Raw genomic sequence first — 115,343 nt, forward strand, 5'->3', positions numbered from 1 at the left:
TGCCCTTTATAGCCAGACTGAAAGTATCGGCACATGGCGGTAAACAAGCCCGTTTAATTCATGCGGAACGCTGTGAAGGCTGTGGCAATTGCGTAAGCGCCTGCCATGAAAAAGCCGTTAAATTAAAGAAAAACCAGACAGCTGATACTTAAAAATAACCGGCAAAAGCCCAAGGGGCGTTTTATATTCAGATGGTTGCGAGGAAGCGGCAGCGGATTATTGACCAAGCAGGATGCCATATCTTAAACCCTGTTCCAGCCTTATAAGTAAATAACACACCATTGATAATAAATATGTCTGAACTAGGTGAACACAGCTAAACCCGATATGTGGGGCTTTGTAAAACTATGCTGAAGAAGGTAATAAAACCGCTTTAGAATACTTAAACCGTTTGTTGCGGCAAATACAGAAAGTGCAAATATACCTATTGTACAGGATGGTGGGCGGTGCTGTACGGTAGGCAGAACCAGAATCTTTGGACTTAGTTTCAACTTATGTATTCAGGAAACAAGCCATCTTGACAGAATAGTACTCCTAACATGACTAAAGAGTTATTTAGCTTTTAGCAAAATGAGTATATTGTCTGAAGTGATAGTCTCCAAATTTCGGGTGATTTTTTCAATATCCCAATCCCACCATTTTATCTCCAGCAGTATATTTACTATCTCGCTGGAGAAACGTGTCTTGATTACTCTAGCGGGGTTTCCTCCAACTATCGTATAAGGAGCCACATCTTTTGTTACCACAGACCGAGCAGCAATGATAGCTCCATCCCCTATTTTTATTCCCGGCATTATTAGCGAATCATAGCCTATCCATACATCATTCCCAACTACTGTATCACCCTTGAAAGGTAGTTCTTCTATTTTAGGAGTGATCCGTTCCCAACCATTGCCAAAGATACTGAATGGATAAGTAGAGATACAGTTAAGCTTGTGATTAGCACCATTCATAATGAATTTGACATCACGGGCGATTGCACAAAATTTACCAATGATGAGCTTATCTCCCATGAATGGATACAGATACAAAACATTGCGTTCAAAATTTACGGAATTATCGGGGTCATCATAGTACGTATAATCCCCAATGATAATCTGTGGGTTAGTAACTGTATTCTTAATATAGCAGACTTGGGGAAACCCCTTCATAGGATGTGTTTCTTTCGGAAAAGGACCATTCATATGATTTTTTTATCCCTATTAATGTCCAACATATCGAATGTCTTATTAGTCGGTCACATCCTAACACTAAATAAAGAATAGCGTCAATCAATGTTCGTATGATTCTTAATGAGAGGATATTTGTGAATGATTAGTAGAGCATAGTTCTATCTATTAAATATTACTACTGTTTACGTTTAAAAATGGTGGGCGGTAGTGGGGTCGAACCACTGACCTCAGCGATGTCAACGCTGCGCTCTAACCAACTGAGCTAACCGCCCAAGAGAAACATATTTTACTAGCTTAGCACCTTAGCGTCAAATGAGACTTAGAAGATATTCCAGCCCGCCATTTTATGAGCATCCAGTTCGTTACCGAAAGCCTTTTTAGGAGTGACACCCTTTACAATAAGGGCGGCTACACCTATCTTGATAATATCCCCGGCAATAAAAGGCACAAGCCCCATAGACAGCAAAGCAGTAAAGCTGACAGGCTGCCCGACAACAGATGACAGCCAGTAATTAAGCCAGAAAAGACCGGGTATATATACCAGGGCAAAGTTTGCAAATAGCATCAGGCCAAACATGGTGGTAAAACTGCGCGCCCGTATATATCTGTCAGCAAAATAGCCCAGGAAAAGAGACAGGCAAACAAATCCCGCCAGATACCCGGCTGTGGCGGTTACACCGGCACTCCAGCCGTTGAAAACAGGAATACCAGCCCAACCGGCAACTGCATACATGGCAACAGCTGCACCGCCCCACCACCTGCCCAGCAAAACAGCTGAAAGCAAGATGGCAAAAGTATGCAGTGTAACAGGTATGGGAGTCCACGGCAGGGGCAGTTTTATCTGGGCGGACAGAGCAATCAAGCCCGCAGCTGCCAAAGTCAGCCCTATTTTAGCCCATATATTTAAGGCACTACGCCGCTTAAAGACATCATAACGGAACTGACTGAGCGTACCTATCATTTGCATATGTACATACCTCCCATAACATGATAATGAAAAGTGATGCAGGAAAAACTACTTGGATACAGTGGGTCTGCGGTTGCCTACCAGAGCAATATCCAGATTCTTGCCGCAGTGGGGGCAAGTAGTGGATATAGTTATCGGCTGGCTCATCACCCGTTCAACCACTGCTGAAACTACCGAATCAATATTATCCAGCCTTTGGTCAAAAAGCTCCAGACGGTTATTGATATCGTCCAGGCTTATATCGTCACTGTGCTTTTTCATGGAGGGCTTGTCTTTGTTTGCCAAGTGATACCTCCGTTCAGATTTAACCCATTATAAGTAAGAAAGCAGAACATGTCAAAACATTTAGCGGGTTTTCGGACAAGGGTATTGCCTGCGGGTGTATGCGGTTTTATACTGAAAGCGAGAGGGCGGAAACGGAGAAGGAAATGCCTGAACTGCTGGTAGGTACAGTTTCCGATTATTTTGCCCATCCCGGGGTGGCCGGTATAGACCTGATAGACCAGCTCAAAGTGGGGGATACCATACGTATAGAAGGCCATACCACTGACTTTGAGCAGGAAGTAAATTCCATCCAAATAAATCATGCCAACCTTACCGAGGCCAAAGCCGGCGATAGTGTTGGCATAAGAGTCTGCGACCGGGTACGGCCGGGAGACATGGTTTATAAAGTTACTTAGCCGAGGTTTTTCATCAAATTGGCCACTTCAATAGCCTGAGTAGCCGCATCAAAGCCCTTGTTGCCCATCTTGGTGCCTGCCCGCTCAATGGCCTGTTCAATGCTATCTGCGGTTATAACCCCGAATATCACCGGCAGAGACGCATCCAGCCCCACTCTGGCAATACCCTTGGACACTTCGCTGGATACATATTCAAAATGGGGGGTACTGCCCCGGATAACCGCCCCCAGACAAATAACCGCATCGTAGCGGCCGCTCTTGGCCAGTTTCTGAGCTACAAGCGGAATTTCAAAAGCACCCGGAACCCAGGCTACGTCCGTATTGTCAGCACTCACCCCGTGGCGTTCCAAGCTGTCTTTTGCCCCTGACAGTAGCTTTGAAGTAATAAATTCGTTAAAGCGGGACACCACCAGAGCCACTTTCAAGCCCTGCCCGTTTAAAACACCCGAAAACTCTTTACCCATTTTGCATACTCCTTAAGATGTATCTCTCTTAGTTTACCTTATCTACGTGTAAAATATGACCCATTTTTTTCTGTTTGGTCTCCAGATAATGGCGGTTATAGTTGTTGGGTTCAACAATTATCGGAACAGTTTCCACTACTTTAATGCCGTAACCTTCCAGACCAACCACCTTTTTGGGGTTATTGGTCATCATACGGATTTTACTTAAGCCCAAATCTACCAATATCTGAGCACCTATACCGTATTCACGCAGGTCTGGTGCAAAACCAAGTTCAATATTAGCCTCAACAGTATCCAGACCCTTGTCCTGCAGAGCATATGCGCACAGCTTGTTATGCAGGCCTATGCCGCGGCCTTCCTGCCTCATATAAAGCAGCACTCCCCGCCCGGCTTTGGCTATTTGATTAAGCGCCATATCCAGCTGCTCACCGCAATCACAGCGCTTGCTGCCAAAGACATCACCAGTGATACATTCGCTGTGTACCCTGACCAAAACCGGCTCCGGGCCGGAGATATCTCCCATTACCAGAGCAATGTGTTCGTCAGCATCAAACTGGCTTTTATAGGCAACCGCTTTAAACTGGCCGTGAGAAGTAGGCAGTTCGGCTTCGGTTATCTTTTTAACCATTTTCTCAGTGCGGCGGCGATAGGAAATTATGTCCTTGACGCTTATTATCTTGATACCCCATTCGGTGGCTTTCGCTTCAAGCTGTGGCAGACGGGCCATAGTGCCGTCATCATTCATAATCTCACAAAGCACACCCGAAGGATACAACCCCGCCATACGGGCTAAATCCATAGAGGCTTCGGTATGTCCCGCCCTTACCAGCACTCCACCCTCGCGGGCGCGCAGGGGAAACATATGACCGGGCATGGCAATATCTTCACGGGTAGCTGCCGTGTCAATCAAAACCTGAACGGTAGCCGCCCTGTCAGCCGCCGAAATACCGGTAGTAACCTTTTTACGGGCTTCTACCGAAACTGTAAAACCGGTGCTGTAAGGCGAGGTATTTTCCGTAACCATCATGGGTATTTTCAGCTGTTCAAGCCTTTCGGCAGTGAGTGAAACACAAATAAGGCCGCGGGCATTTTTAGCCATAAAATTTATGACATCAGGCGTGACCATTTCAGATGCCATGACCAAATCACCTTCATTTTCGCGGTCATAGTCATCTACTACAATAACAAACCGGCCTGCTTTTATATCTGCAATGGCGTCTTCAACACGGGCATTAGGCATAAGATATACTCCCCCTGCAAAGTTAAACGGGCTTAAAAACCGTTTTCGGCCAGAAACTGCGGGCTGATACCCTGTTCTGTCCGGCACAGTTTCTCCACGTATTTACCTATTATATCAGTTTCTATGTTTACCGTATCCCCCGACTTAAGCAGCCCCAGATTGGTTGATTTACGGCTCAGGTTTACCAGAGAAATGGAAAAGCGTCTTTCCTGCAAACTTGTGATAGTCAGACTAACCCCGTTTACCGCTACAAAACCCTTGTGAACCATATAACGAGTCAAGTTTGCTTCGCCTTCAAAGGTAAGCACATAGGCATTACCCTCAGGCACTGAGGAAATTAACCTGGCAGTGCCGTCTACGTGCCCCTGCACCAGATGCCCACCCATTCGGCTGTTAGTAGTAAGGGCACGTTCCAGATTTAGAGGGGAATTAGAGGGCAATTTGCCCAGATTTGAAAGACGCAGGGTTTCGGGCATGATATCCGCATGAAAAGAAGAGCTATCAAAACGGGTGACTGTCAGGCAGACGCCATTAACCGCTATGCTGTCACCTACTTTCAGCGATTCCAGCACCAGCTTTGCCCCAATATGTAAACCGGCGGGGCTTTGGGTTTTGAAAAACCCAAGTTCCTCAACTATGCCTGTAAACACGGTTACTCCTTAATAACGTAACCGGAAATCAAAACGTCCTGTCCAAAGGCAGTGGTGGTAATATCCCGAAGTTTGGCCGAATCTGTAATTAGCTCTGCTCCCAAACCCGCAACCGGAATCTTGGCATCCTTGCCGCCTATGATGATAGGAGCGACAAATACCAAAACCTTGTCTACCAGTTTCAGGTCAAAAAGCGAACCCAGCACAATGCCGCCGCCTTCCACCAACACACTGGTTACCCCATTTTGCCCCAGATAACGCAGCAGGGCTTTTAAATCTACCAGCCCCCGTTCATCAGGCAGCTCCACCACTTTCGCCCCAACTTCATCATACGCCTGTTTTTCCTCAGGGGTAAGCCCCTTGGCTACAGCTACAATGGTATTGCCGGGAACATGAAAAACGTTTGAACTCAAAGGCGCCCGGCCGTTATCGTCAATAATTACCCTGGTAGGCTGACTGTGTGAAGTACCACCCCGCCCGCAGTTTACTCTGGCTGTCAGATGGGGATCATCTTTGAGTATGGTATTAAGCCCGGCCATAATCACATCAGATATATGGCGGATATAATGAGCAAAATGACGGGATTCTTCGTTGGAAATCCATTTGGAATCACCGGTGCGCGTACCTGTCTTGCCGTCAAGGCTCATGGCATATTTGGCAGTAACAAAGGGCATGCCAGTGGTAATATGCTTGAAATATGCTTCGTTCATCTGGCGGGCTTCACGTTCCATCATACCCAGATGCACCTTGATACCGGCATTTTCCAGCTCTTTTTTACCTTTCCCGGAAACCAAAGGATTATCATCCAGCGTAGCAATATAAACTTCTTTTATACCTGATTCTATAATAGAGCCGGTGCATGGCGGGGTTCGCCCCTGATGGCAACATGGCTCCAAAGTCACATATAAAGCAGCTCCTTTGGCTTTTTCGGCAGCCTGTTTCAAGGCCACTATCTCAGCATGGTCACCGCCTGGCGGCTGGGTGAAACCTTGACCGACCACTTCGCCGTTTTTAACAATAACAGCCCCCACCGACGGATTGGGGCTAACCTGACCAATGGCCAGCTTGGCAAGTGATAAAGCTTGAGACATATATTTCATAATGCTGGCATTCTAGCATCAAATCTTCATTTTTTGCAAACCTGCACTGGTATTAATGCATTGCCGAATATCCATACAATATACACTAAAAACCCGGAGCCGCCTTTGAGGGCGGCTCCGAATCAGCTAGTTGGATATTCCGAATTTATTTTATACTGTAAACGGCCTGAACAGTTACCGTTACCGTGGTTTCCCCTGAAGTAATCGGGGTGATTTCGGGAGCAGAGCTTACCATACCTGCATCTTTAGTGTAGTCCCAGCGGGGTATATAATTGCTGGTTTCAGAGATGTAAATAAGTTTGCCCAAGCTTATGCCAGCCACGGAAGCCATTTGTTCAGCCTTGGCCTTGGCATCCTGAATGGCAAGGGCACGAGCCTGTTCATAGGCAGCAGAGGGGTCATCTATTGAGAAATACAGACCGTTTACCCGGCTGTCATTTCCACCAGCTCGGACTGCGTCATCAAGAATACTGCCAGTCTGGGCAATCTCGCGGATTTTTACTTCTGCCTGATTGCTTACCCTATAACCCACAATAGTAGACTTGTTATCAACCCATTCGGTAACAGGGTAGATATAATAGCTGCTGGTTTTGATATCTTTTTCCAGCACACCGTTGGCCTTAAGGGAGTTTATCATGGCATTCATGGCCTGAGCGGCCTGAGCCTGGGCTGTCTCTATGCTGATACCCGTGCTTTCTACTCCAAGAGTCAAAATGGCTACATCAGGGCTGACGGTGACCGCACCGCTTCCGTTTACCCAAACACCGGTATTTTGCTGGCTCCAGATAACGCCGGGGCTGTCTGTATTATCTGTTTCGTCAGTGGTAGTAGAAGCACACCCTGCTATGCCTCCGGCCAGTGAAACTACCAGTAAACCGCTTACTATGGGCAATAATATTTTTTTGTTCATCTTTACCTCCTTGATATTCAAATAATATAACGCCCCCATCAAAAAGAAGTTAGCACCGTTTTAAAAAATGGATGGATTTTTTGTAGAATGAATATGAGAAAGGTTGTATAATTTGCCCCAGATGAATATTGCGAACGTGAAAAGCCTCCTGCTGGAACTAGCCGGTATAATTTTGGTTGCCATGGTTATATTCGGAATATCCAAAGCTACCCTGTCCTACTCTATTGTAGACGGAAGCAGCATGGACCCCACCCTGAAAGATGAACAACGCCTGCTGGTAAACAAGGTTTCCTATTTATTCGGGGAACCCCAGCGGGGTGATATTATTGTCTTTCCCCCTCCCGCCCAGTATCCCTATGAAAATGACTTTATCAAACGGATTATAGGGCTGCCTGGTGAATCTGTAGAAGTAAAGGCAGACGGCACGGTATATATAAATGACCAGCCCCTGTCAGAACCTTATGTTGTTTATCCTAAAGCCTTCCCCACTGCCAAGGTATATGTGCCGGAAGGACAGTACTATGTAATGGGAGACAACCGTGTGGTAAGCCTTGACTCCCGTTACGGATTTTTCGTTTCCCGGGAGGATATTGTCGGCAAAGCCTGGGTATCGGTCTGGCCTCTGGGTGAATTTCACTTTTTGGCCGTTTTGCCTATTTTATTAATAATGAAACGGGATTAGTGATGGAAGACGTAGAAACACTCTTTGAAAAGACCGGAGCGATACTGAAGGGTCATTTCCTGTTGACTTCGGGACTGCACTCCCCCATTTACTGGGAAAAATTCAGAATCATTGAAAACCCGGAATATAACCAGCAGCTTTGCGGCATGATAGCCGGGCATTACAAAGACAAAGGGATAGAACTGGTAGCCGGACCTACCACCGGGGGTATAGTTCTGGCCCATGAAATAGCCCGCCAGATGGGGCTGAAATGTGTCTTCGCCGAAAAAATTGCCGACAGCGAGCGCGGTTTCCGGCGAGGTTTCGTAATAAAACCGGGAGCCAAAGTACTGGTGGTAGATGATATATTAACCACCGGCAAATCTGTCCGCGAGGTGCTGGCCGCAGTTAAAAAAGCCGGGGGTGAAGTGGCAGGCATAGGCGTACTGGTAGACCGCTCGGATACCGCTCTGGAATTTAACGCTCCCGTTTTCAGCTGTCTGCGTTCAGCCACTACCACCTATAAACCGGATGATTGCCCGCTCTGCCGTCAGGGTCTGCCCCTGACCAAACACGGCAGCAGCTAAAACCCTTTCAGAAAGGTTTTAAGCAGTATGGACACGCCCTTAATAGTAGCCCTTATTGTGATAATTACCGCCATACTTTCAATATTTGCGGTTTATTATTATATGCGCTGGTCTTTTGAAAGGCGTTTTAAACGCTGGCAGGATGCGGCGGTAATTCTCTGGCAAAAAGACATGGAGCGGGTACAAAAACAATCTGTTGCCCAAAGCCGTGCCACTCTGGGAGGCCGCTTTGCCGAACAGATGACCCCTTACCTGCCCGAATTCAAATATGACCCCACCGAAGCCCGTTTTCTGGGCAGCCCCATAGACCTTATAGTCTTTCCAGGGTTGGCACAGGGAAATCCCCGTGAGATAGTTATTGTGGAAGTCAAAACCGGCAAACACTGCCAGCTCACAGATTCCGAAAAGAAAATTCGCCAGCTTATAGAAGACGGCATGGTACGCTGGGAGCTTATTCAGCCGGGGGTACTGCTTGAAAAACCCCTGCAGGAACTGCTGGACAGAAACACCCCTGAGGAAGACTGCCCCAGAGAACCGCTGGCAGATACAGACTAAGTACGCTTGAAATCTTTTTCAAGCTGGCTGAAGTCTATCTTTACAATAGTGGGGCGCCCGTGAGGGCAATGGCCGGGTACAGCGGTTTTCTCCAGTTTCAGCAGCAGTTCACGCATCTCCGCCTCGTTAAGCACCTGTCCTGCCCGAACTGCGGTATGGCAAGCCATCAGTCGTCTCAAACGTTCCTTTATCTCTGCCGGGGCATCTTTGGGGTTATCAACAAGCTCTGAAAGAAGTGCTTTGGCCTGGGGTGCGGTAAAACCGGCTGGGATTGATTGCACACGGTAGACTCTGCGGCCGAATTCTTCTATTTCAAACCCCATTAAATCCAACTCTGATTTGCATTTTTCAATCATGGCTTCCTGCACCGGGTTTAGTTCCAGTATAAACGGAGCAAGAAGGCTCTGGCGCGCATTTTCAGAGGGGGTTTGTGAGGCAATTTCTTCGTAACGGATACGCTCATGGGCAGCGTGCTGGTCTATTATGTAAAGCCCATCCGGCCCTTCGGCCAGCAGGTAAAGGCCGCCTATCTGCCCCACCAGCCGCAGCAGCGGCAAAACCGATGTTTTAGCACTCTGGCTAACAGGCGAAAAATACTGCTGGACAGTACCGGCGGGTTTTGGGGTCTCACCCCAGATTGGCTCTTGCATGGCAGATTCCTGCCGGTAAACAGGCGCTTCTTCGGCTATATGAGGGATGGGTGGCTTCTCCACCAGTGCCGAACGGACTGCCCGCTGGACAGAGGTAAAGACGGCATTTTCATCTGAAAACTTTACCTCCGCCTTGGTGGGGTGAATATTTACATCTACCAGCGCCCCATCCAGCCATATATTTATCACCCCCATAGGGTAACGCCCCACCGTAAGCAAGCCGCTGTAGGCCTGTTCCACCGCTTTTTGCAAAGCCCTGCTCTGGATAAGACGGCGGTTAACAAAGAAATGGAGAGAATTACGGTTGGAACGGCTGATTTCAGGCGGGCTTACCAGACCGCTGATATTTATGGCAGATGAACGGTAAGAGTCTGTTTCCAAATCCAGCATTTTACTTGCAACGTCGTTTCCGTATATTTCCAGCACGGCATCCCGCAGTTTGCCGTTACCGGGGGTATTTAAGGTATTCCGCCCGTCAATGCTCAGAGTAAACTTCACCTCAGGGTAAGCCAAAGCATAGCTCAGCACCACTTCCGACACTTTGGAGGCTTCGTGCTGGGGGGTTTTAAGGAATTTCAGGCGGGCAGGCACCCGGCTGAAAAGGTGGGTGAGCTTTATAGTAGTACCGGGTGAACGTGCCATACGGGTATGCTTAATCATTTCGCCGCCGGACAAAGACAAATAAGTGCCGCTTTCTTCAGTTCGGGCAGCCGTCAGCATTTCCAAATCCGCCACCGCCGCAATACTGGGCAGGGCTTCACCCCTGAAACCCAGACTGGAGATGGCATAAATATCTTCAAAGCTGGAAAGCTTGCTGGTGGCATGGCGTTCAAAGGCCAGCAAAACTTCCGAAAAAACTATGCCGCACCCGTCATCACTTACTTCTATGCAGCCAATGCCGCCTTCGCGGATAACAATATCCACCCGTTTAGCCCCGGCATCAAGAGAGTTTTCCAGCAGCTCTTTGACCACTGAAGACGGTCTTTCAATAACCTCCCCGGCGGCTATGCGGGCAATAGTTGCCTTGTCCAGCAATTTTATAGGCATAAAATACTTTCTCTCTTAGAAAATATATCTCATTCTAAACTCTAAGCGGGGTTTGGTAAATAGGTGAAGGTGAAACAGGCGGCAGAAACTGCCTAGTTTTCTAGTTTGGTCAGGCGGGCAAAGCTGAGCATCAGGCGTTTCATGCCTACCGAATGGAAAGATATCATAACCTCGGCATCATTTTTTACCCGGTTGATACTGGTTACAATCCCTTCGCCAAACTGGGGGTGCAGCACCTTATCACCCGCTTCCAGTTCCAGCAGTTTGGGGGCGGGAGCAGCGGCAGACTTAATGGGCATACCCGCACTTTGCAGATGCTGTTTGATAACAGGTGAAGCTGCCGAAGCGGCAGTATGCTGCCCGGACAAGGGCTGTTTTTCACGGCCTTTGGTGATACCCTGGGGTATATCCTTAAGATAACGTGATGGTTCGTTTACATTGCTCTGCCCCATAAGGGAGCGGCGGAAAGCCCGCACCAGGTAAAGCCGTTTGCGGGCACGGGTTACACCCACATAACACAGGCGGCGTTCTTCCTGCATCTGGGCGGGGTCATCAAACGAACGGCTGTGCGGCAGGACACCCTCTTCCATACCCACCATGAAAACCACCGGGTACTCCAGCCCTTTGGCCTGATGCAGGGTGATAAGGGTAACAGCCGAAACACCTTCTTCAAGGCTGTCTAAATCTGATACCAATGCCACGCTTTCCAGAAAAGCCGAAAGCCCTTCGGGCGGGGATATTTCCTGATACTGCTGGGCAACTGTCCGCAGTTCAAGTATATTATCCCAGCGCTCCTCCCCGTCTTCGGAGGCAAACAGGAATTCACGGTAATTTATACCCTCAAGCAGCCTGTCCAGCAGGTTTAAAAGGGGCAAATTACGGGCATCCGCCACCAGTGACTTCAGTAAAAGACCGAAGTCAGTCAGGGGTTTTAAGCCCCGGCTGGGTATGGGCGGTTTGGGGGCATTTTCATCTGATAAATTTATAAGTGACTCATACAGGCTGATATCCTGTTCTCTGGCAAACTGGCCCAAATCAGAAAGGGTTTTAGCCCCTATTCCGCGGGTGGGTATATTTATAACCCTCTGGAGGCTGACGCTGTCCTGAGGATTTTGCAGCAAACGCAGATAAGCCACAATATCTTTAACCTCACGCCGCTGGTAAAAGCGGGTGCCGGAAACCAGACGGTAAGGCATGCCGTAGCGGATAAATGCCTCTTCCAAAGCCCGTGACTGGGCATTGGTACGGTAAAGAATAGCTATATCACCGGGGCTGAACTTTTCATACCGGGTCAGTTTTTCAATTTCAGAAACCACAAACTGGGCTTCTTCCTGCTCGTTAAAGGTTTCAACTACTGCTATAGGCTGGCCGGATTCATTTTCAGTCCACAAACTGATAGGTTTACGCCCGCTGTTCGGGGCAATTACACACGAAGCCGCTTCCAGAATATTTTTGGTAGAGCGGTAATTCTGCTCCAGCAAAATCACTTTGGCACCCGGATTATCTGTTTCAAAATTAAAGACATTTCTCAGGTCTGCCGAACGCCACGAATAAATGGACTGGTCAGGGTCACCCACCACACAGATATTTTTGTACTTGGCAGACAGCATCTTTACCAGCTCATACTGAACCAGATTGGTATCCTGAAACTCATCTACCATTACATGCAGATAACGTTCCTGATACCTGGCCAGCACCTCAGGGTGCTGCTTAAACAGCTGAACAACCTTCAGCAGCAGGTCATCAAAATCCAGTGCCTTGTTCTGCTTAAGGCGTTTTTCGTAGAGTTCATAAACCCTACCTACCACCTCTTCAAAATAGCTCCGGCCTTTTTCAAAGTAATATGCCGGAAGCACCAGCTGGCTTTTGGCCTGGCTGATGGCATTTCTGATGGAAGCGGGCGGATAACGCTTGGGGTCCAGCTCCAGCTCGGCCATAGCCTGCTTGATAAGGCTTTGCTGGTCATCATCATCGTATATTACAAAGTCAGCCGGTACACCTAAAGGCAGACCGTCCTGCCTGAGTATGCGGGCGCAGATAGCGTGAAAAGTGCCCATAGTCAGACGTCCCGCCGCTGAGGGAGCCAGCAGGTTTAAGCGGGTCTCCATTTCACGGGCGGCCTTGTTGGTAAAGGTAACAGCCATAATGCGGTGGGGGTTTATACCTACTACTTTAATCAGGTAGGCAATCCGGTGGGTAATAACCCTGGTTTTACCGCTGCCCGGACCGGCCAGTATAAGCACCGGCCCTTCCACGGCTTCAACGGCCTGTTTTTGAGCGGGGTTCAGCCCTGTAAGTATGTCTTGCATGAAACAGGGGTATTATAGCATTATTATCACCCCAAGGTCATTTCGCCCGCAGTCTGGCCCAAACCTGAAGATAAACTATTTTTGCTTTTCAAATATTTTTTATAAACTGAAAATAAATTTGCCCGTCTTGACCGGGGGTGATATAATACTGGCAGTAAATTACATACAGGGTTACCTTTAAGCTGGTCCTGAGAGGCCGGTAAGGGATTTTAGACAAAGAAGTGTCTTTTGACCTCTTGCCGGCAAATGTTGGTAAGAGGTTTTTTTATGGCACAAAAAGTAATACTGGGCGCCGAAGATATCCGCCGCACTTTGGCCCGTATTGCCCATGAAATACTGGAAAGAAACCATTCCAGCCGTGACCTTGTTATTATCGGCATGTATACCCGGGGCGTACCTCTGGCAAACCGCCTGGCCGAAAATATCCTCCGCTTTGAAGGGCTGGAAATACCGGTGGGGACACTGGACTTTTCACTCTACCGTGATGACCTTGATTCCCAGCGTTTCCACCCCACCATCAAAAATACCGACATCCCTTTCAGCATAAATAACAAAATAGTGGTGCTGGTAGATGACGTCCTCTTTACCGGGCGTTCCACCCGGGCGGCTATGGATGCCCTGATAGATTACGGACGCCCCAAAGCCATCCAACTGGCAGTGCTGGTAGACAGAGGCCACCGCGAACTGCCGGTACGGGCGGATTATATAGGCAAGAACATACCCAGCTCACGTGACGAGAAGATAAAAGTACGCCTGACCGAAACAGACGGACGGGATGAAATACTTATACTGGATAATGAAGCAGGTGAGGTATAAACATGACGAACACCCCCAAAACCCCCGCAGAAACTGAAACCCTGCTTTCCGAGGTACGAGGCTGGAAACACCGCCATGTGCTGGATTTGGATAACTTCAGCCGCGAAGAACTGGACATGGTTATGCAAACAGCCGGTGTCATGCTGGATATTTTATCCCGCCCGGTAAAGAAAGTGCCGGCCCTGAAAGGCAAGACTATAGCCACCCTCTTTTACGAACCCTCCACCCGCACCCGTTCATCATTTGAGCTGGCGGCCAAAAGTTTATCTGCTGATGTATTAAACCTGAATGTCTCCCAGAGCAGCGTTTCCAAGGGGGAAAGCCTGTTGGATACGCTGGATACACTGGAAGCACTGGGGGCGGATATGGTAGTCATGCGCCACCCCCTGTCAGGAGCGCCTTATCTGGCGGCAAACCACTGCCGGGCAAACATTATAAACGCCGGTGACGGCTGGCATGCCCACCCCAGCCAGGCCCTGCTGGATATATTTACCATACTAAGGCACAAACCAGCCCTGGAAGGGCTGAAAATAACCCTGATAGGGGATATAAAACACAGCCGGGTAGCCCACTCTAACATCTGGGGGCTAAGCAAAATGGGGGCTGAAATCACCCTGTGCGCCCCCTATACCCTGTTGCCGGAGGGCTTAAATACCGACAGCCAAATATTCCCTGAAGTAACGGTAAAAACAGATATAAAACAGGCAGTCAGCGGGGCTGACGTGGTAATGGGGCTGCGCCTTCAGCGTGAACGCCAGCAAAGCGGGCTTCTGCCGGGAATACGGGAATACGCCCAGTACTTTCAGCTGAATGCAGACATACTCAAACTGGCCAAACCGGACGCACTGGTGATGCACCCCGGCCCGGTAAATGAAGATATAGAACTTTCGCAATCTGTGGTACACGGAGAGCAATCTGTCATAAACGAACAGGTAAAAAACGGGGTAGCCATACGCATGGCCCTCTTTTACCTGTGCAGCGGAAGCAAGGAAATATAGATATGAAAATACTGATTAAAAACGGGCGCATCATAGACCCTGCCGGAGGCACAGACCAAGTGGCAGACCTGCTGCTGGAAAACGGGTTGGTTGCCAGAATAAACAATAATATACCCTCAGATAAAACCGATGAAGTTATAGATGCCAAAGGCAAAGTGGTTTGCCCCGGTTTTATAGACCTGCACGTACACTTGCGTGAGCCGGGTTTTGAAGGCAAAGAGACTATTGAAAGCGGCTGCAAGGCTGCCGCAGCCGGAGGGTTCACCACCATCTGCCCCATGCCCAATACCAATCCCGCAGCTGACAATCTGCCGGTGATAGACTTTGTTAAAAACACCGCCGCCAAGGTTTCGCCCATACGTGTGCTGCCCATAGCCGCCATTACCAAAGGGCGCAAAGGACAGGAACTTTCACCCATGGGAGAACTGGCCGAAGCAGGAGTGGCCGGTTTTTCAGATGACGGTGACTACGTGTCAAACAGCTCACTGCTCCTCCATGCCCTGCTTTACAGCCGCACTTTTGACCTACCCGTTATGGAACACTGCGAAGAGCCGTGTCTGGCGGAAGGCGGGGCAATGAACGAAGGGCTTTTAGCCTGCCGTTTGGGATTAAAGGGCATACCTGATGCCGCCGAAGAAATTGCCCTGAGCCGGGATATTGCCCTGGCCAAAGAAAGCGGCGGGCGGCTGCACCTTTGCCATATCAGCACGGCCGGTTCGATGGAACTGTTACGCAGAGCCAAAGCCGCAGGCATACAGGTAAGCGCAGAGGTTACCCCCCACCACCTGACCCTGACCGAAGCTGAAGTAAGCGGCTACAACACCAGTGCCAAAGTCAACCCGCCGCTTCGCACCCAGAGTGATATTGAGGCATTGATAACAGGGCTGAAAGACGGCACTATAGATGCCATTGCCACAGACCATGCCCCCCACACCGCCAATGACAAACTGTGTGAATTCGGTCTGGCAGCAAACGGCATTTCGGGGCTGGAAACCGCATTTGCCAGCCTGATGGGGCTGGTACACTCAGGCTCTATCAGCCTAAACCTGCTTATAGAAAAGCTGACACTTGGCCCCCGGCAGGTACTGGGCGAAAAACACAAAGATATCGGCAATTTGAAACCAGGCTCCAGCGCAGATGTAGTTATATTTGACCCTGACGAAGAATGGACGGTGGATACCGCCAGATTCTTCTCCAAGGGCAAAAATACCCCCCTTGAGGGACGCAGGCTGAAAGGCAGGGTAAAAACCACCATTGCCTGCGGCCGGATAGCATACCGGGAATAACAGACTTGCCAGTTTAGAAAGTGAGAAGGATAGATTAAATGACAAATACAGCATACCTGGTACTGGAGGACGGAACAGTATTCAGCGGAAAAAGCTTCGGGGCGGAAACCGAAGCCATCGGCGAAGTAGTCTTTAATACCAGCATGAACGGATATCAGGAAATGCTGACTGACCCTTCGTATACCGGCCAGATTATTGTCCCCACTTACCCTCTTATCGGCAACTACGGGGTAAACCCCTTTGATAATGAATCCGCCTGTATCAGAGCAACTGCCTTTGGGGTACACGAGGAATGCCTGCTGCCCAGCCACTACCAGAATAACCAAACCATTCACTCCTTTCTGGAAGAATCCGGCATACCCGGCATAAGCGGCATAGATACCCGCGCCATTACCCGTAAGCTGCGCTCTGCCGGGGTAATGAGGGGCATGATAACCACTAGCAAAACCCCTGAAGAAGCCCTTAAAACTATCCGCAGCGCACCTGACTACGGGCAGATTGACTTTGTACGCAAGATAAGCACACCCGCAGCCTACGAATGGCAAAAGGAAAAACCCTCTTTTGCCGGGTTTCATATAGCGATACTGGACTGCGGGCTTAAGTACTCTATACTTAACCAGCTGAAATCCCACGGCTGCAAAGTAACTGTTTTGCCATGCACTGCCAGCCCGCAAGACATAGATGCCCTTAATCCCGACGGGGTGCTTCTTTCACCCGGCCCCGGCAACCCGGAACTGCTGGACTATCTGGTAAATACAGTCAGATACGCCTGTGAAAAATACCCGGTTATGGGCATCTGTCTGGGAAACCAGCTGATAGGCAAAGCCTTCGGGGCTAAAACATTCAAGCTGAAGTTCGGCCACCGGGGCGGAAACCACCCGGTTAAAGACCTTGCCAGCGGGCGGGTATATATAACCTCGCAAAACCACGGCTACTCCCTTGACCCCGCCACCCTGAAAGAAGGGCTGGAGGTCAGCCACATAAACCTGAATGACGGCACGGTGGAAGGGCTTCGCCACCGCGAACTGCCGGTGTTCTCCATACAGTACCACTCCGAAGCTTCACCCGGACCGATGGATTCCACCTACCTGTTCAAACAGTTTGTGGAAATGATAAAACAAGCCAAAAAGTAGCTGACACCACTCGGAGATGGATTAGTTGAGAAAGCAAAAAGGAATATGCGAAGTGATGAATAAACCCAAAAAAGTTCTTATTATCGGCTCCGGCCCGATTATCATAGGCCAGGCTGCCGAATTTGATTACGCCGGTACCCAGGCCTGCAAAGCCATGCGCGAAGAGGGAGTGGAATCCATACTGGTAAACTCCAACCCGGCTACTATTATGACTGACGAAAATGTTGCGGACAGGGTGTATATTGAACCCCTGACCGTTGAATCTATAACCAAAATCATTGAAAAAGAACGGCCTGACGGTTTGCTGCCTACTTTGGGCGGGCAGACCGGGCTTAACCTGGCGGTAGACCTGGCAGATGCGGGCGTGCTTGCCAAGTACAATGTACGTTCCCTGGGCACTCCCATAAATACCATCCGCACCGCCGAAGACCGCGAACTTTTTAAAGAACTGCTGGCCGAAATAGGCGAACCTGTCCCCCCTTCTGAGACAGTAACCACCGCCGAAGACGCACTCAAAGTCGCCCGTAAAATAGGCCTGCCGGTAGTAATACGCCCGGCTTATACCCTAGGCGGTACAGGCGGCGGTTTTGCCCACAATTGGGATGAAGTTGAGGAAGTAGCCCAAACGGGACTGAATGCCTCCCCCATCCACCAAATACTGGTAGAAAAATCGGTTGCCGGCTGGAAGGAAATTGAATACGAAGTAATGCGTGACGGGGCGGACAATTGCATTACCATATGCAACATGGAAAATTTTGACCCCATGGGAGTCCATACCGGAGACAGCATTGTAGTTGTCCCGGTGCAAACCCTTACCAACAAAGAATCCCAGATGCTGCGCACCGCTTCCATAAAGATAATACGGGCACTGGGTATTGAAGGAGGCTGTAACGTACAGCTTTCTTTAAACCCGAACGGCAATGAATATTATGTAATTGAAGTTAATCCCAGAGTATCCCGTTCATCAGCCCTGGCCAGCAAGGCTACCGGCTACCCCATTGCCAGAGTGGCATCCAAGATAGCCATTGGCAAACGGCTGGACGAAATACCAAACGCGGTTACCGGCAAGACTCTGGCCTGCTTTGAGCCGGCGGTAGATTATATAGTAGCCAAAATCCCCCGCTTCCCCTTTGACAAGTTTGCACTTGGTGACCGCGGACTTGGCACCCAGATGAAAGCCACCGGTGAAGTAATGGCCATTGACCGCAGCTTTGAAGCGGCTATCCACAAATCTATCCGCTCTCTGGAATTCGGCAAGAAAACCATACTCTGGGAAGACCGAAGCTGGATAATGGGAGATGACCTTTCCACCTACCCCCTGCACGCCCATGATACCCGCTTATGGGCAATACTGGCCGCTCTGCGCCGCGGGCATACACCCGAAGCTATCCACGAAAAAACCAAGATAGACAACTGGTTTTTATACAAACTTAGAAATATTACCGACATGGAAAAACGCCTGCTTAAGGAAAACCTAACCCCGGAGCTGATGCTTCAAGCCAAAAAACTGGGTTTCTCTGATGAAGAAATAGCCACCCTGTCAGGCAAACTGGCCGAACAGATACGCCAGACACGCCTGGAGTGGAATATCAAGCCGGTGTTTAAAATGGTAGACACCTGTGCCGCCGAATTTGATGCCGCCACCCCTTACTTCTACTCTACTTATGAAGAAGAAAATGAAGCTCTGCCTGAGAATATTAAAAAGGCCGTAGTTATAGGTTCAGGGCCTATCCGCATAGGTCAGGGTATAGAGTTTGACTACTGCTCGGTGCATGCCGCCTGGGCTTTGGAAAAGGCCGGCTTGCAGAGCATTATGATAAACTCCAACCCCGAAACGGTGTCTACAGATTTTGATACCTCAAACCGCCTTTATTTTGAATCTCTGGACGAAGAGAGTGTCCGGGATATACTGGAAAATGAAAACATTTCCGCCCCCGAATCCACCCCCAGCATTGTCCAGTTCGGCGGGCAGACAGCTATAAATCTAGCCTCACCCCTTACCCGTAGCGGCAACCCCATTATCGGCTCATCAGCCGAAGCTATAGATTTAGCCGAAGACCGCCGCCGCTTTGAACGGCTGCTTTCGGAAATGGGTATACCCCAGGCGCCGGGTGCCGGCATAACCACTCTGGACGAAGCCCTGAGCATAGCTGAAAGCATTGGCTACCCGGTAGTAGTCCGCCCAAGTTACGTACTGGGGGGACGGGCTATGGAAATAGTCAGTGACGCATCTGACCTGATACGTTATATGAGCGCCGCCATAGAGCTGAATACCGGACACCCCATTTTGATAGACAAATATTTGGTGGGCAAGGAAGTGGAAGTTGACGCCATTGCAGACGGGGAAACCGTGTTTATCCCCGGCGTTATGGAACATATTGAACGGGCCGGCGTCCACAGCGGGGACTCTATGGCAGTCTATCCCACCCAAAACCTGAATGCCCATGACCTGGCCACCATTTCGGACTATACCATACGCATAGGCAAAGCTCTGAACGTACGCGGGCTGATGAATATCCAGTTTGTAGTCTCCAAAGACCCCGAAGGCGGAGATAATATAGTGTATGTGCTGGAAGTAAATCCCAGAGGTTCACGCACCGTACCCTTCCTTTCAAAGGTTACAGGAGTGCCCATGGTAGATATAGCGGTGAACGTGATGCTGGGCAAAACTATTAAAGAGCAGGGTTATCAAAACGGGATTATGCCCAATACAGATTTGGTAGCCATAAAAGCCCCGGTTTTCTCCATGGCAAAACTGGTGGGGGTAGACACTTACCTGGGGCCGGAAATGAAATCCACCGGCGAAGTCATGGGTGTTGACCACACCTTTAATAAAGCCCTGGTAAAAACCCTTCAGGCGGCATCTATAATGCTGCCCGAAAAAGGCACTCTTCTTTTCAGCGTAGCTGACCGTGACAAGGCCGAAGCCTTGCCCCTTATCCGCACCCTGCACGGGCTGGGATACAATTTCTACGCCACCGAAGGCACTGCCGCCATGATGACCGCCGCCGGTATAACCGTTAAACAGATAAGCAAGAAGCTGGATGAGGGCCACCCCAATATTGTAGATATTATCCGCAACGGCACCGTCTGCGGGGTGATAAATACTATGACCGGCGGCCGGGTACCCCTTAGGGACGGCTTTTATATCCGCCGGGCAGCTGCCGAACGCAAAGTGCCTTGCTTTACCTCTATGGATACCGCTAAAGCCGCAGTGGAAGCTCTGGCAAACGGCAACCGTCAGATAACGGTCTTGCCGCTGAATGAATACCGCCAGGGTAAAAGCGGCAGTTAGGAAGATATTGTGACAATTACCCAGCTAAACCAGCTTTCAGCCAGTGTAATTGAAAATGAAGAGGTCATGCCAGGAATATGCCTGATGTGGCTTGAAGCACCCGAAATAGCGGCTTCTGCCCGTCCGGGGCAGTTTGCCATGCTGTCCTGCGGCGGTGAAAACCTGCTCAGGCGGCCTATTTCCATCCACCAGTGCCACCAGGAAAACGGGCTTATCGCCCTGATGTATGCGGTGGTGGGAAAAGGCACAGACTGGCTTAGCAAACTTCAAACAGGAGACAGCCTTTCGGTGCTGGGCCCTTTGGGAAACGGCTTTCGGGTAAATGAGGAAAGCCGTCACCTGCTGCTCCTGGGGGGCGGGCTGGGTATCGCCCCGCTCCGTTTTCTGGCAGACGAAGCTTTAAAACAAGGCAAGCGGGTTAGTCTGATACAAGGTGCCAGAACCGAGCTTCAGGTCTGCCCTTCCCATTTGCTGCCGGAAGACGCCAGCTGCCATGTCACCACTGAAAACGGGGCTATAGGTAAAAAAGGGCTTATTACCCACCATCTGGCGGAGTTTCTGCCGGATGCTGACCAGATAATAGCCTGCGGGCCTATGCCCATGCTAAAAGCCCTGGCAAAAGAACCCCAACTGGGGGGCAAAGATGTGCAGGTTTCCCTGGAAGTACGCATGGCCTGCGGTCTGGGTATCTGCTACGGCTGTGCCGTAAAAACAATCAAAGGTATGAAAACTGTCTGCCATGACGGGCCGGTATTTGATATACGGGATATCCACTGGGACGAAGTAAAAATATAACACCGTCACTGATTACCTAATAAATAAAAAGGGGCTTTAACGCCCCTTTCATTTTTCTTCTAAAAATCCTCAGCTTTTGTGCTGGATAAGTGAGAGAAACTCTGCTCTGGCTGCGGGTGACTTATGGAAACTGCCCCGCAGTGCCGAGGTTATCACCCGGCTGCCGGGCTTTTTGATACCCCGCATCACCATGCACATATGTTCAGCCTCTATCACCACCGCCACCCCGTCACACTTCAGCCCGTCTATAATAGCATCTGCAATCTGGGTGGCCATGCGTTCCTGTATCTGGGGGCGTTTGGCATAAATTTCCACTACTCTGGCCAGTTTGCTTATACCCACTACCCGCCCGTCAATATTGGGTATGTATCCTATATGAACCACCCCTGAAAAGGGCAGCAGGTGATGCTCGCACATAGAGTAAAAGGGTATATCTTTTATAATCACCATTTCACGGTGGCCAAGCTCATAGCCTACCCGCAAGACTTCGGCCGGGTCTTGGTTCATACCCGAAAACAGTTCGGCATACATCTGGGCTACCCGTCTGGGAGTTTCCTTAAGCCCTTCCCGCTCAGGGTCTTCGCCAATAGCTAAGAGCATGTTTTGCACCGACTGTTTTATGGACTGTTCGTCAAACATTTATCAGTTCTCCAGAATTATTAAGCCGGAAACCTACCAGCCCAGTACTTTTTCCACTGCCCCAAGGCTGGCTTCGGTTTCGGAAAAACCGCCCGCCCCTTTTATGGCAATATCGCTGTCCTTAAGGCCGTTTCCGGTAACCACACATACAACCTGGCTTGAGGAAAAATCCTGCCCGCCCTTAATACGTTTTATCAGCCCGGCCAAGGGTGCGGCCGAGGCCGGCTCACCGAAAATGCCGGCTGATGCCATTTTGTGATAAGCAGCCATTATTTCGGCATCTGAAACCATATCTATAATCCCGCCTGACTGGTCTCTGGCTTCCTCGGCCTTTTTCCAGGAAGCAGGGTTACCTATGCGGATAGCGGTGGCCAGTGTTTCAGGCTCGGCAATAGCATGGCCGCGGACAATGGGGGCTGCCCCTTCGGCCTGAAAGCCCATCATTTTGGGCAGGGAAGCGGCTTTACCCAGCTGGTGATATTCTTTAAAACCCTTCCAGTAGGCAGTAATATTGCCGGCATTGCCCACCGGTATAAACAAAAAGTCAGGCGCTTTGCCTAAAGCGTCTACAATCTCAAAAGCAGATGTTTTCTGGCCTTCTATACGGTATGGATTAACCGAGTTAACCAACGCCACCTTGTGCTTCTCAGTCAGTTTGAAGACTATCTGCAGGGCTTGGTCAAAGTTGCCTTTTATCTGGATGATTTTTGCCCCGTAAACAATTGCCTGAGCCAGCTTGCCCAGGGCTATTTTGCCGGACGGGATAATTATAATGGATTCAAGCCCGCTGGCAGCCGCATAGGCGGTAGCCGAAGCGCTGGTATTGCCGGTGGAAGCACAAACTACTGCTTTAAAACCATCTTCTATAGCCTTGGCAACCGCCATAACCATGCCCCGGTCCTTGAAAGAGCCGGTGGGATTGCAGCCTTCCAGCTTGAAATAAAGCTCGGCTATCCCCAGTTCTTTTTCCAGCTTGGGGCAGCGCACCAGAGGCGTATCACCCTCCCCCAGCGTAAGTGAGGGGGTTTTATCTGTAACCGGCAGATATTTCCGGTAATGCTCAATGACACCCTGTTTCATATATTCTCCTAAATACCTACCCGAACAAAATTATTTATATCCTTTACTTTATCCAGCCCGCCCAGCTCTACCAGCGCCTGCTGGACAGAGGCTTCTTTGGCGGGGTGGGTCATGATAACTATCTCGGCAGTCAGGTTTTCTTCGTCTGTTTCTTTCTGAATTACCGACGAAATGCTGATATTATGGTCACCCAGCACCTTGGCAATAAGGGCCAGCACACCCGGAGAATCTGTCACTGTCATCCGCAGGTAATAACGGGTAAGAATATCGCTCATGGGTTTTATGCCAAGAGGTTTGTCCATATTCCAGCGCATCCGGTTACCCACCCCCAGGTGGATATCCTGCGCCGCCGCCAGCACATCCGCCACCACCGCACTGGAAGTGGCCAAAGCACCAGCCCCCTGTCCCTGAAAGAGCACCGGCCCGACTAAATCACCCTCTACCAGTACAGCATTGAAAACCCCGTCCACCTTGGCCAGCCATTCATCCTTGGGCAGGAAGACCGGGTGAACTCTGGCTTCTATCTGGCCGTTGCCGGGTTTGGTGATAGCCAGCAGCTTTATGTTAAACCCAAGCTCATCCGCATAGCAGAAATCACGGCTGGTCAGGCGGGAGATACCTTCACGGTAAATATCTTCCGGTTTAACCTTACACTGAAAGTTTATGGAAGCCATAATGGCCAGTTTATAAACAGCATCCGTGCCTTCTATGTCATTAGACGGGTTGGCTTCGGCATAACCCAGAGACTGGGCCTGTTTCAGGGCAGTCTCAAAGTCCAGCCCTTCTTTGGCCATACGGGTCAGGATATAGTTGGTAGTCCCGTTGATAATGGCATAAATGCCATTTATATGGTTGGCGGCTAAATCATACTGAAAGGGGGAGATAAGCGGTATTCCCCCGCCCACGCTGGCTTCGCAGCGCAGGCCGGTATTATTTTCCCTGGCCAGTTTGACCAGTTCCGGAGCATGCTTGGCAATAACCTCTTTATTGGAGGTAACCACACATTTACCCATTTTCAGCCCGCGGGAAAGCAGGTTGAAAGCGGGGTATTCCCCGCCTATAGCTTCCACCACAATATCCAGACCGGGGGTATTAAAAAAGTCATCCTCATCAGTAGTAAGCACGCCTTCGGGCAAGACCTTTGCCAGAGGGCGGTTCATATCCTGAGGGAGAACCTTTACCTTTTTCAGTTTCAGGGGGAAGCCCAGCTGGGCAGAAAGGAATTCCTCACTCTCATGGAGCACTTTGGACACCTGTCCGGCTACTACTCCCAGACCGATAACTCCTACCCCTATATACTTTTTTTCCATTGAAATTGTCCCCTATCCTATTAGTCCAGCTGGTTTATAGCAAAGGTAATAAGATCATCACTGAATGTATTGGTCAGCTTATCCAGATTGGCATTTTTAAGATCAGTGGTCCACTGTTCAAGTTTGTTATTTATAAGAAGGGTGCGGTCATCTTCGCTGAGCTCGCGGTTTTCGTCAATACTCTTCAGACGGACTATCCAGCACCCGCCGCGGGTGTAATTGGTATCATCCTGAATGGGGTCAAGAACAGTATTCAGCTCTACGTCCGTGGCAAAAATGATATCAGCCACGTTTTCCGGTACGCTAGAGAAGGTTATCCAGTCCATATCCCCCCGGTTTTCTTCAACATTGGCCAGCTGTGAATACTCGACCGCCAAATCACCCCAGTCTTCACCGGCTTCCAAACGAGCTTTCACCTCAAGTGCCACCTGTTCCGAAGGAAGCAGCATGCCCAGGGTGTGAATCTGTTCTGAATCAGTCTTGCGTTCCAATACTTCTATCAGCCAGTAAGCCCTTTGCTTGCTTACGTCAGCATCCTGTACCAGAGTATAATCGTACCCTGTAGTTGAAAAAATATACTTTTCCAATATCGCTGAACCATAGAGTGACGTTATGGTATTGGCAGGTTTAAAGTCTATAGCGCCTTCGTCAGTTTTGGTATTGGATTCCAAAGACAATTCGGCAGCCTTAGCGGCAAACTCTTCATCAGTAGTTATACCTGCCAGTACTTCACTGGCGGCATTTTCGCTTTCAAGGAGCATAGCCAGCGCTTCGCGCTGTTCAGTCGTTTGGGGTACCTGCGGGTCAAAATATTCGGTCTTCAGCAGGTTAGTCAGCAGGCTTGCCCTGACAATATCCCGCACAGCAGGCACATCATTCAAACTATTTTCCTCTATAGCGGTATCAATCTCATCTTCAGATATGGTGTAACCCATTTCAGCCGCTTTTTCCACCATAAGCTGGTTCAGCTGAATTCTCTCCGCCACTGCGTCTATAAAATAATAGGCATAGGTGGAATCACCACCTGTAAAATGCTTAAGGGCATCTACGAAATAAGCTACATTGTATTTGGTATCACCAACGGTAAGCACGGTGGTATGCATGGGTTTATACTGTTCTACATACCAGCCTTTGTATACACCTATACCCACCAGAGCCAAAACAATGCCTATTACCGAAAGCCCGGTGGCAAAGATTATCCTCTGGCGTTTCTTTTGAGCTTCAAATTTAGCTACCTGATGTTTACTGTAATGGCGTTTTACGGGTTGCTGTGGTTTCTTGGCCAATTTTGTTTATCCCCCTAATACTATCCTGGTACTTAAAACAACCCTCGTTATAAAAAGGGCAGTTTGTTGTCCATAAATCCCTTCTCCGCTTTTGTTTTCACACCTCTGCGGAAAGAAAGTCACATAATTATAGATTCTACCAATATATAACGCAACGCATCAGTTTTGGTTAAACTTGATTTAACCGCCCCGAATATATTAAGATAAGCTCTCATTACTAATATACACTTATCCGTTCGTTATCCTTTTTTCTGTACCCTATCCCTCTTAGCTTGTAGAATTTGCTTGGAAGAGAACAAGAACCGATGAAAGCTATTATTCTGGTCGGTGGGCAGGGCACAAGGCTTCGGCCACTGAGCATAAACACGCCAAAATCCATGGTTCCGGTACTTAACGTACCTTTCTTAAGCCATGTTTTGCGTTACCTGTCTTCTTACGGCATCAAAGATATTATCCTTACCCAGGGGCATTTGGCCGCCCCTATTGAGCAGTATTTCGGTAATGGCCAAAGTCTGGGTGTAAACCTGGTATATTCGGTTGAACACGAGGCTTTAGGCACAGCCGGGGCTATCAAAAATGCTGAACGCTACTTTGATGACACTTTCATAACTTTGAACGGGGATATATTTACCCATCTGGATTTGTCTGCCATGCTGCGCGCCCACCGGGATAAAAAAGCACTGGTCAGCATAGCCTTAACACCAGTAGATGACCCTACCAAATACGGGCTGGTGGAAACCGCGGACGGCGGCAGGGTAAGCCGCTTTCTGGAAAAACCTTCACCCGCCCAGATAACAACTAATATGATAAATGCAGGTACATATATAATTGAACCTGAAATCCTCAGATACATACCTGAGGGTGAAAACCACAGCTTTGAAAGACAGCTTTTCCCCCGTCTGCTTAATGAATGCCAGGCGGTTTATGCCTACCCGTCCAGTGCGTACTGGATAGACATTGGCAGCCCCGAAAAATACTCCCAGCTAAACAGGGATTTACTCTGCGGCGAGGGCGGAGATTTTGGTTTCAGCCGGGGTAATGAAATAGTCATTGGCCGCGGTTGCCAGCTTCACCCCACAGCCCGAATCTGCGGGCCGGTACTGGTGGGAGAAGATTGTGTTATAGGCGCAAATGCCTGTATCACAGGGCCAGTAGTTATCGGCGCGGAATGCCGGATTGAAGATGAGGCTACCCTTACCGAATCTGTTATCTGGCAAAATGTGACCATAGGAACCGAATGTAAAGTTGTTTCGTCCATCATTGCCGATCATTGCCACCTGAAAGCAGGCGGCAAATATGAAAACGTGGTGTTGGGAGACAATGTGACCGCCAAATGCGGTTGCGCGCCGGAGCCCGGAAGCAAAATCAATCCGGGTATCCTTATGATCTAAACAGAGACAAGAGGAGGAAAAGACATGAGTACCGAAGAAAAGAAGTTTGATACGCAAAACCTGCCTACCAAGACATATTTCTGGCCACTGAAAAGATACCAGGACCTTTATAACAGCTCACTGGCTGACCCGGAGGCTTTCTGGGCCAAACACTCAGACGTGCTTTCATGGGAAAAGCCTTGGGAAAAAGTACTGGACTGGAATCCGCCTTATGCCCGCTGGTTTGTAGGCGGCAAGCTGAATATGTCTTACCAATGCGTAGACCGCCATGCCAAAAGCTGGCGTAAGAGCAAGGTAGCTATCTATTGGGAAGGCGAAAACGGGGATACCCAGACCATAAGCTATTCAGACCTTTACGAAAATGTAAACCGTTATGCATCCGTCCTGAAAAAGCTGGGCATAGGCAAGGGTGACAGGGTAACTGTCTACCTGCCCATGATACCTGAAATGGTCTATATTTTATTAGCCTGCAACCGGGTTGGAGCCGTCCATAACGTAATATTCTCAGGTTTCTCTTCCCAGTCTATCGCAGACAGGGTAAATGACTCCGGTTCAAAAATGGTTGTTACCGCCAGCGGCGGACACCGCCGCGGTAAGATACTGCCTCTTAAAGAAATCGTAGACGAGGCTGTAAAATCCACCCCGACTATAGAACATGTACTGGTTATTAAATATACCGGCCACGAAGTAGCCATGGACCCCACCAGAGACGTATGGGCACATGACCTGCTGAAAGATGCAGATAAATACGTAGCCCCTGAAGCTATGGAATCCACCGACCCGCTTTTTATCCTGTACACCTCAGGCACTACCGGTAAACCGAAGGGTATTCTGCATGGTACCGGCGGCTACGGCGTCTGGGCGTGCAATACCCTTAAGTGGGCTTTCAAACCCACGGACGAATCAGTCTTCTGGTGCACGGCAGACGTAGGCTGGATTACCGGGCACACATATGTTGTATATGCCCCGCTGGCGCTGGGACTTACCCAGGTTATTTACGAGGGAGCTCCGGATTATCCTTCAGTAGACCGCTGGTGGGAGATTATTGATAAATACGGGGTTAGTATATTCTATACCTCACCTACCGCCATACGCATGTTTATGCGCCACGGCGAGGAGTTGCCTGCCAGACACGACCTTGGCACTCTGGAAATGCTGGGAAGCGTGGGCGAACCCATTAACCCTGAAGCCTGGGAATGGTATTACAAGAATATAGGCCATGAGAACTGCCCCATTTCTGATACCTGGTGGCAGACCGAAACAGGCGGTTTTATGATTACCCCCTGCCCCGGCATACAATCCTTCCCACTCAAACCGGGCTCAGCCACTTTGCCACTGCCGGGAGTTGACCCGGTAGTGGTAGATGCCGAAGGCAAGGAACTGCCGGCTAATGAAACCGGGTTTATTGCCATCCGCAAACCCTGGCCGGGCATAATGCTGGGCATATATAACGGGGATGAACTTTATAAAAAGACCTACTGGAGCCGTTTCCCCGGCTGGTATTGTCCGGGAGACTTTTCCATGAAAGATTCTGACGGATATCTGTGGCTGCTGGGACGGGCTGATGAAGTTATCAAGGTAGCCGGTCACCGCATAAGCACCGCCGAATTGGAGCATGCTCTGGTAGGCCACAGTTCAGTTGCCGAAGCGGCAGTAGCTTCCCGCCCTGACGAAGTAAAGGGTGAAGCAATTGTAGTTTTCGTCACCCTGAAAAAAGGCGTGGAAGCCTCTGCGGAAGTAAAGAGAGAGCTTACTCATCACCTCCGCTCTGCCATCGGCACTATAGCCACCCCGGAAGAGATCATTTTCGTGGAGAAACTGCCCAAAACCCGTTCGGGCAAGATTATGCGCCGCCTGCTGAAGGCCGTTGCCAACGAAGTACCCATTGGTGATACCACTACACTTGATGATGAGACTTCGGTAAATGAGGCCAGAGCAGCTTTTGATGAACTGCTGGCAGCACGTAAACACCACAAACACTAACAAACGGTTTTAATGGTAATCAGGCGGGTACAGTTTCGGCTGTACCCGCTCTCTTTTGTAAAATTTTGGGCTATAGGATAATATTTTAACTGTCATCAAAGAAATAAGGGTTTGGGACAATGCTTGAAAGATTAGAAAACTGCGAAAAACGCTTCCGGGAAATTGAAGAGGAAATAAGCAAACCGGAAGTTATAAATGATGCTCGGCTGGTGCGTACTCTGGCCCAGGAGCGGGCTGATTTGCAGACCAAAGTGGAAATGTACCGCCGCTATAAAGACATGTCCAAAGAGCTGGAAGACGCCAAAAATCTGCTTGAGATTGAAAAAGACGAAGACATGCGGGATATGGTTCGTGGGGAGATTGAGAATCTTGAAAAATCCATGGCAAACCTCTACGAACAAATGACCCTTGAGCTTCTGCCCAAAGACCCCAATGATGACAAAAGCATTATCATGGAAATACGGGCAGGCACAGGTGGTGACGAAGCGGGGCTGTTTGCAGCAGACCTTTACAAGATGTATACCCGCTATGCCCTGCTTAAAAACTGGAAAACCGAAGTTATTGACATAAACGGCAACGTAGCCGGCATTATCAAAGAAGTAGTCTTTGAGGTAAACGGCAAAGGAGCTTTCAGCCGCTTGAAGTATGAACGTGGCGTCCACCGGGTACAGCGTGTCCCCCAGACCGAGGCTTCCGGCCGTATCCATACCTCTACCGCCACCGTAGCCGTACTACCCCAGGCAGAGGAGGTAGATATAGATATAAACATGGACGATGTACGGGTGGATATTTTCCATTCCAGCGGCGCCGGCGGACAGAACGTCCAGAAAGTGGCTACCGCTATCCGCCTTACCCATATACCCACAGGCTTGGTTGTCTGCTGTCAGGACGAACGCTCACAGCTGAAAAACAAAAACAAGGCCTTTGCAGTGCTGCGTGCCAGACTGCTGGAACTGGAACAAAGCAAGGTGGACGAAGAACGCACTGAAAGTCGCCGTGCCCAGGTGGGACAGGCAGACCGCAGCGAAAAAATACGCACTTACAATTTCCCCCAGGACCGCCTGACAGACCACCGAATAGGGCTTACCGCCCACAACCTGCCCCACATACTGGAAGGATATTTAGACGAAATTATTGATACTTTGGCTACTCACGAACAGACCGAACTTCTAAAGGGCGAAGATTAGTGAAATACCGGGAGGCATGGCAGAAAGCCGCCGGTCTCCTTGAGGACAGCGGGCTGGAAGAAGCCCGTCTGGAAGCTGAAATTCTCCTGCGGCATACTCTGGGCATCAGCAGGGTACAGCTTCATCTGGAACTGGAGCGTGAACTACACCCGAACAAAGAAACCGCCTATTTCCAAACCCTAAAGCACCGACTTGAAGGTGTGCCCAGTGCCTATATTACAGGTGAAAAGGAGTTTTACGGCCGCACTTTTCAGGTGGATAAACGGGTGCTAATACCCAGACCTGAAACCGAACACCTTATAGAAAAAGCCCTCCGAATTGCCCGCAATTATGAAAGCCCCTATATTGCAGATATCGGCACAGGCAGCGGGGCTATTGCCATCACTCTGGCACTTGAGCTGAAAGATGCTTATGTATATGCCACTGACATATCCGTAGAGGCTCTGGAAGTAGCCCGGAATAACGCCGCTGAATACCGGCTGGAAAAGCGCCTCATGTTTTACCGGGGAGACCTGCTGGAAAGCCTGCCCGAAATGGTAGATATACTGACTGCAAACCTGCCCTACGTGCCCACCACCGAAGCCAAACTGCTAAAAGGTGAACCACTCTTGGCACTAGACGGGGGAGCAGACGGGTTGGATATATACCGCCGCCTGATACCCGTTTTACCCGATAAACTCCGCCCCGGCGGCACTGCCCTGCTGGAAATAGGCATACACCAGTCAGAAGTACTGGCAAAATATATAAAAGAGTATCTGCCTCAGGCGGCAGTTGAGATAAGCCCTGATTATGCCGGCATACCCAGAGTAGTCGGTATAACCCTACCCTCCTGAAAACTGTACTTCTAACATATTCCTCTAAATAAAAAGAGGGGCTTTCGCCCCCCTTGAAAAACCCCAAACCCTGTGAAACTAAACTTTTTCCGCCTCCAGTTGTACCTGCCTCTCGGTAACCAGTTTTTGGGCAATATGGGCAGGAACCTGCTGGTAATGGGCAAAATCCATCTTGAAATGTCCGCGTCCCTGGGTAATGGATTTTAAGTCTATGGCATAGTGCTGGACTTCGCCTAGCGGTGCCTGGGCAATAACTACACTTTCATCACCTTCGGTATCCATACCCTGCACCTGAGCCCGCTTGGTATTCAGATCACCTATCACCGCCCCCATATAATCTTTGGGAACGATAATCCGCATGTTTTCAATAGGCTCAAGAAGTATAGGCTGAGCCTCGGAAAGCCCTTTCTTAAGCGCACCTGCGGCCGCAATCTTAAAAGCCATTTCAGAGGAGTCCACCGGGTGTGAACTGCCATCCACCAATGTTACTTTCACATCTACCAGTGGATAACCTGCCATCGGGCCTTCATGGGCAGCTTCACGGATACCCTTTTCAACTGCCGGAATAAAGTTGCGGGGTACAGAGCCGCCAACCACCGCATCTACAAACTCAATCCCGCTGCCCGGCTCTACTTTGATAACCACATGCCCGTACTGGCCATGGCCGCCGCTCTGTTTTTTATGTTTGTAATCCGCACCGGCTGTACCCAGTATGGTCTCGCGGTAAGGTACGCGGGGAGCAGCCAGATCCACCGCTACCCCAAATTTGCGGCCCATCCGCTCTGCCATTACTTCCAGCTGGGCCTCACCCAAACCGGCAGCAATAGTCTCACCGGTATCCGCATCACGATTCACATGGAGGGTCAAATCCTCTTCGCAGAGTCTAGCCAGCGCATTGCCCAGTTTATCCACGTCAGCCTTGCTCTTGGGGAAAACCGCCACCTTGTAACTGGGTAAGGGCATTTCAAACCCGCAAAGCAAGGCGGTATGCCCCTGAACACCCAGAGTATCCCCGGTAGCGGTTACCGTCAGCTTAGCTACCGCCCCCATGTCGCCGGGGCCTATCTCATTTACCGTTTCCTGAGTTTTACCCCTAAGTGAAAACAACTGCCCAACCCTTTCGGGGGCATTTTTATTTATATTCCAAACCTGTGAATTCGAATGCAAAACACCGGTAATAACCCTAAGGTAAGTCAGTTTACCTACATACGGGTCAGCCGATGTTTTGTAAACCAGCACCGAAAGCGGTGCTTCGGCATTTACTTTTATATCCTCACCCTCGGCGGTTTGGCAAAGGCGGTCAAGCGGGCTTGGCAAATATTTGCAGATATCATCACATAAAAGGTCTATAGCAGTATTTGTCAAGGCCGAGCCGCATAGCACCGGTGCCAGTTTACCTTCCAATATCGCCTTGTTAAGGGCAGTTACCAGTTCCTCCTGATTTATCTCTTCCCCACCCAGATATTTCTCTATCAGGCTGTCATCTGTTTCGGCCACGCTCTCCAGCAGTTTATCCCGCAGGGTTTCTATTTCGGCCTTGAGCTCCTCAGGCACCACTATTTCAGCCGCCGGAGTACCGGCATAGGCTTTCATATTTACCAGATCCACTACCCCTTTAAAATCTTTGAAAGAACCTATGGGCAGCTGAACAGCAACGCAGCGGTTGCCAAAGTGAATGTGCAAACTATCCATTACCCGCTGGAAACTGACATTCTCACGGTCCATTTTGTTGATAAAAATAAAGCGAGGCATTTTTTGTGCCTCGCAATACTTCCATGATTGTTCTGTACCCACTTCCACCCCTGAGGATGCCGCAGCCACTATTATGGCCGCTTCACAAACTCTTAAGGCTGCTAGTACCTCACCTGCAAAATCTGCGTATCCCGGAGTGTCCACAGCGTTTATTTTGAAATCTTTCCAACTTAAAGGTATGGGTGTTAGGTTGATGCTTATTTTCTTTTTTACTTCGTCTGGGTCGTAATCTGAGGCGGTTGTACCTTCGTCTACCTTTCCCATTCTGCCCAGTATCCCGGCGCTGTAGAGCATGGCCTCTGATAAAGAAGTCTTGCCTGCACCGCTGTGCGATAGTAGGGCTACATTCCGTATCTTTCCCGGATTGACACTTGTCATATAGTTCACCTACCGATAAAAATTAAGTAATTATAACACACAAATATCGGTAAACAAGGTTTTAATTAAATTTCAAAAATCAGATACCAAGTGTTTTCCCGAGCAATAACGGGGTAATAAAGGTCTCTATTGCCGCCGCCGGTATCAGCAGAGCCATACCTATACCCAGATAATGCAGGTTGTGGCGAAAATTAGCATTAAGTTGTGAACGGGCATCACGGCTGAATACCGAACGCATGGCCATCATACCGAAACTGAGAGCTGCCGCCTGGGCTATTACAAATGCACTCAACTCAAAAATACCATGGGGAAGTATGCCGGCTATTACCGCCAGCAGGGATTCTTCTCTGGCAAAGAGAACTCCCACCGCCGAAAGTATCCAGCCGTTTAAAAACAGGGAACTTACAGGATAGATGAGCAAAACAGGTGAAAGCACAAAAGCCATAAGTAAAACAAGTGCATTCTTTATAAGGATAACAAGGAAAATACCCAGGGTAGATATACTTTCCAAAGCATTGGCTGTGTCTTCCAGACCGGTCAGTTGGTCTGCAATCAAATCCACCGGAGCAAAAAGCCCTGTAATTATGCCGGCAGAAAATATAGCCGCTGCCAGAATAAGCCACTTTTTATAATTCATAATATCCCTAACCATATTCTTGCGGGTTAAATAAACCCGTACCTGCCTTCGGGCAGGTATCTGTATAGGAAATATTTAAATTTATAAATACCCGCAGGATTCAACCCATACGGGCTAAATTACCAGCGCCAGTACTGCAAGAGCAACGGCGATAATCACCGCCAGTATACCCATCAGCTTAAGCTCGGAACCAATTTCAGGCGGTGCCAAAACGGGTATATTCCGCTTGGCAGTTTGAGCCGCAGGTGCGGCAGCCGCACTTTCGGTTTTATTTATACCCGCTGCTTCAGCCTTAGGCGTTTCCGAAGCCATCTGCTGCCGGGTGGTTTTATTCTTTTTATCTTGATAGGCCAGTTTGCCTACACCGCGTTTTTTAGACATTTTCAGAAAGTTCCTCCCTGTATATTAGAACGCCTATTTTGCCCGGGGATGGGCTTTTTCATAACTCCGCCGTATATGTTCGGAAGTAAGGTGGGTATATATCTGGGTAGTAGAGATGTTGGCATGACCCAGCAGCTCCTGTACCGAACGCAAATCTGCCCCGCCGGAAAGCATATGGGTGGCAAAACTGTGGCGAAGGGTATGGGGGGTAACCACGTCATCCAGACCGGCTTCCCGGGCATAACCCTTTAAAATCTGCCACAAACCCTGACGGGTCAAACGGTCACCCCGCCTGTTCAAAAACAAGGCTTTTTCGGTTTCGGCCCGCACCAGATTGGGGCGGATTTCGGTTAAATATTCCTGAATGCTTTGTGCTGCCTGAGGATAGATGGGTATCATCCGTTCTTTGCGCCCCTTGCCGAAACAGCGCACAAAGCCTTCTTTCAGGTCTATATCCAATACATTAAGGTTTACCAGTTCAGTAACCCGCATACCCGAAGCATACAAAAGCTCCAGCATGGCCTTATCCCGCTTGGCTTCCGAACTGCCAGACTTAACAGGCTGGTTTAGTAGAGCCCTGACCTGGCTTATGCTGATAGCATCAGGCAGCGGCTTGCCCACTTTGGGAGTACTGATATTTTCGGTAGGGTTTTCTTTAAGCTTGCCCTCGGCAACCATAAAGTTAAAAAAGCTCTTGGCGGCCGCCATTTTGCGGACTACCGTAGTTATAGCGTAATTCCGTTCCTTAAGGTCCAGCATATAGGCCAGCATGGTCTGGCGGGTAAAGTTTTCCCAGCCGGGTATCTTGCCGGACTTGGCGGCTTCTTTATCGGCAAAGGTCATCATCTGGCGAAGATCATTCTCGTAAGCTTCAGTGGTATTTTCTGAAAACCCCTTTTCAACCATAAGGTAGTTCAGAAAACTTTGTATATCATCACGCATCAGAGTCCTCGCTAAACGTTTAGAATTTTATTTATGTATTGTAACATAACTTTTGCCGCCGTCAAATACGCCGGAAAATGATTTAGCTTTATTTCCCCCCGAAAAAAATATATCGGTTTTTACTGCCCCTTTGCTTACCTGAGCTGCGGTTGCTACAATTTATCTATGCCAAGCGAAACCCTGCAAAACCAGATAGCCAGTTTACCCGAAAACCCCGGCGTTTACCTGATGAAAAACGCCCAGGGAGAAATTATTTATGTAGGCAAAGCAGCTGTTTTAAAAGACAGGGTCAAATCGTACTTTGTACCCCCCTCCCGCCTTGAACCCAAAACCCGTCAGCTGGTCAGCCAGATAAACGAACTGGAATACCTGATAACCGGGTCTGAACAGGAAGCTTTGATACTGGAACTGAACCTGATAAAGAGGCACCGCCCCTATTTCAATGTCCGCCTGAAGGACGATAAGGGTTTTCCGTATCTGAAAATAACTTTAAACGAAAAATGGCCGCGTATATATATAACCCGTAATATGGCAGATGATGGCGGCAGGTATTTCGGCCCGTTTGCCAGCACCCGTTCCGTCCGCCATACCCTGCAGGTGCTAAAAGAGCTTTTCCGTTTCCGCTCCTGCAACCGCACCGAACCGGAAAAACGCAGCCGCCCCTGTCTGGAATACGATATCCACCAGTGCCTTTCACCCTGCACCGGCAAAATAAGCAAGCAGGATTATGACCACCTTATCTCGCAGGCCATACTCTTTCTGGAGGGCAAACAGGATAAGGTACTGAAGCTGCTTGCCAAACTTATGAACGAAGCCTCGGCCCGGCTGGATTATGAAACCGCCGCCCTCCGCCGTGACCAGATATCATCTATAAAAGAGGTGATTGAAGGACAGCAGCTGGCCGCCAGAGTAAGCGGCGAACAGGACGCCATTGCCTTTGCTCAGGAAGGAGACCTGTCCATGGTGCAGGTTTTTTTTATCCGGCGGGGCAAACTTATCGGGCGGGAAAGCTTCAGCCTGCAGGGTACCCGCGAAGAAAAACCGGGTGATATCCTTTCGGAATTTGTAAAACAGTTTTACCACTCCTCCACCCAGATACCGCCAAAAATAGTTACCCAGTACCCGCTTTCAGACCGCGAAATACTGGAAAAGTGGCTGTCTGAAAGGCGGGGCGGCAAAGTGCAGATAACGGCGGGGCTTCGCGGACAGCCCAAGGACCTTATAAATATAGTAGCCGAAAATGCCAGGGAACAGCTGAAACAGGCACGGATAAAAAACCTGTCTTCCGCCGCTACCCTGACAGATGCGCTGGAGGAACTGCAAACTGCGCTGGGGCTGCCCCTGCCGCCGCAGCGGATAGAAGGTTACGATATATCCAATATACAGGGCACCAATGCCGTAGGCAGCATGGTGGTTTTTGAAAACGGCAAACCCCAGAAAGCCCATTACCGCCGTTTCCGCATCAAAACCGTAAAGGGCGCGGATGATTTTTCTATGCTCAAAGAGGTCATCAGCCGCCGCTTCGGCAGGCTAAACAAAGACAATGCCGGTGAAAGTTTTGCCCGGCGGCCCTCACTCATGCTGATAGACGGCGGCAAAGGTCAATTAAGCTCGGTCAAAGAAACATTAGACACCCTGGGGCTTGAGGGGCAGGCCGTAATAGGTCTGGCAAAAGAATTTGAAGAAATCTATCTACCCGGAAAATCTGAACCCATCAGGCTTACGGCCAACTCCCCCGCCCTTCAGCTTCTTCAGCGGGTGCGTGACGAAGCCCACCGCTTTGCGCTGGGGTATCACCTGAATATCCGCCATAAATCAGGGCTGACTTCGGCGTTGGACGGGATTCCCGGAATCGGCCCAAGTCGCCGCCGCCTGCTTATCAAAACATTCGGTTCGGTTTCAGGTATCCGTCAGGCCAGCCTTGATGAGCTTTCACAGGTAAAGGGTATAAATCAGGCACTTGCCCTGTCTATTAAGGAACTGCTCTAAACAAAGGCTGCCCCAAAGAGGCAATCAACTACCTGATAGTGGTATAATAGGTTTCAATCTAACGGTAAGAGGTTTATATGCTGGAAATACGTACTCAAACCCCCGAAGATGCCGAAATGGTAGCCGCCCTGACTGAAGCTACCAATAGCCCCATACTGGGAGTGCTGTTTAAAAAACTGGAAGAAGAAGACCTGACCGCATTTAACGAAGTAGCCGTATGGGACGGCAAGATAGTGGGCAAGGCAGTAGCTATAAAAGCTGAGATAGAGTCTGAAGAAGCGTCTCTGCCGGTTTTGTACCTGATGCCGCTGGTAGTTATGCCGGAGTACGTCAGACGGGGCATTGCCCTGGTGCTGGTACGCAAAATACTGGAAAACTGCAAAACCCAGGAAACAGGGGCACTGCTAGCTCACGGCAACCCGGAGTTTTTTAAGCATCTGGATTTTCTGCCGGCTGAACTTCACGGCATTAAAGATACCACCGGCGAAGCCACTGACAAGCTGATGGCCAAAGAAATAACCGAGGGCTATCTGGCAGAAAAAGGCGGAAACCTGATACTGCCCTTCTAAATATCCTGTATCTAAATAAGAAACTTACGGAAAGCGGCTGCAAGGCCGCTTTCTTCTACGTCTAGAGTAACGTAATCTGCTATTTCCTTCAGTTCGGCTCTGGCATTCCCCATTGCCACCCCGAAACCGGCTGCCCTGAATAGCGGCAAATCATTGCTCCCGTCCCCGAAAGCAATCACATTCCTGAGTGAAATACCCATCTGGGCGGCCATTTTCTCAAGCGCCTGCCCCTTTGAAACACCCGGGCTAAGCACATTTACAAACTCCACTTCAGGATAAGCCGGAGCACGGGCTATGGAGAAATGAAAATCATCTTCAAAACGGGACATAAAAAGTTCCGCCCCGCTGCGTTCCGCAGTGTTATGCACCATCAGCTCTATCTTCTGCACGTCCTGCCGCAAGGCTATCTTCTTAAAATCAGTAACCGTGGGAGAAATATGGAAAAATTCGCGGTGCATTTTGGCAGACCAGTTTTCATACTCCACGTAATAGTCCAGTATAGTATAAAGTTCCAGATAAATACTTTGTTCACGTACAAAATCAATAGCCGAAAGGAGGGGCTCACAGCTCAGGGGCTGGGAATAGCAGGTCTGGGCGGTATCAGGGTTGTACACCAGCGCCCCGTCACAGAAAATATGAAACCCGTCTAGCCCCAGTTCTTTCAGCAGATAAGTGCAGGCAGGTACGACCCTGCCGGTTGACAGGGCAACCGTAATCCCCTTTTCCCTGGCCTGGGAAATAGCCTTTTTATCCGCCTCGGATATCCTGCCCTGTTTGTTTATCAGGGTACCGTCTACATCTATAACAGCCAGTTGAAAGTCCGGCAATTTAAATCCCCCTGCGTTTTATAAATGATTAACAGCCAGAGCTGAAAGCCAATTGTAACATCACTGCCGGACAGATAACAAAAAATACGCCCGCCGCAGAGTGAACATTTTCAGCCCTTACTTCCCTTTAGGCCGCCAAGCAGTTAAAATGTAAGCTCATGGAAAATATAACTCCCCTGCGTAAACAATACCTGGATATAAAAAAGAACTACCCCGAAGCGATAGTCTTTTTCCGCTTGGGAGACTTTTACGAAACCTTTGAAGAAGACGCCCGTATAGCCGCCCGTGAACTGGAAATAGTCCTTACCAGCCGCGAAATGGGCAAAGGGCTGAAAGTGCCGCTGGCCGGCATACCTTACCACGCCCTGGATAACTACCTTTCCCGCCTTATAAACCGCGGCTACAAGGTAGCCATTTGCGAACAGGTAACCAAACCGGGCGAAACCAAGGGCTTAGTGCAAAGGCAGGTAACCCGTCTGGTGACCCCCGGTACGGTAGTTGAACCAAACCTGCTGGAGAGCAAACAGAACAATTTTCTGCTCAGCCTGTACCTGACCGAAGACAGCTGCGGGCTGGCCTTTGCGGATATATCCACCTCGGAATTCGGCTGTACCCAGCTGGATATAAACGGGCTGGAAGCCGAAATAAACCGCCTGAACCCGGCGGAAATAATACTGCCTAAAAGCCAGAGCTTAAACCTGCCACTGCATCTGAAAGCCACTATAAGCAAGCTGGACGGATACTATTTTGAAGCAGACGTGGCCCGTGAACGTTTACTTAAGCACTTTGAGTGCCAGAACCTTTCCGCTTACGGCTGTGAAAACCTGCAGCTGGCCGTTTCGGCGGCGGGTGCTCTGCTTAACTATCTGGAGGAAACCCAGAAATCATCCCTGAAGCAGCTGGAAAGGCTGGCTGTCTATACCATATCTGACTATATGCAGATAGACAGCCATACGCTTTCTAATCTGGAAATCTTCCGCTCAAGCGGCGGAAACTCCCTCAAAGGGTCTTTACTGGGAGTGCTTGACCAGACCAAAACAGCTATGGGCGGCAGGCTTCTCCGCAAGTTTTTAGGACAGCCGCTGCTTAGGCAGGAAGATATTGAAAAGCGGCTTTCGGCGGTGGATTATTTTTTTGAAGAGAGTCTGGCACGCGCCAGCCTTGCCAAAGCACTGGGACAGATTGCCGATATGGAGCGGATAGCCAACCGTATCCGCCAGAAAACCATACTCCCCAAGGAGCTGATTTCACTTAAAAACAGCTTGGAAACCGTTGCGGCCATTTACCGCCAGTTCGGGCTTATGCCGCCGCCCCGTTTGGCATATTTCCTGAATGGGCTTAAACCCCTGCCCGAAATGCTGGCTATTATAAACGAAGCTATTACCGATGACCCACCCTCCACCCTGGGTGAAGGCAAAGTAATACGGTCAGGTTTCAACCCCGAAATGGACAAACTCTGCTCTCTGGCCGGGGACGCCCGGACATTCCTTTCCCAGATGGAAGCCCGTGAACGGGAACAGACCGGCATAAAATCACTGAAGCTGGGGTATAACCGGGTTTTCGGGTATTACATAGAGGTGTCCAATGCCAATCTGGCTGACATCCCCCAAAACTATATCCGCAAGCAAACGCTGGTAAATGCCGAAAGGTTTATAACCCCCGAACTGAAAGAATACGAAAACCTTATCTTAAATGCTAAAGAACGCCTGCTGGAAATGGAAACCGGGCTTTACGAACAGGTTTTAAACCAGCTGGGGGGCTTTTACTCCGCTTTGCTCTCAAACGCCGCTGCTTTGGCATCTTTAGACGTACTTTCAGCCTTTGCCGAAGTAGCGGTACGAAACGGCTATGTCCGCCCCGTTTTCCACTCTGAAAACAGCCTGGTTATCCATAAAGGCCGCCACCCTATGGTGGAACAGGGGCTGGGATACGGCAGTTTTGTAGCCAATGACATTTCCCTGTCAGCCGAAGACTGCCAGATAATTATCCTGACCGGCCCCAATATGGCCGGCAAATCCACTTATCTTAAACAGACTGCCCTTATTGTACTGATGGCCCAGATAGGTTCTTATGTTCCGGCAGAAACCGCCGAACTATGCCTGACAGATCGTATTTTCAGCCGCATCGGGGCAAAGGAGGATTTGAGTGCCGGGCAGTCTACCTTCATGGTGGAAATGGTGGAAACAGCATCTATACTGAATACTGCCACCAGCCGCTCCCTGCTGATACTGGACGAAATAGGCCGCGGCACCAGCACCTATGACGGTCTGGCCATTGCCCAAGCAGTAGTGGAGTATATCCATTCCCAGCCTTCACTGAATGCCAAAACGCTCTTTGCCACCCACTATCACGAACTGGTGGAGATGGCGAATTACCTGCCCAGAGTAAAAAACTACAATATCGCGGTCAGCGAAGACCGTGGGGAAGTTGTGTTCCTGCACAAAATAGTCCCCGGCGGAGTAGATAAAAGTTACGGTATTCACGTGGCTAAACTGGCCGGTATGCCCAAATGGGTTATCAAACGGGCTTACGAAGTACTTACTGAACTTGAAAATCCTGCTAAAAAACAGCCAAAAAACCGCACCTGCCAGCCGCAGCTTCTGTTGCCCCTGACAGAGCAGACTTCGGCGCTGGCAGAGGAAATAAAAGGGCTGGAAATAGAATCTCTGACGCCGCTTGCGGCTCTTAACAAACTCTACGAACTGAAAAAGAAGGCCGAAGAAAAGGGATTCTAGAGGTTTACAGTGCCGACAAATTCCGGAGAGTTAACATCAAATGTACGGCTGACAATCTCCACGTAATCATCTTTCTTAGTAGCATAGCTGACAACTAAAATGCCGTCTTTGTACTTTTCTACAGTACAATCTTCAAGTGTCTCCAGTATGGCCTGACCGGACTGGTCCCAACCTACCCTGTAGGTAACCGAAACCATATCACCTTTGTTAAGCATTCAGCTCTCCCGGAATGTCCGCTTTTTTATTTCACCAGTTATAAATACTGTCTGAAACAGACGGGCTATCCCTAAAATATTACCGCCCTTGGCTGTCACAGCCGAAACCGTGCATGATTATATCATAAACCAGTTTGCTTTCAAGTTGACATTTAAGAGGATATAAAACATATTGACTGAGAGCCTGGCGGCATCTAATATAAACTCAAGGTGCAGTATCTGCTGCTTATATACTTATGAAAAGACCTGAGGGCATACTGGTTCTGGCAATCTGGCAGTTTTGTGCCGCTTTCTTCAGCCTGGCAGATGTGGTAATAATAACTTTATTTTTCATGCCTGCCATTGCTGGGCTGTATGATTATGCCCGTGAAGGCGCAGCCTGGGGTCTAAGCATACTTTCATTTTTCACCGTCACATATCTGCTGATTTCACTTATCGGCGGGATAGGTCTTTTAAAAGGCAGGAAGTACGGGCGGGTATTCAGTCTGTATCAGGCAGCATTTTCATTGCTTATATTCCCCTTGGGTACGGCTGCCGGCATAGCCGGACTTATATACCTCAACCAGCCAAATATCAAACAGTATTTAAATACACGGTAGACAGAGCGGGGGTGATTTGGAAATATTTTACCCTTATAATCCTATGCCAGAGTCAGGTGGTTGACCAGACTGCCTATACCTGAGATACGTACCTCCACCCTGTCTCCGGGTTTCATCGGCCCTATGCCCGAAGGTGTACCGGTGGCAATAATATCCCCCGGAAGCAGTGCCATTACCTCTGATACAAAGCTGACTATATATGGAATACTGAATATCATATCTGCCGTGGAAGTGCGCTGTTTAAGCTTGCCGTTAAGATAAGTCTCCAGCAATTGCGTCTGCGGGTCAAGTTCGGTTTCAACCCATGGGCCACAAACCGCAAACGTATCAAACCCTTTAGCACGTGACCACTGTCCGTCTGCCTTCTGCAGGTCTCTGGCGGTTACATCATTAAAACAGCTATAGCCCAGTATGTAATCAAAAGCAGTTTCGGGGCTTATATTACGGGCTTTCTTTTTTATAACAACTGCCAGTTCCCCTTCATAATCCACCCGTTCAGACTGCGGCGGTTTTATTATGTTATCTTCTGTACCGATAATCCCATCGGCATTTTTAAAAAATATAAGGGGTGTCAGGGGCAGATTTTCAGCCATCTCTCCGGCATGGGCTTTATAGTTTAAACCGATAGCAATTATTTTAGAGGGAACTGAGGGAGAAAGAAGCCTAACCCCCGAAACATCAAAAACCCTGCCGGAAAAAACAATTTTACCGAAAGGGTTGCCCTTAAGTTCTTTTAGCTTTGCACCTTCCAGCACGGCATATCCTGTCCGCTTGCCAGAAATATTAAAACGTACTATTCTCATATTGTTATCATTCTAGCTTTTAAGTCTGAAGGGTGCAATCAGGAATTTGCATCCGCAAATAGAGTTGTCTGTGAACAGGGATATCAAGAGTTTGGCTTGACAGTCCCGTATGCCGCTGTTAAACTTTATCTTCGGCGCCAAGCCGTATGTTTGGGAGGATTTTTTGGTAACAAACCATACCCCTTACCTTGAAAAAGGCCTTATATCCATATTCACCGGTGAAGGCAAGGGTAAAACCTCGGCGGCTGTCGGCACTTCTGTCAGAGCTGCCGGTCACGGGTTAAGGGTTTGCCTTATTTTTTTTGCCAAGGGGAAACGCTTTGACCACGGCGAGTTCAAAATATTGTCCTCCCTGCCAAACGTAACCCTGCAGAGTTTTGGCCAATCCGGCTGGATACTCAAAAATATATCCGAAGAAACCCGCAAACAGGCGGGACTGGCCTTCGAGGCCGCCTCCGAAGCGGTAACCGGCGGGCAGTATGACCTGGTGGTCATGGACGAAATTATGATAGCTTTGACGGCCGGGCTGGTCACCACCGAGCAGGTTATCCGTATGATAAACGCTAAACCGCCGTATGTAGAGCTGATTATGACCGGGCGGAGCGCCCCGGCTGAACTTGTAGAATTGGCTGACCTGGTTTCCGAAATAAAGGCAGTCAAACACCCGTATACTAGGGGCATCAAAGCCCGTAAAGGTATAGATTACTAATCTTCACCAAGGAGAAAATAATGAAAGTAACCCTGAGTGTTATTAAAGCAGATATCGGCGGTTTTGTAGGCCATTCGGACTCACACCCGCAGTGTCTGGTCAGGGCTGAAAAGCACCTGGCAGAGGCTAAAAAGAATGGCATGCTGATTGATTACCATATTACCAAATGCGGTGATGACCTCCAGCTTGTCATGACCCACCAGAAAGGTATAAACAACAAAGTTATCCACGAAATGGCTTGGGATACCTTCGTAAGCTGCACCGAAGTTGCCAAAGAGCTGAAGCTTTACGGCGCCGGGCAGGACTTGCTGTGTGATGCCTTCTCCGGAAACGTAAAGGGCATGGGTCCCGGCGTAGCCGAAATGGAGCTTGAGGAACGGCCTTCCGAACCTATCATAATCTTCATGGCCGACAAGACCTCTTCCGGTGCCTGGAATCTGCCTCTTTACAAAATGTTTGCTGACCCCTTTAACACCATAGGTCTGGTCATAGCCGAAAACATGCATGACGGCTTTTCTTTTGAAGTACATGACGTAAAGGAAAGCAAGGGCATTACCTTTAACACTCCCGAAGAAATCTATGACCTGCTGGTATTTATAGGTGCTCCTTCCCGCTTCGCTATTAAAAGCGTTTCCACCCGCAAGGGCGAAATTGCGGCTGTGTCTTCCACCCAGAAACTGGCTTTACTGGCCGGACGCTACGTCGGCAAAGATGACCCGGTTTGTATTGTCCGCGCCCAAGGTTCTTTCCCGGCTGTAGGTGAAATACTTGAACCCTTCACTCAACCTTACCTGGTAGAAGGCTGGATGCGCGGCTCGCACAACGGCCCTATTATGCCTGTCTCAGTAGATGACAGCACCCCCACCCGCTTTGACGGCCCGCCACGGGTAACCGCTCTGGGTTTCCAGCTGTCAAACGGTATGCTTATCGGCCCGCGTGATATGTTTAAAGATAAGTCTTTTGACAATGCCCGCCAGAAATCACTGGATATGGCAGATATGATGCGCTCCCACGGCCCGTTTGAGCCCCATCGCCTGCCGCTGGAGGAAATGGAATATACCACCATGCCTCAGGTGTCCAAGAAACTGGCCGGACGCTTTAAACCCCTGAAAGACTAGTTTATGCCAAAGCTTCTGCTGGCAAGCAACAACCGGGGCAAGCTGAGAGAATATGCTTCTCTCCTCTGTAGTTCGGGTTTTGAGCTTGTTACTCCGGCAGATATGGGCATAAAAATAACAGTTACCGAAACCGGCACCACATTTGAAGAGAATGCCCGCTTGAAAGCCGCCGCTCTGGCGGAAGCAAGCGGGCTTCTTACTTTGGCAGATGACTCCGGTCTGGCAGTAGACGCTCTGGGGGGTGAACCCGGTGTCTATTCCGCCCGTTATGTCGGGGAAAACGCTCTGGATACAGACCGGAATGCATATCTCCTGTCTAAAATGCACACTATCCCCGCTGAAAAACGCACCGCCCGCTTCTGCTGTGTAATCGCCATTGCCCAGCCAGGCCATATCATCGCCACCTTTGAGGGTACTTGCGAAGGATTTATAAACACTGAACCCCGTGGCACTAACGGATTTGGCTATGACCCCGTTTTTTACCTGCCGGAATACTGTAAAACTATGGCCGAACTCTCATCTGAAATAAAAAACAGCATTTCCCACCGGTCTATAGCCGCCCAAAAAGCCAGCCGGTTTCTGGCCAAAATAGCCACTAGCTAGTTAAGCCACACCAAATAAACTTACACACTCTGCTCTTTTTTTAATCCCGTTTTTGTCTCTTGATAAACTATTTACTGCCTCATTTTGAGCACAAAAATATCTTGTTTAAGTGCTATTCTTGGGATATACTGAAAGACCAGTAAATAACCCCGGGGGGTAAATATGAAACTTACATGCTTACAGGAAAATCTGAACAAGGGTCTAAACATTGTGGGCAAAGCGGCTGCCGGCCGGACTACCCTGCCCATTACCAACAATGTCCTTATCTCAACTGATGACGGCCGTTTAAAACTAGCTGCCACCAACCTTGAAATGGCTATCAGCTGCTGGATAGGAGCCAAGATAGAGGAAGAAGGGAGCACCACCGTACCTGCCAAACTCCTGACCGAATTTGTCAGCTCTCTGCCCAATGATAAAATAGAATTAAACCTTAATGCCAAGTCAAAGGCACTCAATATCAAATGCGCCCGCTTTGAGGCACGCATAACGGGCGTTGACGCAAAAGATTTCCCTCCTATACCCAAAGTTGAAAACGGGATTTCTACCAAGATTAACGTTGAGGCCTTCCGCCAGGCCGTAAGCGAAGTGGTATTTGCTTCGGCAACTGACGAATCCCGCCCGGTGCTCACTGGTGTCAACGCCGAATTTGAAGGCAGCACCCTGACTTTGGCTGCAGCTGACGGTTTCCGTTTGGCTGTTTATAGACTGCCTCTGCTGGAAGCGGTAAAAACTGCTACTAAAGTAATCATTCCAGCCCGTACACTGGGTGAGCTTTCCCGCCTGGCCAGTATGGACGAGGAAGAAGCCCTGATTATAAACGTAGACACTGCCAAGAGCCAGATACTTTTCAGGCTTAAAAATATTGAGCTGGTATCTCAGCTGGTACAGGGGAATTTCCCCCAGTACAACCAGATAATCCCTCAAAGCTTTACTACCAAAGTGGTAGTAGATGCCAACCAGTTCCTTATGGCCACCAAAACTGCTACAATCTTTGCCCGTGACGGCGGCGGCATAGTCCGGCTGATGATGAACCCCGGCGGCAATAATACCCCCGGTAAGCTCACCATCTCCGCCCGCTCTGAAGAAGTGGGTGACAATACCGGTGAACTTGACGCTGTTATCCAGGGTGAAGAAGCTAAAATAGCCTTCAACGGCAAGTATCTTCTGGATGTGCTGGGTGTGCTTAAAGCCCAGCAAGTAGCGCTGGAAGTGACCAGCCCGTCAAGCCCCGGTGTGATAAAACCGGTAGGTGCAGACAACTATATCCACGTTATCATGCCCATGTTTGTCCAGTGGTGAGTACGTTCAAATCAAGGTAACCTTTGATGCTTACACCTTCCGGAGTGGCTGAAACTTTCAAATCCAGATAGGTGTAAGCATCTTTCTTTTCAGCGTTTGAGCAATTATCTAAACAGGGTACGACTTTGGCACAAAGTTCTTTAATACTTTCCTGCATCTCCAAAGCCTTTGCCAGGTTTTCTTTAGCCTGGATAAGACCATTAAGGCGCACCTGATCTGCTTCCCGTTCTCTTTTCATAAGGTTCATTTCATCCAGAACAATATCCGGCGTTGCCAAATCCATGCGCAGTACATTCATAAGACGCCGTTCTTGCCCAGCATATCCTTTAAGACGGCGGCTTAACTCTTTAATCTCCTTGTCCATTGCACCTGTGGAATAGTGAGCCTTTTCATTTTCTACCTGTTTGCCCACTTCAGCTAACAGCAGTTCAGGTTGGCTAAGAACGCTTTTTACTTTATCCCAAACCACTTCTTCAAGCCAATCAGCTCTAATATAATGGGCATCACATATCTTTGCCCGTGAGGCCGTTGGATATGTCCCCCTACAATGGTAATAACGATAATTCCCACGCAAGCAACTACCGATAAGTGGACTACCGCACTTCCCACAAACAGCAAATCCGGTTAGTGGATATTCATGTTTAGCTTTTCCAGAGTGGAGTCCTCTCAGTTTCGCAAGGGCAGATTGTGCTTGTTCAAATAACTCCTGGCTAATAATAGCAGGCGTAACATCTGTAAGAACGTGCCAAGTGTCTTCGTTTGTTTTCTTATGATCTTTGCCAGTAGTACGACCAAAATAAGTTATCCCTGTGTAAGCTTTATTATGAAGTACCCGATTAACAGTCCGAGCTTCCCATTTTTTCCCTGTCTTAGAAGGTACAGAATTATCATTCAAAGTTCTGGCTATCCCAAAGCAACTCTTACCATCAGCAGCCATTTCAAACATGTGTTTAACCACTTTTGATTCATGGGCCAGAGGAATCCGTTTCTTAGAGGTAGAATCCCATTTATAACCATATATACCAACACCTGTTCCTTGCGGCATCTTTCCATTCTTTAGTAAAGCCCTTTTACCACGCCCGGTAGCATCACGTCTTCTTTCCGCATCCAGCTTGGCAGCATAACCCTTTATATAGAACACAAGCTTACCTACTTCGGAGTTATCTACCGTTTCAGTTGCCGCTTCCAGAGCGACTTCATTCTTTTCTAACTCTTGCATAAGAATAACCCCATGCACCGGATCACGAGAGAATCTATCCAAACTATAAACTACCACCGCCTCAATTGCCTGGGAACGCACTGCTTCACGCAATTCTGCCAAACGAGGACGCTCTAGTGAAAGGCCAGACCAAGCTTCGCTATATTGATACTTAACCTCGTAACCTTTCACCTGGCAATACTTTAAACAGGCTTCTAGTTGGGTTTGAAGACTAGTTCCGTCTTGTTCTTGACCTTCAGTAGATACACGGCAGTAAATAGCGGCTTTCATAAATAATCCCCCACACCTAACTCAGTATTCCGCTTACTCATTCAGCAATTTTTTGATACAACAAGCGGTTTATACTTAATTTTATCATGATTATTTGATTATGATACATATCATCTAAATTGACCTATAAATATCCCTTCTATTCCCAATACGCACAATAATTACCAGGCTTTGCTTATCATCGATATTATAAACTATCCGATAATCACCTTGACGAACACGCCATAAACCTGAACCTTTTAGTTTTTCAATTCCCTTTGGTCTGGGTGTATTCGCTAGTTCTTTAATCGTCTCGATAACAGCTTCAAAATCTTTCTTAGGAAGCTTATCTAAATCTTGTTGGGCTTTACGCCTTAAGTCTATCCGATACATACCTAAGACCGATTGCCACTGTTTACTGCTTTGCGTGTTTCTAGATAGCTCTCAAGTGATTGTGTGCCCTCAGTATCAGTTAGAGCATTCAAACCTTCAGCCACATCAATCTCATCTTCCATTTTAGAAATTATGGCTTCAGTTAGCCATTCTCGCATACTTTTACCCTGCAAAGCCGCATAAGCTTTCATCCGGTTACGTAATGAAGGCTCTAAATCCAGAAAATATCTTGTACGATTAGCTGATTCAACCATCTTATTCTCCCTATTTTGGCTATGTTTACCATTATTATATCCCTTGTAAAAACTTCTAGCAATTACTCCCATTTATTCTTTCCACTCCACTCCTTCAATTTTAGCCCCCATCTTAAGGGCGGTTTCCAGGAGATGATTGCTGGGCGTGTCTATGTTGGAAACCAACCCCTGCCTCTTAGCTATATCATCCTTGAATTCTTCAGAGGTAAACATCTCATACAGGTCCTGTTTGAGCTTTACCATTCCGGCAACTGATCCCATGCCAGAGCCCAAAGAAGCCACCGCAGAAACCATACAACCCCTTATCTGTCTTATAAGGTGGTCATACCTGACCTGTTTGGCTTTCATCCGGATTACCCCGTTAGCCTGACCGAAGAGGTTAAAGCTCTGCTGAATTATCTGCCAGTAGTCTTTACTCTCCCAACGGGCCTGGTTAGTCTCTGAGCCTTTATCACATATCCTTAACCAGTTGGAGGTGCAGTAACGCCAGATATCCGCCAGGGTATCCATTAAGTCAGTAAAAGTGGTTACCCCCATCTCTTTTAAGAAATGACGGCGGCACTGGAATTCAAACCTTATTACACTGGATTTAGTATCCCAGTCACTTGCCTTCCATATCTCTCTCATCCATTCTTTCTGTTTAAGGGTAATCTCTAGAGTCTTGTCATAAATCCTAGCGGATAAGTCCCCTTGCCCGAATTTGTATCCGGTATGCTTCCTACAATTTAGGTAATGCTCCAGCTTGTCCGATTCCAGGTATTCTGCCTTTACCCTGGCATGAGTTACTACCTCTGTTTCCATATTCAGGACAGGAAAGGGCATTTCCATATCAAGACACAGGTCTGCCCTGGATACCCGGTTGTTTTTGGGTACAGCCCATCCTAAGAGCCACTGGGTGAAGTCACTGACAGCCTTTTCCGGGCCGTTTGCCCACAGGTTTTGACTGCTGAAGGTTACATATACTTCCGGCATTATTGAGCCGCCCTTAGCTTCTCTGGCTATACAGACAGTTACATCCGCATTTCTAAGCACCCATTCATAACCCTTAGACCCGCGGGCTGAGATACTGAATTCAACTCCAAACCATTCAAGGCCATATCCCTTGGAGTTAAACATCCTTTCTCCGGCCTTCTCTTTGGCTTCGGTGAGCATTTCAAAGCATTCTGTATCAAGGTATTCCTGTATCTCAAACCCTATTACCAGGGTATCTATTCCGCTTGCTGCTACTTTTATCTTGTCCATTCTCTCTTACTAGCCTTTACTATCCAGAACCCCCCTGTTAGTTAGTGAGGGGGGATTTTGAGACAACTGGTCTTTTGCGTCTTACTGGCTCGCCTGCCCTGCATCTTGCCCGTCACTCCGGCCGGGCAATCTTGCAGCGCAAGACACAGGATGCATTCCAGCCTGGCGAGCCCGGTCAATAAGACTGCTGAAGAGCCGTTTGCCTGCTGCTTGTTGAGTCATAGAAATCGTATGCACTTCCATGCTCAACTTAACTTCTGTATTTAGCTTATTCACTAACATACCTGCATTTTGCCATTAAACAGCCAGCAACAGCGTATGGGTTTTTTGTACATCTGCGTTTGCAAGAGTGTATATTTTTTGTACAAAATAAAAGGCCACCCTTTTACCGGATGGCCTTTACTCTCATGGTATATTTAAATAAATTTATTAATCTTTTCGAGGATATCCCATTGCCTCGTCACAAGGCTTGATTTCATTGCTTATATTTGAAGGATCAAAAGTAAATTCCTTGCCCTTTATCTTATCACAGAATTCCTTTGGGCCAGAATATTTTACCCGTGAGTAATACCACCTGGTAGCTACCTTAACTATTTTCTCATCGTGACACATGGTAAACCCATCTCGTTTGAACCTCTTTGTTTGATCACGATGTTTTCTGCTACCGGATTTAGTTCTTATCAACTTAGTGAAATCATATGTATGGCCCAATATTTTTAAGCCCACCATCCGTTCATTTTCTACATACTGCATATGATTATAATCTGCAGAGGAGTAAAACTTAATAGCCAGTACCAAGAGCGGAGAGCTTTCTCTTGTGACTTTATAAACACCTTTAGACCGTTCTGATTGATTATTAAACCCAATATTTATCAACTCGGTAATTAACCCTTGATATAATTTAATATCCGGATTATTTGTTTCTAAATTATCATCACCAAACCAATATCCAAATTCTTTGGACTTATTTGTAAAAACATTATCCGCAAATTCTGAAAATAAACCGTCTATATTGGATGCCTTGATTTGCTCTTTACATCTGTCTTCTGAAGGCATTTCTACATTGAACGTACTGAAAAGATTTGGTACTCCAGGTAATCTGTAACAATCTAGTATTTGTTCATAAATCTTTCTGGCTTCTTCAGAACTGGCAAGCACCACCTGAAGACAAGCAAAACAATAAACTATCGGCATAGTATCAGGTGAATAGTAGCGCTTTTGATAAGTCATATCTATGATTCTATATTCAAGTAGGCTGTAGCGCAACTAACTACAATCAGAAAATTAGATAGCCGTGTACCTTTTCAATATGCGCTTTTTAGCTGATATTAAAATTCAGAAGATACATTCCCATAAATGACAATGATTCATGAATCATTGTCAGAATTCACCCAATCTATATATTCGCGCTTTTCAATACAACAATCCAGCGATAAAACAATCCTCTGCACTAGATGACACGCCCAATCAGCATTTTGGGCATTGATTACAGTAATAATTTCATCTGTATTCCCATAACTAGATTTTATTACTTCTCGATATTTAGGCTTTTTGTGAACAATATATTTCTCTCTGATATACTTCAACTTTTTAAAAGAGTTAAAAAGTTCAGAATCCTCTTCAATTTCAGTTTTAATTTTTTTTACCGATGTAATTGCTTTGGACACTTCCAATAATTTTTTCTCTATGGAAGTGTAACTTTTTTTGTCCCAATTCGTATCAAGATTAAAATCGTTACCCAATAAATTTATATAGGCTTCTAAACAAGTAAAACAAAACAAAATAGCAATCATAGAATCTTTGATTTCGAGATTAAAGGATTTATCCTTCACACCCAGAGCATTGTTTCTATGTTTCTTTGCTATCTCAAACATAAGCACATGTACATTATGGCGACTAAGAATTTTAGGCATACCAAATTCTAAAGTTGATGAGATACCATCAGGTTGTATAGCTTGCGGTGTAATCATAATATCATCTAGCTCCAGCCTAATCTTTGTATTTTTGAAAATCGTAATATCTACTGATTTGTTATCTTGATTATATCCTATCTTTGAGTATTTCATTTGCAGCAGGTTCAAAATTTTTTAACCCGGCGATTCTCCCTGACACCTAATCTTACCAATGCCTTGCCCTTCTAAATAATGAGATGGCAGCTATACACAAGCATGACAATGTATAAACATCCTTTTCCATGATAGTTTCTCGCTCTAGTATGCCTTTAGTAAAGTATCTTGTAATTTTTACAGATTATTGCACCCATAACGCACCAAATTTTCCACTAATTATGTATAACACTTCCAATATTATTATTCTTGTTCTTATTTATCTATTAATGTCTTGTTTTGGTATTTATGGAAGTGTATCATTGATTCAATATCATATAGATCAGGAGATGCCACCCAATGGGGGGATTATTCAGACGAAAAGATAACTACACCATAATTGCTGAAAACACCGCGAAATATTATCTAGAGCTTAAAAGTAGATATTCAAATCGCTTGACTGATTGTTTTTCGTTATTTGCTGCAACAGTTGCAACCGATACCCAAGTTTACCTATCCTTAAATCAAATATCTACAGATACCATACTACATATAGTCAGGAAAGCATTAGGGCATAACCCAGAAATCCCTACTTATCAGACTATTAGAAAAAGAGAGTGGGCATCCGAGTTAGATCTAAGAAATGGGTTTTCAAAAACTAAATACTTTTTTCAGGCTATGCGGCAGATGAATTAGAAAAAGACACCCTATTTAATCTTGTTTTCGAACTCGAAATAGAGATTTTCTCGATTGATAGTCCCGAATTTAATCGAGAAAATATAGAAATTGCTTGTTATACACAGGCTAAAAACATCTATAAAACCGTAAAAAAAGTACTCTTAAATTATAAAGGTGAACCAATATTTGCGGTATCCACTAGTGTATTTATGGATTCATCAGGTTTTGCATCAATAAGGGAGCAACTTGGAATCAACTAATAATCAATTATTATCGGTTAAATGAACTCCAATACTCAGTTAATATTAAAGCAAGAAATAATTATATAAAAATATCTAGATAACTAATCTATATTTTTACGAATTAAAATTATAATTCATGAGGAGTATGTAATGGAGTGGTGTCAAATTGAATGGAAAGGATACTATCCAATCAGTACGAATTTGACGATACCCTCTTCTGTTAATGGAAGCGGAATCTATGCTATTTATGAAGGTAGCGGTAGAACACCCCAAAAATTATTATATATTGGTGAAACATATCAACAAACTTTTAGTCAAAGGTTAAAACAACATCAGCGCCAATGGCTTTATAAAATAGATACAAAACTCTTAGTGGCTTTTGGTCAAGTCAACTTACCGAAAGGTACTCGTATTTCAATCGAGCGTATTTTGGACATAGAAAGTTGTTTTATATACGAATTACGGCCACCATACAACAATATGAGCAAAAATGGTCATTGCGGTAGAGACTTTCTTATTTTCAACCTTGGGAAAATCGGGGTTATGAATAAAGTGATATGCGCTGATAATAAATTAATTAAATTAATTAAGGCAAGCAACAAATAAACATCGGAGAAACTCATAATGACAGAAGAGACTCTAATGAAAGTTAAATTAAAATATTGTAACAATATTGACGAAGGCGAAGTCGTTATTTGTGAAAACAAATTAAATATTAAATACGCCATAAATGGCATTGGTAAAAGTACAATAGCCAAAGCGATCAACTTATCAGTAAACGATAAGCTAAATAGCACGAATGGCATTTATACACTTACACCCTTCAAAGCTATGAATGATGGAAAACTTAGACCTATGGTCGAAGGTATTGACGATATAGGAAGTTGCATGATTTTCGATGAAGACTATATAAATGGATTTGTGTATAAGCCAGATGAATTACTTAAAGGAAGTTTTGATATTTTTATCCGAGGTGAGGAATACGAGAAAGGTATCAATGAGATTGAAAAATTAGTCCTTGATTTAAAATCCATTCTAGCCCAAGACAAGGATATTGAAAATCTAATATCAGATTTCAACGAATTGAGTGATAGTTTTGGTCGACCAACAAAAACCGGAATTCATGGATCGAGTCCGCTTTCAAAAGCATTTAAAGAAGGTAACACTGTCCAAAATATACCTAATGGTCTTGAAATTTACAAGGCATACATCCAAAGAGAGGATAATTATAGATGGATGCAATGGCAACTAAATGGCAAGTCTTTTATTGATATAACCGATAATTGCCCTTATTGTGTTAATGATATCAAAAATAAAAAGAGCATTAAGAAAGTCAGCGAAGTCTACGAACCAAAATCGATAGAAAACTTAAACAAAATAGTCGCTGTGTTTCAAAGGTTAGGAAAATATTTCTCAGACGACACAAAATCAAGAATCGACGATTTTATTACGAGTATAAATGGTTATTCTGATGAGCAAGTCGAGTATCTCAGAGAGATCAGAGACCAAGTGGATAGACTTAATAAAAAATTCATAGATGCACAAAACATTAGCTTCCAATCCTTAAAAGAAGTAGATCAAGTTATTGAAGGCCTGAACGAATATAAAATAGGAATTGAACTTTACAATCATATGCAGTCAGAAAATACCATTGAGAAAGTAAATATCGTAAATGATTCCATTGATAGATTACTGAAAAAAGCAGGAAAACTACAAGGTAGTATTAACCGCCAAAAATTGTTAATAGAACAACTTATTAAAGAGCATTGTAATGACATTAATTATTTCCTTAAGAACGCTGGCTATAAATATACTGTCAGTCTAAATGGACATGAAGATCAACTTAAATTAAGACTTTTTCATTATGACTATACTGAAGAGGTGACTAACACAAAAAATCACCTAAGTTTTGGAGAACGTAATGCATTCGCACTTATTCTCTTCATGTTTAATACGCTGAAAAATAAACCAAAACTGATTATTTTGGATGATCCAATTTCTTCATTTGATAACAATAAAAAATATGCAATCGTAGATATGCTATTTCGAAAAGAAAAAAGTTTCAGAGGGAAAACCGTTTTACTTTTAACACACGATTTCGAACCTATAGTCGATCTGGTTTATCACCATACTGATCGATATGAAAAACCATTGGCTTTTTTCTTAGAAAATAATACGGGTAAACTTATAGAAAAAACAATTAGCAAAGAAGATATCAAGACTTTTATTGATATAAATAAGTTTAATATATCGAAAGATACACATGTCCTCAATAAAATTGTTTACTTGAGGCGATTATTCGAAATCTTGAATGAAAAAGGGATGGGATACGAGCTTATTTCAAATCTGATTCACAGAAGAGAAAAACCATTGAGATTTGAAAATAAATCATCTAGAGAAATGACTTCTGAAGAAGTGAAAGAAGGTGAGAAGGAGATAAAGTATCACCTTAAAGACTTTGATTATAATAGCGCATTAAACTTGGTGAAGGATGATTCCTCTCTTATTAAATTATACAAAGAAACCATGAGTAATTACGAAAAACTTCATATATATCGAATCATTTTTGATAATAAGCAGGATAGATTAAATTCAGATATAATTCAAAAATTTATTAATGAAGCATTCCACATCGAGAACGATTATATTTATCAAATCAATCCTTCGGTGTATCAAACTATTCCACAATATGTGATTGACCAATGCGACATTTTTATTGAGAAATTAGCAAATATTCCAGCTTGAAAGATTGACACTCTTAAACATGCGCATGAAAATGTAGATATATAGGTCTATTCTTACATATTATTCTATAGACTCCTAACTTGAATATATCCATTTTAGCAGGAGGATCAAATGGAAGAATATTTTGATACTATCGAATGCGATAACATTGATGATCTGGAAACGAAATGTCTTTCTCTATTAAATGGCAAAGATATCTGGGTTTTCCGTGGGCAAGAAAATGCTGAGTGGAAATTGGATACGACTTTCACTAGAGCTTGCGATCTTTGTGCTGTACCCCAAGGTAATCGAGAAGAAATTGAAGGATTGATGAGACGTGAGTTTAAACGTAGATTATATCAATATAAAAATAATCTACCAGACAATTCCCATAAAGATGAATGGCTAGCTTTAATGCAACACTATGGGGCACCTACTAGGTTACTCGACTTTACTTATTCCCCATACGTAGGAATTTATTTTGCCTTTGAGAGAGCCAAAATAAATTCCCAAGTTGCATTATGGGCTTTTAATACCACGTGGAATAATAATGGGTTGAATACATATTCTCCGGAATTAGATGAAGCCTACAAACAATATCAATACAATCGTGATTGGAATCAATTTTCGGGTAAAATTAGTAACAATTCCATTCCGAAACAATATATTTTAAATTTAAACCCCTTCAGGTTAAATGAAAGACTTACTTATCAGAGAGGTGTGTTTTTATATCAGGGTGACGTATCTACTAATCTGGAGGAAAACATATTAGCATTTAGTAATGCCATAGGATATAACGGAAAAAGCATAACAAAATTCGTCATCAACAATGATGCTAACGGCAATCAAAGAAGCCAAGCTTTAATTAAGCTTGACTATATGAATATAACAAGAACAACTTTATTCCCAGATTTAGATGGTTTTGCATCCTCTTTTACGGCAAGAATCCCAACCTTCTTCATGAAACAAATTGGTTCAGGTGTCTATTATGATTAAAAACTAACAACAAACATACGCTTCGAAAGACAGATACCCTGATGTTTAGCAATAATTTTGTTCTAATTAATTTATATAAGATCAATATGCAAAACTAAAATAAAGGGAGCCATATGGCTCCCTTTAAAATCTACAATCAACTATTAAACCTGCTTGCTTCTTCTCGATATCAATTGCCAGGTGATAGCCAGTAAAACAATTGCAGGCACGCCTATAATCACAAGCCCCATCCAAGCGGCAAATGGAAATAACTCTGACATCGCCCCAAAGAAATGCTGAATTGCCATTAGCAACAGCACAATTCCAGTAATTCCCATCAGCCATTCGTACCAGGTTGCACCCGTATTCCGCTTACGCAACCAACCTATAAATGAATACAGCCCAATAGCTAAAATAGCACCTATAAATCCAAAAAGCAAAAAGTACTGCATCTTATACTCCTTCCAAATTTAACCCAATAACTTCGGATTACTGCCATACACATGCCAGGCAGAAGGTTCATGCCACCATGACTCAGGATCTTTGTCCTGCTTGCCATAATGCATAGATTTCTCCATTTGAGTGAAGAAGCTATTAAATAGCGGAGTAGTAGAAGTGGTAGCTTTGACCACACTATGAATAAAACTGCCATCGGGAATAGCATTGAAGGGGCAGGCACCCTTGCACCCATTACAATCCGCCAAACACCTAAACCCATCAACTCTCCAACCTTTGTAGCCAGGTACGTTATACATTACCTCGGTGCCACCGTTTTCAATGTCATTATCAAAACTCTGTCCGTCACAATTAGAGTCCCAGTTGCGATTGATTCCTTTAGGCGGCACAGCTCCAACCGGACAGCTCTCAGCACAAATACCGCAAGTTTCACAGAACTTTGTAATGCCGGCATCAATAGGCTTGGTAAGCGCGAGTGGTAAATCAGTGAAAAAGATGGCATGGGTGCGCATCATAGCGCCATTTTCTGGTGATAAACAAACCTGCCCCATACGGGCATGTTCACCTACCCCACTCCAAAAATCAAAGGCTGGCGCAGCCTGAAGCGAATGACCATAAACTACATTATAGCCAAGTCCGCGGATAAATTGCTCAACAAAGCTCTTTGCATAAGCTACACGCGCATATGATATAGTCTCAGTGCAAGCACCAATAGTTGAAGGAGCACGGCGAAGTATCTCATCTGCCCCCATGTTATGAGTAGCTATGACATATTTGTGCGAGGAAGGAATATGAACAGTTGGGGGATTAGTTGTCCTGTATGTCTCAGTAATATCATCATCAAAGATTATATGTTGCCCAGAATTATTGTATTCCCAAACAAAACGCCTGCTTTTTTCATCCAACTCGGCCACACCAATGGAAGGGCCTAAACCAATAAGACTAAAAGCAGCCCGAATCATCTGGGAGTTTTCTTCCGGAGTCCCCTGCCATTTAGGCATACCAATTGCATCAGGCCTTGGTGCAGGATTTAAAAGTGTTACACCGAATTGTTCAACGTTATACAAATAATGAGGGCAACCCAAACCGACTGAATACATTGAATTTTTCAAAGCATAATCTCGAGTAGTAGGCCCTTCATAGTCAGGCCAGAGTTCTTTGGTCTTATTATCAAAGGCTTTTCGGAATGCATCCATGTCGTAGGCCGGATAGTGCTGCTTCCAAATCACCGGATTCCAGTAAGAGTACCCGCGCGTATCACGACGTTTCAAAATATTCCAATCTATCTCTATACCGATATCCCCAAATTCACGCTCTTTTACATACCAAGCACGTTTAGGATGTGCCGAAGTTGAAGACGTTAGTTCATCCAAATCTTTAAAAACAGGGGTAACAGCAGTCGCGGCACCAAGACCTGCCCCGGCTATACCCAAACCCTTCATAAATTCCCTTCTGGAAAAAGTTGAATGATAGTTAGACATATTTAATCTCCTCTTATTTTTACAGACTTCCCTGTTGCCATCCGGTCTCTCCCGAAAGTCAATTTGCATTTGTCTCCTTTCGCGATTACATATCGAAAAAGCACTCTTAATTCAATTGTGTATTCTCATGTGTATTCTCATGTGTATATCTATATTACAACTTACACTTGGTGATTTCAATACCTGAAAATAAACTCTAACAAAGGAGCTTACGCTATGCTGTGTTTGCTTTAAATCTGTGATCGGAGTTATACTTGTTCATTATGGATTATTCTAAATTTAAAAATCTCAAAATTGGACATTATTTAACCATACTTTTGCACCACAGCTCTCATCTTAATCATAAGAAACTGGAACAAGAATTAAGAAAAGTTGGCTTAACCGTTGAAAGATTTATAATACTGCACGCAATTTGCACACTGGGCGGGATAACCAATCCCTCCAGTATTACCCGAGAAACCATATTGGAACCACATGCAATATCTGCTGTTCTTATAAGAATGGAAAAAGACGGACTAATTACCAGAACCGCTTATGCTAAACCCAAAAATATGATACGGATAGAACTCACGGACAAAGCTAAAACTGTGGTCGAACAGGCTTGGAAGATAATACCTGATTTAGATGAATTTTGGGAAGGCTGCCTAACAAATGATGAAGTGCAAACCCTTATAGATTTACTTGAGAGAATTAAGAAATATAATCTGCCTTTTATCTACGGAAATAAGAAAAATTCAGGTCAGGCAAAACCTATACACAATAACAAGACGGGTTCTTTAACGGGTTTCCAGGCAAAAATATAAACCCTTATTTCCACACTTTGAAATAACCAAAGATGCTTACGATATTGGAAAATTGATAGTTTGGTTTCTTTGTCTAGTTTATGTGATATAAATACGTCTGTCGGATAATCCAACCAGCCTCGTAGTAAGCATCAATTTTCTCGGCATAATTATCCTTGCTTTTGACTGAAAAAGTGCGGCTAATCTTACTCATAATAAAGCCTTATTCTAAGTTTGAATATACTTAAGAAGGTATTATTAACATATTAAAAGAATCGAGGAAAGCAGAAGGCCTACATACTATACTCAAGGGGGACTTGGCCCCCCTTGAGTATAAATAATTACTGTTAAGTTCGCTTGTTTCTTCGAAGTGCCAACTGCCAAGGAAGAATTAATAATACAACGGTTGGTATGCCCATGAATAACAGGATCATATAGGCAGGTTCGTATTCTGATTCCGCTAAACTGCCGAAAAAGTTTTGGACAGTGAAAAATAAAAGTATCATACCTGCTATACCCATTAGCCATTCATAACAGGTTAGTGACATGTTCTTACTTCTAAACCAAATAAACAAACCTACTAAGACAATTCCTAATAGAATCCCCTCTAATAATATCACTTTTGTTCCTCCTAATTCGTTAGATCTAACGCCCTAAAAGCCTTGCATAGTTTAAATCTGAGGTAGCTGAACCTAAATCTCGGTTCCACCAACCATCGAAATCACTATCTACATTGCTATATCCAAAGAACCTGTCAGAATCAGCAAAAAATCTATTAAGAAGTGAGGTATTTGATACCGTTGCCTTAATAAGATTATGCATGGAAGCAAAATTCTTTTGAGAGAAAACACAATATCCCTGACAATATGAACAGCCGCGACATCTCACATAATCAACATGCCAATTTTTAACCCCGGGTCTGCTCCATGTATTAGGTGTGCCAGCGGGTATACCATATTCGGGCCTACCTAACTTTGATGGTGATAATTCCCAGGTGGGTTCCTTATCCTTATTTATAGCTTCATTAGGGCAGAGGTCAGCACACACACCGCATGTTTCACAGAACTTAGTTATTCCAGCATCTATTGGAGGAGTAGGTGCAACCGGTAAATCTGTAAATATTCCCAGATTTACCCGGTATGCAGAACCTAATTCAGGACTTATACCAATTCCATGTCTGCCTATCTCATTCATTCCTGCTAATGCCCCTCCCCCAGTGTTATAGACCCAAACACTTTCCGAACGCAGATATCCTAATACCTTCAAGAAAGTCTGCATGCGGATAAGAAGAGTGAGGCGTTGATTGTAGCCCATTACAAATGAAGACACATTCATAGCATGCATGCTGGTATTCGTTTTAGGATCACCAAGAATACGCATAGTATCAAAAGGCTGTGTCACCTGCAAAACTATGACATATTTCATTTTATTCGGTAGTACCTTTACGGGTGTAGGAAAACCTAAAGCAGGTCCGGGTGTTATCAATCCACCGGTATAATACGGAGTATCGCAATCTTCCCATTTTGTCGCATCTGCAAAAGTGAGTTTTTTGATTTTATCATCCACTTCAAGAAAACCGACTTTATATGCTCCAAAATAATGAGCGGCCGCCCGTATCATCTTACTTGCTTCTTCAGGTGTCCCAGACCAGCGGGGAACTTTTTTAAACTTTGGCTCATCAGGCCAACCCCAATCTGGCCAAGCTTCAGGATTAGGATCCTCATTGTTTACCTGAGGGCCTGTGGGATCTGCTCCTAACACCTCATCCACAGAATAGTCATGTAAACCGCGCTGTAATGCCCCCATAAGAAGTGCATAATCTTCCATACGATATCCGGGTTTATTGGGATCCATCTTTGAGGGATTAGCTTGAGCGTCCTGATGGACAAGATAACCGGGATAAGGGCCAGGATATGAAAAACCATCCACGCCAGTTTTCATAGAGAAACTGGGGGTAAGCATATCCCAATCTACTTCCATAGTAGGATTACCAGCCGGACGCTGTTTTACCCACCACGGATAAGACATGTTATCGGGAGTACCAGAGACAAGTTCTTCCAGATCATGAAACATCGGCGTAACAGCCGATGCAGCACCCAAACCAGCCCCAGTTAGACCCAGACCTTTCATAAATTCTCTTCTAGAAAGCGTCGAATGATAATTAGGCATATAGATCTCCTTTCATCTTCCGCAGACTTTCCTGCTGTCATCCGGTCTCTTCCGAAAGTCAGTTTACTTGCTCTCTCCTTTCGGTACTCTATTCCGAACAATCATATTTCTATATAGTATATTCACTTATGATTATCTCTTGTGTATTTCACATGTTACATATTGCGCACCTAAATGTCAATACAGAAACAGCCCTTGCACCCCGGGTTACACTCCATCCAGTGGTGAAACACCGCTGAGCGGTAGCTCGGCTCGTATATCAGGTGGTAGACTTTCATACTGCTTCCGTTGAGACCAGAGGGCTTCGGTCAGCTTTCTTGCTCTCCAAGCGGCAGCGCTTGATATCCATGTACCAGACGCCCATACCTCCAAATTTGGCCTGTTCGTCAAATACCCTGTCCCATTCCTCTATGACCAGCCGTGACTTGAAGATAGGCCCGTCGGTTACAAAGGTGTGGTAATAGCCCACGTTCCCGTTCGGCGATAAACTGTGCCGCAGCTTAAGCTCCGAGAGCATTTCCTTATCCAGCTTGCGCCCCAGCCAGCTTTCTCCCAGCTCGGTGCTGTCTGCCGCCAGTATCCGTACCTCAAACCCCAGCTCTATCAGCTCCCCAAGCAGGGTGGCGCGGTTGTCCTCCCAGAGCGGCAAGTGGTATTCCATACCGGTTGGCTCACAGACACTCTTTATCCAGTTAAGGTGCTTTCCGGCAAAACTGTTGCCTATATTGACGTCCCCGAAGACTACCCCGTTAACCCCCTCTTCCTTAAGGCGGCTAAGCATACGGCGGTAGTTGTCATCGTACCCCTCGGCGGCTGACGGCCACTCCAGCAGGGTTATGCCTATTGCTCCGGCCTGCATCCTGAGTGTTTCCGGTGAAAGCAGGTGAGGCCAGAGCCTGCCGCTGCTTTTGGTGATTATGCTGGCCAGGTATTTGACCTTAAGCCCGCTCTTTATAGCTTTATAACAGGCAAGAGTGCAGTCTTTGCCCCCGCTCCACGATACTATTACTTCTTTCATACTTTGCTCCATTTCAAATAGCATCACTGATTTACTCAAAAATAACAAAAACGATATTCTGACATTCTCATCAAAAAAGTGTTTGTTAGCATTTATATTAAAATCTTTAACTCAAATAGAAATTAGCAGGTAAACCTACCTTAATACTGGAGAGTGTTTGATTGCAGTCCAGGCCTAACTTATTAATTAACTAATAAATACCAATCCAAAACTTCGGTCATAAAAACATAGAGGCTGGAGGACTAAATCTTCAGCCTCTATCCTCAGTCTCAAACGTTGTTATTCTTATGCCGTAAAATTAATCTCCAACTCACTCCTAAGAGGATAAGACCAGGCAACCCAGTGACTAATAAGAACATCATAGCGGGTTTGGTTTGAAACTCTTCGACAGACCCGAAGTAATTTTGTATGGTGAAGAAAAGTAAAACTAATCCAACAATTCCTACTAGCCATTCATACCAAACCATTAACCTGATTTTATCTTTTAACCACCAGATCACACCTAAAACCAAAATACCGAGAATAAAACCAACAGCTAGCCACATTTTTATCTCCTCAATTTTGTGTTTAGTAATCTTTTGAAAATAAAACTAATCTACAAATCAAATTTGCATTCAAGCAAAAATATTTATATCAATTACGTCTAACAAGATTACTTTAATGCCCAAGCAATTGGGCATACGTGATACCACTTGGATTTTTATTCAGATCACGATCCCACCATTCTGTATAGTCACTATTCACATCATCATAACCAAAATATCTGTCCATACTGGCAAAAAAACTATTGAACATAGATGTATTTGAAGCAACAGCTTTAATCATGTTGTGAGTGATAGCAAAGTTCTGTTGAGAAAAAACACAATACATTTGGCAATATGGACATGTTTGACATCTAACATAGTCTACTGGCCAATGCTTTACACCATATCTAGTCCAAGTATTTTTAGTACCCGCTGGAATACCATACTCAGGGCGTCCAAGTTTAGTGGGGGGTTGTTCCCAAGTTGGTTCTTTTTCTTTATTTATGGCTTCATTCGGGCAAAGGTCAGCACATACGTTACAAGTTTTGCAAAAACGCATTAACCCTGCATCAATAGGAGGAGTTGGTTCAACTGGTAGATCAGTAAATAATGTAATATTTACTCGATAAGCAGAACCTAAGGTCGGGCTAATCCCGAGAGCATGCCTACCTATTTCATTTAATCCAGCCAGTGCACCTGCACCAGTGTTATAAGGTATAGCATTCCCAGCCCCAATATATCCTAGTACCTTCAAAAAAGCTTGCATGCGTCTCATTACTATGTGATTCTGATTATAGCCCATGCATGTTCCTGCTTCAGCGATAGGGCCACGACCGAATTCATCAAGATTATTAAGCAATCTGCTGGTATCATACGGCTGAGTTACTTGGAGGACAACGACCCACTTACATTTGTTCGGGATTACAGCGACCCGTGTAGGAAATTTTAAAGCAGGGCCAGGACTTACTAGTTCGCCGGTATAGTATTGTTTATCGCAATCTTCCCATTTTATGGCATCAGCAAAAGTGAGTTTCTTAACCTTATCATCTACTGCTAAAAATCCGACTGCATGCGCCCCATAGCAATATGCTGCAGCCCTGATCATACGATTGGCTTCTTCAGGAGTTCCACTCCAGCGTGGAACCTTTTTAAACTTAGGTTCATCAGGCCAACCCCAATCTGGCCAAGCATCTGGATATGGATCCTGATTATTTTTTTGAAGTCCTGCAGCTGGCGGACCTAGGAAAAAATCTACAGAAGTATCGTAATGAGCCAATTGCGAAGCACCCATTAACAAGGCATAATCTTGCATCTTAAATCCAGGTTTATCAGGATCCATATGGGATGGATTCAATATAGAATCCTTATGAATCATGTATGCAGGATAAGGGCCCGGATAGGACATACCATCCACACCAGTAGAAATAGAAAAGCTTGGCGTCAGCATATCCCAATCCACTTCAACAGTTGGATTTCCATGCTCCCTTTCTTTTACCCACCATGGATGGGCGGATTCCCCTATATAAGTTGAAGCTAATTCATCCAAATCATGAACCAATGGCGTAACAGCCGATGCAGCACCCAAACCAGCCCCAGTTAGACCCAGACCTTTCATAAATTCTCTTCTAGAAAGCGTCGAATGATAATTAGGCATATAGATCTCCTTTCATCTTCCGCAGACTTTCCTGCTGTCATCCGGTCTCTTCCGAAAGTCAGTTCGTTATTTTCTCCTTTCAGTACCAACTTCTAAGCTCAAATCGCTCCATCAAATATTTACACATGTGAATTTCATATATGATTTTCCATAGTACATTCTGTTCGCCGAGATGTCAATATGGAAATTGGTCATGCTAGAAAATGTAATTTGTATATTTTGCTTACTATGTTTGCCATATCTATATACGCGAGCTATAATGCATACATTATGGATTATGCAAAATTCTCAGATATTGGAATTGGCCATTACTTGGTTATACTTCTTAATCACAGTTCTCTTCTAGATCACAAATACCTTTCAAAAGAATTGAAGAACATCGGGTTGTCAGTCGAAAGGTATATTTTACTGCATACAATTTGTCTTCTTGGGGGAGTTACAAATCCTGCCGCAATTACCAGAGTAGCTCTACTCGAACCCCATGCTATTTCTACTTTACTAATAAGAATGGAAAAAGACGGACTGATTACCAGAACATCCTACGATAAACCAAAGAATATGGTAAAAGTAGAGCTAACTGAAAAAGCCAAAGGATTAATAGAACAGGCTTGGCTAAAGATGCCGAAAATGGATGAATTCTGGAAAGACTGTTTAACCAACGAAGAAGTTAAAACACTTTTAACATTACTTGAAAAAGTAAGGGAACACAATCTACCCGTCATATATGGGGATAAAAAGCGATCATATATTCCAATTCCAAAATATGATCCAAAAACAAAAGCCTTAACCGGCTTCTACTCAAAACTATAACAAAGTCACCTACTCGAATTTATTTCGCGACATACGCTTCAAAAGGCAGATATCCCCATGTTCGTGCAATGGTGAGTACGTTCAAATCAAGGTAACCTTTGATGCTTACACCTTCCGGAGTGGCTGAAACTTTCAAATCCAGATAGGTGTAAGCATCTTTCTTTTCAGCGTTCGAGCAACTATCTAAACAGGGTACCACCTTCGCACAAAGTTCTTTAATGCTCTCCTGCATCTCCAAAGCCTTTACCAGGTTTTCTTTAGCCTGGATAAGACCATTCAGGCGCACCTGATCTGCTTCCCGTTCTTTTTTCATAAGGTTTATTTCATCCAGAACAATATCCGGTGTTGCTAAATCCATGCGCAGTACATTCATAAGACGCCGTTCCTGCCCAGCATATCCTTTAAGACGGCGGCTTAATTCTTTAATCTCCTTATCCATTGTACCTGTTGAATAGTGGGCCTTTTCATTTTCCACCTGTTTGCCCACTTCAGCTAACAAAAGTTCAGGCTGGCTAAGAACGCTTTTCACTTTATCCCAAACCACTTCTTCAAGCCAATCAGCTCTAACATAATGGGCATCACATATCTTTGCCCTTGATGCCGTGGGATACGTTCCACGACAATGGTAATAACGATAATTCCCACGCAGACAGTTGCCAACTAGTGGACTACCGCACTTTCCACAAACAGCAAATCCGGTTAGTGGATATTCATGTTTAGCTTTTCCAGAGTGGAGCCCTCTCAGTTTCGCAAGGGCAGACTGTGCTTGTTCAAATAACTCCTGGCTAATAATAGCAGGCGTAACATCTGTAAGAACGTGCCAAGTATCTTCGTTTGTTTTCTTATGATCTTTGCCAGTAGTACGACCAAAATAAGTTATCCCTGTGTAAGCTTTATTATGAAGTACCCGATTAACAGTCCGTGCTTCCCATTTTTTACCCGTTATATATGGAAATAAAAAGAATTTAAGTGCGGTAGAACCTGTATATGACGACACCGGGACATTAAAAAGCTTCATAGCATCCAGCTAGGCATACTTTCTGTTTACTAGTCATCCACATAGGCATCAGTTAATCAGCCTCATGATAACCGGTTTTAATACCGCCATTCTAGTCAAATTCACATAAACAGCGAATATCCGTTTGGTTATGAGGCACTTTGAGGTAGAAATACTTTAAATTCGGAGCCTTTACCCTGTTCGCTAATAACCTCAACCCGCCCTTTATACAGTTCCGAAGTGCCCTTCACTATAGACAAGCCTAGTCCTGTACCTTCTATATCCCAGTCACCCCTATAAAACCTGTCAAAAATATGGGGCAGGTGTTCCTTGCTTATGCCGATTCCGCTGTCTTGTACAGATACTACAATAAACCCGTCCTCTTCCTTCAGGGAAATGCTCACTTCACCCCCTGACGGGGTGTATTTCACAGCATTGGATAAAAGATTATCAAACAGACGGTTAAACTGCTCAGCTTCGCCGTATATGCTTAACCCATGTTGAATCTGGCGAACAGATTTTATTTTTTTTATTTGCATAGCGGTCTGCCATTTATCAGCACTACTTTCCAAGGCAGCACCCAAATCTATTTTTGAGCTGTGTGACGGACGCGGGCCGGCATCAAGGCTGGCAAGTGTCATCAAATCATCTATAATAAGGGTCATCCTCTCTACCTGTTTGACGATATTTTTAAAAGCCTGCCGATACTCTTCGGAATTCCGTTCTTTCCTCAGGGCCAGCTCGGACTCTGCGCGTATCACGGTAAGGGGGGCTTTAAGGTCATGAGAAGCATCTGAAGTAAAACGGTGCTGACTCTGAATAAAACCATATACACGGTCAAATAGTGAATTGAGAGTTGAGGAAAGCTGTCCCAGTTCATCATTTTGCTTTACCGGAATACGATCCTTCAGATTAGCCGGATTGATACTATCGGTAGTTTGGGCAATCACCTTAACCTGTCTGAAAGATCTATGAGCCACAAAATACCCGAACACCGCAGCGATAATAAGGGCGAATGGAATAGTCATATAAAGTACGTGTTTATATTCATCCAGGGTACGGTAGATATAACTGGCATCACCTACATATACAAGCAGCAGATTAGCTTCAGAAACATGCTCATACCGGGTCACATATAAACGTATTTCAGGATCAGATGTTTCCAGCAGCATGCAGGGTATATCTCCGCTGGTAGCGCAGATATCTGAAACAGACGCTAAAACTGTAGATTCATACACCTCACTACCGAACACATTTCCGGTTTCTATATCATAAACATACACTAAATCAGCGGATACACTTCCCGCATAATACAAATTGTTATCACTGCCTTGGATTATCAATCCCTTGGCTTTTTCGGCTTCGCCAGCCAGAGAACTATCCAGATTGCTGAACAAATCATATGATAATAAAAAATACGATGTAAAACCAAAAAACCAAAGAACAATCAGCAATACCAGTGAATATATGACAGTAAGCTTAGCCTTAACACTCATCTGTCTAGCCTGTATCCCGCCCCGCGCAAGGTTTTGATAGGACCAGTCCGCGCATCCCAGCCAAGCTTTTGGCGTAACTTTTTTATAAGCGAATCAATTGAGTTTGAAGCAGAGGTACTTTCTGCTCCCCAAAGATGTTCTTCCATCATTGACCTGGTAATAAGCACGTTTGGCATAGTGATGAAGTATTCCAGCATTTGAAATTCCGCCGCAGTCAGTTTAATCTCGTTGTTACCATTTTTGACTTCATGGGATAAATTATTAAAAAATATGCCGCCTATTTCTACAACAGGTGCCATAACCCTTGATGCCCTGCGTTGCAATGCCCGGATACGGGCAAACAATTCGCTGTAAGCAAATGGTTTACAAAGGTAGTCATCTGCCCCTGCATCCAAACTTTTTACCTTTGATTCAAGGGTATCTCTGGCTGTCAGCATAAGAATAGATAAAGCGGCACCTTCGGCTCTAACCATACGGCAAACTTCAATGCCGTTTTTGTCAGACAGACCAATATCCAATATCATCAAATCAAATTCTCCATTCCGGGCAAAGTATTCACCCGAAATGCCGTCACAGGCATATTCAACTACATGCCCGAGCTCACCAAGCGCCCATTTCAGCGTTTGACACAGAGCTTTATCATCATCAACCAACAAAATCCGCAATTAACAAAACCTTTTATCTATTCGCTATCCATAATCCCTAATAATAGCACTATTTTACCCTCAATGGTCATCTGATAATCATCTATTGTTCATCTGGTGTTCATTTTCATATGCTAGGCTGTATTCAAAAGCTCTGAGGAGTGATTATGACTAAAGTAGTGTTTTCGATATTACTTGCAATCGTTATATCTATTCTGCCGGAAATGACCACAGTTTCTGCAATAGAACCCGTAAACAAATATTTCCCAAATCAGGGTACTCTTGATAGCACCTTTAAAACCCCACTTAGTCCCTCGGAAATAGTAGCCATGTACCCGATGTCCGCAGAAGAAGAAGCCAAAATTATCCAAGTTATACCCCAATGCCCTGTGAATGTAGATGGCACATGGTACAGAGCGGAAGAAATCACCCTTTTTAATGGGCAGCAACTCCATTTTACCACTGATAAAACAGGAGCACTGTACGCTTTTAACGATGCCAAAGCCATGGAAACATTTCTTGAAGCGGAATACGGGAAAATATATGACCTGCCATTTAATGGCAGTATACAAAACCTGAGGCTTGATCAAAGCGAACTTTTTAAAGACTGGATGTACTCAGGCGAACTTATGCAGCTTGCCCCGTTTATACAGTTATCCAATCTGGCATCACTGGGGTGGGATGATTGCATATCTTCCGCCAAAATTTGCAGCACGGCACCGGTTACACTCTGGGAATATTCCGGTTTTCAGGGCAACAGCTTTACCATGCCCGCAGATTCCAATCATGCAGCGTTAACATTTGAAGGGTGGAATGACAGGGCATCGTCTATATCTTAACGACATTTATATTTTTACCCCAGCCTTTTCCTCTGAAACGCAGAGAAAAATTAATATATAGGTTTGGAATGCTTAAATTTTGTGTTTAACAAGCCGTAAAATACCTGGAAAGAGTAGCTTATGCCGAAGCTTATAATACTTAGTCCCGCATTTATCTTATGGCTTATCTTTTGCAGTACCTTAACTGTATTTGTTGTGAAGGATGCAATAAAACGCAGCTACAGAAAAACATATATATTCTTTTGGGGAGTCTTCACGTTCTTCTTCCCCATGTTGGGTCCGACAATTTACCTTATAGTGAGAAAGTGAGTTTTATATCTACCCTTAAAATTCACTATCGCTCACCGGGTGGCGAGACAAAGTGAAATCCGGAGTAACTATATAAAACATAGGTAGACGGGATTAAAAACTATAAAATGTCCAGAATAAAAAATAGAGCGGTTCTTGTAGTATTATGTGGCGTACTGGCATTCCCCATGATAAGTTTTGCCGGGTGTGATAGTGACGAAGCATTATGGGGAGCAGCTCCGGTTTTTTCAGAAATTACTTATTGCGGGCATTTATACCGTAAATCAGGTGAAATAATAGCCAAACAGCAAACACCTGCTGATTTGCACCCCATAGGGATTTATGACACGGCAACAAATACAGCTACTGATTATACAGCTAGCAACTTTTCGTCTCCGGATACCAATGGCAGTGCTAATCCTGTTATTTATGCAATAGATGGAGTAGAACCGGAAGAGGCAATCGCACTAAAAGTCCTGCTCATTTCCCATAAGGGAACAGTGTGGTATTACTATTTCAGATATGACAGAGTATTATAAAATCAATATGTCAAAAAGGTGCATCTCATGAATGCAAAATTTCTGGCGCTATTTATCACTATCTGCCTGCTGGTGCAGCCGCTAACCGGTTGTTTGTCAACCGGACAATGCGGTTTCAGGCTTGTCCTGATGGACAGCGCCAAAGTATTGCTTACTGACCAGGATATTTCAGGTTTCAACTGCACCGAATGCGCCCTGATACTTAGTAAATCGGGAATTGAAAAGTGGAATGCATATTTGGGTTACAGTGATATACCCAAGCTTTCAAACGGGCTTTATTCCAAAGATTTTATTATCAGGATTGACGATGAAGAGATATGCCGGGGCAAATTCTGGTCGTCTGTTTCTTCAACCAGCACCGAAGGGGTAATCATAACCGATTGCGTAATGGAACTAACCAGCAGTTTTAACTGCATTTATTTACAAATCAACTATCCCGCCTGCCAGCCGCTCGAAGAGGCTATTACCGCTAAAATAAGAGGGTATTTTGAAAATCGCAATATTTCCAGTTAATACACTAAGATACACCGCAGGGGAATACATCGGTAAACTCAAGCACAAATAAATGGCTCGGGTTTACTCCAGATATATTGCAACCAGTTTTAGAAGTGTTTATTATTACACTACCTTTGGCATCTGTAGCCAATACGAACGGAAGGACTAAAACATGCGAAAAGACCGGATGATCGTCGGATTGCTTTGCATAGCATTTGCCGTATGGACATTCCTTTCAGACAACACAACCGGCCCTGCCATAGGCATAGGTATTTTAGGTATTATTACTTTGGCAATTGCCAGAAAAAAGTAAAGAAAAACAACCAAATATGGATTGCCGCCAAGTGCTTATCACAAGCTATTTTACAGTTAAATTGTAATATCTTACCCTTGATAAATAGTCAGTATTTCCGCAGGTGAAAGAGCACGGTTATAAATAGCTATTTCATCAATCAAACCTTTGTACAAAGTTTCGGTAAAATTCCTTCGTCCTATAAACCAGCTGCCTTCATAGGTGGGCAGAGCAGGAGAAGTATCTGTTACCTGAGTTACTAACTGGCCGTTACGGTAAATACTGTAATCATTGCCGGAACGGATAATTGCAATATGAGTCCACTGGTTTAAAGGAACATCAATTTCTCCAAATTCGTGCAACTCACTGTCCGCAGAGCGGTAGTCAAAACCAAAAAGGGCTTGATTATCCCAGCCGGAAAAGACATGAAACCTGTTTGAGTCTTCATTGTCACTTCGCGTCCAGAAAACAGGCCGGTGAGTGGTATCTGACGGGTTAATCCAGAATGAGATAGTAGCCTCGGCGGATTGGTGAAATATAAACGTCTGAGCCACCGTCACCCAGTTGTCCACTCCATTAAAACTTAAGGCATAACCTTTTTTGCCTGTAACCCAGCTAGCACCGCTTATTACGCCGTCATTATGACTGGAGGCAGAATCATAAATGGTATTTCCCGTACCCTCGTCCATATGCCACATGGTTACCAGCCCTTCCAAAACTTCTGTATTTTGGCTGGAGGGAGAGTTAACCGGTATGTTATCTCCGGCAGCCGGTGCAGTATTGCACCCGCCCAGCATTACTGCCGCCATGACAAAAGAAACCAGGGAAAGTGCCTTACGGCTTCGAAACATGGCAAACCTCCTAATGCAATTACGAAGATACCTGCTCAATTGATAAGATTTTAACCCCGCAGATTGGTAAATACAATCCCCGTATTTTTATCCGCAAAGATATACTATGCAGGTAACGGAAAGCTTGTTGCTCCCGCTTTGTCGTTACATTATTCAATCCTGCCGATTTCTTGGTAAGGCTGATACCCGCCAAATGGTACAGCGGAATATGCCTGAGTTAGATCCGGCCGCACCCGTTAATTTAAATAATATGCCCGCTCCCGCACATCTGTTTACGCCGGAACCATAGAATTCGAGATGCGTAAAAGTTTTAAACGCGGCTGACCTTTTAGATACCCTGCCTTAAAGCGGCAAACTTAGCATTACCGGCATAGGCAAAAAAGCATACCCCTGCCAAGTCTAGAACAAATTTCGGATATTTTTTAAGCAAACGAATGACTGTTATTCGAAAAAATCCCACAGGGTTTTGGCAGGCCGTTACTCACGCCTATCTCTTTGCCAATGCCCATTTCAATAAAACATCTAAAAGCATCTATTATCAATCATGCCGCTAAAGGGCAAATCTATCAAACTAGACTGTCTGGTTTCACCCCTTCATACCTGTGCGGATTAACAGTCAATAACAGGGCTGGTATGGAAAACATTAATCAAGCACCGGATACCCATGGACTGGCAATAAAATTTGAGCATAGAACTGCGGGGGTCTTCGATAGTCAGGTTAAGCCCTATCTAAATGCATATCCAAAATACTATATTGAAGCTGATTTGTTTTAGCCTTACAATAAGTTGTAATTATGCTACTGGAATCCGATAAAACAGGATTAATAAATGCGAAATACACCAGCTAAAAGCATAGACAACTATATTCAGGGGTTTCCGGAAAATGTACAGGCTATTCTTAAGGAGTTAAGGCAAGTTATCCGCGAACAGGCCCCCCAAGCCACTGAAACTATCAGCTACGGCATACCCACTTTTAAACTAAATGGCAACCTGGTGCATTTCGGAGCTTTCAAAAACCATATCAGCTTTTTCCCTACTTCCTCAGGCATACAGGCTTTTGAAAAGGAACTGGCACCCTACGAAATATCTAAAGGCACTGTCAGATTCCCACTTAACGAGCCTATACCTTTTTCTCTGATAAAAAAGATAGTGACCTTCCGAGTAAACGAGGTGTCCGCAAAAAGAATTTAACCATGTTACTTCTAAATGCTTTGCCCCTGTCATATATAAACCCGAAGTATCCCCCATCCTCCATCTTTTGTGCGCCAAAACCCCTAGTATTTGGCAAATGGTGACATTTAGTTTATGATTCACATATCCGGCATACACTCTGCCCACCAAATATATGAACGGTAAGAAGAAATGGCCAAACTGGTTTTAGATTTGCATGATATATACAACAAAGGCGGCCAGATAGAAGCCGAACTGCACAGGGTAATGAACCAAGCGGTTGAAAAGAAAATCAGCCCGGTGGAAATTATTCCCGGCAAGGGTTCCGGCCAGCTTAAAAAGCACGTCCTCAGATTCTTAGCTCAGCCGGATATTAAAAAACTCTATCACAGGCTGGAAAAAGACGATAAAAATTTCGGGCGGGTCTTTGTCCACTTCAAGTTTTAGCTAAAAATAACGCTTATCTCTTTTCTCACATACCTATCCGAAAAGTTTTGTTATGGCAAGGAGGGCAAATGCCCTCCTTTTGTATTTCATAATTTGAAAAACATACTTAAACCCTAAGCAAAGTTGAAAAATCCGTCAACCAACTTCTTAATCTCGTCATTTTTATTAAAAAAACGCTGGCTCAAGTCTTTGTTATTATACTTTTTCAGCATCTTGGTTATGCCAGCAATAACCCCTGCAGGGAAGACACCATTAGCCTCATAAACAGCCCTATCAGACTGAACAATAAAGTCTGGGGGCAAGACAGCTTTTAAATCTTGTATTGTTTTGTTCTTAATTCTCCCTATCTATTTAATTTTTAGTTCACTACATATAAAACTTATATCTCCAGCGTATATGGCTTATCCGTATTTTCCCCAGTCAAGGCTAATATCAGATCAATCGGAAATTTAACAAAGCTAAACGGTATACAGCTACCGCAAGAAATGCCGATTCCAATAATGGCAGATAAAAACCGGATAATTTTTCTGTTTTTTTACAACCCCGCGATGATTTTTATTACATACATTTTTCCAAAGAACTCAAACAATTATTTTTAAAGCGAATAATTTTTTATAAACGTTACAGAATTTGCCCCAAAAATCATAGCTAAACTGATTGTTTTGACACTAAATAACTGGTAGAGTATGTAATAACTTTTTAAAAAGAGAAAAAATATGCCCAGCGCTATACTGAAGATTCATTGCACAGATAAAAAAGGCATCATTTCCAGCATTTCAAGCTTTATTTGCCGTAATAACGGCAATATCATCACTTTGGACGAGTTTGTAGACCACCCGTCAAACACCTTTTTTATGCGTTTGGAATGGGATATCTTTGCCTTTTCACTAAGCCGTGAACAGATGGAAGCCGAGATTGCGGCTATGGGACTGGAATACAATTATGCAGACAACTGGCAGATATTCTACTCCGACAGGAAGCCCCGCCTAGCTATATTCGTATCTAAATATGACCATTGTCTGTGGGATATAATGCTTAGATACAAAGCCGGGGAACTGAAGTGTGACATCCCTCTGATTATCAGTAACCATCCAGACTTAAAGCAAATAGCCGACTTATTCGGCATTGATTATAAAGTAGTAAAGGTTACTCCCGATAATAAACTTGAGGCGGAAAATGAGCAGACACAGCTGATTTCCGAATACAATATAGATTTCATGATACTGGCCAGATATATGCAGGTACTTTCACCTGAATTTGTAGCCCGTTTTGAAAACAGGATAATAAATATTCACCACTCTTTTTTGCCGGCCTTTGAGGGGGCACGTCCTTACCATCAGGCTATCGAACGCGGGGTAAAACTGGTGGGTGCTACCGCTCATTTTGTAAATAACAATCTGGACAAAGGCCCTATAATCTGCCAGTCCACCATGCCCATAAGCCATGAGGATAGCGTAGAAGACCTGATGGTAAAGGGCAGAGATATTGAAAAACTGGTGCTTTCACAGGCAATGAAGGTATTTTTAGACCACCGTATCTTCGTACATAATAACCGTACTATCATTCTCTAGGGATTGCCAACCGGAGAAAATCTAAAACCGGCTTAAGGCGTACCCCAAAATGCCGCCTGATGCTTTATATTTCTGGTAAGGTTTTGTTATACTTACTTAGGTTGGTTTGGCCAATTGATCCAAAGTGCCTTAAAGGTGCTCTCCCGCATACATTCCAAACTGCCAATATTTTTTAAGAGGGCTAGTTTGTGAAAAAATGCCTCAGACGTATTGCCTTTATGAGCCTTGTTTCCCTGCTTTTGGTACTTTCCGCCTGTGGCGGAGGAAATGACCCTGACAGCAACCCATCTAATCCCCCCCCAGATGACAAATCCAATAATTCTTCCAATCCGCCGCCTGTATATGACCCCTATTCCCAGTATGAGGGGTACCTGCTGCAAGGATACCCTGAGCAGATGTGGCCGCTTTATGAGAGCAAGGCCATAAGCTCCTGCAATTTAGATGTGTTTTTCCCCGACTTTAATATGAACCCGGGATATGTATGTACTTACAACGTTGTTTACTACAGCGAAAAACCCAAAGCTGAGATTGTAGCTTATTATGCCGGGCTTGCCGGAAGCCTGAACCCCTCCAGCTTTTATGACGTGGACACTGATATAAATGATTATCACTTTACCGCCAGAGTTGTAGAAGAAGGCAGCCGTAATCTGATTTACCTGGCAGCTGATATGCCTGATAATTTTTATACCAAACATCCCCTTTGGGGGGATTTCCCGTCAGATGTATTCCCCGTTTTTAACCTTACCCAGCAGCGATACCATGACGTAGCCTGCCGGAGCAACGGAGACGGTGAACTTCAGTACACCAATCACTATAATTTCAGCGGCGGCAGACAAGCCGCAGTGGAATACTACCGCGCCCGGCTGCAGAATATGGCTGAATATGCCGAAACTATAAATTCGGATAGTACCTGCACCACTCTTTCCGGTGTAGTACGCGGCTTTGACTTTCAGGTATTGATTTACAATGACAACATTGCAATTTTCCTGGAAAAACCGTTTGACTAATACTCAAGCCTAAAACTAAAAGGGGCGGCTGTGATGCCGCCCTTTTCTATGCAGCCAACCTGTTTTCAAATATAAAATACAAAACAGCAGTTGGAAAAACACGGATTTTTCTGATACCATGGACAAGTACCATTTTTTTAAAACAGCCTGCACTATAATTCATATCAGAAAGGTAAACTAATGAAATCCACTAAAGCCCTTATTCTGGCTACACTGTTCCCCGTAACCCTGTTTGCCGGCAGTTGCAACGGCGGAGATGCCGTACCCGAAGTGACACCCATGTCATGGACTACCGCCCCCGCCATGCAAATAGACCCTGCCAAGCAGTATTATGCAACTGTTGAAACTACACTAGGGACTTTTAAAATTGAGCTATTTGCCTCTGAATCTCCCAAAACCGTAAATAATTTTGTATTTCTAGCCAAGGAAAACTACTACAACGGGGTAATTTTCCACCGCATAATAAAAGAATTTATGATTCAGACAGGTGACCAGACAGGTACCGGCAGAGGAGGCCCGGGTTACCGCTTTGCTGACGAACTGCCGGTGAAACACTCGTATGATCCCGGCATAGTTGCCATGGCAAACGCAGGCCCCAATACCAACGGCAGCCAGTTCTTTATTTGCACCGGCGCACAGGCAAAAAACCTGAACTACCAGCCCAACTACACCCAGTTTGGCAGGGTAATTGAAGGAATGGATGTGATTACCAAGCTGGCATCCGTGCCGGTGATAGGTAACAGCTATGGTGAGGTCAGCACTCCATCCAATCCCCCTAAAATTATAAAGATAACCATAACCGAAGGCTAAAACGGCCTTTACATAGGTAAAAATTAAAACCGAAGGGCGGCTTATAAAGAGCCGCCCTTTTTATGAGCAGAATTTTCTGCACCAAACACAACGCCTGATACAAACCGAAAAACACAATTAATATATCAGGTTTAATCCTGCAACAGGGAAGGCAGCTAGTCTTTTCCAAAGATAGTTGACTAATATCTAATTGTTCATTATATTTAAGCCAATATTCTAAACAAGGTGACAAGCTTTTGCCATCAAACGGAATAACAAATAAACTGCCCTTGATTGACCGGTTTTTGACACTCTGGATATTTCTGGCTATGCTTGCCGGCATCGGGCTGGGGTATTTTACCCCACAGACTTCAGATATTATCACTTCCTTTCAAATAGGCACTACCTCCATACCTATTGCTATAGGCCTGATCCTTATGATGTACCCACCTCTGACCAGAGTCAGATATGAAAAAATCCCTCTGGTTTTCAAAGACTTGAAATTCCTCAGCTTTTCTTTGCTTTTAAACTGGGTAATCGGACCTTTGCTTATGTTCGAGCTGGCACTCCTATTTCTGCGTGATTATCCCGAATACATGATTGGCATTATTATGGTGGGTCTAGCCAGATGCATCGCCATGGTAATTGTCTGGAATGAGCTTGCAAAAGGTGACCGTGAGTATGCAGTGGGTCTGGTAGGGATAAATGCTGTTTTCCAGGTACTATTTTACTCGGTTTATATATATTTCTTTATTACCTTCCTGTTAGGTAAAATGGGGCTGGCAGACGGGCTGGATATTGAACTCTCTATAGCTCAGGCGGCTAAAACTGTTTTCATTTATCTGGGGATACCATTTTTGCTGGGAGTTATTACCCGTTACAGCCTGCTGGCACTTAAAGGTAAAGACTGGTTTGAAAATCGTTTCATCCCCAAATTCAGTCTGATTACTCCTGTTGCCCTCTTATTCACTATTGTAATCATGTTTTCTCTGAAGGGAGAATACATTGTTGAACTGCCTCTGCATGTACTCCGGATAGCTATCCCGCTGGTTTTATATTTCGGCATAATGTGGTTCGGGGCATTCTTTATCAGTAAAAAACTTAATGCCGGTTACCCTAAAACAGCCGCAGTAGCATTCACCGCCAGTTCCAATGATTTTGAACTGGCCATTGCAGTAGCTATTGCCTTGTTCGGTTTAAATTCCGGTGAAGCCTTTGCATCTGTTATCGGTCCGCTTATAGAGGTACCAGCCCTGATTTTACTCGTAAACGCTTCCTTGCGGCTGAAAAGGAAGTTCTTTCCCGAAGCACCTTCTGCCTGAAAAGTCCGGCTATTTTAAATTATGTTATCTTCCGCAGTTTAGGTAAATATTCTTTCAGCTTGGCAAGTTTCGGCTGGATAACAAAGCGGCAGTAAGGCTGGTTGGAATTTGAGGCGTAATAATTTCGGTGATAGTCTTCAGCCACATAAAAATTTGAGAGGGGCAATACCTCGGTCACTATCCGCTTGGGAAAGACGGCACTTTCATCAAGAGTTGCTATTGCTGCTTCCGCCTGTGTCTTCTGGGCAGGCGTAGTATAAAAAATAACAGAACGGTACTGTGTACCTATATCGTCACCCTGCCTGTTTGGGGTTGTAGGGTCATGCATTTGGAAAAAGATATCCAGCAAAGCCGCATATGATACCACGGCGGAGTTAAATTTTAATCGGATAACCTCGGCATGTCCGGTGTCTCCGCTGCAGACCTGACGGTAAGTAGGATTCGGCAAATGGCCGCCTGCATAGCCGGGCTCAACTTTCGTCACACCCGGAAGGCTGCTAAATACCGCCTCCATGCACCAGAAGCACCCCCCACCGAATATGGCTGTTTCAGTCACTTGCCGCCGCCGGTCTCGGGCACAAACTTGATTGAAAGTGAATTTACACAATGACGGGTATTTTTGGGGGTAAAACTCTCCCCTTTAAATACATGCCCCAAATGCCCGCCGCAGGCAGCACACAGTATTTCAGTACGCCGCCCGTCAGGGTCTGGCTGGCGCTTAACCGCACCCGGCAATTCATCATCAAAGCTGGGCCAGCCGCAGCCTGAATGAAACTTATCCTTGGAGGAATAAAGAGGCGCGTTACACCGCCGGCAGACGTATTTACCATCTTTAAACAGATTTTCATACTCACCGCTAAAGGCTGGTTCGGTTCCCTTACGGACTATAACTGCTTCTTCTTCGGGACTCAGTTTATTATATTCCATATGTTTTATTCCTTTTATGCCTTTATACTTTTAGCATAATAAGCAAAAGGGCAAAACACAATACATTTTTTGAAAAACAACAGGGCTGTCTTTTAAAGAACAGCCCTATCGGAAGATAGTGTTTATAAACCTTAATTCAGTTTTTTAAGTAACCCAGCCATATTTTTACCCAGCAAGATAAAGGTGTTTTTACCTTCTTCATCTTTTTCAATATCACCCGGCGCCCCACCAAGGGTCAGATTCCAATAGCTGGAACCCGGGATTACCATCTGGTTGATACCAAAAAAGAAATTAATAGCCGAATAAACAAAGGTAGCGCCCGCCCGTCTGGCAGCAACCAGCGGCACACCTACTTTCCCCTTCAGCACATGGTTATTGGCTCTGGCTACCACCCCTGCCCGGTCAATAAGGGCCTTAACCTCCGTGCTGACATTACTGAAATATGTAGGTGAACCTATTATAATGCCGTCTGCCTCAAACATTTTAGCGATAAAAGTATTCATTTCATCATCACTGCGAGCACAACGCAGATTTTTGTTTACTTTGCACTGGTTGCATGCCAGACAGCCGAATACTCTCTTGCCGCCCAGCTGGATAAGTTCAGTCTGGATACCCTCTTTCTCCAGTTCCGCCAGCACTATTTCCAAACCACGTCGGGTATTGCCCTGCTCACGCGGACTGCCATTAAAGGCCACTACTTTCATGCTATAAATCTCCCTAATTACTGGTTATTTTTCAACGCATATATATAAGAAACAACCTGTAATTTTGCCGTTTGATACCCGTTTCTCTAATATACCATTTGAATTGAGATAGTTGTCAAAACCTGTAAAGCTCACTTTATCTGTATCCCCAAGATATTTTCAGCCAATAACTTACACTTTTCTTATAAAGGGGAAGGCCAATTCCAGATATACTATGTACCAAAATCTTAAGGGGGTTGAATTTACTCAAACCCCTTTTACTATCCGTTTTTCCGCACTATAAAGGATATTACTTTTTGGAAGCCTTTTTGGAAGCCATCAGCCTGGCTTGTGTAACCGAACGCTCCGCCCATTTTAAAAACAAAGCATCATCTTCAAATACATCTGCAGGTACCTCCCAATACGGCATAGGCTTAAACTGGTGACTAGCATATAACTGGTAATCAGCCAGATTGGTCTCACCGGCCTTGAAATATAAACTGTTTTCATCTGCCAGCAGTCCGAACATAAACCCTCCGGAATATATGCCGTAACCGCCGAACATGGCCCGGCTGTCAAGTGCGGGTAAGGAGGAAAGTTTATCCATAACTGACTGCAAAAATTCCTTTGTGGCTCTCATCATCTTGTCCTTTCCTGACAATCAGACTTTTTCATACAGGCCGCGAGCCTTGTTCTGCTGGACAATATTGTAGTATTCCTGATCTACACTGACCCCTTTTTCCCGCAGAACCCGCTCAGTCATTTCAACAGCATGATTCAAATCTAAAAACTGGTGCAGCCATTTTTGATGGTCTTCGGGATTTTGGGAATATGCCTGTGCAAATTCGGTATATTCTTCAGATATCTTTTTATACTGGTGGTCAAGAGTAAAATTACCCTTAACCCGGGGAAACTTAAAAACCTCTTTAACCCTGTTAAAATGCCTCTGGAATATATACTTGTCCACGTACCAGAAAACGCAGGCCAATACAAACTGGTTTAAAAGGAAGGCGGGAATAGTGGCTATGCCCAATTTATCCGCAAAAACAAACTGGATAAGGGCACCGGCAATACCGGAAAGCAGCAACCAGCGGCCGATTACGTAAATAAACCACTCTTTGGAAAACATATAAACTCCCCTCCTTGAACACCCTTTTTAAGCCTTTGCCAAGTGATTAATTATAGCTCTAATTTAAAAAACTTACACTTACTGAACCCCTTTTACCAATAGGTTTAGAACCGCTTGCAACCCTCATTTTACCCTCCCGCTCAGGTTACATTTTTTGTAATTGGAAACAGAACTAACGACTTTTAATCTGGCCTTCTTTGACAAATAACTGCTATCGCCTATATACTATTTCGGCATATGCCGAAATACTTTTTGGGGAGTGCGGCAGGTGGACAATCTAGTATTCAAAGCCTTATCAGACCCGAACCGGAGACAGATACTTAAACTCCTCGGTGATGCCCCTTTAAGTGCCGGCGAAATAAGCCGCGAATTTGATCTGGCACTATCCACCCTCTCGGGGCATTTTAAATTACTCAAAGAAGCCGGACTGATACGGGAAGAGAAAAAAGGCAACCATATATTCTACAGCCTGAATACCTCGGTACTGGAAGAAACGCTGAACCTAATGATGGAAATATTTAAAAAAGATAAACCAAACCTCCGTAATATAAAGCAGGAAGGGTCATAATGCACATAAACTGGAAAGAGCACCGCCTGAGTTTACTGATTATACTGGCAATGTTTATAACAGGGCTGATTACCTGGCCAAACTCCCCTGATTTGCTGCCGGTCCACTGGGGAATTGACGGTACTGTTGACCGCTACGGCGGCAAGTTTGAAGGGTTGCTTCTTATGCCCTTAATAAGCCTCGGCATATTCCTGCTTTTGATATATCTGCCATATCTTGACCCCCGCAAGGCCAACTACCTGAAGTTTGAAAAAGTGTACAGCATGTTTATCCGCCTAATAACAGTCTTCTTCGGGGGTATTTACGGCATAACTATACTTTATGCTTACGGAATTGTTGCCAATACCAGCACCTTTATACTGGTAATGGTGGGACTGCTGCTGGCACTGCTGGGGAATATGTTCGGCAAACTGCGTCCCACATGGTTTGTAGGCATACGCACTGCCTGGACTCTTACCAGTGACCTGTCGTGGGATAAAACCCACCGTCTGGGCGGCAAAATATTTGTAGGTGCGGGTTTGCTCATGATACTGGCAGGCATTACCAGCTTTACATGGCTGATGATTGCCAGCATAGCCGGCCTGCTTTTGGGTGTGATAGGTTTATTTATTTACTCCTACCTGATATGGAAGAAAGACCCTGCCGCCAGAACTTCCAGATTTTAGGTTTACAAATATAGTTTCGGCCATTTGTTGCTGAGGTGAAAAACCGCCGGCACTCCGGAATGAATTTATTACGTATATATACGTATTGCCCTTAATCGTACGAAGAGTAAAATAGGTAACAAATATCGTCAAGGAGTACAAACATGCCGAAGAACATGAGCAAAGCTGACCGCACTATACGCATTATTCTTGGCATCATCGCTCTGGCACTTGCCGTTTTCGTAACCACAGGCGGCTGGTCGGTATTACTTTATATAGTAGCGGCAATATTTATTGTAACTTCGCTGGTGGGCACCTGCCTGCTTTACATACCCTTTAAGATAAACACCAACAAATAACCGGTAAATTTGTCAGGATACACCCTTTAGGGAAGCTGCCAGCGTCTGCCCCATATCCCGGGCAAGGCTGATTAATTCGGTGTTGGTTTTTGCATCTCCCTCACGGGCAGCATAACCGGTCAAGACTACCAGTTCATGGGCTTTTACTTTAAAGCTGCTGTCCAGATACTGCACCAGAGTGTTCAGGGTATCATCCAACCCCTGTTCTTCGGCCAGTATCACCACCCCCACAGCTTTAAATTCCAATGATATATCATGCTTGTACAGAAAATAATGGCGGTCTATGAAGGCTTTGAGCTGAGCCGTCACGTTGTAATAATAAACTGGAGTAGCCACAATAAAGCCGTCTGCTTCGCGCATCTCATTAAAAATGGCATCCATATCATCATTTTGGGGGCATCTTTTATATCCGGCACAATTGTCATGTCCCAGACAGGGTTTGATATTTGCCTGGCTGATATCTATTTTTCGGGTCTCAATGCCCTCTTTTTCTAGCTCAGAAAGAACTTCATCAAGCAAAAACGCTGTGTTTCCCTGAGAACGCGGGCTGCCCATTACGGCCAGAACTTTCATAACAAACCCCTTTTATAAACGATATATATCATAATACCCTATACTGCCTAAACCGACTATACATCTTGACAAATATTTTGCTTCGGCTGATTATTATATGTCCGGTATTTTATGAGGTGAATATGTATAGCAGCGTAGTTGAACAAGCATGGCAAAGATGCGGCGGCAAATGCGAATGCAAAGACCAGTCTCATGCCCATACTTATATACGCTGTAGCCGCAAACTTGTCTACGAAAACAAAGATAAACCCCGCATTGACGGCTGGAAGGTGATTTACCTGACCGGAGCCGCAGCTGATACTGCTGAAAATATCCGCATTTATTGCCACAGTTGTTTTAAGCAGGACTAAAACGGATAGCCGACCTGACCGGATACAGATTGCCTGACAGGACAGTACCATTTTCCCCTTGTGTCTTGGGCAAATTACGTATTAGCACTAATAGCAATCCCGCTGAATATAAAATAAAATACATTTATACAGCCCTGTCTTAAAAGGAGACGTTTATGGGACATACCCATGAATGGGTAAAACAGGAGAGCGGGGTTTATAAATGCCTCTGGTGCAGCCGAACCATGACCAGAGATGACCTGTACCTATGGCTAACCGGGCAACGCAGCAGCCTTTCCCAGATTTGGCTGGATTCACCCGTCCGGGAGGAATTTTTGAACATCCGCAAAGCTGTCCAAACACGCAATCATATTTAACAGGCTATCAAAACCATACCTGCACTGAGTAAACAATAAAAGTGCGGCTGTAACTGTCTGTTGGGACAATACACATCTTGTTTCAGCCCTGCGCCTGCCTTTAGAACCTGCTTTAATGCAACTTCTATTGACATATGTACATTATAAGCTATTATACATATAATAAGTTATTCATCTGTTATATATCACACATTATGCTTATCTGCATTTTAGAGAGGTGCGGCCTTGATAGAGGTATATGAGCTTCTGAAACTGGTAGTGGACAAAGATGCTTCAGATTTACATATCAAAGCACCCACTTCACCTGTCCTGCGGATAAACGGAGACCTGATACGCCAAACGCAGTATCCGCCGATTACGCCGGAAGATGCCGAACACATTTTTCTGTCCATTACCAACCCTCACCAACAGGAAACGTTTGCCGCTGAAAATGAACTAGATTTTGTTTATTCCGTCACCAATCTGGCCCGCTTTAGGGTAAATGTACTCCGCCAGAGGGGCAGCCTGAGTCTGGCATTCAGGGTAGTCCCCTTTGTTATCCGTAATATAGACGAGCTTAATCTGCCTGTTATTCTTAAAAGCCTGATTATCCGCCCGCGCGGGCTGCTGCTGGTTACCGGCCCTACCGGCAGCGGCAAATCTACTACCCAAGCCGCCATGATAGAACATCTGAACCATTGCCGCAGATGCAATGTAATCACTATCGAAGACCCCATAGAATATCTTTTTCACGATAATGAATGCATTATATCCCAGCGTGAGCTTGGGGGAGACACCCGCTCTTTTGCAATAGCATTAAAACACGCCCTCCGCCATGACCCGAATGTAATAGTGATTGGCGAAATGAGAGACCTGGAAACCATATCCACTGCTATTGCCGCCGCCGAAACAGGCCATCTGGTAATAGGCACGCTCCACACTACAGACGCCCCGCAGACAGTAGACCGTCTGATAGATATGTTCCCGCCTTCCCAGCAGCAGCAAATACGTCTTCAGCTTTCCCAGGTAATTGAAGCCATTGTTTCCCAGACACTTATCCCCCGTATTGATAACAAAGGCCGTGTGGCCGCTTTTGAAATACTGGTGGCCAACAATGCCGCCCGCAACCTTATCCGCGAAGGTAAAACATTTGAACTGCTGACTGTGATGCAACTGGGTAAAAATGACGGCATGCAGACGTTGGATAATGAACTAACCCGTCTGGCAAAAGAAGGCATAATAAGCGTGGAAAACGCTATTTTGAAAAGCAGCAATCCTGAAAGACTGCGCAAAGCCTTATCCAATATATCTCACGGTTCCTGAAAATAAAGCTTTGCCCATGATACAAATTTACCTTGAATAACCGCTTATTCAAATTGCCCTCTGAGTTGGGAAGTGGTATATTCTAATGCTATGAAAAGTAGTATAGATATTTTGCCTGACGGCAGCATTACCACACCCAAAGGTTTTAAAGCCGGTACTATTTATGCCGGAATCAAGAAAAAATCCAAGAACAACTTGGATCTGGCCATTTTGTATTCAGACACACCCTGCACAGCCGCAGGCATATTTACCACCAACAAATTCCGAGCTGCCCCGGTGTATATTTCAGAACACAATCTGAGCTTTTCCGATAACCGGGCTATTGTAGTCAACAGCGGCTGTGCAAATGCAGGCACAGGCGATGCCGGTATGGCGGATGCTGTTGAAATGGTAAAGACCACAGCTGACACCTTGAATATGCAGCCCAAAGATGTGCTTATAGCTTCCACCGGAGTTATTGGACACCGCCTGCCTATAGATAAAATAAAGGAAAATGTCCGCCTGATAGGCCTTTCCCAGCGCAACGGGCATGATTTTGCACGGGCTATTATGACCACTGACACCCATACCAAAGAGATTGCGGTACGGGTAAATATAGAGGGTTTCCAGTTTTATATAGCCGGGGCTGCCAAGGGAGCAGGCATGATTCACCCCGATATGGCTACCATGCTGGGTTTTATAACTACAGATGCCGCCGTAAGCAAAGATTTTTTACAGTTTGCCCTTAAGGAAGCGGCTGATGTCAGCTTCAATATGATAACTGTTGACGGGGATACCTCTACCAATGACAGCCTTTTTATGCTGGCAAACGGGCAGGCCGAAAACCCCACTTTTGCCGGAGATACCGAGTATTCACTGGTATTCCAGCAAGCGCTTAGAATTGTCTGCCAATCTCTGGCCAAAAGCATTGCCAGAGACGGTGAAGGTGCCAAACGATTGATTGAAATACAGGTGGAGGGCGCAGCCAGCCTGGAAGATGCCAAACTGATTGCCCGCACGGTGGCCGGCTCACCACTGGTGAAAACTGCCGTTCATGGTGCGGACCCTAACTGGGGGCGAATACTGGCAGCTGCCGGACGGGCCGGGGCTGATTTTGATATAGACCGGGTAGACCTTTCTCTTGGAGAAAGCCCTGTACTCCAAAAAGGCCAGCGGACAGGTGTAGACGAAAAAGAACTCTCTTCGTGGCTGAAGCAGGTAGAGGTTATCATAAAGTTAAACCTGAACCTGGGCGAAGGCAAGGCTACAGCCTGGGGCTGTGACCTTTCAGCCGAATATGTAAAAATAAATGCGGATTATACTACTTAAACCGAGATGAAAATGCCCCAACCAAGTAACCAAATAGCAGTAATAAAGCTGGGGGGTTCAGTCCTGGACTCAAAGGATACCTCCCTAAAAGATATTGCCACCCTGAAACAGTTGGGACTGAAGCCGGTGCTTATCCACGGTGGTGCCAGCACGGTCAGTGCCTGGTCTGCCAAGCTGGGACTGGAAACACGCCTTGTAAACGGCGAACGAGTGACAGATGAGACTACTCTGGATGTAGTTGCCGCCATTCTGGCAGGACTAGTAAACAAGGAAATTGTAGCCGCCCTGCTTGATATGGGTATACAAGCCGCCGGCATATCAGGGGTAGACGCCGCTACCGTAACCGGTCAAATGCGGGCAACCGAAACCGGTTATCTGGGGGATGTGATAAAGATAAATACCGAACTTATCACCACCCTATTAGATGCAAATATTACTCCGGTAATATCGCCGGTCAGTTTTCACCAGACAAACCGCCCATCCGGCAGCCGCCGTATACTGAATATAAACGGTGACCCGGTAGCCGGAGAAATTGCAGCCGCACTTCAGGCTGAACGGCTTGTGTTTATGACAGATGTCCCGGCTGTAAAGGGCAAGAACGGCGAAGCCCTAGGCGAAATAAGTGCAGACCACGCCGCAGAACTGCTCTCTTCGGGTACAGCCTCAGGCGGTATGATACCTAAACTCCGTTCCTGCCTTAAGGCTACTCTGGCAGGTTGTTCTGCCTGTATAATAGACGGCAGAAAACCCCATATGCTGGTGCGGGAATTCACCGAGGGCAATTGCGGTACTACCGTGATCGGTCAGCATCTCAGGCGCAGTTAGACATAGTAACCTGTTAACCCAGCAGATTACCTCCCGAACAGAGGTGATAATACTATTAATAAAAGAGGTTAAAATGGATAACTGGCAAGAGCTTGAACATAAATATTACATGCAGACTTTTTACCGCGCACCCATCACTATTGTGAAAGGCCAAGGGGTTAAGGTCTGGGATGATGCAGGCAAGGAATATCTGGATTTTGTAGCCGGTTGGGCGGTAAACAGCCTGGGGCACTGCCACCCGGCAGTAGTCAAAGCTGTCTCAGAGCAGGCTGGCATCCTCATCCAGACTTCCAACAATTTCTATACTATTCCCCAGCTTAAACTGGCCCAACTGCTGGTTGATAACAGTGTGCTGGACCGTATTTTCTTTTGCAACAGCGGCACCGAAGCTACCGAAGGTGCAGTCAAACTTGCCCGCCGCTACGGCAAGATCAAACTCAAAGGGGCTTACGAAGTAATTACCGCCACCGGTTCTTTTCACGGGCGGACACTGGCCATGGTTTCGGCCTCCGGCCAGAGCAAGTACCAGGAGCCTTATACTCCTTTGCCAACCGGTTTTATAAACGTAGAGTACAATAACCCTCATGCTATAAAAGCGGCTATCACAGACAAAACCTGTGCCGTCATGCTTGAACCCATACAAGGTGAAAGCGGGGTAAACGTGCCGGATTCCGGTTATCTGAAGGCTGTCCGTCAGATATGTGACGAAACCGGCATACTTTTAATACTGGATGAAATCCAGACCGGTATCGGCCGTACCGGCAAACTATTTGCTTATGAGCATTCCGGTATTGAGCCGGATATAATTACCCTTGCCAAAGGGCTGGCTTCCGGGGTACCAATAGGTGCGTTTATGGCCAAGGAGAGTGCCTCGGTCTTTGCCAAAGGGGAGCATGGCTCTACTTTCGGGGGTAACCCACTGGCCTGTGCCGCCGGATATGCCACTATGAAATTTATTCTGGATAATCATATTTCCGAACATGCCGGTATTATGGGCAGTTACCTTGCCAAGGGGTTTGAGAAACTTAAAGCAAAGCACCGCCTGATACAGGGTTACCGCGGTTGTGGTCTGCTGATGGCACTGGGCTTCAATACCGATATTGCTAAAGAAATAGAGGAAAGTTGCATGGAAGAAGGGCTGCTGCTGAATGCGGTTAAGCCCAATGCCCTGCGTTTTATGCCTTCGCTGAATATTACCCAAGCAGATATAGATGAGGCACTATCTAAACTGGAGCGTGTTCTCACCCGCTATGAAAATTCCGGAGTCTAAAAGCTGATGGACTGGGGTATACTGAAGATTATTTTGGGTATTGTTGTCCTTCTGGCAGTAGGGGCTGGCATACTTTTGCTTGCGGACCCTCTGCCTGTTCCGGGGATATTCCGCAGCAGCTCCGGTGCAAAACTAAGCGAAGATGACCTGTCCGCAGTACCTGATAAAATAGATGCAGAAGCGGCCAAACTGGCAATCCAGTTTTTCCCGGATAATCCTGCCAAACAATCCGAATACCGGAAGAACTTGCTGGCTGCCTATTTGACATTGAAAAATACTGATTTGCTGCTTCTTTTTAACCCCGGCGGTTATGGTTATGCCAAACTATCCGCCTCCAAAGGTTGGGAAAGCATAACAGTGGGTATAAGAGAGCTCACCCGAAGCTGGGGACTAAATACACTGGTGCTTGATTATCAGCGTACTGCCCACAGTCTGACCGGAAAATTCAGCGAAGTACTGGCATCAAGCAGTCATTCTATCAGCAAAGCTAAAGAGCTTTCATCCAAACTGACTTTCCTGCTAGATTACCTGCCTGCCCTAAAAATAGTGCTGGGCAGTGAAAGCAACGGCAGTGTTTCAGCTAATAATACCCTGATGTTCCTGAAGGAAAACCCCAGAGTAGTCAGTATTGAAACCGGACCGCCCGTCTGGCACAAAGGGTTTGACCATGAAAGACATCTGCTGATGCGAAGCAACGGGCTGGTGCCGGATTCGTTCAGTTACGGGGATATAAAAACCATACTCTCCGCCAATTTTATGGCACTCTTCGGGCGCTCACCTAAAAGCCCCGGCAACGTGCTTTTGTATATAGGTGCTCCCGGACATGAATATTCGTGGGAACATGCAGAAGTAAAGAAACAGATAACAAATTTTTTAACAAATAAGTTAAAACCGTAAAAATAACTGGACTTCAGCCAAAGGTTAGTAGATAATAAATCAATTATTTAAGGAAGGTTCTTATGTCTGAAAAAGTTGTTCTGGCATACTCCGGCGGGTTGGATACCTCAGCCGCTGTGAAATGGCTTCAGGAAAAATACGGCATGGATGTTATTGCCGTTACTATAGATGTGGGTAATGAAAAAGATTTCACCCTGATAAAGGAAAAAGCCCTCAAAGTAGGCGCTAAAAAGGCCTACGTACGAGATGTGCGTAAAGAATTTGCCGAAGATTATATCTGGAAAGCTATCAAGGCCAACTCCATGTACGAGGGTGTCTATCCTCTGGCAACCGCTCTTGCCCGCCCCCTGATTGCCAAGGTTATGGTAGATATAGCCCTTGAGGAAGGGGCTACCGCCATTGCCCATGGCTGTACCGGCAAAGGCAATGACCAGGTACGTTTTGACGTGGGCATAAACACCCTTGCCCCCCATTTGAAGATTATTGCCCCCGCCCGCCAGTGGGGCATGACCCGTGAGCAGACTATGGAATACGCCCAGAAATGGGGTATTCCCGTACCTATTTCAGTCAAAAACCCTTTCTCCATAGATGAAAATCTGTGGGGGCGGAGTATAGAGTGCGGTCTGCTGGAAGACCCCTGGAACGAGCCTATTCCCGAAGTATTTGCCTGGACCCGCCCTGTAGAAGCAACCCCTGACTCACCGGAATACCTGGAAGTAGAGTTTGAACAGGGTGTGCCGGTAGCCGTAAACGGGGAAAAGCTGTCTCCTATGGCCCTTATACAGAAAGTGCATGATATTGCCGGCCTGCATGGGGTAGGCCGTATTGACCACGTGGAAAACCGTCTGGTAGGCATTAAATCCCGCGAGATTTATGAAGCCCCTGCGGCGGTGGTGCTGATTGCCGCCCACCAGGCTCTGGAAGCCATGACCCTTTCCAAGAGCCAGTTACGCTTTAAGCAGATGGTGGAAGCCACCTATTCGGATATTATTTATAACGGGCTGTGGTTCTCTGCCCTGCGGCAGGATTTGGACGCCTTTATAGACTCCAGCCAGCGCTTTGTCAGCGGCACAGTCCGCTTAAAGCTTTCCAAGGGCAGCTTCCGGGTAGTGGGACGCAAATCCCCCTATTCACTGTACCACAAGGGCATGGCCACCTATGATAAGGGAGACCAGTTTGACCCGTCTTCGGCAGTGGGTTTCATAACCCTGTGGGGACTTCAAGCCAAACTGCAGGCCCAGCTCCAGCCTATTCTGGAAGAAGAAAAGGGGAATAAATCCTAGATGAGCCATATCCGCAGCCGCTTTTCAAAACCGGCAGATGAACTGGTGGTCAGATATACCACCTCACTGCCGTTTGACTGGCGTTTATACCAGGAAGATATAAAATGCTCAACCGCCCATGCCCGCATGCTGGGTAAGCAGGGCATTATTTCCGCTGAGGACAGCCAGTCCATCATAAACGGGCTTTCTGATATCCTCACCGAGATTGAAACCGGCAGTTTTGTGTTTAAACCCGAAATGGAAGATATCCATATGGCCATAGAGGGGCGGCTTTTTGAACTTATCGGCGAGGCGACCGGCAGATTGCACACCGCCCGCAGCCGGAATGACCAGGTAGCTACCGATGTACACCTGTTTGTAAAAAACACCTGTACCAGTACTATCAATAAAATACGCACTCTTCAGGGGGCTTTGCTGAAACAGGCGGAAGCCCACCAGCAAACCGCTTTGCCCGGTTATACCCATTTGCAGGTAGCCCAGCCGGTGCTTCTTTCGCACCACCTGCTGGCTTATTTTGAAATGCTGGAGCGTGACTGCGGGCGTTTTACAGACGCAAAAAAACGCTCAGATGTGATGCCTCTGGGCAGCGGGGCTTTGGCTGGCGTACCTTATCCGCTTGACCGCGAGATGGTAGCAAAAGAACTGGGTTTTACCGCTATCAGCCAGAACTCGCTGGATGCCGTTTCAGAGCGGGACTTTGTACTGGAATACCTTTCAGACGCCGCCATCTGCCAGATGCACCTCTCCAGACTGAGTGAAGAAATGGTGATATGGTCTTCGGCGGAATATGCCTTTGTAGAGCTTGATGATGCCTATACCACCGGCTCAAGCATTATGCCCCAGAAGAAAAACCCTGACGTGGCTGAGCTTTGCCGCGGCAAGACCGGGCGGGTATACGGCTCTCTAAATACCATGCTGACTGTCATGAAGGGACTGCCACTGTCATACAACCGTGACCTTCAGGAAGATAAAGAACCTCTGTTTGACTGCGTGGATACCCTGGGTAACAGCCTTGAGGTATTTGCAGGCATGATAAAAACCGCCACGTTTAAACCTGAACGCATGCTCCGTGCTTTGGAAAAAGGGTATGTGCTGGCAACTGATATTGCTGATTATCTGGTGGGTAAAGGTGAAAGTTTCCGTAATTCACACGGCATTGTAGCCCGTCTGGTGAGCTACGCCATCTCCCAAAATAAAACCTTTGGTGAGCTGAGCCTTGAAGAATACCGCCAGTTTTCAAACCTGTTTGGAAACGATATTTATACAGTAGATATAAAGTCTGCTTTAAACGCCCGCAACCTGACCGGCGGAACTGCCCCAAAACAAATAGCCCAGGCAATTGCCCGGGCTAAGAAAATACTGGCTGAAGCTGGAATTAAAAACTAAATGTCCGTATTAAGCAGTTTTAGCAAGCTTGGCCTGAGAACGGATGCAACGGGTGCAGAGCTTCATGCGAACCTCAGTGCCGTTGACTGCAACTTTGGCAGAATGGATATTCGGCATCCAGACGCGGTTAGTGCGCCTCTTGGAATGGCTTACATTATGCCCAAATGTAGGGGTCTTACCACACATTTCACATTTCATAATTTTGAAAGATTTACTCCTTTGACTGAACCACTAAATTCATATAAAATCCGACAAGTAAATATATCATAGCACTTTGCCCTTTACAAGTTTGCCCACTTAGAATTGCTATAAGCAAAGGTGAAAAAATGACACAGAACGGAAACATCAGCGGTGCCCAATTTAGAGATATGGTGGCAGCTGCTACAAACTGGCTGGAGAAAAGCTCTCAGGATATAGACGCTTTAAACGTGTTCCCCGTTCCTGACGGGGATACCGGTACAAATATGTTACTCACCATGCGCTCAGCGGTAGAAGAAACTTATAAATACAATGACCCGAATGTCTCAACCGTAGCCCTGGCCATAGCCAAGGGCTCTTTAATGGGTGCCCGCGGCAACAGCGGTGTTATCCTCTCCCAAATATGGCGGGGTGTTTCCATTGCCCTGAAGGATAAAGCAGCTATATGCGCCTCTGACTGGGCGGCAGCCATGAAACAGGCCTCGGAGACCGCTTACCAGGGGCTGAATAACCCGGTGGAAGGCACTATCCTGACTGTACTAAGAGATGTTGCCACCACCAGCCAGCAAGAGGTTGATAAAGGCATAACCAGTGTAAGTGAGTTGGTTGAAAAAGGTATGAATGCGGCCGGTGAATCTGTAGCCAATACCCCCAGCCTGCTGCCTGCCCTGCGTGAAGCCGGAGTGGTAGATGCCGGCGGACAGGGTTTTTATACCATACTGGAGGGGGCTCTCCATTTCCTGCGGGGCGAAATTGAGGACATGCAGTTCCGCAAATCACGGGTTATTACCGGAAATATACCTACCGGAAATTTGTCCGGGCAATATGTGGTAGATGACGAAGAAGCCTTTGGCTACTGTACCGAGTTTTTGCTCAAAGGCGAAAATATGGATATTGACAAGATACGTGAGCGGCTGAAGAAAAAGGGCGTTTCGCTTATAGTAGTTGGTGACCCCACCACCGTAAGGGTGCATATACATACCCTAAAGCCGGGCAGTGTTATGAACTACGTGTGTGACCTGGGTACTATGCACAAGGTCAGCGTACGCAATATGGACGAACAGCACGAAGACTTTTTAGCCCTGCAAAAGGAACGCATGCCGGCAGTGGATACCGCTATTGTGGCCGTAGTTGCCGGTGACGGGCTGAAAGAGGTTTTTAAAAGTCTGGGCGCCCAGAGTATTATCTCCGGCGGACAGACCATGAACCCGTCTACCAAAGATATTTTACAGGCAGTGGAAGCCGCCCCTTCTGACAAGGTAATAATACTGCCGAACAATAAAAACATTATCCTGACAGCTATTCAGGTAGAAAACCTGACCAAGAAAAAAATAAAGGTTATACCCAGCATCACCATACCCCAGGGCGTGGCCGCCCTGCTGGCTTTCGACTATGAGGCAGACTTTGAAACAAACTTCAACCTGATGAAGGAAGCCAAAGAAAACGTTAAGACCATTGAGATAACCAGGGCAGTCCGCTCTACCAAGCTGAATGACCTTAATATAAAGAAAAAACAGGCTATCGGCCTGCTGGATGACGAACTTTGTGCGGTGGGTGATGAACCCAAGGCTGTACTTGATGAAATAATATCCAAACTGGACCTTTCCAAGTCAGAGGTTATCACCGTATATTACGGAGCGGACACAACCGAAGACGAAGCCAAAATACTGGAGACTGAGCTTATAGAAAAGTATCCATCGCTTCAGGTTGAGATGGTGAATGGGGGACAGCCCCATTATAACTACACCGTTTCTATTGAATAGAAGGAAAATATGACAGTCAAAATAGTAACCGACAGCACTTCGGATATCAGCCAGAAGCTGGCCGCTGAACTGGGCATAACCGTAGTTCCGCTGACAGTTTCGTTTGACAATGAACACTTTAAAGACGGCCTAAGCATAACACCTGACCAGTTTTTCAGCCGCCTTACTTCTCAAAATATATTCCCCACTACCACCCAGCCTTCACCGGGAATATTTCTGGAAACATTTGAAAAGCTGTGCGAAGAAACAGACGAGATACTGGTTATCACCCTTTCCTCAAAACTTTCCGGTACTTATTCATCTGCTAAAAATGCCGCCGAGATGATACACGGCCGCTGCCAGGTGGAAGTAATAGATTCCGAAAAGGTCATAATGGGAACCGGGCTGCTGACTATTTATGCCGCCGAACTGGCCAAAACCGGTCTCAATCTTAAGGAACTCAGCCAGACTATCCGCCAAAAAATGGCAGACTGCCACCCCATCATGTACTTTGACACCCTGACTTACCTCCACAAGGGAGGGCGAATGGGTAAAGCTCAAAGTCTGGTGGGGTCGCTGCTTTCTATAAAACCCATTTTGAAAATGGAAGACGGCATTATCTGCCCCCTTTCCAAAGTGCGTTCCCGCAGAGCCGGCATGGATTACCTGTATAAATTTATCACCGCTTTCCCTAAGATAAAATACCTGGCGGTAGAACACGCCACCAGCCCGGAAGATGCGGATGAACTGGTATCTAAACTGGGAGAAATACTGCCCAAAGTGAAAATATACCGGTCGCAAATTGGACCGGTGGTAGGCGCCTATACCGGGGCGAATGCGGTAGCCGTTACCGTTCTGGAAGATAAATAATTTTAAGGAGCTGGATATGGCGGTAAAAATAATAACCGACAGCACTTCGGATATTCCGCCCGAAATGGCTAACGATATGGGGATTACGGTAATCCCCCTGACTGTCTCTTTTGGCAGCGAACACTTCCTGGATAATGTAAATTTGAAACCTGACGAATTTTACCGCCGCCTTTCCTTAAGCGGCATTTACCCCCATACCACCCAGCCCTCACCGCTTGTCTTTAAAGAAAACTATGAAAAACTTATGCCGCAGGCCGAAGGCATACTGGTTATTACCATATCATCCAAGCTGTCCGGCACCTACCAGTCCGCCCTGAGTGCAGTAAGTATGCTGGAAAACCCCGGCTGCCCTATAGAAATAATAGACTCTCAAACAGTCAGTCTGGCACTGGGTCTGCTGGCTATAAAAGCAAATGATTTGGCAAAATGCGGGAAAAATCTTGCAGAGATAAAAGAGACCATTACCCAAAGCCTGCCTGATGCCCAGCCGGTTATGTTTTTTGATACCCTGACCTACCTGCAAAAAGGCGGGAGAATAGGCCGTGCCCAAAGCATGCTGGGTTCACTTCTTTCGGTAAAGCCGCTGCTTACGGTACGTGACGGTATAGTAACTCCCTTAACCAGAGTACGCTCACTGCAAGCCGGCATGGACCAGCTTTACAACTTTGCCGCCCAGCACAGCACTCTTGAGTATGTGGGTATTGGTTATGCCACATCTACCGCTGATGCCCTAAAACTAAAGGAACGCCTTGCTCCCCTGTTCCCGCCTGAAAAAATATACATAACCCAGGTAGGGCCGGTAGTGGGCACATATACAGGGCCGAATACCCTGTGTATAAACGTAATCGGAAAAAGTTGATAACAGGTTTTTGGAGGCTCTAATTTGAATGTCCAGATTGTAATTGACAGCACATCTGATATTTCACCCCAAATGGCCAAAGAGATGGGGAATGTCCATATAATGCCGCTCACCGTATCTTTCGGAAACGAACACTTTCAGGACGGCATAGATATAACTCCTGATGAATTTTACACCCGCCTGCCCCAAGACGAAAATATCCCCACCACTACCCAACCTCTTCCCGGATATGTAATAGATTTGGTGACCCGTCTTTCGGAACAAACCGACCAGATACTTATCCTTACTCTTTCCCAGAAACTCAGCGGTACTTACCAGTCGGCAATGTATACCAAAAAAACTCTGGAAAGCCCCGCCTGCCGTATAGAGGTATTTGATACAAACCTGACCACACTGGGACACGGACTCAGGGCTTTTCGGGCATCGGACATGGCCAAAGAAGGGGCAAATCTGGACCAGATACTGGAAGAACTCCGAAAGCCCCATAACTATCTGGCGGGAGTCATGTACTTTGATACTCTGAAGTATCTGGCCAGAGGCGGGCGGATTGGCAAAGCCCAGAGCCTGCTGGGGGCTATGCTTTCATTCAAGCCCATTATTACCGTTCAGGACGGAGAGGTCAGCCCGGTAACCAGAGTGCGTTCCCATCAGGCGGGTATGGATTACCTTTACAACTATGCCGCCAGCCGTAAAAATATCCGCTATCTGGGGGTTGAACACGCCAACACACCCGAAGTAGCCGAAAGTCTGATAGATCGTTTGGGTAATATTTTCCCCAAAGAAAAGATAATCCGTTCACGGATAGGTCCGGTTATCGGGACATCTATCGGCCCTAATGCTGTCTGCGTGGTAGCCTGGGCAGATGCCTAGTAAAAAACATAGTCAGAGGTACGGGTAATTGAGTGTAAAAATAGTTACCGACAGCACAGTGGATTTACTTCCGGAAACTATAAAAGAACTGGGCATTACGGTAGTACCGGTATATGTAATGTCGGGCAGTAAAACCTATCGGGACGGGCTGGATATAACCCAAACCGAAATCTACAACCGAATGCTGGCAGGTGAGCAATTCACCACCTCCCAGCCCACCCCGGCTGATTTTGCCAATGCATATAAAACGCTTTCAAAGGAAACTGACCAGATAGTCTCCCTGATTATGAGTTCTAAACTATCCGGCACCTATAATTCGGCTGTACAGGGAAGAGAACTCTCAAAAAGCAGCAGCAATATAGAACTGATAGATACCAAGGCTACATCCGGTGCATTGGGCTTGCTGGCTACCCAGGCAGCCGAAATGGCAAAAATGGGTGAAAGTGCCGGGAATATAATAAACAGCATCAAGAGCTATATCCCCCAGGTACATATCTGGGCTTTGCTGGATACCATAAAATATGTGCTGAAGAGCGGGCGTCTCAGCAGTGCATCCAACCTTATCAGCGGGGTTTTGAGTATCCGCCCCATGCTTACCCTTAGAGACGGCTCTCTCTGGCCGGCCAGTATCCACCGCACCCGCAATAAAGGTATTGAAAAACTGACCGAACTGGTAAAAAATAACCGCAATCTGGAAGCGGTTCAGATAGTTCAAAGTGTAGATCTGGTGGAAGCTCAAAGCATGAAGGAAAAACTGGCTGATTTTATTGACCAGAGTAAAATCCATATCTCACAGCTTGGGCCTGCTTTGGGTGTCCACGGCGGCCCCGGCACTTTGGTAGTGGCTATCAGGGAAAAGCTGAGCGGTATAGGCACAGCGTCTCCAGACGAAACGGAAGACAAGAAATCATTTAAGCTGCCCTCTATCCATTTGCCCAAGCTGGGCTTTTCCAGCCTGCATTAGTTTTTAAAAACATATTAGGCTTTAAGCCCTCCCCTTAAAAGGAGGGCTTTTTTATGCAGGGATAGTGTGGACAAGTGAGATTATATGGTCTATCATTTTTAAAAACCAAAGGCGGAGTATAAATTTGGGAGCAGATACCGGCGCCTTTAAAAAAATACTTCAGCTGGAAGTACAAAAAGGTTTTGCTGATAACGCCGTTATGGGCGGGCTGGACCACTTTCTGTCCCGCTGGGCAAAGGAAGCCGCAACGGGTATAAATAACCCTGATGACCTGCTTGAATTTCACAAACTGAAACTCTCTGACCCGGGTTATGCCCGAATGACAGAAGATAAACGCCGTAAGTGGGTAACCGAGGTGCTGGCATTTCTGCCCAAGCTGGAAAACCAGCCTGCCGGCATACCTGCACCCCGCAAAACAAATAAAGCCAAGTCCGCCGCTAAAACTGCCAGACCGAAAACAGACGGCTGCCCACCAGCCCTTGACGGGGATATTTCTTTAGTAAAAGGCATAAGTGCCGCTACCGCCCCCAAATTTCACAAAATGGGCATCAATACAGTACGCGATCTGCTTTATTATTTCCCAAACCGCCATCTGGATTACAGCCGCCTGAAAAAAATATCCCAGCTGGAAGCAGGGTCTGAACAGACCATAATTGCCAATGTCTGGCAGTCCAAGGTGAATTACATGGGAGGACGCCGCTCAACCGAGGCGGTACTGGGGGACGATACCGGCAATATGCGGGCAGTCTGGTTTAACAACCCCTATATGGTGCGTAATCTGAAACCAAATGCCAGAGTGGTGCTTTCGGGGCGGGTTTCCATATTTAATGGCAGACCCGTATTTGAATCCCCCGAATGGGAGGAACTGCCTGACGAAGCTGACCTTATCCATACCGGGCGGTTAGTGCCGGTTTACTCCCTGACCGCCGGTCTTCACCAGCGAAGCCTGCGCCGCCTGATGAAAAACTTTATAGATATTTCCACCCCCGGTATTTCAGATTTCCTGCCGGAGGATACCCTTAAAAGAAACCGCCTGCTGCCGCTTGCCGAAGCTATCCGGCAGGCACATTTTCCTGATACGGAAGAATTGAAAGACGCCGCCCGCAATAGGCTGGCATTTGATGAACTGTTTATCCTCCAGCTGGGAGTGCTGGCCAAGAAAAAACGCTGGCAAGAACAAACAGGACGGGCTTTAAAGGTAAACCTGCCCGCTATAGACCATTTTATTTCACAGTTGCCGTTTAAACTGACTGATGCCCAGACCAAATGTCTGGCTGATATAAAAGCCGATATTTCTAAGAGTGTACCTATGTCCCGCCTGCTTCAAGGGGAAGTGGGTTCGGGAAAGACCATAGTCGCCGTTATTTCCCTGTTTACTGCCGCTGCCAACGGGCTTCAGGGAGCATTTATGGCACCTACCGAGATACTGGCTGAACAGCATTTTAAAAGTGTCACCCGCCTGTTTGCCTCTATTGCCAAAGTGAGCACCCTTCTGGACGGGGTGTATAGCTTTGAAGGGTTGCTAGACCGCCCGCTCAGGGTAGCTCTGATGATAAGCGATATGAAATCCAGCCAGAAAGATATCCTGAAGGAAAAGATTAAAAAAGGCGAGATTGATATAGCCATTGGCACCCATGCCCTTATCCAGAAGGAAATCCGCTTCAAGTCCCTGGGGCTGGCTGTTATAGACGAGCAGCACCGCTTCGGGGTGGAACAACGCTCTGCCCTTAGGAGTAAGGGAATAAACCCCCACATACTTATCATGACCGCCACCCCCATACCCCGCACCTTGGCTTTAACCCTGTACGGAGAGCTTGACCTTTCAGTCATAGACGAACTGCCGCCCGGACGCCAGAGCATAAAAACCCGCTGGCTGAAACCCGAACAGCGTAACAGCGCTTATAATTTTATACGCAAACAGATTGAGGCAGGACGGCAGGCATTTATAATCTGCCCTTTGGTAGAAGAATCTGAGGCTATACAGGCCAAAGCCGCCACCGCCGAATATGAAACCCTGTCTTCAGAGGTGTTTCCGGAATCCAAAGTAGCTTTGCTGCACGGGCGGATGAATGCCTCTGAAAAAGAAAGTATCATGAAGCACTTTAACGAAGGTAAAATGGACATACTGGTTTCCACCCCGGTTGTGGAGGTGGGTATAGACATACCCAACGCCACCGTAATGCTGGTGGAAAGCGCTGACCGTTTCGGCCTTTCACAGCTGCACCAGTTCCGGGGGCGGGTGGGCAGAGGAACAGAGCAGAGCTACTGCATGTTTCTGGCCGAAAATCCGTCTCTGCTGGGGCAGGAACGCCTGTCTATCATAGAAAGCACTCAGGACGGTTTTAAGCTGGCTGAGGAAGACCTGCGGCTGCGGGGGCCGGGTGAATTTTTCGGCACCCGCCAGAGCGGCCTGCCTGACCTGCGCATGGCCAGTATATCCGACGTGGGTTTGCTGGAACAGGCACGCAGGGAAGCTACCCGTTTGTTTGAGTCTGACCCTGAACTAAACCTGCCTGAAAACAAGGCTTTGGAAGAGGAAATAAGGCGGGTATGGCCCAAAAAGAGCGAGTGGAGCTAGAGCTTAATTACCCGGCATATTAAGCCTTAGGTAATTTATTTCCTTTTACCTGGGCGCTCTATAAACGGACTTACCCCGTCTCCTGACCTATCCGGACGAAATCCGCCGCTGGTTTTAACAGGCCTTGCAATATTGCCTTGCTTCTGAGTCGGAATGCCTTTCATCTTCATCTCCTGTGGTATTTTCATTTGTACTATTATTAATTTTAACACCCCTTACAAATCCGTATCATTATACCCCCCTCCAGACATTATCATCTTCCCATTATGTGATATAATCTATTTTCCAGTTTAAACCGCAATAATAAATACTCGGAGTTTAGTCTTGAACAGTATCTTAGCTATCAAAAATATTATTATAGAGTCTCTCAGCCAGGCTCTGGAAAAAGCCCGTCAGGAAGGGCAGATTCCGGCGCTCAGCGTGGATATAAGTATAGAGCATCCCCAAAAAACCAATTATGGCGACTATGCCACCAGCCTGCCTTTGCGGCTGGCCAAGGCTACCGGCAAACGCCCCATGGAGCTGGCTGAAATACTGGCCGGCTATATTGAACCCGGTGAAGGCATTGCCAAAATAAGCGTAGCCCATCCCGGCTTTATAAATTTCACTTTCTCCAAAGAGTGGCTGTGCAATCTGGTGAAAACCATCCTCGACGAAGCCGAAAGCTACGGCAATATAAATATGGGCGGCGGCAGCCGCGTTCAAATAGAGTTTGTCAGCGCCAACCCCACCGGGCCTATACATATAGGTCACGGGCGGGGGGCAGTGCTGGGCAGCACCCTTTCAAACGTGCTTAAAGCCGCCGGTTATTATGTTGAGGAAGAGTTTTATATCAATGATGCCGGCAGCCAGATAGACGCTTTCAAACGCACCCTGTTTGCCCGCTACCAGCAGGCTCTGGGTAAAGATGCGGCTGTGCCTCAGGACGGTTATCACGGACAGTACATGGTAGAGCTGGCGGCCGAAATGGTAGCCAAATACGGGGATAAATACCTGCAAATGCCTCTTGAAATAGCCCAGAATGACCTGGGGGAGATAGGCATGGCACGTATGCTCTGCCTTATCAGTAATGACCTGAAGTCCCTCAAAGTGGATTTTGACGTCTGGTTTTCAGAGAGGTCTTTATATAGCGGCGGGCAGTATAAAACCGCCATGGATATACTTTCGGCCAACAACTATATTGCCGAAAGGGACAATGCCACCTGGTTCAGCTCCACCCTGCTGGGAGACAGCAAGGACAACGTAATAGTCCGCAGTGACGGCACACCTACTTATTTTGCGTCTGATATTGCTTACCACTACAACAAGTTCATTGAACGCAAATTTGACCGGGTTATAAATATCTGGGGGGCAGACCATCAGGGGCATGTATCCCGCATGAAAGCCATGCTAAGCGCTCTGGGTATCAACCCCGAACGTCTTACTACCCTGCTTTTCCAGATGATTACCCTGAAACGGGGCGGTGAGCTGGTACGCCTTTCCAAACGCACCGGTGAAATGATAAGCCTGAGTGAGGTTATTGAGGAAGTGGGGGCAGACGCCTGCCGTTTCTTCTTCCTGTCCCGCTCCACCGAAAGCCAGATGGATTTTGATTTGGAGCTGGCTAAAAAGGAATCAGCCGAAAACCCGGTTTATTATGTCCAGTATGCCCATGCCCGTATTTGCAGTATTTTGTCTCTGGCAAAAGAAAAAGAGATTTCTTACAGCGGCGGGGATACCGCCCTGCTTGGAGAAGAAGCAGAGCTTGAGCTTATCCGCAAGATGGCCGAACTGCCTGAGATTGTGGAGACTGTGGCCCGCACCCTTGAACCCCACCACCTGACCTATTACGCCCAGGAACTGGCTAATGCTTTCCACCAGTTTTACAAAGACTGCCGGGTGATTTCAGATAATACTGAACTAAGCTCAGCCCGCCTGAAACTGGTAGACGCCAGCCGTATTGTGCTGGCCAGAACCTTGCACCTTATGGGTATGACCTCACCCCAAAGCATGTAACGAGCTAATCATTTTAAGTTGCAATCAGGGCAGACCCCAAACAGTCTGCCCTTTTTAGCGCCTACCCCGCCGAAATATATCAGAGGACCAGACAGGTAACGGTGCGGGTAATGCCCTCTGCCGCCTGTATCTTTGAGGTGATAAAATCACCTATTCCGGTAAGGGTGTCCCGCTCTACTACAGCAATAATATCATACGGGCCGGTAACCGCATCTATACTGCATATACCGCTAATCTCCCTGAGGTTGTCAGCTATTTTCCCCGCCTGGGCAGGAGCGGCCTCAATAAGGACAAAGGCTTTGGCAGACATATTTATCCTCCCTGCATCTATTCCCCGGACTTTTTTAGGCTATAATAAAGGCATGATTGATATTTGAATACGGCAGGCGGTATGGACTATAATATAACACACTTTTTATGCATTTTTTATTTTTATGACAAATTTATAAAATATTTTGACGGGAGATATTATGACTCAAACGTCTTACGGATTGCTCAAGGGTAAAAAAGGAATTATATTCGGCCCCTTAAACGAGCAAAGTCTGGGCTGGAAAATAGCCCTGGCCTGCCACCGCGAAGGAGCTAAACTGGCTATTTCCAACGTAGCTACCGCCCTTAAAATGGGAAACACCGCCGAACTGGCCCGCATTTGCGGCCAAGCCCCGCTGCTGGTTGCAGATGCCACCAGCGATGATGAGCTGAAAGCCCTGTTTGCCGAACTGAAAACCAGCCTGGGGGAGATAGATTTCATAGTCCATTCGGTAGGTATGAGCGCCAATATCCGCAAGAAAATACCGTATGAATCTACCAACTATATTTTTTATAACAAAGGGCTGGAAATTTCGGCCATATCCCTGCACAAAATAATCCGTTATGCACTTGAAGCCGGAGTCCTCAAAGACAACGGCAGCATACTGGCGTTGTCGTATATAGGGGCGCAAAGGGTATTTTCCCAGTATAACGACATGAACGATGCCAAAGCCCTGCTGGAAGCTATTGCCCGAAATTTCGGTTCCCGCCTGGCAGACCGGGGAATAAGGGTAAATACCGTTTCCCAGTCACCTACCCGCACCTCCGCCGGTTCGGGAATAAGCAATTTTGATGCCATGTACGAATATGCAAATCTGCTTGCCCCCTTGGGTAATGCCAGCGGGGAAGAATGCGCTGATTATGTGGTAACCCTGCTTTCAGACCTCAGCCGCAAGGTTACCATGCAAAACCTTTTCCATGACGGGGGGTTTTCCAGTGCAGGTATTTCCGAAAAACTGCTTAGTTTGCTGGAACGCAATCAGCCAGAAGCGGGTGTATAATAGCTTAATCCGTTGAAAGAGAGGGCGTGATGGCCAAAAACTTCAGCCGCCTTATGTTTATATCTGTTTTAGTGTTTCTGGTCAGTTTCTTTATCCATCTTATGCTGGTTAGCCTGTTTGAAATTGATGATACTTTTTGGGTGATTTTGGGTATGGTGGCAGCACCGGCCAGTTTTGCTGTTGGCATTATAGGGCATATGGTGCTTCGATTGAAAAACCGGAGTGCCAAATAAACTGCTTTTTGGTTTTCAACTTGCATGTAATATAGCCTTAATCTATAATAAACTCTGTTTTGTACGAGGAAGATAGTGCTGCAATATAATGTAGCCCAGTTGCTGAAATCACCCGTCGGTGCCACCCGCACCTACCAGCTGGACGATGAAATAAATCTGGAAGGCAGTCCTATCAGGGTATCCGGAGAGGTTACCTTTACCCGTATTGACCGCGGCCTTTTGGTTACCGGACTGCTGGATACCCATATGAACCTTAGCTGTGTCCGCTGTCTAAAGGACTTCAGCTGCCCGGTCAGTATCCGCCTTGAAGAACGGTTTTTGCCCACCGTAGATGTGGTACACGGCTTCGAAGTGGACAATTCTGAAGAGCTTGACGCCTTTTTTATTGACGAGCACCATATTCTGGATTTGAGCGAGATTATCCGTGAAGGTGCTATAATGGCAACACCCATGAAACCTCTGTGCTCCGGTGAGTGCCGCGGTTTTGAATATTAAACGAATACTAATTTAACGGAGTAAAATAATGGCTCTACCTAAAAGAAGACTTTCCCATTCCCGCCAGGGTAATCACCGGGCTCATGTAGCCCTGAGTGCCCCGGCTGTAATGGAATGCCCCCAGTGCAACAGCCCCAAGCTTTCTCATCAAGCCTGTTCCGTTTGCGGCACTTACAAAGGACGGACTGTGATTGATATGGAAGCGATAGCCAAGAAAAAGGCTGACAAATCCAAGGGTCAGCAGTAATTTTCGGTTGGTCAGTTTTTAAGGCATGACTGAGATTAAAACAGCTTATGTCTTCCCCGGTCAGGGTGCCCAGTTCGTGGGCATGGGACGGGATCTGTATTCCGAGTTTCATTCCGCCAGAGAGCTTTTTGATCTGGCGGATAAAGCTTTGGGATTTTCATTGTCAAAACTGTGTTTTGAAGGGCCTGAAGAGAACCTTAAAGACACCCGCAACTCCCAGAGTGCCATTGTCTGCCACAGCCTATGTGCCCTTGCAGCTTTTATGGAAAGCGGCAAGTCAAAGCTCCTGCCCGAACCTTCTTTTGTAGCCGGGCATTCACTGGGTGAATATTCGGCTCTGGGTGCAAGCGGCATACTCCCCTACCCGCAGGCTATTTTACTTTCCCGCAAAAGAGGGGAGCTTATGGCGGAAGCGGCTGCCAAAACACCGGGTGCTATGGCAGCTGTTATAGGACTTTCGGAAGAAATACTGTCTGATATCTGCCTTAAAACAGGCTGTTACATAGCGAATTTCAATTCTCCCGGACAGATGGTTATCAGCGGCCTGAAAGAGGCGTTAGAGCAGGCATCTGCCCAAGCCAGCGCCAGCGGAGCGATGAAAGTAGTACCCTTGCAGGTAAGCGGCGGGTTTCATACCCCGCTTATGTCGCCAGCTTCCGCCGGTTTAAAAGAAGTACTTAACTCTATCAGTTTTGATACCGCCAAAATACCTTTGGTAGCCAATACCAGTGCCAGTCCGCTTACCAATCCGCAAGATATAAAAAGCGAACTGGCCTGCCAGCTGACCGGCGGTGTCCAGTGGCAAAAAAGCATAGAAAACATGATAGCCGCCGGGGTAAATACCTTTGTTGAGATTGGGCCGGGCAAAGTGCTGGCCGGCCTGATTAAAAGAATTAACCGCAGTGTCAGTATCTACAATATAAACGATACCGCTTCTATCCAAAATTTTAGCGTATAATGGGTAAGATGCTGAGTTTAGACGGCAAAACAGCCCTGATTACCGGCTCCGGCAGGGGCATAGGCAAAGCTATAGCTTTACGGTTTGCCGAAGCGGGGGCAAAAGTGGTGGTAAACAGCCTTTCGCCCGCCGGTGAAGAAGTGGCCGCCCACATACGTTCCAATGGCGGTCAGGCCGTATTTGTTCAAGCAGATGTAAGCCAGAGCAGCGGAGTAGATGTCCTCTTCAAAGCCGCCCAGGAAGCCTTCGGCGGGGTGGATATACTGGTAAACAATGCCGGCATAACCCGTGACCAGCTGACCATGCGTTTATCCGAAGAAGACTGGGACAGTGTAATCCAGACCAACCTGAAAAGTGTATTTTTGTGTTCCAAAGCAGCCCTACGCCAGATGCTGAAAAACCGCTGGGGACGGATAATAAACCTTAGTTCCATAGTGGGTTTAAAGGGCAACCCCGGCCAGGCCAACTATGCCGCAGCCAAAGCCGGCATTCTGGGATTCAGCTGCTCTCTGGCTAAAGAAGTGGCCAGCCGCAATATAACCGTAAATTCCATTGCCCCTGGTTTTATAGAGACCGATATGACCGCCGCTTTATCCGAAGAGCAAAGACAGGCCATAACAGAGCGTATACCCATGCAAAAACTGGGCATAGTGGAAGATGTAGCCGCTTGTGCATTATACTTGGCGGGAGAAGATGCCAAATACATTACCGGACAGGTAATAAGCCTGGACGGCGGTATGTCTATAATATAAGAGAGTAAAGAGTGACGACCAGCAGACGCAAAGCACGTGAAATAGTCCTTCAAGCCCTGTACGAACAAGACTTAGCAGGGCATAATGCCGAAGATGTTTTAATACGCCTTTTAACCGAAACCCCTCAGACTGAAGAAAACACAGAGTTTATTTTCAGGCTGACCAATGCCGTAGTCAAGCACAAGGAACTGCTGGATGAAAATATCCGCCAGTTTGCTTCCGCCTGGCCGGTGGAGCAGCTTTCCTATATTGACCGGAATGTCCTCCGGCTGGCCATTTTTGAAATTATCCATGAAAATGACGTACCTGTAAAAGTAGCTATTAACGAAGCAGTTGAACTTGCCAAATCATTTGGGGGCAACTCTTCTGCCAGATTTATAAATGGGGTTCTCAGTTCTGTCAGCAAAGCTCTGGCAGATACAGCAAACCAACGGGAGGAGTGAAGTAGTGGCAACGGTTTTTGAAAGAGTAAAAAAAGTTAGTGTTGAGCAGTTGGGCGCCGAAGAAAAAGATGTGGTGCTTACTGCCAGTTTTGCAGATGATTTGGGTGCAGATTCTCTGGACCAGGTAGAGCTTATTATGGCGCTGGAGACCGAGTTTGGTACTCCTGAAAGCAAATTTGAAATACCTGATACTGATGCCGAAAAATTAAAAACGGTACAGGCTGTGGTGGACTATCTAAAGTCCAAAGGCATAAAAGACAACTAATAAAGCCTTTAAATCCACAGAATTCAACCAGGTTTTAAACAAGCAGCTGAAATCCAGCCCGGGCATTTTATTGTCCTTTGAATCTGTTCGAATAAAATTTCAGATAGCAAGGCCGTTTGCCTAAAAAACAGCTAAACGGCATGGGTGATTTTTGTCCGAAAAAGAGAAAATCAAAAGGGGTAACCCTCTTAGCCATTCGGCCGGCTTTTCCTCTTAATGCACTATTTACTGGCCAGATTTGGATTAAGACAACCCTCAGGCGGTATCCTGTCCGAATTTACACCCTGTATACCGCTCTACTACCTTTCGAAAGTGATAGCCGTAAATTGACAGGGTGATTGCCAGCGGAAAAGCCTTGGGGTTTTTTATCAGGGTAGAGCCCAACAACCGCCAGTAATACTTCCGACTGTTGTCTAAAATACCCAGATGCCATACAGACCGCATAAATGCCCTTAACCTCTGGACTGATATCGGTTTTACCCTACCTTTTGGCTTGGGGTGATATCTGGATATAAGCACCGATACCCGCTGGTAATATTCGCGGGGAGCATATATGGCTGAAAGCACCCGGTTATATCCGTTTATCAGCACTTCAGTCTTCATGCGGGGAACAAAGTTCAAGCTGCAATCCGTGTTATCTCCCCGGAAATCTTCCAGCAGCCGTTTCTCTTTTTTTAATCTGTTCCACAAACGGGTACCTCTGGGGGCATTTAAAAGACCTACCATGGCGGTCACAATACCGCTTTGCTGAATAAAATTTATCTGGGCACGGAATATGGACACAGGGTCACTGTCAAAGCCCAGTATGAAACCGCCCTGAACCTGCATACCGGCTTTTTGGATTTTCTCAATTGAAACCAGCATATCCCTATTGGCATTCTGGTGTTTGGAACATTCCGCCAGACTTTCCGGATTGGGTGTTTCCACTCCCACAAATACAGTATCAAAGCCAGCTTCGCCCATCAGGTGAAGCAGTTCGTCATCATCTGCCAGATTAATAGAAACCTCAGTATTAAATGAAAATGGATAACCCTTTCTCTTCTGCCAGGCTACAACTGCCGGCAGTATATCAGCCTTTAGTTTATTCTTGTTGCCTATAAAGTTGTCGTCTACAAAGAAAACTCCGGAACGCCAACCGGATTTGTACAGGGCATTAAGTTCAGCCAAAACTTGAGTACGCCCTTTGGAACGGGGAATCCTGCCATTTAAAACTACAATATCACAAAACTCACAGTTGAACGGGCAGCCCCGCGAGTATTGAAGACTCATGGAAGAATACTCTTTTGCCTTGACCAGATTCCAGAGAGGGATAGGTGTACGGGTAAGGTCTGATTTCTCTTTTTCGGGGTAGACCGCCGCCGCTTTTCCTGCTTCCAAATCAGCCACAAAATCTGCCAGAGAGTTTTCCACCTCACCCAGCAGCAAGTGATCTATACCCTTGAGTGTTTCGGCCTCAGCCGTAAAGTAAGGCCCTCCGGCCACCACTTTTCTGCCAAGGGCATGGCAGCGGTTTATACATTCGTGGGCAGACTTTTGCTGAACAGCCATGGCACTTATAAAAACATAATCTGCCGCCAGAATATCTTTATCTGTCAGGTTTTCAATATTAAGGTCTATAAGCTTCTTCTGCCAGCTCTCCGGCAGCATAGCGGCCAGAGTCAAAAGACCCAAAGGCGGAAAAGAAGCCTTTTTAGAGACAAACTTTAAGGCGTGCTTGAAACTCCAGAATGTGTCAGGGTAACGGGGGTAGAGGAGCAGTATTTTCATCTGAATCTCCTAGAGGAGGATATTTGAATATTTTGAATGATATCATAAATTTCATTCATTTAAAACCATAACTACCCCAGCCGCCAGATAATCTCTTCTAACACTTCTTTCCAACTATCGCCAGTCTTTCTGAACTGGATAGCCACCTGATTACGCCCTGCCACCACTCCCGCTCTAAGCGGTTCAAGCAAAGCTTTATTTATTATCAGCCCGCCCAGCATCCGCACTACTATCTGACTGCCTTCGGTTACGATAGTTTCCACGTGGGCTTTTTTAGCCAGCAAACGTAAACGGAATGAATATAGCAGATTTTCAAGTTCCTTTGGCATTACCCCGAACCGGTCTGTCAGTTCTTTTTCCTTTTCCAGAACGCCTGCCAGACTGGCCAGAGTTGATAATTGCTGGTAAATAGACAAACGTAAATCCAGATCCTGGATATAGTATTCGGGTATAAATGCGTCCAAGGGTAAATCCAGCTTGGGGGCAGGCATATTCTGGATGCGTATTTCTTCTTTGGAAAGCCCGCTTCCGGCAGCTTTCAGTCCGGCTACTGCTTCTGACAGCATCTGAGTGTATAGGTTGAAACCGACCGAATTTATATAACCTGATTGTTTTACGCCAAGCAGTGTTCCCGCACCCCTTATTTCCAAATCTTTCATGGCAATACCATATCCTGCCCCAAGTTCAGCTGCTTCATAAATAGTTTTCAGGCGTTTTTCAGCATCACCGCTTAAGTGTTTTTCTTTGTCATACAGGAAATAGGCATATGCCAGCTGGGAGCTCCGCCCCACCCGCCCCCGCAGCTGGTAAAGCTGGGTAAGCCCAAAGCGGTCTGCCCTGTTTATAATCAGAGTATTGGCATTCGGCACATCCACTCCGGATTCTATAATAGTAGTACATACCAGCACGTCCAGTTCATGCCGCACAAAATCAGCCATTACGGCGGCTAGCTTATCTTCAGCCATCTGCCCGTGCCCGATACCTATACGGGCTTCGGGGACAAGCTTCTGAATACGCTCTGCAAGTAAATTTATGCCCATTACCCGGTTACTCACGAAAAATACCTGCCCGTTCCTTTCCATCTCCCGCAATATAGCTTCACGTATCAGCCGTTCATCAAAAGCAGCTACTACGGTTTTAATAGGCAGGCGTTCACCGGGCGGAGTTTCTATAACACTCATATCCCTTACCCCAACCATAGACATATGCAAAGTACGGGGAATGGGTGTTGCACTAAGGGTAAGCACATCTACTTGGGCACGCAGTTTCTTGAAAAATTCCTTGTGCGCTACCCCGAAGCGTTGCTCTTCGTCTATAATTACCAGTCCCAAATCTTTAAACTTTATATCTGCCTGAAGCAGGCGGTGAGTACCTATGCAGATATCCACTTCGCCTTTTTCCATATTTTCAACCACTTCTTTCTGTTCGGACTGGCTGCGAAAACGGCTAAGCACCTCTACTTTGACCGGAAAAGTAGCCAGCCGCTCACGGAAAGTAGTGTAATGCTGCTGGGCAAGCACTGTAGTAGGTACCAACACTGCCACCTGCTTGCCGTCCATGACCGCCTTGAAAGCTGCCCGTATAGCTACTTCTGTTTTACCGTAGCCAACGTCCCCCAGTATAAGCCTGTCCATAGGGCGGGTTTTTTCCATATCTTCTTTGATATCGCACAGAGCTTTCAGCTGGTCAGGAGTTTCCACATACGGAAATGATGCCTCCATTTCTTGCTGCCAGACAGTATCTGACGAAAATGCATAGCCATTTGCCAACTCGCGTTTGGCATAGATATCAAGGAGTTCGCGGGCGGTTTCCTCCGCGGATTCACTGGCCTTTTCTTTTGCCCTTTGCCATTCCTGAGTACCCAAGCGGTGCAAAGACGGCGGTTCATCTCCGCTGCCTATAAAACGGTTTACTCTGTCCATTTGATCTGTCGGCACATAAAGTTTGTCACCGCCGGCATACTGGAGTATCAGGTACTCTTTATCCATACCATCACGGTTCATATGGCTGACCCCGCTGAACAAAGCCACACCATGGTCTATATGCACCACAAATTCACCCGGTTTTATATCCAGCACCACACCCTTACGGGCAGACGGACGCTTGGAAGGCAGACGCCGCTGTTTTACAAAGCCGAAAAGTTCGGCATCCGTGAGAATATGCAAGTTACCGCTTAAACTCCAGCCGGAACCCAATATCCCTTGAACCAGACTGAGACTGGCAGGCGGAGGGGGGGTTAATACATCTGTCTGGACAACCGCCAAAATACTGCGCTCTTTTAAAAGCTCAGCTAGACGGGCGGCCTGATGACTGACAATAACCACTCTGCCAGTGTGCCCTTTTAGTTCCGGCAATTTTTCATACAAAGCGGATAAACGCCCTACATAATTATCCGGGGAAGTAAAATCCAGCTTTAAAGACTCACTCTCCCGCCCGAAGGAGGCCATAATAAGCCGTTTTCTGGTTTTCAGCATGGCGGATATCTCTGCCCAGTTAAAATACGGACGGGGATAGACGGAAGGAAGTTCACCATGTGACAGACGATCAGAGCGCAGTTCTTCGGCTTCTTTATCCAGATGAAAAGCTGCCTGCTCTATGGAGGCAGGTTCATCCAGCACTACCAGAGCATTTGACGGAAGGTAATCAAGTATGCTTGAGGTATTAAAAAGAGGAGCGAAAAATTCGGGGTATTCGGGTTTCAGGCCCTCGTTAAGATGGTTTATATCTGCTGACAGAGTACGGCTGAATTCGGGATTTAGATTATCTGTGAGCAAAATATCCAGCCGGTTATTAATGTCCTTACGGGTCAGCTGCCCCAGATGAAAAAGCTCACTTGCGGGGCTTATAGTAAGCTCATTTACCGCTTTTCCCGAACGCTGGCTCTTGGGATCAAAATTACGCAGACTTTCCAGAGTATTACCGAAAAATTCCAGTCTTACCGGATTATCTTCGGTATGAGGAAAAATATCCAATATGCCGCCCCGATGGGAATATGTACCCGGTATCTCCACTATGCTTTCCTGGCGGTATCCCAACTGCTGAAAACGGCTGATTAAGTCCTGGGGTTCTATTTCCAACCCGGCCCAGACTTGTATAAAAGATTGTTTAAATATTTCCGGAGAAACGTACCGCTGTAGCAAAGCCGGCACAGCCGTAACTATTATCCGTGAATCTCCGCTGCGGATATACCCGCCCAGAATGCCTGCCAGCCGCATCTTTTCCAGTGAAGAATTACGGTCAGAAACAGCTCGCTGATAAGGCAGCAGACTTGGGTCAGGCAGAAAACCCGGCTCCTCTCCTGTATAAGCAGCTATCTGCTCTAAAAGTTCCCTTGCCCGCTCCGGTTGCGAGGTAATAACCAGCATGGGGCATTTTAGCCTGCGGTATACGGATGCCAGACTAAACCCACGCCCCGCATCTAAAACCGAAATGTCAGCTTCACCCCTATCCAGAGCTTGAAACAGGCTGTCAAATGACGGGCTTTGGTCTATAAGAGGCAACAAACCGCTAAGATTCAATATCTTCTCCAAACACATTTAGGGGCTTACCGTTAGAGGTAGCCCCGCTTGAAAATTGTATCACCGAAAGACCCCGCCCTCAAGTCAAACACAATATATACGGCCAATCCTTGTTCTGGCATAACTTGCTTGCTATAATGACTTATTTATGAACGGAAATTGTTATAAACGGGTTGTAATAAAACTAGGCACCAGTCTGCTCACCGGCGGTACAGGCAAACTTGACCATGAGCGCATGGCGGATTTATGCCGTCAGATAGCCGAACTGACCCGCCTTGGTACTGAGATAATCATAGTTTCTTCAGGGGCAATTGCCGCCGGACGCTCTAAAATGGGGCTTAGGCATATCCCGAAAGATGTTCCTTTTAAACAGGTGCTGGCAGCTATAGGGCAGAGCCAGCTTATGAATTATTATGACCAGCTTTTCAGTCCTTACGGTCTGACAATTGCCCAGGGTCTGCTGACCAAGAATGACCTGTCTGACCGTTCCGGTTACCTGAATGCCAGAAATACCCTACTGGCCCTGATGGAGCTGGGAGTGATAACTATTGTCAATGAAAATGACGTGGTGGCGGTAGATGAAATCCAGCAGGCCAAATTCGGGGATAATGATAATCTGTCTGCCATGGTAGCCAACCTGATAGAGGCAGATTTGCTCCTCATACTGACTAATATCCGCGGACTTTATACCGCCGACCCCACCCTTCACCCGGATGCCACCCTGATAACCGAGGTCAAAGAGATAACCGAAGATCTGGAACACCTTGCCGCCGGAAGTTCCAACAAGCTGGGTACGGGCGGAATGGTGACCAAACTGGAAGCGGCCAGACTGGCCACATCTTCTGGGGTAAACGTCATCATAGCGGACGGACATATACCGGATATTATCCTTAAACTGGCAAACGGAGAAACTGAAGGCACCCGTTTTATACCCACGCTGCACAAACCGGGCAGCCGTCAGCGCTGGATGATGAGCGGACTTTGCACCCGCGGCAGTATCTGCATAGATGACGGAGCAGCCAAAGCTCTACGGGAAAACCAGAAAAGTCTGCTTGCTGCCGGGGTACAACAGGCTGAGGGTAAATTCGGGCGGGGGGATATTGTAAAACTGAATGACAGCCGCGGCAAACGGCTGGGTTATGGCATAACCAACTATTCTTCAGATGATATTGCCAAAATCAAAGGCTTACACACGAACGAGATAAATGCTGTTCTGGAGGGTAACCAAGGCCCTGAAATAATTCATCGCAATAACCTGGTGGTAATTTAACGGAGGTAGTCATGGCACTGGGCAATATATACCTGGGAGACCAACTGATAGGGCAAGTGGAATATACCCTTCAGGATAATTCCGATTCCCGCTGGTGGGGCGAACTGGTCTTCACCGAATACCACAAGGTAGCTGACGGCGGCGGTTATTCTATCCTCACCGAAGATGGAAAACAAGGGCGCTGCACCCTTAAAAAGAAATTGAACAAGGCCGTTTACGGTATGCCTTCACGCCATTTTTATCTCTTCCAGGGCATGAGCCCGCTTAAAACCCCGTGAGCATTAAATACTCCAGCGGACTAGGTCATATCTACCTCAAAGATGTAGATAAACCGCTGGCTGACGTCCAGTATAACCTCATGGAAACCAATTCCAGCCAGTATACATCCGCCAAGTGGTGGGGAGAGATAACATCTGCCAAAGAGCTGAAACCGTCTGAATATATTTTTGAAACTGAAGACGGGCGGAAAGGCAGCGTGGTAATCAGCCTGACTAACCCGCCTGGGCGAAAACTCCCCAAGTACCGTTATCTGGTTAACGGGAGGGGTTCACTAGGAAATTTGCGTAGCAAACACGGCATAAAAAAGCCCGGCACGCCTTAGAAGCAACACCGGGCTTTTTATTAACCTGTTATTTATAAACTAAATGTAATAAAAGTTTGACGGACGTTCATCCAGTGTTATTGTGATAGTCCGCTCAACGCCGTTCCGCTCAGTTACAAGAACCACTGTATCTCCGGCATTCATCCTCCAGAGAAAACGAAGCAGGTCTGAGAAAGATGTTACAACCTGTCCGTTAAACTGGTAAATAACATCTCCATCCCTTAAACCGGCAAGGGCAGCTACACTGCCGGACTCAACATCCAGTACCTCAACCCCGGTTGAGGCTTCAGCACCGGGGAAACCGGGGATATTATCATAATAGTCGTCAATATCTATACCCAGATAGGGGTGATGATAACTGCCGTCTGCTACCAGGCTTTCATAAATATGCTTGGCTGTAGCCATATTTATTGCAAAACCCATATTCTGAGCATCCAGAATACCGGCACTGTTTATACCGATAATTTGCCCCTGAAGGTTTATCATAGGGCCGCCGGAGTTACCCGGATTTATAGCCGCATCTGTCTGGATTACATCAAAATAAGGCGTCCCGTCTATGAAAAACCAGTTTTCCAGATTGCTTACGATACCGGCGGTTACCGTCATGCCGCCATCAGTTGGGGATATGCCCAAGGGATAACCCAAAGCCACCACCGTATCACCCACTTTAAGGGTGGCAGGGTCACCGAAAGATGCCGCCTGCAGACCGTCTGCATCTATTTTAACTACGGCTACATCCATAAAATCATCTGTCCAGAAATCTTCGGCATTATAAACCTGTTTATTGGGTAAAATCACCGTCACGTGGGTGGCATTTTCCACCACATGGCGGTTGGTAAGTATATAGCCGCGGCTGTCCATGATAGTCCCCGAACCGGAAACAGTACCTCTTTCACCGGTAGACGGGTCATAATAATCTACCTCTATATACACCACCGAAGCCATTACCGAAGCAATGGCATCCACCTGAGCTGTAGAAAGTTTCAACAGTTCGGCAACTTGCCCATCCAGAGTAGCCAGATGTCCGTTTACTGTTGTCAGCTGGCTTTTAAGCGAACTTATATCTGCCCCGGCCTGACTAAGCTGGCTTTGCAGAGATGAGATTTGCCCCTGGGCTGTTTCAAGCTGGTCTTTCTGGTCAAGCAGAAGCACCGTGTTAAACGCACTTACCCCTACCAGTACCAGGCTAAGTAATACTCCTATCCATTTCTGGGCGGTAGTCATACCTAATCCTCCTTTAGATTATCAACATCTAATAATACCCTCTTTGGGCATATTGGGAAAGGGAAGCACAGCTATATTTTTT

118 protein-coding genes, 1 tRNA gene and 1 pseudogene (1 of these 120 only partly in view) are annotated in these 115,343 nt (G+C 46.3%); 70 read left to right on the plus strand and 50 right to left on the minus strand.

The window, feature by feature from the left end:
- On the plus strand, positions 1-152 hold the 3' portion of the coding sequence (locus tag UCH007_RS04800) for a 4Fe-4S dicluster domain-containing protein (RefSeq protein ID WP_046961199.1). It extends 148 nt beyond the left edge of the window; 152 of the gene's 300 nt are visible here — the last part of the coding sequence; its start codon lies off the left edge, out of view; the stop codon is at positions 150-152.
- 399 nt (positions 153-551) lie between these two features.
- On the opposite strand, the gene UCH007_RS04805 is transcribed toward UCH007_RS04800, so the two are convergent.
- From UCH007_RS04805 to UCH007_RS04820, 4 genes are all read right to left on the minus strand, one after another.
- Positions 552-1,184 (minus strand): Vat family streptogramin A O-acetyltransferase, encoded by a 633-nt coding sequence (locus tag UCH007_RS04805; RefSeq protein WP_046961200.1) that lies wholly within the window; start codon positions 1,182-1,184, stop codon positions 552-554.
- Between the two features lie 183 nt (positions 1,185-1,367).
- A tRNA-Val gene (locus UCH007_RS04810) sits at positions 1,368-1,444 on the minus strand.
- A gap of 47 nt (positions 1,445-1,491) precedes the next feature.
- Positions 1,492-2,139 (minus strand): biotin transporter BioY, encoded by a 648-nt coding sequence (locus UCH007_RS04815; RefSeq protein ID WP_046961201.1) that lies wholly within the window; start codon positions 2,137-2,139, stop codon positions 1,492-1,494.
- 48 nt (positions 2,140-2,187) lie between these two features.
- Positions 2,188-2,424: a hypothetical protein gene (locus UCH007_RS04820; protein ID WP_010936875.1), complete on the minus strand. Its 237-nt coding sequence runs from the start codon at positions 2,422-2,424 to the stop codon at positions 2,188-2,190.
- A 143-nt stretch (positions 2,425-2,567) separates the two neighbouring features.
- Here UCH007_RS04820 and UCH007_RS04825 point away from each other — a divergent pair, with 143 nt between their 5' ends.
- On the plus strand, positions 2,568-2,819 hold the full coding sequence (locus tag UCH007_RS04825; RefSeq protein WP_046961554.1) for an EF-Tu/IF-2/RF-3 family GTPase: 252 nt from the start codon (positions 2,568-2,570) through the stop codon (positions 2,817-2,819).
- On the opposite strand, the gene ribH is transcribed toward UCH007_RS04825, so the two are convergent.
- From ribH to UCH007_RS04850, 5 genes are all read right to left on the minus strand, one after another.
- Positions 2,816-3,283: a 6,7-dimethyl-8-ribityllumazine synthase gene (gene ribH / locus UCH007_RS04830; protein ID WP_010936877.1), complete on the minus strand. Its 468-nt coding sequence runs from the start codon at positions 3,281-3,283 to the stop codon at positions 2,816-2,818. The two genes, UCH007_RS04825 and ribH, sit on opposite strands and share 4 nt — an antisense overlap.
- Positions 3,284-3,311: 28 nt before the next feature.
- Complete coding sequence (locus UCH007_RS04835; RefSeq protein ID WP_046961202.1) at positions 3,312-4,523, minus strand: bifunctional 3,4-dihydroxy-2-butanone-4-phosphate synthase/GTP cyclohydrolase II; 1,212 nt, start codon at positions 4,521-4,523, stop codon at positions 3,312-3,314.
- Between the two features lie 32 nt (positions 4,524-4,555).
- On the minus strand, positions 4,556-5,173 hold the full coding sequence (locus UCH007_RS04840) for a riboflavin synthase (protein WP_046961203.1): 618 nt from the start codon (positions 5,171-5,173) through the stop codon (positions 4,556-4,558).
- Positions 5,174-5,175: 2 nt separating this feature from the next.
- Complete coding sequence (gene ribD, locus UCH007_RS04845; RefSeq protein ID WP_046961204.1) at positions 5,176-6,273, minus strand: bifunctional diaminohydroxyphosphoribosylaminopyrimidine deaminase/5-amino-6-(5-phosphoribosylamino)uracil reductase RibD; 1,098 nt, start codon at positions 6,271-6,273, stop codon at positions 5,176-5,178.
- A gap of 145 nt (positions 6,274-6,418) precedes the next feature.
- Positions 6,419-7,183 (minus strand): SIMPL domain-containing protein, encoded by a 765-nt coding sequence (locus UCH007_RS04850; protein ID WP_023652497.1) that lies wholly within the window; start codon positions 7,181-7,183, stop codon positions 6,419-6,421.
- 121 nt (positions 7,184-7,304) lie between these two features.
- Between UCH007_RS04850 and lepB the strand changes: the two genes are divergently transcribed.
- Genes lepB through UCH007_RS04865 form a run of 3 tightly spaced genes read left to right on the plus strand, consistent with a single transcriptional unit; the run spans position 7,305 to position 8,986 of the window.
- A complete protein-coding gene (lepB, locus tag UCH007_RS04855; protein ID WP_023652498.1) occupies positions 7,305-7,865 on the plus strand; it encodes a signal peptidase I in 561 nt (186 codons plus the stop codon).
- A gap of 2 nt (positions 7,866-7,867) precedes the next feature.
- Positions 7,868-8,431, plus strand: coding sequence for an orotate phosphoribosyltransferase (gene pyrE / locus UCH007_RS04860; RefSeq protein WP_046961205.1), 564 nt, complete (start codon positions 7,868-7,870; stop codon positions 8,429-8,431).
- A gap of 27 nt (positions 8,432-8,458) precedes the next feature.
- On the plus strand, positions 8,459-8,986 hold the full coding sequence (locus tag UCH007_RS04865; protein WP_046961206.1) for a Holliday junction resolvase-like protein: 528 nt from the start codon (positions 8,459-8,461) through the stop codon (positions 8,984-8,986).
- On the opposite strand, the gene mutL is transcribed toward UCH007_RS04865, so the two are convergent.
- Both mutL and UCH007_RS04875 read right to left on the minus strand, forming a co-directional pair.
- Positions 8,983-10,683: a DNA mismatch repair endonuclease MutL gene (gene mutL, locus UCH007_RS04870; RefSeq protein WP_046961207.1), complete on the minus strand. Its 1,701-nt coding sequence runs from the start codon at positions 10,681-10,683 to the stop codon at positions 8,983-8,985. The two genes, UCH007_RS04865 and mutL, sit on opposite strands and share 4 nt — an antisense overlap.
- Before the next feature lie 92 nt (positions 10,684-10,775).
- Entirely contained in the window at positions 10,776-12,992 is a 2,217-nt protein-coding gene (locus UCH007_RS04875; protein WP_046961208.1) for an ATP-dependent helicase, read from the minus strand.
- A gap of 267 nt (positions 12,993-13,259) precedes the next feature.
- Here UCH007_RS04875 and pyrR point away from each other — a divergent pair, with 267 nt between their 5' ends.
- Genes pyrR through UCH007_RS04905 form a run of 6 tightly spaced genes read left to right on the plus strand, consistent with a single transcriptional unit; the run spans position 13,260 to position 21,315 of the window.
- The gene (pyrR, locus tag UCH007_RS04880) at positions 13,260-13,808 is read left to right on the plus strand and encodes a bifunctional pyr operon transcriptional regulator/uracil phosphoribosyltransferase PyrR (RefSeq protein ID WP_010936888.1); all 549 of its coding nucleotides are present in this window, start codon (positions 13,260-13,262) and stop codon (positions 13,806-13,808) included.
- Between the two features lie 2 nt (positions 13,809-13,810).
- A complete protein-coding gene (locus UCH007_RS04885; RefSeq protein ID WP_046961209.1) occupies positions 13,811-14,806 on the plus strand; it encodes an aspartate carbamoyltransferase catalytic subunit in 996 nt (331 codons plus the stop codon).
- A 2-nt stretch (positions 14,807-14,808) separates the two neighbouring features.
- A complete protein-coding gene (locus UCH007_RS04890) occupies positions 14,809-16,092 on the plus strand; it encodes a dihydroorotase (RefSeq protein ID WP_046961210.1) in 1,284 nt (427 codons plus the stop codon).
- Between the two features lie 38 nt (positions 16,093-16,130).
- Positions 16,131-17,225, plus strand: a complete 1,095-nt coding sequence (gene carA / locus UCH007_RS04895; protein WP_046961211.1) for a glutamine-hydrolyzing carbamoyl-phosphate synthase small subunit — start codon at positions 16,131-16,133, stop codon at positions 17,223-17,225.
- Positions 17,226-17,280: 55 nt separating this feature from the next.
- Positions 17,281-20,520, plus strand: coding sequence for a carbamoyl-phosphate synthase large subunit (carB, locus tag UCH007_RS04900; protein ID WP_046961212.1), 3,240 nt, complete (start codon positions 17,281-17,283; stop codon positions 20,518-20,520).
- Between the two features lie 9 nt (positions 20,521-20,529).
- A complete protein-coding gene (locus UCH007_RS04905; protein ID WP_023652507.1) occupies positions 20,530-21,315 on the plus strand; it encodes a dihydroorotate dehydrogenase electron transfer subunit in 786 nt (261 codons plus the stop codon).
- A 69-nt stretch (positions 21,316-21,384) separates the two neighbouring features.
- Here the strand turns inward: UCH007_RS04905 and folE are convergent, their stop codons facing one another.
- Genes folE through UCH007_RS04925 form a run of 4 tightly spaced genes read right to left on the minus strand, consistent with a single transcriptional unit; the run spans position 21,385 to position 25,630 of the window.
- Positions 21,385-21,954, minus strand: a complete 570-nt coding sequence (gene folE, locus UCH007_RS04910; protein WP_023652508.1) for a GTP cyclohydrolase I FolE — start codon at positions 21,952-21,954, stop codon at positions 21,385-21,387.
- 33 nt (positions 21,955-21,987) lie between these two features.
- On the minus strand, positions 21,988-23,034 hold the full coding sequence (gene thrC / locus UCH007_RS04915) for a threonine synthase (protein WP_023652509.1): 1,047 nt from the start codon (positions 23,032-23,034) through the stop codon (positions 21,988-21,990).
- Positions 23,035-23,042: 8 nt separating this feature from the next.
- Positions 23,043-24,344, minus strand: coding sequence for a homoserine dehydrogenase (locus UCH007_RS04920; RefSeq protein ID WP_046961213.1), 1,302 nt, complete (start codon positions 24,342-24,344; stop codon positions 23,043-23,045).
- A 20-nt stretch (positions 24,345-24,364) separates the two neighbouring features.
- Positions 24,365-25,630 carry a peptidylprolyl isomerase gene (locus UCH007_RS04925; protein WP_023652511.1) on the minus strand — a complete coding sequence of 422 codons (1,266 nt, stop codon included), beginning with the start codon at positions 25,628-25,630 and terminating at the stop codon, positions 24,365-24,367.
- 305 nt (positions 25,631-25,935) lie between these two features.
- Between UCH007_RS04925 and UCH007_RS04930 the strand changes: the two genes are divergently transcribed.
- The 4 genes from UCH007_RS04930 (at position 25,936) to prmC (ending at position 31,024) form a co-directional block, all read left to right on the plus strand.
- Entirely contained in the window at positions 25,936-27,021 is a 1,086-nt protein-coding gene (locus tag UCH007_RS04930) for a nucleotidyltransferase family protein (protein ID WP_046961214.1), read from the plus strand.
- A 24-nt stretch (positions 27,022-27,045) separates the two neighbouring features.
- A complete protein-coding gene (gene acs / locus UCH007_RS04935; protein WP_023652514.1) occupies positions 27,046-29,004 on the plus strand; it encodes an acetate--CoA ligase in 1,959 nt (652 codons plus the stop codon).
- Between the two features lie 119 nt (positions 29,005-29,123).
- Positions 29,124-30,191 carry a peptide chain release factor 1 gene (gene prfA / locus UCH007_RS04940; RefSeq protein ID WP_046961215.1) on the plus strand — a complete coding sequence of 356 codons (1,068 nt, stop codon included), beginning with the start codon at positions 29,124-29,126 and terminating at the stop codon, positions 30,189-30,191.
- A complete protein-coding gene (gene prmC, locus UCH007_RS04945; RefSeq protein WP_023652516.1) occupies positions 30,191-31,024 on the plus strand; it encodes a peptide chain release factor N(5)-glutamine methyltransferase in 834 nt (277 codons plus the stop codon). Before prfA ends, prmC begins: the two co-directional genes overlap by 1 nt.
- 78 nt (positions 31,025-31,102) lie before the next feature.
- Here the strand turns inward: prmC and fusA are convergent, their stop codons facing one another.
- The 4 genes from fusA to xerD form a co-directional block, all read right to left on the minus strand.
- Positions 31,103-33,154, minus strand: a complete 2,052-nt coding sequence (gene fusA, locus UCH007_RS04950; protein ID WP_046961216.1) for an elongation factor G — start codon at positions 33,152-33,154, stop codon at positions 31,103-31,105.
- Between the two features lie 79 nt (positions 33,155-33,233).
- The gene (locus UCH007_RS04955; RefSeq protein ID WP_046961555.1) at positions 33,234-33,791 is read right to left on the minus strand and encodes a stage II sporulation protein M; all 558 of its coding nucleotides are present in this window, start codon (positions 33,789-33,791) and stop codon (positions 33,234-33,236) included.
- A gap of 114 nt (positions 33,792-33,905) precedes the next feature.
- Positions 33,906-34,172, minus strand: coding sequence for a hypothetical protein (locus UCH007_RS04960; RefSeq protein ID WP_012882264.1), 267 nt, complete (start codon positions 34,170-34,172; stop codon positions 33,906-33,908).
- 33 nt (positions 34,173-34,205) lie between these two features.
- The gene (gene xerD / locus UCH007_RS04965) at positions 34,206-35,114 is read right to left on the minus strand and encodes a site-specific tyrosine recombinase XerD (RefSeq protein WP_023652519.1); all 909 of its coding nucleotides are present in this window, start codon (positions 35,112-35,114) and stop codon (positions 34,206-34,208) included.
- A 165-nt stretch (positions 35,115-35,279) separates the two neighbouring features.
- Here xerD and uvrC point away from each other — a divergent pair, with 165 nt between their 5' ends.
- Together uvrC and UCH007_RS04975 are read left to right on the plus strand one after the other, a co-directional pair.
- Positions 35,280-37,103, plus strand: coding sequence for an excinuclease ABC subunit UvrC (uvrC, locus tag UCH007_RS04970; protein WP_046961217.1), 1,824 nt, complete (start codon positions 35,280-35,282; stop codon positions 37,101-37,103).
- A gap of 77 nt (positions 37,104-37,180) precedes the next feature.
- On the plus strand, positions 37,181-37,672 hold the full coding sequence (locus UCH007_RS04975) for a GNAT family N-acetyltransferase (protein ID WP_023652521.1): 492 nt from the start codon (positions 37,181-37,183) through the stop codon (positions 37,670-37,672).
- 11 nt (positions 37,673-37,683) lie between these two features.
- Here the strand turns inward: UCH007_RS04975 and UCH007_RS04980 are convergent, their stop codons facing one another.
- Complete coding sequence (locus UCH007_RS04980; RefSeq protein ID WP_046961218.1) at positions 37,684-38,499, minus strand: Cof-type HAD-IIB family hydrolase; 816 nt, start codon at positions 38,497-38,499, stop codon at positions 37,684-37,686.
- Between the two features lie 158 nt (positions 38,500-38,657).
- Between UCH007_RS04980 and mutS the strand changes: the two genes are divergently transcribed.
- Complete coding sequence (gene mutS, locus UCH007_RS04985; protein ID WP_046961219.1) at positions 38,658-41,234, plus strand: DNA mismatch repair protein MutS; 2,577 nt, start codon at positions 38,658-38,660, stop codon at positions 41,232-41,234.
- Here the strand turns inward: mutS and UCH007_RS04990 are convergent.
- Positions 41,231-41,449, minus strand: a complete 219-nt coding sequence (locus tag UCH007_RS04990; protein ID WP_012882270.1) for a hypothetical protein — start codon at positions 41,447-41,449, stop codon at positions 41,231-41,233. The two genes, mutS and UCH007_RS04990, sit on opposite strands and share 4 nt — an antisense overlap.
- 236 nt (positions 41,450-41,685) lie before the next feature.
- On the opposite strand from UCH007_RS04990, the gene UCH007_RS04995 reads away from it, so the two are divergent.
- Positions 41,686-42,048, plus strand: coding sequence for a hypothetical protein (locus UCH007_RS04995; RefSeq protein WP_172644173.1), 363 nt, complete (start codon positions 41,686-41,688; stop codon positions 42,046-42,048).
- Between the two features lie 41 nt (positions 42,049-42,089).
- On the opposite strand, the gene UCH007_RS05000 is transcribed toward UCH007_RS04995, so the two are convergent.
- Positions 42,090-42,851, minus strand: a complete 762-nt coding sequence (locus UCH007_RS05000; protein ID WP_046961221.1) for a fumarylacetoacetate hydrolase family protein — start codon at positions 42,849-42,851, stop codon at positions 42,090-42,092.
- A 163-nt stretch (positions 42,852-43,014) separates the two neighbouring features.
- On the opposite strand from UCH007_RS05000, the gene UCH007_RS05005 reads away from it, so the two are divergent.
- From UCH007_RS05005 to dnaN, 4 genes are all read left to right on the plus strand, one after another.
- Complete coding sequence (locus UCH007_RS05005; RefSeq protein WP_046961556.1) at positions 43,015-43,560, plus strand: cob(I)yrinic acid a,c-diamide adenosyltransferase; 546 nt, start codon at positions 43,015-43,017, stop codon at positions 43,558-43,560.
- A gap of 20 nt (positions 43,561-43,580) precedes the next feature.
- Complete coding sequence (fbp, locus tag UCH007_RS05010) at positions 43,581-44,678, plus strand: fructose-1,6-bisphosphate aldolase/phosphatase (protein ID WP_023652527.1); 1,098 nt, start codon at positions 43,581-43,583, stop codon at positions 44,676-44,678.
- Positions 44,679-44,681: 3 nt separating this feature from the next.
- On the plus strand, positions 44,682-45,281 hold the full coding sequence (locus UCH007_RS05015; RefSeq protein ID WP_023652528.1) for an XTP/dITP diphosphatase: 600 nt from the start codon (positions 44,682-44,684) through the stop codon (positions 45,279-45,281).
- Positions 45,282-45,443: 162 nt separating this feature from the next.
- On the plus strand, positions 45,444-46,580 hold the full coding sequence (gene dnaN, locus UCH007_RS05020) for a DNA polymerase III subunit beta (protein WP_023652529.1): 1,137 nt from the start codon (positions 45,444-45,446) through the stop codon (positions 46,578-46,580).
- Here the strand turns inward: dnaN and UCH007_RS05025 are convergent.
- The 6 genes from UCH007_RS05025 to UCH007_RS05050 form a co-directional block, all read right to left on the minus strand.
- The gene (locus tag UCH007_RS05025) at positions 46,555-48,069 is read right to left on the minus strand and encodes a recombinase family protein (protein WP_046961222.1); all 1,515 of its coding nucleotides are present in this window, start codon (positions 48,067-48,069) and stop codon (positions 46,555-46,557) included. The two genes, dnaN and UCH007_RS05025, sit on opposite strands and share 26 nt — an antisense overlap.
- Before the next feature lie 114 nt (positions 48,070-48,183).
- On the minus strand, positions 48,184-48,441 hold the full coding sequence (locus UCH007_RS05030; protein WP_046961223.1) for a type II toxin-antitoxin system RelE family toxin: 258 nt from the start codon (positions 48,439-48,441) through the stop codon (positions 48,184-48,186).
- Positions 48,442-48,443: 2 nt separating this feature from the next.
- A complete protein-coding gene (locus UCH007_RS05035) occupies positions 48,444-48,695 on the minus strand; it encodes a hypothetical protein (protein WP_011929273.1) in 252 nt (83 codons plus the stop codon).
- Between the two features lie 72 nt (positions 48,696-48,767).
- Positions 48,768-49,937: a hypothetical protein gene (locus UCH007_RS05040; protein ID WP_231854680.1), complete on the minus strand. Its 1,170-nt coding sequence runs from the start codon at positions 49,935-49,937 to the stop codon at positions 48,768-48,770.
- 429 nt (positions 49,938-50,366) lie between these two features.
- Positions 50,367-51,167, minus strand: a complete 801-nt coding sequence (locus UCH007_RS05045; RefSeq protein WP_046961226.1) for a hypothetical protein — start codon at positions 51,165-51,167, stop codon at positions 50,367-50,369.
- Positions 51,168-51,304: 137 nt separating this feature from the next.
- Positions 51,305-52,018, minus strand: a complete 714-nt coding sequence (locus UCH007_RS05050; protein WP_156171837.1) for a hypothetical protein — start codon at positions 52,016-52,018, stop codon at positions 51,305-51,307.
- A gap of 1,034 nt (positions 52,019-53,052) precedes the next feature.
- Here UCH007_RS05050 and UCH007_RS05060 point away from each other — a divergent pair.
- The 3 genes from UCH007_RS05060 (at position 53,053) to UCH007_RS05070 (ending at position 56,622) form a co-directional block, all read left to right on the plus strand.
- Complete coding sequence (locus tag UCH007_RS05060; protein WP_046961229.1) at positions 53,053-53,508, plus strand: hypothetical protein; 456 nt, start codon at positions 53,053-53,055, stop codon at positions 53,506-53,508.
- An 18-nt stretch (positions 53,509-53,526) separates the two neighbouring features.
- On the plus strand, positions 53,527-55,647 hold the full coding sequence (locus UCH007_RS05065; RefSeq protein ID WP_052753400.1) for an AAA family ATPase: 2,121 nt from the start codon (positions 53,527-53,529) through the stop codon (positions 55,645-55,647).
- Between the two features lie 111 nt (positions 55,648-55,758).
- Positions 55,759-56,622: an FRG domain-containing protein gene (locus UCH007_RS05070; protein WP_046961230.1), complete on the plus strand. Its 864-nt coding sequence runs from the start codon at positions 55,759-55,761 to the stop codon at positions 56,620-56,622.
- Between the two features lie 143 nt (positions 56,623-56,765).
- Here UCH007_RS05070 and UCH007_RS05075 read toward each other — a convergent pair whose 3' ends face one another.
- Together UCH007_RS05075 and UCH007_RS05080 are read right to left on the minus strand one after the other, a co-directional pair.
- Entirely contained in the window at positions 56,766-57,053 is a 288-nt protein-coding gene (locus UCH007_RS05075) for a hypothetical protein (protein ID WP_046961231.1), read from the minus strand.
- Positions 57,054-57,071: 18 nt separating this feature from the next.
- Complete coding sequence (locus tag UCH007_RS05080; protein WP_046961559.1) at positions 57,072-58,538, minus strand: reductive dehalogenase; 1,467 nt, start codon at positions 58,536-58,538, stop codon at positions 57,072-57,074.
- Between the two features lie 263 nt (positions 58,539-58,801).
- On the opposite strand from UCH007_RS05080, the gene UCH007_RS05085 reads away from it, so the two are divergent.
- Positions 58,802-59,341, plus strand: a complete 540-nt coding sequence (locus UCH007_RS05085; protein WP_156171839.1) for a MarR family winged helix-turn-helix transcriptional regulator — start codon at positions 58,802-58,804, stop codon at positions 59,339-59,341.
- A 624-nt stretch (positions 59,342-59,965) separates the two neighbouring features.
- Here the strand turns inward: UCH007_RS05085 and UCH007_RS05090 are convergent.
- From UCH007_RS05090 to UCH007_RS05105, 5 genes and pseudogenes are all read right to left on the minus strand, one after another.
- Positions 59,966-61,489 (minus strand): reductive dehalogenase, encoded by a 1,524-nt coding sequence (locus UCH007_RS05090; RefSeq protein WP_046961234.1) that lies wholly within the window; start codon positions 61,487-61,489, stop codon positions 59,966-59,968.
- A gap of 182 nt (positions 61,490-61,671) precedes the next feature.
- A pseudogene (locus UCH007_RS07930) lies at positions 61,672-61,767 on the minus strand (radical SAM protein); the annotation flags it as partial.
- Positions 61,764-62,507 carry a diphthine--ammonia ligase gene (locus UCH007_RS05095; RefSeq protein WP_046961235.1) on the minus strand — a complete coding sequence of 248 codons (744 nt, stop codon included), beginning with the start codon at positions 62,505-62,507 and terminating at the stop codon, positions 61,764-61,766. The pseudogene UCH007_RS07930 and the gene UCH007_RS05095, both read right to left, overlap by 4 nt.
- A gap of 269 nt (positions 62,508-62,776) precedes the next feature.
- A complete protein-coding gene (locus tag UCH007_RS05100; RefSeq protein WP_046961236.1) occupies positions 62,777-63,052 on the minus strand; it encodes a hypothetical protein in 276 nt (91 codons plus the stop codon).
- 112 nt (positions 63,053-63,164) lie between these two features.
- Positions 63,165-64,685 carry a reductive dehalogenase gene (locus tag UCH007_RS05105; RefSeq protein WP_046961237.1) on the minus strand — a complete coding sequence of 507 codons (1,521 nt, stop codon included), beginning with the start codon at positions 64,683-64,685 and terminating at the stop codon, positions 63,165-63,167.
- Between the two features lie 180 nt (positions 64,686-64,865).
- Between UCH007_RS05105 and UCH007_RS05110 the strand changes: the two genes are divergently transcribed.
- Entirely contained in the window at positions 64,866-65,495 is a 630-nt protein-coding gene (locus UCH007_RS05110; RefSeq protein ID WP_052753401.1) for a MarR family winged helix-turn-helix transcriptional regulator, read from the plus strand.
- A 19-nt stretch (positions 65,496-65,514) separates the two neighbouring features.
- Here the strand turns inward: UCH007_RS05110 and UCH007_RS05115 are convergent, their stop codons facing one another.
- From UCH007_RS05115 to UCH007_RS05125, 3 genes are all read right to left on the minus strand, one after another.
- Positions 65,515-66,513, minus strand: coding sequence for a recombinase family protein (locus UCH007_RS05115; RefSeq protein ID WP_082111141.1), 999 nt, complete (start codon positions 66,511-66,513; stop codon positions 65,515-65,517).
- A 128-nt stretch (positions 66,514-66,641) separates the two neighbouring features.
- A complete protein-coding gene (locus tag UCH007_RS05120) occupies positions 66,642-67,988 on the minus strand; it encodes a sensor histidine kinase (RefSeq protein WP_046961238.1) in 1,347 nt (448 codons plus the stop codon).
- On the minus strand, positions 67,985-68,641 hold the full coding sequence (locus UCH007_RS05125; protein WP_231854681.1) for a response regulator transcription factor: 657 nt from the start codon (positions 68,639-68,641) through the stop codon (positions 67,985-67,987). The genes UCH007_RS05120 and UCH007_RS05125 overlap by 4 nt, the downstream gene beginning before the upstream one ends.
- Positions 68,642-68,799: 158 nt before the next feature.
- On the opposite strand from UCH007_RS05125, the gene UCH007_RS05130 reads away from it, so the two are divergent.
- The 5 genes from UCH007_RS05130 (at position 68,800) to UCH007_RS05150 (ending at position 71,106) form a co-directional block, all read left to right on the plus strand.
- A complete protein-coding gene (locus UCH007_RS05130) occupies positions 68,800-69,471 on the plus strand; it encodes a hypothetical protein (RefSeq protein WP_046961240.1) in 672 nt (223 codons plus the stop codon).
- A 120-nt stretch (positions 69,472-69,591) separates the two neighbouring features.
- Entirely contained in the window at positions 69,592-69,780 is a 189-nt protein-coding gene (locus UCH007_RS05135; protein ID WP_012882280.1) for a PLDc N-terminal domain-containing protein, read from the plus strand.
- A 107-nt stretch (positions 69,781-69,887) separates the two neighbouring features.
- A complete protein-coding gene (locus tag UCH007_RS05140; RefSeq protein ID WP_172644174.1) occupies positions 69,888-70,298 on the plus strand; it encodes a hypothetical protein in 411 nt (136 codons plus the stop codon).
- Between the two features lie 27 nt (positions 70,299-70,325).
- Positions 70,326-70,811, plus strand: a complete 486-nt coding sequence (locus tag UCH007_RS05145) for a hypothetical protein (RefSeq protein ID WP_023652555.1) — start codon at positions 70,326-70,328, stop codon at positions 70,809-70,811.
- Between the two features lie 154 nt (positions 70,812-70,965).
- On the plus strand, positions 70,966-71,106 hold the full coding sequence (locus tag UCH007_RS05150) for a hypothetical protein (protein WP_023652557.1): 141 nt from the start codon (positions 70,966-70,968) through the stop codon (positions 71,104-71,106).
- Positions 71,107-71,177: 71 nt separating this feature from the next.
- Here the strand turns inward: UCH007_RS05150 and UCH007_RS05155 are convergent, their stop codons facing one another.
- Positions 71,178-71,936, minus strand: coding sequence for a LamG domain-containing protein (locus UCH007_RS05155; protein ID WP_046961241.1), 759 nt, complete (start codon positions 71,934-71,936; stop codon positions 71,178-71,180).
- Positions 71,937-72,569: 633 nt separating this feature from the next.
- Between UCH007_RS05155 and UCH007_RS05160 the strand changes: the two genes are divergently transcribed.
- The 7 genes from UCH007_RS05160 to arsB all read left to right on the plus strand — a co-directional run bounded on the left by UCH007_RS05160 (position 72,570) and on the right by arsB (position 78,242).
- Positions 72,570-72,710, plus strand: a complete 141-nt coding sequence (locus tag UCH007_RS05160) for a hypothetical protein (RefSeq protein WP_023652561.1) — start codon at positions 72,570-72,572, stop codon at positions 72,708-72,710.
- A 54-nt stretch (positions 72,711-72,764) separates the two neighbouring features.
- Positions 72,765-73,127: an iron chaperone gene (locus UCH007_RS05165; RefSeq protein ID WP_023652562.1), complete on the plus strand. Its 363-nt coding sequence runs from the start codon at positions 72,765-72,767 to the stop codon at positions 73,125-73,127.
- 171 nt (positions 73,128-73,298) lie between these two features.
- A complete protein-coding gene (locus UCH007_RS05170; RefSeq protein WP_012882287.1) occupies positions 73,299-73,553 on the plus strand; it encodes a Smr/MutS family protein in 255 nt (84 codons plus the stop codon).
- 716 nt (positions 73,554-74,269) lie between these two features.
- Positions 74,270-75,124: a formyltetrahydrofolate deformylase gene (gene purU, locus UCH007_RS05175; RefSeq protein ID WP_046961244.1), complete on the plus strand. Its 855-nt coding sequence runs from the start codon at positions 74,270-74,272 to the stop codon at positions 75,122-75,124.
- A 188-nt stretch (positions 75,125-75,312) separates the two neighbouring features.
- Positions 75,313-76,131 carry a hypothetical protein gene (locus tag UCH007_RS05180; protein ID WP_046961245.1) on the plus strand — a complete coding sequence of 273 codons (819 nt, stop codon included), beginning with the start codon at positions 75,313-75,315 and terminating at the stop codon, positions 76,129-76,131.
- A gap of 180 nt (positions 76,132-76,311) precedes the next feature.
- Positions 76,312-76,941 carry a peptidylprolyl isomerase gene (locus UCH007_RS05185; RefSeq protein ID WP_041331188.1) on the plus strand — a complete coding sequence of 210 codons (630 nt, stop codon included), beginning with the start codon at positions 76,312-76,314 and terminating at the stop codon, positions 76,939-76,941.
- 236 nt (positions 76,942-77,177) lie between these two features.
- Positions 77,178-78,242 carry an ACR3 family arsenite efflux transporter gene (gene arsB / locus UCH007_RS05190; protein ID WP_046961246.1) on the plus strand — a complete coding sequence of 355 codons (1,065 nt, stop codon included), beginning with the start codon at positions 77,178-77,180 and terminating at the stop codon, positions 78,240-78,242.
- A 19-nt stretch (positions 78,243-78,261) separates the two neighbouring features.
- On the opposite strand, the gene msrA is transcribed toward arsB, so the two are convergent.
- From msrA to UCH007_RS05215, 5 genes are all read right to left on the minus strand, one after another.
- Positions 78,262-78,798, minus strand: coding sequence for a peptide-methionine (S)-S-oxide reductase MsrA (gene msrA, locus UCH007_RS05195; protein ID WP_046961247.1), 537 nt, complete (start codon positions 78,796-78,798; stop codon positions 78,262-78,264).
- Positions 78,795-79,169: a methionine-R-sulfoxide reductase gene (locus UCH007_RS05200; RefSeq protein ID WP_041331193.1), complete on the minus strand. Its 375-nt coding sequence runs from the start codon at positions 79,167-79,169 to the stop codon at positions 78,795-78,797. The genes msrA and UCH007_RS05200 overlap by 4 nt, the downstream gene beginning before the upstream one ends.
- A 131-nt stretch (positions 79,170-79,300) precedes the next feature.
- Positions 79,301-79,873, minus strand: coding sequence for a flavodoxin family protein (locus tag UCH007_RS05205; protein WP_023652569.1), 573 nt, complete (start codon positions 79,871-79,873; stop codon positions 79,301-79,303).
- A gap of 289 nt (positions 79,874-80,162) precedes the next feature.
- On the minus strand, positions 80,163-80,495 hold the full coding sequence (locus UCH007_RS05210) for a TfoX/Sxy family protein (protein WP_023652570.1): 333 nt from the start codon (positions 80,493-80,495) through the stop codon (positions 80,163-80,165).
- Positions 80,496-80,513: 18 nt separating this feature from the next.
- Positions 80,514-80,981, minus strand: coding sequence for a hypothetical protein (locus UCH007_RS05215; RefSeq protein ID WP_023652571.1), 468 nt, complete (start codon positions 80,979-80,981; stop codon positions 80,514-80,516).
- A gap of 268 nt (positions 80,982-81,249) precedes the next feature.
- On the opposite strand from UCH007_RS05215, the gene UCH007_RS05220 reads away from it, so the two are divergent.
- The 3 genes from UCH007_RS05220 (at position 81,250) to UCH007_RS05230 (ending at position 82,552) form a co-directional block, all read left to right on the plus strand.
- Positions 81,250-81,549, plus strand: coding sequence for an autorepressor SdpR family transcription factor (locus tag UCH007_RS05220; RefSeq protein ID WP_023652572.1), 300 nt, complete (start codon positions 81,250-81,252; stop codon positions 81,547-81,549).
- A complete protein-coding gene (locus tag UCH007_RS05225; protein ID WP_046961248.1) occupies positions 81,549-82,214 on the plus strand; it encodes an SdpI family protein in 666 nt (221 codons plus the stop codon). The genes UCH007_RS05220 and UCH007_RS05225 overlap by 1 nt, the downstream gene beginning before the upstream one ends.
- Before the next feature lie 143 nt (positions 82,215-82,357).
- Positions 82,358-82,552: a YgaP family membrane protein gene (locus UCH007_RS05230; protein WP_041331198.1), complete on the plus strand. Its 195-nt coding sequence runs from the start codon at positions 82,358-82,360 to the stop codon at positions 82,550-82,552.
- 12 nt (positions 82,553-82,564) lie between these two features.
- Here the strand turns inward: UCH007_RS05230 and UCH007_RS05235 are convergent, their stop codons facing one another.
- A complete protein-coding gene (locus UCH007_RS05235) occupies positions 82,565-83,125 on the minus strand; it encodes a flavodoxin family protein (protein WP_023652575.1) in 561 nt (186 codons plus the stop codon).
- Positions 83,126-83,247: 122 nt separating this feature from the next.
- Between UCH007_RS05235 and UCH007_RS05240 the strand changes: the two genes are divergently transcribed.
- The 9 genes from UCH007_RS05240 (at position 83,248) to argH (ending at position 92,102) form a co-directional block, all read left to right on the plus strand.
- A complete protein-coding gene (locus UCH007_RS05240) occupies positions 83,248-83,475 on the plus strand; it encodes a hypothetical protein (RefSeq protein ID WP_023652576.1) in 228 nt (75 codons plus the stop codon).
- A gap of 155 nt (positions 83,476-83,630) precedes the next feature.
- Positions 83,631-83,831, plus strand: a complete 201-nt coding sequence (locus tag UCH007_RS05245) for a hypothetical protein (protein WP_012882303.1) — start codon at positions 83,631-83,633, stop codon at positions 83,829-83,831.
- Positions 83,832-84,056: 225 nt separating this feature from the next.
- Complete coding sequence (locus tag UCH007_RS05250; protein ID WP_046961249.1) at positions 84,057-85,133, plus strand: type IV pilus twitching motility protein PilT; 1,077 nt, start codon at positions 84,057-84,059, stop codon at positions 85,131-85,133.
- Positions 85,134-85,223: 90 nt separating this feature from the next.
- Positions 85,224-86,441 carry a bifunctional glutamate N-acetyltransferase/amino-acid acetyltransferase ArgJ gene (argJ, locus tag UCH007_RS05255; protein ID WP_046961250.1) on the plus strand — a complete coding sequence of 406 codons (1,218 nt, stop codon included), beginning with the start codon at positions 85,224-85,226 and terminating at the stop codon, positions 86,439-86,441.
- 6 nt (positions 86,442-86,447) lie between these two features.
- Positions 86,448-87,266, plus strand: coding sequence for an acetylglutamate kinase (gene argB / locus UCH007_RS05260; protein ID WP_041331201.1), 819 nt, complete (start codon positions 86,448-86,450; stop codon positions 87,264-87,266).
- Positions 87,267-87,339: 73 nt separating this feature from the next.
- Positions 87,340-88,536, plus strand: a complete 1,197-nt coding sequence (locus UCH007_RS05265; RefSeq protein ID WP_046961251.1) for an acetylornithine transaminase — start codon at positions 87,340-87,342, stop codon at positions 88,534-88,536.
- Between the two features lie 6 nt (positions 88,537-88,542).
- Entirely contained in the window at positions 88,543-89,433 is an 891-nt protein-coding gene (locus UCH007_RS05270) for a hypothetical protein (protein WP_046961252.1), read from the plus strand.
- A 62-nt stretch (positions 89,434-89,495) separates the two neighbouring features.
- The gene (locus UCH007_RS05275) at positions 89,496-90,716 is read left to right on the plus strand and encodes an argininosuccinate synthase (protein ID WP_046961253.1); all 1,221 of its coding nucleotides are present in this window, start codon (positions 89,496-89,498) and stop codon (positions 90,714-90,716) included.
- The gene (argH, locus tag UCH007_RS05280) at positions 90,717-92,102 is read left to right on the plus strand and encodes an argininosuccinate lyase (protein WP_046961254.1); all 1,386 of its coding nucleotides are present in this window, start codon (positions 90,717-90,719) and stop codon (positions 92,100-92,102) included.
- Between the two features lie 9 nt (positions 92,103-92,111).
- Here the strand turns inward: argH and rpmB are convergent, their stop codons facing one another.
- Positions 92,112-92,300 carry a 50S ribosomal protein L28 gene (gene rpmB / locus UCH007_RS05285; protein WP_012882311.1) on the minus strand — a complete coding sequence of 63 codons (189 nt, stop codon included), beginning with the start codon at positions 92,298-92,300 and terminating at the stop codon, positions 92,112-92,114.
- Positions 92,301-92,428: 128 nt separating this feature from the next.
- Here rpmB and UCH007_RS05290 point away from each other — a divergent pair, with 128 nt between their 5' ends.
- From UCH007_RS05290 to argS, 7 genes are all read left to right on the plus strand, one after another.
- Complete coding sequence (locus UCH007_RS05290; protein ID WP_046961255.1) at positions 92,429-94,063, plus strand: DAK2 domain-containing protein; 1,635 nt, start codon at positions 92,429-92,431, stop codon at positions 94,061-94,063.
- A gap of 9 nt (positions 94,064-94,072) precedes the next feature.
- Complete coding sequence (locus tag UCH007_RS05295) at positions 94,073-94,912, plus strand: DegV family protein (protein ID WP_046961256.1); 840 nt, start codon at positions 94,073-94,075, stop codon at positions 94,910-94,912.
- A 16-nt stretch (positions 94,913-94,928) separates the two neighbouring features.
- On the plus strand, positions 94,929-95,771 hold the full coding sequence (locus tag UCH007_RS05300) for a DegV family protein (RefSeq protein WP_046961257.1): 843 nt from the start codon (positions 94,929-94,931) through the stop codon (positions 95,769-95,771).
- A gap of 24 nt (positions 95,772-95,795) precedes the next feature.
- The gene (locus tag UCH007_RS05305; protein ID WP_012882315.1) at positions 95,796-96,641 is read left to right on the plus strand and encodes a DegV family protein; all 846 of its coding nucleotides are present in this window, start codon (positions 95,796-95,798) and stop codon (positions 96,639-96,641) included.
- A 28-nt stretch (positions 96,642-96,669) separates the two neighbouring features.
- Positions 96,670-97,605 carry a DegV family protein gene (locus tag UCH007_RS05310; protein ID WP_046961258.1) on the plus strand — a complete coding sequence of 312 codons (936 nt, stop codon included), beginning with the start codon at positions 96,670-96,672 and terminating at the stop codon, positions 97,603-97,605.
- A gap of 124 nt (positions 97,606-97,729) precedes the next feature.
- A complete protein-coding gene (gene recG, locus UCH007_RS05315; protein ID WP_046961562.1) occupies positions 97,730-100,183 on the plus strand; it encodes an ATP-dependent DNA helicase RecG in 2,454 nt (817 codons plus the stop codon).
- 324 nt (positions 100,184-100,507) lie between these two features.
- Entirely contained in the window at positions 100,508-102,178 is a 1,671-nt protein-coding gene (gene argS / locus UCH007_RS05320) for an arginine--tRNA ligase (protein WP_046961259.1), read from the plus strand.
- Positions 102,179-102,257: 79 nt separating this feature from the next.
- Here the strand turns inward: argS and UCH007_RS05325 are convergent, their stop codons facing one another.
- A complete protein-coding gene (locus UCH007_RS05325; RefSeq protein WP_010936960.1) occupies positions 102,258-102,488 on the minus strand; it encodes an Lrp/AsnC ligand binding domain-containing protein in 231 nt (76 codons plus the stop codon).
- 160 nt (positions 102,489-102,648) lie between these two features.
- Between UCH007_RS05325 and UCH007_RS05330 the strand changes: the two genes are divergently transcribed.
- The 8 genes from UCH007_RS05330 (at position 102,649) to acpP (ending at position 106,881) form a co-directional block, all read left to right on the plus strand.
- Positions 102,649-103,488, plus strand: coding sequence for an enoyl-ACP reductase FabI (locus tag UCH007_RS05330; protein ID WP_023652592.1), 840 nt, complete (start codon positions 102,649-102,651; stop codon positions 103,486-103,488).
- Between the two features lie 29 nt (positions 103,489-103,517).
- A complete protein-coding gene (locus UCH007_RS05335; RefSeq protein ID WP_046961260.1) occupies positions 103,518-103,721 on the plus strand; it encodes a hypothetical protein in 204 nt (67 codons plus the stop codon).
- A 75-nt stretch (positions 103,722-103,796) separates the two neighbouring features.
- Complete coding sequence (locus UCH007_RS05340; RefSeq protein ID WP_023652593.1) at positions 103,797-104,216, plus strand: YceD family protein; 420 nt, start codon at positions 103,797-103,799, stop codon at positions 104,214-104,216.
- A 28-nt stretch (positions 104,217-104,244) separates the two neighbouring features.
- A complete protein-coding gene (gene rpmF / locus UCH007_RS05345; protein ID WP_012882323.1) occupies positions 104,245-104,463 on the plus strand; it encodes a 50S ribosomal protein L32 in 219 nt (72 codons plus the stop codon).
- A 25-nt stretch (positions 104,464-104,488) separates the two neighbouring features.
- Complete coding sequence (gene fabD / locus UCH007_RS05350; RefSeq protein WP_046961261.1) at positions 104,489-105,421, plus strand: ACP S-malonyltransferase; 933 nt, start codon at positions 104,489-104,491, stop codon at positions 105,419-105,421.
- Positions 105,421-106,173 (plus strand): 3-oxoacyl-[acyl-carrier-protein] reductase, encoded by a 753-nt coding sequence (fabG, locus tag UCH007_RS05355; protein ID WP_046961262.1) that lies wholly within the window; start codon positions 105,421-105,423, stop codon positions 106,171-106,173. The genes fabD and fabG overlap by 1 nt, the downstream gene beginning before the upstream one ends.
- A gap of 11 nt (positions 106,174-106,184) precedes the next feature.
- The gene (gene nusB / locus UCH007_RS05360) at positions 106,185-106,616 is read left to right on the plus strand and encodes a transcription antitermination factor NusB (protein WP_046961263.1); all 432 of its coding nucleotides are present in this window, start codon (positions 106,185-106,187) and stop codon (positions 106,614-106,616) included.
- Between the two features lie 4 nt (positions 106,617-106,620).
- Entirely contained in the window at positions 106,621-106,881 is a 261-nt protein-coding gene (acpP, locus tag UCH007_RS05365) for an acyl carrier protein (protein WP_012882327.1), read from the plus strand.
- A 255-nt stretch (positions 106,882-107,136) separates the two neighbouring features.
- On the opposite strand, the gene UCH007_RS05370 is transcribed toward acpP, so the two are convergent.
- Positions 107,137-108,648 (minus strand): B12-binding domain-containing radical SAM protein, encoded by a 1,512-nt coding sequence (locus UCH007_RS05370; RefSeq protein WP_046961264.1) that lies wholly within the window; start codon positions 108,646-108,648, stop codon positions 107,137-107,139.
- Positions 108,649-108,719: 71 nt separating this feature from the next.
- Complete coding sequence (gene mfd / locus UCH007_RS05375; RefSeq protein WP_046961265.1) at positions 108,720-112,166, minus strand: transcription-repair coupling factor; 3,447 nt, start codon at positions 112,164-112,166, stop codon at positions 108,720-108,722.
- Between the two features lie 148 nt (positions 112,167-112,314).
- Between mfd and proB the strand changes: the two genes are divergently transcribed.
- Genes proB through UCH007_RS05390 form a run of 3 tightly spaced genes read left to right on the plus strand, consistent with a single transcriptional unit; the run spans position 112,315 to position 114,037 of the window.
- On the plus strand, positions 112,315-113,436 hold the full coding sequence (gene proB, locus UCH007_RS05380) for a glutamate 5-kinase (protein WP_023652600.1): 1,122 nt from the start codon (positions 112,315-112,317) through the stop codon (positions 113,434-113,436).
- A gap of 11 nt (positions 113,437-113,447) precedes the next feature.
- The gene (locus tag UCH007_RS05385) at positions 113,448-113,714 is read left to right on the plus strand and encodes a hypothetical protein (protein ID WP_012882331.1); all 267 of its coding nucleotides are present in this window, start codon (positions 113,448-113,450) and stop codon (positions 113,712-113,714) included.
- Positions 113,711-114,037 carry a hypothetical protein gene (locus UCH007_RS05390; RefSeq protein ID WP_012882332.1) on the plus strand — a complete coding sequence of 109 codons (327 nt, stop codon included), beginning with the start codon at positions 113,711-113,713 and terminating at the stop codon, positions 114,035-114,037. Before UCH007_RS05385 ends, UCH007_RS05390 begins: the two co-directional genes overlap by 4 nt.
- Positions 114,038-114,076: 39 nt before the next feature.
- Here UCH007_RS05390 and UCH007_RS05395 read toward each other — a convergent pair whose 3' ends face one another.
- The gene (locus UCH007_RS05395) at positions 114,077-115,261 is read right to left on the minus strand and encodes a trypsin-like peptidase domain-containing protein (RefSeq protein ID WP_023652601.1); all 1,185 of its coding nucleotides are present in this window, start codon (positions 115,259-115,261) and stop codon (positions 114,077-114,079) included.
- Between the last annotated feature and the right edge of the window lie 82 nt (positions 115,262-115,343).

The organism is Dehalococcoides sp. UCH007, assembly GCF_001010485.1.
Taxonomy (GTDB): domain Bacteria; phylum Chloroflexota; class Dehalococcoidia; order Dehalococcoidales; family Dehalococcoidaceae; genus Dehalococcoides; species Dehalococcoides mccartyi_A.

Coding starts and splice junctions, on each gene's coding strand:
- UCH007_RS05270 (WP_046961252.1), top strand. CDS start 88,543: ATGGACTGGGGTATACTGAAGATTATTTTGGGTATTGTTGTCCTTCTG.
- UCH007_RS05095 (WP_046961235.1), bottom strand. CDS start 62,507: ATGAAAGAAGTAATAGTATCGTGGAGCGGGGGCAAAGACTGCACTCTT.
- UCH007_RS05335 (WP_046961260.1), top strand. CDS start 103,518: ATGGCCAAAAACTTCAGCCGCCTTATGTTTATATCTGTTTTAGTGTTT.
- uvrC (WP_046961217.1), top strand. CDS start 35,280: ATGCCAAGCGAAACCCTGCAAAACCAGATAGCCAGTTTACCCGAAAAC.
- pyrR (WP_010936888.1), top strand. CDS start 13,260: ATGGCACAAAAAGTAATACTGGGCGCCGAAGATATCCGCCGCACTTTG.
- mutL (WP_046961207.1), bottom strand. CDS start 10,683: ATGCCTATAAAATTGCTGGACAAGGCAACTATTGCCCGCATAGCCGCC.
- UCH007_RS04885 (WP_046961209.1), top strand. CDS start 13,811: ATGACGAACACCCCCAAAACCCCCGCAGAAACTGAAACCCTGCTTTCC.
- xerD (WP_023652519.1), bottom strand. CDS start 35,114: ATGCGTGATGATATACAAAGTTTTCTGAACTACCTTATGGTTGAAAAG.
- UCH007_RS05230 (WP_041331198.1), top strand. CDS start 82,358: ATGCCGAAGAACATGAGCAAAGCTGACCGCACTATACGCATTATTCTT.
- UCH007_RS05120 (WP_046961238.1), bottom strand. CDS start 67,988: ATGAGTGTTAAGGCTAAGCTTACTGTCATATATTCACTGGTATTGCTG.
- dnaN (WP_023652529.1), top strand. CDS start 45,444: ATGAAACTTACATGCTTACAGGAAAATCTGAACAAGGGTCTAAACATT.
- UCH007_RS05200 (WP_041331193.1), bottom strand. CDS start 79,169: ATGGAATATAATAAACTGAGTCCCGAAGAAGAAGCAGTTATAGTCCGT.
- UCH007_RS05205 (WP_023652569.1), bottom strand. CDS start 79,873: ATGAAAGTAGTGGCCTTTAATGGCAGTCCGCGTGAGCAGGGCAATACC.
- UCH007_RS05395 (WP_023652601.1), bottom strand. CDS start 115,261: ATGACTACCGCCCAGAAATGGATAGGAGTATTACTTAGCCTGGTACTG.
- UCH007_RS05295 (WP_046961256.1), top strand. CDS start 94,073: ATGACAGTCAAAATAGTAACCGACAGCACTTCGGATATCAGCCAGAAG.
- UCH007_RS05045 (WP_046961226.1), bottom strand. CDS start 51,167: ATGACTTATCAAAAGCGCTACTATTCACCTGATACTATGCCGATAGTT.
- prfA (WP_046961215.1), top strand. CDS start 29,124: ATGCTTGAAAGATTAGAAAACTGCGAAAAACGCTTCCGGGAAATTGAA.
- UCH007_RS05325 (WP_010936960.1), bottom strand. CDS start 102,488: ATGTCTGCCAAAGCCTTTGTCCTTATTGAGGCCGCTCCTGCCCAGGCG.
- UCH007_RS05370 (WP_046961264.1), bottom strand. CDS start 108,648: ATGAAAATACTGCTCCTCTACCCCCGTTACCCTGACACATTCTGGAGT.
- UCH007_RS05115 (WP_082111141.1), bottom strand. CDS start 66,513: ATGAAGCTTTTTAATGTCCCGGTGTCGTCATATACAGGTTCTACCGCA.
- UCH007_RS04920 (WP_046961213.1), bottom strand. CDS start 24,344: ATGGAAAAAAAGTATATAGGGGTAGGAGTTATCGGTCTGGGAGTAGTA.
- UCH007_RS05085 (WP_156171839.1), top strand. CDS start 58,802: ATGGATTATTCTAAATTTAAAAATCTCAAAATTGGACATTATTTAACC.
- UCH007_RS05275 (WP_046961253.1), top strand. CDS start 89,496: ATGTCTGAAAAAGTTGTTCTGGCATACTCCGGCGGGTTGGATACCTCA.
- UCH007_RS05225 (WP_046961248.1), top strand. CDS start 81,549: ATGCACATAAACTGGAAAGAGCACCGCCTGAGTTTACTGATTATACTG.
- UCH007_RS04990 (WP_012882270.1), bottom strand. CDS start 41,449: ATGCTTAACAAAGGTGATATGGTTTCGGTTACCTACAGGGTAGGTTGG.
- carA (WP_046961211.1), top strand. CDS start 16,131: ATGACAAATACAGCATACCTGGTACTGGAGGACGGAACAGTATTCAGC.
- UCH007_RS04835 (WP_046961202.1), bottom strand. CDS start 4,523: ATGCCTAATGCCCGTGTTGAAGACGCCATTGCAGATATAAAAGCAGGC.
- pyrE (WP_046961205.1), top strand. CDS start 7,868: ATGGAAGACGTAGAAACACTCTTTGAAAAGACCGGAGCGATACTGAAG.
- UCH007_RS05265 (WP_046961251.1), top strand. CDS start 87,340: ATGGATAACTGGCAAGAGCTTGAACATAAATATTACATGCAGACTTTT.
- carB (WP_046961212.1), top strand. CDS start 17,281: ATGAATAAACCCAAAAAAGTTCTTATTATCGGCTCCGGCCCGATTATC.
- UCH007_RS04815 (WP_046961201.1), bottom strand. CDS start 2,139: ATGCAAATGATAGGTACGCTCAGTCAGTTCCGTTATGATGTCTTTAAG.
- acs (WP_023652514.1), top strand. CDS start 27,046: ATGAGTACCGAAGAAAAGAAGTTTGATACGCAAAACCTGCCTACCAAG.
- UCH007_RS05090 (WP_046961234.1), bottom strand. CDS start 61,489: ATGCCTAATTATCATTCGACGCTTTCTAGAAGAGAATTTATGAAAGGT.
- purU (WP_046961244.1), top strand. CDS start 74,270: ATGCCCAGCGCTATACTGAAGATTCATTGCACAGATAAAAAAGGCATC.
- UCH007_RS05145 (WP_023652555.1), top strand. CDS start 70,326: ATGAATGCAAAATTTCTGGCGCTATTTATCACTATCTGCCTGCTGGTG.
- UCH007_RS05025 (WP_046961222.1), bottom strand. CDS start 48,069: ATGAAAGCCGCTATTTACTGCCGTGTATCTACTGAAGGTCAAGAACAA.
- UCH007_RS04825 (WP_046961554.1), top strand. CDS start 2,568: ATGCCTGAACTGCTGGTAGGTACAGTTTCCGATTATTTTGCCCATCCC.
- fbp (WP_023652527.1), top strand. CDS start 43,581: ATGAAAGTAACCCTGAGTGTTATTAAAGCAGATATCGGCGGTTTTGTA.
- UCH007_RS04890 (WP_046961210.1), top strand. CDS start 14,809: ATGAAAATACTGATTAAAAACGGGCGCATCATAGACCCTGCCGGAGGC.
- UCH007_RS05130 (WP_046961240.1), top strand. CDS start 68,800: ATGACTAAAGTAGTGTTTTCGATATTACTTGCAATCGTTATATCTATT.
- UCH007_RS05300 (WP_046961257.1), top strand. CDS start 94,929: ATGGCGGTAAAAATAATAACCGACAGCACTTCGGATATTCCGCCCGAA.
- UCH007_RS05245 (WP_012882303.1), top strand. CDS start 83,631: ATGGGACATACCCATGAATGGGTAAAACAGGAGAGCGGGGTTTATAAA.
- UCH007_RS04875 (WP_046961208.1), bottom strand. CDS start 12,992: ATGCAAGACATACTTACAGGGCTGAACCCCGCTCAAAAACAGGCCGTT.
- UCH007_RS05160 (WP_023652561.1), top strand. CDS start 72,570: ATGGAAAACATTAATCAAGCACCGGATACCCATGGACTGGCAATAAAA.
- UCH007_RS05000 (WP_046961221.1), bottom strand. CDS start 42,851: ATGAGAATAGTACGTTTTAATATTTCTGGCAAGCGGACAGGATATGCC.
- UCH007_RS05035 (WP_011929273.1), bottom strand. CDS start 48,695: ATGGTTGAATCAGCTAATCGTACAAGATATTTTCTGGATTTAGAGCCT.
- UCH007_RS05170 (WP_012882287.1), top strand. CDS start 73,299: ATGGCCAAACTGGTTTTAGATTTGCATGATATATACAACAAAGGCGGC.
- UCH007_RS05015 (WP_023652528.1), top strand. CDS start 44,682: ATGCCAAAGCTTCTGCTGGCAAGCAACAACCGGGGCAAGCTGAGAGAA.
- fabD (WP_046961261.1), top strand. CDS start 104,489: ATGACTGAGATTAAAACAGCTTATGTCTTCCCCGGTCAGGGTGCCCAG.
- UCH007_RS05105 (WP_046961237.1), bottom strand. CDS start 64,685: ATGCCTAATTATCATTCGACGCTTTCTAGAAGAGAATTTATGAAAGGT.
- UCH007_RS04960 (WP_012882264.1), bottom strand. CDS start 34,172: ATGTCTAAAAAACGCGGTGTAGGCAAACTGGCCTATCAAGATAAAAAG.
- UCH007_RS05240 (WP_023652576.1), top strand. CDS start 83,248: ATGTATAGCAGCGTAGTTGAACAAGCATGGCAAAGATGCGGCGGCAAA.
- UCH007_RS05070 (WP_046961230.1), top strand. CDS start 55,759: ATGGAAGAATATTTTGATACTATCGAATGCGATAACATTGATGATCTG.
- UCH007_RS05040 (WP_231854680.1), bottom strand. CDS start 49,937: ATGGACAAGATAAAAGTAGCAGCAAGCGGAATAGATACCCTGGTAATA.
- rpmB (WP_012882311.1), bottom strand. CDS start 92,300: ATGAAATGTGAAATGTGTGGTAAGACCCCTACATTTGGGCATAATGTA.
- UCH007_RS05075 (WP_046961231.1), bottom strand. CDS start 57,053: ATGCAGTACTTTTTGCTTTTTGGATTTATAGGTGCTATTTTAGCTATT.
- lepB (WP_023652498.1), top strand. CDS start 7,305: ATGAATATTGCGAACGTGAAAAGCCTCCTGCTGGAACTAGCCGGTATA.
- UCH007_RS05080 (WP_046961559.1), bottom strand. CDS start 58,538: ATGTCTAACTATCATTCAACTTTTTCCAGAAGGGAATTTATGAAGGGT.
- UCH007_RS05210 (WP_023652570.1), bottom strand. CDS start 80,495: ATGATGAGAGCCACAAAGGAATTTTTGCAGTCAGTTATGGATAAACTT.
- ribD (WP_046961204.1), bottom strand. CDS start 6,273: ATGAAATATATGTCTCAAGCTTTATCACTTGCCAAGCTGGCCATTGGT.
- UCH007_RS05215 (WP_023652571.1), bottom strand. CDS start 80,981: ATGTTTTCCAAAGAGTGGTTTATTTACGTAATCGGCCGCTGGTTGCTG.
- UCH007_RS05185 (WP_041331188.1), top strand. CDS start 76,312: ATGAAATCCACTAAAGCCCTTATTCTGGCTACACTGTTCCCCGTAACC.
- rpmF (WP_012882323.1), top strand. CDS start 104,245: ATGGCTCTACCTAAAAGAAGACTTTCCCATTCCCGCCAGGGTAATCAC.
- fabG (WP_046961262.1), top strand. CDS start 105,421: ATGGGTAAGATGCTGAGTTTAGACGGCAAAACAGCCCTGATTACCGGC.
- UCH007_RS05110 (WP_052753401.1), top strand. CDS start 64,866: ATGGAAATTGGTCATGCTAGAAAATGTAATTTGTATATTTTGCTTACT.
- UCH007_RS04995 (WP_172644173.1), top strand. CDS start 41,686: ATGAAAAGACCTGAGGGCATACTGGTTCTGGCAATCTGGCAGTTTTGT.
- UCH007_RS05155 (WP_046961241.1), bottom strand. CDS start 71,936: ATGTTTCGAAGCCGTAAGGCACTTTCCCTGGTTTCTTTTGTCATGGCG.
- UCH007_RS05165 (WP_023652562.1), top strand. CDS start 72,765: ATGCGAAATACACCAGCTAAAAGCATAGACAACTATATTCAGGGGTTT.
- UCH007_RS05100 (WP_046961236.1), bottom strand. CDS start 63,052: ATGTGGCTAGCTGTTGGTTTTATTCTCGGTATTTTGGTTTTAGGTGTG.
- UCH007_RS05140 (WP_172644174.1), top strand. CDS start 69,888: ATGTCCAGAATAAAAAATAGAGCGGTTCTTGTAGTATTATGTGGCGTA.
- ribH (WP_010936877.1), bottom strand. CDS start 3,283: ATGGGTAAAGAGTTTTCGGGTGTTTTAAACGGGCAGGGCTTGAAAGTG.
- fusA (WP_046961216.1), bottom strand. CDS start 33,154: ATGACAAGTGTCAATCCGGGAAAGATACGGAATGTAGCCCTACTATCG.
- argJ (WP_046961250.1), top strand. CDS start 85,224: ATGAAAAGTAGTATAGATATTTTGCCTGACGGCAGCATTACCACACCC.
- UCH007_RS05235 (WP_023652575.1), bottom strand. CDS start 83,125: ATGAAAGTTCTGGCCGTAATGGGCAGCCCGCGTTCTCAGGGAAACACA.
- UCH007_RS05060 (WP_046961229.1), top strand. CDS start 53,053: ATGGAGTGGTGTCAAATTGAATGGAAAGGATACTATCCAATCAGTACG.
- thrC (WP_023652509.1), bottom strand. CDS start 23,034: ATGAAACAGGGTGTCATTGAGCATTACCGGAAATATCTGCCGGTTACA.
- UCH007_RS05290 (WP_046961255.1), top strand. CDS start 92,429: ATGACACAGAACGGAAACATCAGCGGTGCCCAATTTAGAGATATGGTG.
- UCH007_RS05030 (WP_046961223.1), bottom strand. CDS start 48,441: ATGTATCGGATAGACTTAAGGCGTAAAGCCCAACAAGATTTAGATAAG.
- argH (WP_046961254.1), top strand. CDS start 90,717: ATGAGCCATATCCGCAGCCGCTTTTCAAAACCGGCAGATGAACTGGTG.
- UCH007_RS05150 (WP_023652557.1), top strand. CDS start 70,966: ATGCGAAAAGACCGGATGATCGTCGGATTGCTTTGCATAGCATTTGCC.
- argB (WP_041331201.1), top strand. CDS start 86,448: ATGAAAATGCCCCAACCAAGTAACCAAATAGCAGTAATAAAGCTGGGG.
- UCH007_RS05135 (WP_012882280.1), top strand. CDS start 69,592: ATGCCGAAGCTTATAATACTTAGTCCCGCATTTATCTTATGGCTTATC.
- proB (WP_023652600.1), top strand. CDS start 112,315: ATGAACGGAAATTGTTATAAACGGGTTGTAATAAAACTAGGCACCAGT.
- UCH007_RS05065 (WP_052753400.1), top strand. CDS start 53,527: ATGACAGAAGAGACTCTAATGAAAGTTAAATTAAAATATTGTAACAAT.
- UCH007_RS05385 (WP_012882331.1), top strand. CDS start 113,448: ATGGCACTGGGCAATATATACCTGGGAGACCAACTGATAGGGCAAGTG.
- UCH007_RS04850 (WP_023652497.1), bottom strand. CDS start 7,183: ATGAACAAAAAAATATTATTGCCCATAGTAAGCGGTTTACTGGTAGTT.
- UCH007_RS05330 (WP_023652592.1), top strand. CDS start 102,649: ATGACTCAAACGTCTTACGGATTGCTCAAGGGTAAAAAAGGAATTATA.
- UCH007_RS04865 (WP_046961206.1), top strand. CDS start 8,459: ATGGACACGCCCTTAATAGTAGCCCTTATTGTGATAATTACCGCCATA.
- UCH007_RS04975 (WP_023652521.1), top strand. CDS start 37,181: ATGCTGGAAATACGTACTCAAACCCCCGAAGATGCCGAAATGGTAGCC.
- UCH007_RS04930 (WP_046961214.1), top strand. CDS start 25,936: ATGAAAGCTATTATTCTGGTCGGTGGGCAGGGCACAAGGCTTCGGCCA.
- UCH007_RS04805 (WP_046961200.1), bottom strand. CDS start 1,184: ATGAATGGTCCTTTTCCGAAAGAAACACATCCTATGAAGGGGTTTCCC.
- mutS (WP_046961219.1), top strand. CDS start 38,658: ATGGAAAATATAACTCCCCTGCGTAAACAATACCTGGATATAAAAAAG.
- folE (WP_023652508.1), bottom strand. CDS start 21,954: ATGTTTGACGAACAGTCCATAAAACAGTCGGTGCAAAACATGCTCTTA.
- UCH007_RS04955 (WP_046961555.1), bottom strand. CDS start 33,791: ATGAATTATAAAAAGTGGCTTATTCTGGCAGCGGCTATATTTTCTGCC.